The organism is Vibrio scophthalmi LMG 19158, from assembly GCF_000222585.1.
GTDB classification, from domain to species: Bacteria; Pseudomonadota; Gammaproteobacteria; order Enterobacterales; family Vibrionaceae; genus Vibrio; species Vibrio scophthalmi.
Map to the genome: position 1 here is coordinate 1 of NZ_AFWE01000226.1, position 115343 is coordinate 115343.

Annotated in this window: 112 protein-coding genes and 1 riboswitch (1 of these 113 running past the window's edge); of the genes, 46 read left to right on the plus strand and 66 right to left on the minus strand. The window is 45.2% G+C overall.

The genetic code is table 11. The annotated features are described in order from the left end of the window. Positions 1 to 93 precede the first annotated feature (93 nt). The 3 genes from torA to torE are packed head-to-tail and all read right to left on the minus strand — an operon-like array spanning position 94 to position 3995. A complete protein-coding gene (torA, locus tag RH88_RS21695; RefSeq protein ID WP_005600071.1) occupies positions 94 to 2556 on the minus strand; it encodes a trimethylamine-N-oxide reductase TorA in 2463 nt (820 codons plus the stop codon). Positions 2557 to 2580: 24 nt separating this feature from the next. After that, the gene (gene torC, locus RH88_RS21700) at positions 2581 to 3765 is read right to left on the minus strand and encodes a pentaheme c-type cytochrome TorC (protein WP_005600073.1); all 1185 of its coding nucleotides are present in this window, start codon (positions 3763 to 3765) and stop codon (positions 2581 to 2583) included. A 50-nt stretch (positions 3766 to 3815) separates the two neighbouring features. Then, a complete protein-coding gene (gene torE / locus RH88_RS21705) occupies positions 3816 to 3995 on the minus strand; it encodes a trimethylamine N-oxide reductase system protein TorE (RefSeq protein ID WP_005600075.1) in 180 nt (59 codons plus the stop codon). Positions 3996 to 4432: 437 nt separating this feature from the next. Here torE and RH88_RS21710 point away from each other — a divergent pair, with 437 nt between their 5' ends. Beyond that, a complete protein-coding gene (locus RH88_RS21710) occupies positions 4433 to 5224 on the plus strand; it encodes an ABC transporter permease (RefSeq protein ID WP_005600077.1) in 792 nt (263 codons plus the stop codon). Positions 5225 to 5415: 191 nt separating this feature from the next. Then, entirely contained in the window at positions 5416 to 5592 is a 177-nt protein-coding gene (locus RH88_RS23775) for a hypothetical protein (protein WP_005600079.1), read from the plus strand. 169 nt (positions 5593 to 5761) lie between these two features. On the opposite strand, the gene focA is transcribed toward RH88_RS23775, so the two are convergent. Then, complete coding sequence (gene focA / locus RH88_RS21715; RefSeq protein WP_005600081.1) at positions 5762 to 6613, minus strand: formate transporter FocA; 852 nt, start codon at positions 6611 to 6613, stop codon at positions 5762 to 5764. Between the two features lie 446 nt (positions 6614 to 7059). Here focA and RH88_RS21720 point away from each other — a divergent pair, with 446 nt between their 5' ends. Continuing rightward, positions 7060 to 7299, plus strand: a complete 240-nt coding sequence (locus RH88_RS21720; protein ID WP_005600086.1) for a TIGR02647 family protein — start codon at positions 7060 to 7062, stop codon at positions 7297 to 7299. 81 nt (positions 7300 to 7380) lie between these two features. On the opposite strand, the gene RH88_RS21725 is transcribed toward RH88_RS21720, so the two are convergent. Then, a complete protein-coding gene (locus RH88_RS21725) occupies positions 7381 to 7809 on the minus strand; it encodes a PACE efflux transporter (RefSeq protein WP_005600087.1) in 429 nt (142 codons plus the stop codon). Positions 7810 to 7897: 88 nt separating this feature from the next. Between RH88_RS21725 and RH88_RS21730 the strand changes: the two genes are divergently transcribed. From RH88_RS21730 to RH88_RS21740, 3 genes are read left to right on the plus strand one after another with little or no spacing between them, the layout of a single operon-like run. Further along, entirely contained in the window at positions 7898 to 8791 is an 894-nt protein-coding gene (locus RH88_RS21730) for a LysR family transcriptional regulator (protein ID WP_005600089.1), read from the plus strand. Between the two features lie 13 nt (positions 8792 to 8804). After that, on the plus strand, positions 8805 to 9626 hold the full coding sequence (locus tag RH88_RS21735; RefSeq protein WP_005600091.1) for an NAD-dependent epimerase/dehydratase family protein: 822 nt from the start codon (positions 8805 to 8807) through the stop codon (positions 9624 to 9626). A gap of 11 nt (positions 9627 to 9637) precedes the next feature. Further along, a complete protein-coding gene (locus RH88_RS21740; RefSeq protein WP_005600093.1) occupies positions 9638 to 10279 on the plus strand; it encodes a YdcF family protein in 642 nt (213 codons plus the stop codon). Positions 10280 to 10364: 85 nt separating this feature from the next. Here RH88_RS21740 and clpA read toward each other — a convergent pair whose 3' ends face one another. Together clpA and clpS are read right to left on the minus strand one after the other, a co-directional pair. Next, entirely contained in the window at positions 10365 to 12635 is a 2271-nt protein-coding gene (gene clpA / locus RH88_RS21745; protein ID WP_005600094.1) for an ATP-dependent Clp protease ATP-binding subunit ClpA, read from the minus strand. Between the two features lie 42 nt (positions 12636 to 12677). Next, on the minus strand, positions 12678 to 12998 hold the full coding sequence (gene clpS / locus RH88_RS21750; protein ID WP_005600095.1) for an ATP-dependent Clp protease adapter ClpS: 321 nt from the start codon (positions 12996 to 12998) through the stop codon (positions 12678 to 12680). Positions 12999 to 13457: 459 nt separating this feature from the next. Between clpS and cspD the strand changes: the two genes are divergently transcribed. Further along, complete coding sequence (cspD, locus tag RH88_RS21755; protein ID WP_005600096.1) at positions 13458 to 13679, plus strand: cold shock domain-containing protein CspD; 222 nt, start codon at positions 13458 to 13460, stop codon at positions 13677 to 13679. 84 nt (positions 13680 to 13763) lie between these two features. Here the strand turns inward: cspD and RH88_RS21760 are convergent, their stop codons facing one another. Next, complete coding sequence (locus RH88_RS21760; RefSeq protein ID WP_005600097.1) at positions 13764 to 15989, minus strand: NADP-dependent isocitrate dehydrogenase; 2226 nt, start codon at positions 15987 to 15989, stop codon at positions 13764 to 13766. Between the two features lie 291 nt (positions 15990 to 16280). On the opposite strand from RH88_RS21760, the gene RH88_RS21765 reads away from it, so the two are divergent. The 4 genes from RH88_RS21765 to RH88_RS21780 all read left to right on the plus strand — a co-directional run bounded on the left by RH88_RS21765 (position 16281) and on the right by RH88_RS21780 (position 20293). Next, a complete protein-coding gene (locus RH88_RS21765) occupies positions 16281 to 16973 on the plus strand; it encodes a pseudouridine synthase (protein ID WP_005600098.1) in 693 nt (230 codons plus the stop codon). Positions 16974 to 17253: 280 nt separating this feature from the next. Then, entirely contained in the window at positions 17254 to 17559 is a 306-nt protein-coding gene (locus tag RH88_RS21770) for a hypothetical protein (RefSeq protein WP_241212214.1), read from the plus strand. A 69-nt stretch (positions 17560 to 17628) separates the two neighbouring features. Further along, positions 17629 to 19776 (plus strand): protein-disulfide reductase DsbD family protein, encoded by a 2148-nt coding sequence (locus tag RH88_RS21775; RefSeq protein WP_081467404.1) that lies wholly within the window; start codon positions 17629 to 17631, stop codon positions 19774 to 19776. A 1-nt stretch (position 19777) separates the two neighbouring features. Next, on the plus strand, positions 19778 to 20293 hold the full coding sequence (locus tag RH88_RS21780; protein ID WP_005600101.1) for a protein disulfide oxidoreductase: 516 nt from the start codon (positions 19778 to 19780) through the stop codon (positions 20291 to 20293). Between the two features lie 95 nt (positions 20294 to 20388). On the opposite strand, the gene aspS is transcribed toward RH88_RS21780, so the two are convergent. Further along, on the minus strand, positions 20389 to 22167 hold the full coding sequence (gene aspS / locus RH88_RS21785) for an aspartate--tRNA ligase (protein WP_005600103.1): 1779 nt from the start codon (positions 22165 to 22167) through the stop codon (positions 20389 to 20391). Positions 22168 to 22440: 273 nt separating this feature from the next. On the opposite strand from aspS, the gene RH88_RS21790 reads away from it, so the two are divergent. From RH88_RS21790 to RH88_RS21815, 6 genes are all read left to right on the plus strand, one after another. Then, positions 22441 to 23307, plus strand: coding sequence for a DUF72 domain-containing protein (locus RH88_RS21790; RefSeq protein ID WP_005600105.1), 867 nt, complete (start codon positions 22441 to 22443; stop codon positions 23305 to 23307). Between the two features lie 116 nt (positions 23308 to 23423). Beyond that, positions 23424 to 24161 carry a carboxy-S-adenosyl-L-methionine synthase CmoA gene (gene cmoA / locus RH88_RS21795; RefSeq protein WP_005600107.1) on the plus strand — a complete coding sequence of 246 codons (738 nt, stop codon included), beginning with the start codon at positions 23424 to 23426 and terminating at the stop codon, positions 24159 to 24161. A 134-nt stretch (positions 24162 to 24295) separates the two neighbouring features. Next, positions 24296 to 25267: a tRNA 5-methoxyuridine(34)/uridine 5-oxyacetic acid(34) synthase CmoB gene (cmoB, locus tag RH88_RS21800; protein WP_005600109.1), complete on the plus strand. Its 972-nt coding sequence runs from the start codon at positions 24296 to 24298 to the stop codon at positions 25265 to 25267. A gap of 296 nt (positions 25268 to 25563) precedes the next feature. Beyond that, on the plus strand, positions 25564 to 26310 hold the full coding sequence (locus RH88_RS21805) for an ATP-dependent zinc protease family protein (RefSeq protein ID WP_005600111.1): 747 nt from the start codon (positions 25564 to 25566) through the stop codon (positions 26308 to 26310). Positions 26311 to 26326: 16 nt separating this feature from the next. Next, complete coding sequence (locus RH88_RS21810) at positions 26327 to 27832, plus strand: inactive transglutaminase family protein (protein WP_005600113.1); 1506 nt, start codon at positions 26327 to 26329, stop codon at positions 27830 to 27832. A 4-nt stretch (positions 27833 to 27836) separates the two neighbouring features. After that, complete coding sequence (locus RH88_RS21815; protein WP_005600116.1) at positions 27837 to 28814, plus strand: alpha-L-glutamate ligase-like protein; 978 nt, start codon at positions 27837 to 27839, stop codon at positions 28812 to 28814. 93 nt (positions 28815 to 28907) lie between these two features. Here the strand turns inward: RH88_RS21815 and RH88_RS21820 are convergent, their stop codons facing one another. The 8 genes from RH88_RS21820 to cmoM form a co-directional block, all read right to left on the minus strand. After that, positions 28908 to 29093, minus strand: coding sequence for a hypothetical protein (locus RH88_RS21820; RefSeq protein WP_005600118.1), 186 nt, complete (start codon positions 29091 to 29093; stop codon positions 28908 to 28910). A 58-nt stretch (positions 29094 to 29151) separates the two neighbouring features. Beyond that, on the minus strand, positions 29152 to 29364 hold the full coding sequence (locus RH88_RS21825; RefSeq protein WP_138944315.1) for a hypothetical protein: 213 nt from the start codon (positions 29362 to 29364) through the stop codon (positions 29152 to 29154). 125 nt (positions 29365 to 29489) lie between these two features. Next, entirely contained in the window at positions 29490 to 30662 is a 1173-nt protein-coding gene (locus tag RH88_RS21830) for a trypsin-like serine peptidase (RefSeq protein ID WP_005600121.1), read from the minus strand. Next, on the minus strand, positions 30662 to 31339 hold the full coding sequence (locus RH88_RS21835; protein ID WP_005600123.1) for a hypothetical protein: 678 nt from the start codon (positions 31337 to 31339) through the stop codon (positions 30662 to 30664). The genes RH88_RS21830 and RH88_RS21835 overlap by 1 nt, the downstream gene beginning before the upstream one ends. 330 nt (positions 31340 to 31669) lie before the next feature. Continuing rightward, positions 31670 to 36127: a chromosome partition protein MukB gene (mukB, locus tag RH88_RS21840; RefSeq protein WP_005600124.1), complete on the minus strand. Its 4458-nt coding sequence runs from the start codon at positions 36125 to 36127 to the stop codon at positions 31670 to 31672. Further along, the gene (gene mukE, locus RH88_RS21845) at positions 36124 to 36837 is read right to left on the minus strand and encodes a chromosome partition protein MukE (protein WP_005600126.1); all 714 of its coding nucleotides are present in this window, start codon (positions 36835 to 36837) and stop codon (positions 36124 to 36126) included. The genes mukB and mukE overlap by 4 nt, the downstream gene beginning before the upstream one ends. Further along, entirely contained in the window at positions 36818 to 38155 is a 1338-nt protein-coding gene (gene mukF, locus RH88_RS21850; protein WP_005600127.1) for a chromosome partition protein MukF, read from the minus strand. Before mukF ends, mukE begins: the two co-directional genes overlap by 20 nt. Continuing rightward, positions 38152 to 38949: a tRNA uridine 5-oxyacetic acid(34) methyltransferase CmoM gene (gene cmoM / locus RH88_RS21855; RefSeq protein WP_086027423.1), complete on the minus strand. Its 798-nt coding sequence runs from the start codon at positions 38947 to 38949 to the stop codon at positions 38152 to 38154. Before cmoM ends, mukF begins: the two co-directional genes overlap by 4 nt. 114 nt (positions 38950 to 39063) lie before the next feature. On the opposite strand from cmoM, the gene elyC reads away from it, so the two are divergent. Next, on the plus strand, positions 39064 to 39867 hold the full coding sequence (gene elyC, locus RH88_RS21860; RefSeq protein WP_005600130.1) for an envelope biogenesis factor ElyC: 804 nt from the start codon (positions 39064 to 39066) through the stop codon (positions 39865 to 39867). 108 nt (positions 39868 to 39975) lie between these two features. Here elyC and torR read toward each other — a convergent pair whose 3' ends face one another. Beyond that, a complete protein-coding gene (gene torR, locus RH88_RS21865) occupies positions 39976 to 40686 on the minus strand; it encodes a two-component system response regulator TorR (protein ID WP_005600132.1) in 711 nt (236 codons plus the stop codon). 239 nt (positions 40687 to 40925) lie between these two features. Here torR and torD point away from each other — a divergent pair, with 239 nt between their 5' ends. The 5 genes from torD to RH88_RS21890 all read left to right on the plus strand — a co-directional run bounded on the left by torD (position 40926) and on the right by RH88_RS21890 (position 45133). Beyond that, positions 40926 to 41573, plus strand: coding sequence for a molecular chaperone TorD (gene torD / locus RH88_RS21870; protein ID WP_005600134.1), 648 nt, complete (start codon positions 40926 to 40928; stop codon positions 41571 to 41573). A 386-nt stretch (positions 41574 to 41959) separates the two neighbouring features. Further along, entirely contained in the window at positions 41960 to 42964 is a 1005-nt protein-coding gene (gene purR / locus RH88_RS21875; protein WP_005600135.1) for an HTH-type transcriptional repressor PurR, read from the plus strand. A gap of 150 nt (positions 42965 to 43114) precedes the next feature. Continuing rightward, positions 43115 to 43203: riboswitch (cyclic di-GMP riboswitch) on the plus strand. A 109-nt stretch (positions 43204 to 43312) separates the two neighbouring features. Continuing rightward, the gene (locus RH88_RS21880; protein WP_005600137.1) at positions 43313 to 43906 is read left to right on the plus strand and encodes a TfoX/Sxy family DNA transformation protein; all 594 of its coding nucleotides are present in this window, start codon (positions 43313 to 43315) and stop codon (positions 43904 to 43906) included. A gap of 214 nt (positions 43907 to 44120) precedes the next feature. Next, positions 44121 to 44825 carry a TVP38/TMEM64 family protein gene (locus RH88_RS21885; protein WP_005600138.1) on the plus strand — a complete coding sequence of 235 codons (705 nt, stop codon included), beginning with the start codon at positions 44121 to 44123 and terminating at the stop codon, positions 44823 to 44825. Then, positions 44825 to 45133, plus strand: a complete 309-nt coding sequence (locus RH88_RS21890) for a putative signal transducing protein (RefSeq protein WP_005600140.1) — start codon at positions 44825 to 44827, stop codon at positions 45131 to 45133. Before RH88_RS21885 ends, RH88_RS21890 begins: the two co-directional genes overlap by 1 nt. A 72-nt stretch (positions 45134 to 45205) precedes the next feature. Here the strand turns inward: RH88_RS21890 and RH88_RS21895 are convergent, their stop codons facing one another. The 4 genes from RH88_RS21895 to topA all read right to left on the minus strand — a co-directional run bounded on the left by RH88_RS21895 (position 45206) and on the right by topA (position 51937). Further along, a complete protein-coding gene (locus RH88_RS21895) occupies positions 45206 to 46009 on the minus strand; it encodes an alpha/beta fold hydrolase (RefSeq protein ID WP_005600141.1) in 804 nt (267 codons plus the stop codon). Positions 46010 to 46210: 201 nt separating this feature from the next. Then, positions 46211 to 47668: a glycogen synthase GlgA gene (gene glgA, locus RH88_RS21900; protein WP_005600143.1), complete on the minus strand. Its 1458-nt coding sequence runs from the start codon at positions 47666 to 47668 to the stop codon at positions 46211 to 46213. Continuing rightward, the gene (gene glgC / locus RH88_RS21905) at positions 47658 to 48875 is read right to left on the minus strand and encodes a glucose-1-phosphate adenylyltransferase (RefSeq protein ID WP_005600145.1); all 1218 of its coding nucleotides are present in this window, start codon (positions 48873 to 48875) and stop codon (positions 47658 to 47660) included. Before glgC ends, glgA begins: the two co-directional genes overlap by 11 nt. Positions 48876 to 49315: 440 nt before the next feature. After that, complete coding sequence (gene topA / locus RH88_RS21910) at positions 49316 to 51937, minus strand: type I DNA topoisomerase (RefSeq protein ID WP_005600147.1); 2622 nt, start codon at positions 51935 to 51937, stop codon at positions 49316 to 49318. 416 nt (positions 51938 to 52353) lie between these two features. Here topA and RH88_RS21915 point away from each other — a divergent pair, with 416 nt between their 5' ends. After that, the gene (locus RH88_RS21915; RefSeq protein WP_005600149.1) at positions 52354 to 52602 is read left to right on the plus strand and encodes a YciN family protein; all 249 of its coding nucleotides are present in this window, start codon (positions 52354 to 52356) and stop codon (positions 52600 to 52602) included. A gap of 304 nt (positions 52603 to 52906) precedes the next feature. On the opposite strand, the gene aroA is transcribed toward RH88_RS21915, so the two are convergent. After that, positions 52907 to 54202 (minus strand): 3-phosphoshikimate 1-carboxyvinyltransferase, encoded by a 1296-nt coding sequence (gene aroA, locus RH88_RS21920; RefSeq protein WP_005600151.1) that lies wholly within the window; start codon positions 54200 to 54202, stop codon positions 52907 to 52909. Positions 54203 to 54355: 153 nt separating this feature from the next. Continuing rightward, a complete protein-coding gene (locus tag RH88_RS21925) occupies positions 54356 to 54811 on the minus strand; it encodes an outer membrane lipoprotein (protein ID WP_040758065.1) in 456 nt (151 codons plus the stop codon). Positions 54812 to 54829: 18 nt separating this feature from the next. On the opposite strand from RH88_RS21925, the gene aat reads away from it, so the two are divergent. The 3 genes from aat to infA all read left to right on the plus strand — a co-directional run bounded on the left by aat (position 54830) and on the right by infA (position 56546). Next, positions 54830 to 55546: a leucyl/phenylalanyl-tRNA--protein transferase gene (aat, locus tag RH88_RS21930; RefSeq protein ID WP_005600155.1), complete on the plus strand. Its 717-nt coding sequence runs from the start codon at positions 54830 to 54832 to the stop codon at positions 55544 to 55546. A 1-nt stretch (position 55547) separates the two neighbouring features. Further along, positions 55548 to 56246, plus strand: coding sequence for an arginyltransferase (locus RH88_RS21935; RefSeq protein WP_005600157.1), 699 nt, complete (start codon positions 55548 to 55550; stop codon positions 56244 to 56246). An 81-nt stretch (positions 56247 to 56327) separates the two neighbouring features. Then, positions 56328 to 56546 (plus strand): translation initiation factor IF-1, encoded by a 219-nt coding sequence (gene infA, locus RH88_RS21940; protein ID WP_005600159.1) that lies wholly within the window; start codon positions 56328 to 56330, stop codon positions 56544 to 56546. A gap of 71 nt (positions 56547 to 56617) precedes the next feature. On the opposite strand, the gene RH88_RS21945 is transcribed toward infA, so the two are convergent. Both RH88_RS21945 and cysS read right to left on the minus strand, forming a co-directional pair. Then, entirely contained in the window at positions 56618 to 57196 is a 579-nt protein-coding gene (locus RH88_RS21945; RefSeq protein ID WP_005600161.1) for a thymidine kinase, read from the minus strand. A gap of 101 nt (positions 57197 to 57297) precedes the next feature. Beyond that, positions 57298 to 58680 carry a cysteine--tRNA ligase gene (gene cysS / locus RH88_RS21950; RefSeq protein ID WP_005600163.1) on the minus strand — a complete coding sequence of 461 codons (1383 nt, stop codon included), beginning with the start codon at positions 58678 to 58680 and terminating at the stop codon, positions 57298 to 57300. 203 nt (positions 58681 to 58883) lie between these two features. Here cysS and RH88_RS21955 point away from each other — a divergent pair, with 203 nt between their 5' ends. The 4 genes from RH88_RS21955 to RH88_RS21970 all read left to right on the plus strand — a co-directional run bounded on the left by RH88_RS21955 (position 58884) and on the right by RH88_RS21970 (position 62032). Then, a complete protein-coding gene (locus RH88_RS21955; protein WP_005600165.1) occupies positions 58884 to 59378 on the plus strand; it encodes a peptidylprolyl isomerase in 495 nt (164 codons plus the stop codon). A gap of 51 nt (positions 59379 to 59429) precedes the next feature. After that, positions 59430 to 60170 (plus strand): UDP-2,3-diacylglucosamine diphosphatase, encoded by a 741-nt coding sequence (gene lpxH, locus RH88_RS21960; RefSeq protein ID WP_005600166.1) that lies wholly within the window; start codon positions 59430 to 59432, stop codon positions 60168 to 60170. Between the two features lie 75 nt (positions 60171 to 60245). Beyond that, a complete protein-coding gene (locus tag RH88_RS21965; protein WP_005600168.1) occupies positions 60246 to 61463 on the plus strand; it encodes an EAL and HDOD domain-containing protein in 1218 nt (405 codons plus the stop codon). A gap of 65 nt (positions 61464 to 61528) precedes the next feature. Next, positions 61529 to 62032 (plus strand): YchJ family protein, encoded by a 504-nt coding sequence (locus tag RH88_RS21970; protein ID WP_005600170.1) that lies wholly within the window; start codon positions 61529 to 61531, stop codon positions 62030 to 62032. Positions 62033 to 62089: 57 nt separating this feature from the next. Here RH88_RS21970 and RH88_RS21975 read toward each other — a convergent pair whose 3' ends face one another. After that, the gene (locus tag RH88_RS21975) at positions 62090 to 62377 is read right to left on the minus strand and encodes a YeaC family protein (RefSeq protein ID WP_005600171.1); all 288 of its coding nucleotides are present in this window, start codon (positions 62375 to 62377) and stop codon (positions 62090 to 62092) included. 104 nt (positions 62378 to 62481) lie between these two features. Between RH88_RS21975 and RH88_RS21980 the strand changes: the two genes are divergently transcribed. After that, positions 62482 to 63300 carry a DUF2989 domain-containing protein gene (locus tag RH88_RS21980; protein WP_005600173.1) on the plus strand — a complete coding sequence of 273 codons (819 nt, stop codon included), beginning with the start codon at positions 62482 to 62484 and terminating at the stop codon, positions 63298 to 63300. A gap of 81 nt (positions 63301 to 63381) precedes the next feature. Here RH88_RS21980 and msrB read toward each other — a convergent pair whose 3' ends face one another. After that, positions 63382 to 63801, minus strand: a complete 420-nt coding sequence (msrB, locus tag RH88_RS21985; protein WP_005600175.1) for a peptide-methionine (R)-S-oxide reductase MsrB — start codon at positions 63799 to 63801, stop codon at positions 63382 to 63384. A gap of 335 nt (positions 63802 to 64136) precedes the next feature. On the opposite strand from msrB, the gene gap reads away from it, so the two are divergent. The 5 genes from gap to RH88_RS22010 all read left to right on the plus strand — a co-directional run bounded on the left by gap (position 64137) and on the right by RH88_RS22010 (position 69888). Further along, entirely contained in the window at positions 64137 to 65132 is a 996-nt protein-coding gene (gene gap, locus RH88_RS21990) for a type I glyceraldehyde-3-phosphate dehydrogenase (protein WP_005600177.1), read from the plus strand. A gap of 208 nt (positions 65133 to 65340) precedes the next feature. Further along, the gene (locus RH88_RS21995; RefSeq protein ID WP_005600178.1) at positions 65341 to 66222 is read left to right on the plus strand and encodes a D-hexose-6-phosphate mutarotase; all 882 of its coding nucleotides are present in this window, start codon (positions 65341 to 65343) and stop codon (positions 66220 to 66222) included. A gap of 159 nt (positions 66223 to 66381) precedes the next feature. Continuing rightward, a complete protein-coding gene (gene rlmA, locus RH88_RS22000; protein WP_005600180.1) occupies positions 66382 to 67209 on the plus strand; it encodes a 23S rRNA (guanine(745)-N(1))-methyltransferase in 828 nt (275 codons plus the stop codon). Between the two features lie 328 nt (positions 67210 to 67537). Then, positions 67538 to 67882, plus strand: coding sequence for a hypothetical protein (locus tag RH88_RS22005; RefSeq protein ID WP_005600182.1), 345 nt, complete (start codon positions 67538 to 67540; stop codon positions 67880 to 67882). Positions 67883 to 68004: 122 nt separating this feature from the next. Beyond that, positions 68005 to 69888 carry a BCCT family transporter gene (locus tag RH88_RS22010; protein WP_005600184.1) on the plus strand — a complete coding sequence of 628 codons (1884 nt, stop codon included), beginning with the start codon at positions 68005 to 68007 and terminating at the stop codon, positions 69886 to 69888. A 170-nt stretch (positions 69889 to 70058) separates the two neighbouring features. On the opposite strand, the gene RH88_RS22015 is transcribed toward RH88_RS22010, so the two are convergent. Further along, positions 70059 to 71714, minus strand: coding sequence for a mechanosensitive ion channel family protein (locus RH88_RS22015; RefSeq protein ID WP_005600186.1), 1656 nt, complete (start codon positions 71712 to 71714; stop codon positions 70059 to 70061). 239 nt (positions 71715 to 71953) lie between these two features. Then, entirely contained in the window at positions 71954 to 72406 is a 453-nt protein-coding gene (locus tag RH88_RS22020) for a YcgN family cysteine cluster protein (RefSeq protein ID WP_005600188.1), read from the minus strand. A 139-nt stretch (positions 72407 to 72545) separates the two neighbouring features. On the opposite strand from RH88_RS22020, the gene RH88_RS22025 reads away from it, so the two are divergent. Both RH88_RS22025 and RH88_RS23150 read left to right on the plus strand, forming a co-directional pair. Next, on the plus strand, positions 72546 to 72797 hold the full coding sequence (locus tag RH88_RS22025; RefSeq protein ID WP_005600190.1) for a GlsB/YeaQ/YmgE family stress response membrane protein: 252 nt from the start codon (positions 72546 to 72548) through the stop codon (positions 72795 to 72797). Positions 72798 to 72976: 179 nt separating this feature from the next. Continuing rightward, entirely contained in the window at positions 72977 to 73282 is a 306-nt protein-coding gene (locus RH88_RS23150; protein ID WP_005600194.1) for a YkgJ family cysteine cluster protein, read from the plus strand. 118 nt (positions 73283 to 73400) lie between these two features. On the opposite strand, the gene RH88_RS22035 is transcribed toward RH88_RS23150, so the two are convergent. The 4 genes from RH88_RS22035 to RH88_RS22050 all read right to left on the minus strand — a co-directional run bounded on the left by RH88_RS22035 (position 73401) and on the right by RH88_RS22050 (position 77842). Further along, entirely contained in the window at positions 73401 to 74381 is a 981-nt protein-coding gene (locus tag RH88_RS22035) for an aldo/keto reductase (protein ID WP_005600195.1), read from the minus strand. Further along, positions 74378 to 74686, minus strand: coding sequence for a SemiSWEET transporter (locus tag RH88_RS22040; protein ID WP_005600196.1), 309 nt, complete (start codon positions 74684 to 74686; stop codon positions 74378 to 74380). Before RH88_RS22040 ends, RH88_RS22035 begins: the two co-directional genes overlap by 4 nt. A gap of 55 nt (positions 74687 to 74741) precedes the next feature. Beyond that, a complete protein-coding gene (locus RH88_RS22045) occupies positions 74742 to 76079 on the minus strand; it encodes a 6-phospho-alpha-glucosidase (protein WP_005600198.1) in 1338 nt (445 codons plus the stop codon). Between the two features lie 134 nt (positions 76080 to 76213). Then, positions 76214 to 77842 carry an alpha-glucoside-specific PTS transporter subunit IIBC gene (locus tag RH88_RS22050; RefSeq protein WP_005600200.1) on the minus strand — a complete coding sequence of 543 codons (1629 nt, stop codon included), beginning with the start codon at positions 77840 to 77842 and terminating at the stop codon, positions 76214 to 76216. 411 nt (positions 77843 to 78253) lie between these two features. On the opposite strand from RH88_RS22050, the gene RH88_RS22055 reads away from it, so the two are divergent. Continuing rightward, on the plus strand, positions 78254 to 78952 hold the full coding sequence (locus RH88_RS22055) for a GntR family transcriptional regulator (protein ID WP_005600202.1): 699 nt from the start codon (positions 78254 to 78256) through the stop codon (positions 78950 to 78952). Positions 78953 to 79134: 182 nt separating this feature from the next. Continuing rightward, entirely contained in the window at positions 79135 to 79839 is a 705-nt protein-coding gene (gene aqpZ / locus RH88_RS22060) for an aquaporin Z (protein WP_005600204.1), read from the plus strand. A gap of 244 nt (positions 79840 to 80083) precedes the next feature. Here the strand turns inward: aqpZ and recR are convergent, their stop codons facing one another. The 7 genes from recR to RH88_RS22095 all read right to left on the minus strand — a co-directional run bounded on the left by recR (position 80084) and on the right by RH88_RS22095 (position 85944). Beyond that, complete coding sequence (gene recR, locus RH88_RS22065; RefSeq protein ID WP_005600206.1) at positions 80084 to 80683, minus strand: recombination mediator RecR; 600 nt, start codon at positions 80681 to 80683, stop codon at positions 80084 to 80086. Between the two features lie 16 nt (positions 80684 to 80699). After that, positions 80700 to 81029 (minus strand): YbaB/EbfC family nucleoid-associated protein, encoded by a 330-nt coding sequence (locus tag RH88_RS22070; RefSeq protein WP_005600207.1) that lies wholly within the window; start codon positions 81027 to 81029, stop codon positions 80700 to 80702. A gap of 165 nt (positions 81030 to 81194) precedes the next feature. Continuing rightward, a complete protein-coding gene (dnaX, locus tag RH88_RS22075) occupies positions 81195 to 83360 on the minus strand; it encodes a DNA polymerase III subunit gamma/tau (protein WP_005600208.1) in 2166 nt (721 codons plus the stop codon). Between the two features lie 12 nt (positions 83361 to 83372). After that, a complete protein-coding gene (gene apt, locus RH88_RS22080; RefSeq protein ID WP_005600209.1) occupies positions 83373 to 83918 on the minus strand; it encodes an adenine phosphoribosyltransferase in 546 nt (181 codons plus the stop codon). Positions 83919 to 84067: 149 nt separating this feature from the next. Next, positions 84068 to 84460 (minus strand): YbaN family protein, encoded by a 393-nt coding sequence (locus tag RH88_RS22085; protein ID WP_040758061.1) that lies wholly within the window; start codon positions 84458 to 84460, stop codon positions 84068 to 84070. Between the two features lie 15 nt (positions 84461 to 84475). Then, on the minus strand, positions 84476 to 84610 hold the full coding sequence (locus RH88_RS24040; RefSeq protein WP_005600211.1) for a hypothetical protein: 135 nt from the start codon (positions 84608 to 84610) through the stop codon (positions 84476 to 84478). 239 nt (positions 84611 to 84849) lie between these two features. Next, complete coding sequence (locus RH88_RS22095) at positions 84850 to 85944, minus strand: response regulator (protein WP_005600212.1); 1095 nt, start codon at positions 85942 to 85944, stop codon at positions 84850 to 84852. Between the two features lie 245 nt (positions 85945 to 86189). On the opposite strand from RH88_RS22095, the gene RH88_RS22100 reads away from it, so the two are divergent. Further along, positions 86190 to 87065, plus strand: a complete 876-nt coding sequence (locus RH88_RS22100; protein ID WP_005600213.1) for a LysR family transcriptional regulator — start codon at positions 86190 to 86192, stop codon at positions 87063 to 87065. A 91-nt stretch (positions 87066 to 87156) separates the two neighbouring features. Here RH88_RS22100 and RH88_RS22105 read toward each other — a convergent pair whose 3' ends face one another. The 3 genes from RH88_RS22105 to fadI all read right to left on the minus strand — a co-directional run bounded on the left by RH88_RS22105 (position 87157) and on the right by fadI (position 91274). Further along, positions 87157 to 87705, minus strand: a complete 549-nt coding sequence (locus RH88_RS22105; RefSeq protein WP_005600214.1) for an NAD(P)H nitroreductase — start codon at positions 87703 to 87705, stop codon at positions 87157 to 87159. A gap of 147 nt (positions 87706 to 87852) precedes the next feature. After that, the gene (gene fadJ, locus RH88_RS22110; protein ID WP_005600215.1) at positions 87853 to 89967 is read right to left on the minus strand and encodes a fatty acid oxidation complex subunit alpha FadJ; all 2115 of its coding nucleotides are present in this window, start codon (positions 89965 to 89967) and stop codon (positions 87853 to 87855) included. Continuing rightward, complete coding sequence (fadI, locus tag RH88_RS22115; RefSeq protein WP_005600216.1) at positions 89967 to 91274, minus strand: acetyl-CoA C-acyltransferase FadI; 1308 nt, start codon at positions 91272 to 91274, stop codon at positions 89967 to 89969. The genes fadJ and fadI overlap by 1 nt, the downstream gene beginning before the upstream one ends. Positions 91275 to 91835: 561 nt before the next feature. Between fadI and RH88_RS22120 the strand changes: the two genes are divergently transcribed. The 4 genes from RH88_RS22120 to RH88_RS22135 all read left to right on the plus strand — a co-directional run bounded on the left by RH88_RS22120 (position 91836) and on the right by RH88_RS22135 (position 96328). After that, a complete protein-coding gene (locus RH88_RS22120; protein WP_174269681.1) occupies positions 91836 to 92411 on the plus strand; it encodes a sigma-70 family RNA polymerase sigma factor in 576 nt (191 codons plus the stop codon). After that, entirely contained in the window at positions 92404 to 93135 is a 732-nt protein-coding gene (locus RH88_RS22125; protein ID WP_005600220.1) for a DUF3379 domain-containing protein, read from the plus strand. The genes RH88_RS22120 and RH88_RS22125 overlap by 8 nt, the downstream gene beginning before the upstream one ends. 285 nt (positions 93136 to 93420) lie before the next feature. Next, a complete protein-coding gene (locus tag RH88_RS22130) occupies positions 93421 to 94680 on the plus strand; it encodes an outer membrane protein transport protein (protein WP_005600222.1) in 1260 nt (419 codons plus the stop codon). A gap of 343 nt (positions 94681 to 95023) precedes the next feature. After that, entirely contained in the window at positions 95024 to 96328 is a 1305-nt protein-coding gene (locus tag RH88_RS22135) for an outer membrane protein transport protein (RefSeq protein WP_005600224.1), read from the plus strand. 100 nt (positions 96329 to 96428) lie between these two features. On the opposite strand, the gene RH88_RS22140 is transcribed toward RH88_RS22135, so the two are convergent. From RH88_RS22140 to flhA, 22 genes are all read right to left on the minus strand, one after another. After that, complete coding sequence (locus tag RH88_RS22140; protein ID WP_005600225.1) at positions 96429 to 97190, minus strand: MlaA family lipoprotein; 762 nt, start codon at positions 97188 to 97190, stop codon at positions 96429 to 96431. Positions 97191 to 97253: 63 nt separating this feature from the next. Beyond that, on the minus strand, positions 97254 to 98474 hold the full coding sequence (ccmI, locus tag RH88_RS22145) for a c-type cytochrome biogenesis protein CcmI (protein ID WP_005600227.1): 1221 nt from the start codon (positions 98472 to 98474) through the stop codon (positions 97254 to 97256). Then, on the minus strand, positions 98474 to 98953 hold the full coding sequence (locus tag RH88_RS22150; protein WP_005600230.1) for a cytochrome c-type biogenesis protein: 480 nt from the start codon (positions 98951 to 98953) through the stop codon (positions 98474 to 98476). Before RH88_RS22150 ends, ccmI begins: the two co-directional genes overlap by 1 nt. Beyond that, positions 98953 to 99504 (minus strand): DsbE family thiol:disulfide interchange protein, encoded by a 552-nt coding sequence (locus RH88_RS22155; protein WP_005600232.1) that lies wholly within the window; start codon positions 99502 to 99504, stop codon positions 98953 to 98955. Before RH88_RS22155 ends, RH88_RS22150 begins: the two co-directional genes overlap by 1 nt. Position 99505: 1 nt before the next feature. Next, a complete protein-coding gene (locus tag RH88_RS22160; protein ID WP_005600234.1) occupies positions 99506 to 101464 on the minus strand; it encodes a heme lyase CcmF/NrfE family subunit in 1959 nt (652 codons plus the stop codon). Continuing rightward, positions 101461 to 101946 carry a cytochrome c maturation protein CcmE gene (gene ccmE, locus RH88_RS22165; protein ID WP_005600236.1) on the minus strand — a complete coding sequence of 162 codons (486 nt, stop codon included), beginning with the start codon at positions 101944 to 101946 and terminating at the stop codon, positions 101461 to 101463. The genes RH88_RS22160 and ccmE overlap by 4 nt, the downstream gene beginning before the upstream one ends. Continuing rightward, entirely contained in the window at positions 101943 to 102149 is a 207-nt protein-coding gene (ccmD, locus tag RH88_RS22170; RefSeq protein WP_005600237.1) for a heme exporter protein CcmD, read from the minus strand. The genes ccmE and ccmD overlap by 4 nt, the downstream gene beginning before the upstream one ends. A gap of 2 nt (positions 102150 to 102151) precedes the next feature. Further along, positions 102152 to 102916: a heme ABC transporter permease gene (locus RH88_RS22175; RefSeq protein ID WP_005600239.1), complete on the minus strand. Its 765-nt coding sequence runs from the start codon at positions 102914 to 102916 to the stop codon at positions 102152 to 102154. A 110-nt stretch (positions 102917 to 103026) separates the two neighbouring features. Next, positions 103027 to 103683, minus strand: coding sequence for a heme exporter protein CcmB (gene ccmB / locus RH88_RS22180; protein ID WP_005600241.1), 657 nt, complete (start codon positions 103681 to 103683; stop codon positions 103027 to 103029). Positions 103684 to 103697: 14 nt separating this feature from the next. After that, the gene (gene ccmA / locus RH88_RS22185; protein WP_005600242.1) at positions 103698 to 104318 is read right to left on the minus strand and encodes a cytochrome c biogenesis heme-transporting ATPase CcmA; all 621 of its coding nucleotides are present in this window, start codon (positions 104316 to 104318) and stop codon (positions 103698 to 103700) included. 216 nt (positions 104319 to 104534) lie between these two features. Then, positions 104535 to 105035: a DUF2802 domain-containing protein gene (locus RH88_RS22190; protein ID WP_005600244.1), complete on the minus strand. Its 501-nt coding sequence runs from the start codon at positions 105033 to 105035 to the stop codon at positions 104535 to 104537. Next, on the minus strand, positions 105035 to 105529 hold the full coding sequence (locus tag RH88_RS22195) for a chemotaxis protein CheW (protein WP_005600246.1): 495 nt from the start codon (positions 105527 to 105529) through the stop codon (positions 105035 to 105037). Before RH88_RS22195 ends, RH88_RS22190 begins: the two co-directional genes overlap by 1 nt. A gap of 36 nt (positions 105530 to 105565) precedes the next feature. Beyond that, the gene (locus RH88_RS22200; RefSeq protein ID WP_005600248.1) at positions 105566 to 106720 is read right to left on the minus strand and encodes a chemotaxis protein CheW; all 1155 of its coding nucleotides are present in this window, start codon (positions 106718 to 106720) and stop codon (positions 105566 to 105568) included. Then, entirely contained in the window at positions 106713 to 107489 is a 777-nt protein-coding gene (locus RH88_RS22205; RefSeq protein ID WP_005600250.1) for a ParA family protein, read from the minus strand. The genes RH88_RS22200 and RH88_RS22205 overlap by 8 nt, the downstream gene beginning before the upstream one ends. 10 nt (positions 107490 to 107499) lie before the next feature. Next, positions 107500 to 108624 carry a protein-glutamate methylesterase/protein-glutamine glutaminase gene (locus RH88_RS22210; RefSeq protein ID WP_005600252.1) on the minus strand — a complete coding sequence of 375 codons (1125 nt, stop codon included), beginning with the start codon at positions 108622 to 108624 and terminating at the stop codon, positions 107500 to 107502. 28 nt (positions 108625 to 108652) lie between these two features. Next, positions 108653 to 110836, minus strand: coding sequence for a chemotaxis protein CheA (locus tag RH88_RS22215; protein WP_005600254.1), 2184 nt, complete (start codon positions 110834 to 110836; stop codon positions 108653 to 108655). A gap of 9 nt (positions 110837 to 110845) precedes the next feature. Continuing rightward, a complete protein-coding gene (locus RH88_RS22220) occupies positions 110846 to 111568 on the minus strand; it encodes a protein phosphatase CheZ (RefSeq protein WP_005600256.1) in 723 nt (240 codons plus the stop codon). A 45-nt stretch (positions 111569 to 111613) separates the two neighbouring features. Continuing rightward, positions 111614 to 111982 (minus strand): chemotaxis response regulator CheY, encoded by a 369-nt coding sequence (gene cheY, locus RH88_RS22225; RefSeq protein WP_005600258.1) that lies wholly within the window; start codon positions 111980 to 111982, stop codon positions 111614 to 111616. A 45-nt stretch (positions 111983 to 112027) separates the two neighbouring features. Next, a complete protein-coding gene (locus RH88_RS22230) occupies positions 112028 to 112762 on the minus strand; it encodes an RNA polymerase sigma factor FliA (RefSeq protein WP_005600259.1) in 735 nt (244 codons plus the stop codon). Beyond that, complete coding sequence (locus RH88_RS22235; protein WP_005600261.1) at positions 112755 to 113642, minus strand: MinD/ParA family protein; 888 nt, start codon at positions 113640 to 113642, stop codon at positions 112755 to 112757. Before RH88_RS22235 ends, RH88_RS22230 begins: the two co-directional genes overlap by 8 nt. Positions 113643 to 113654: 12 nt before the next feature. Further along, on the minus strand, positions 113655 to 115151 hold the full coding sequence (flhF, locus tag RH88_RS22240; RefSeq protein ID WP_005600262.1) for a flagellar biosynthesis GTPase FlhF: 1497 nt from the start codon (positions 115149 to 115151) through the stop codon (positions 113655 to 113657). Positions 115152 to 115181: 30 nt separating this feature from the next. Next, a protein-coding gene (flhA, locus tag RH88_RS22245) for a flagellar biosynthesis protein FlhA (RefSeq protein ID WP_005600263.1) crosses the window boundary here: on the minus strand, positions 115182 to 115343 show its end. 1935 nt of this gene lie beyond the right edge of the window; only the last 162 of its 2097 coding nucleotides appear in the window; its start codon lies off the right edge, out of view; it ends in the stop codon at positions 115182 to 115184.

Genomic DNA, 115343 nt, shown 5'->3' on the forward strand with positions numbered 1-115343 from the left:
TTGGTATAATAGAGCGAATGCATTTTAGACTGACATAAAAAAACCAGCCCGTAGGCTGGTTTTTGCGTTTCGCTATCGCGGGTTAACTAATTATTAGTTAACTTCGATTGGACCACCGAATGAAGTTACTGGTGGTACTTTGCCTTTGAACTTCTCAAAATCAACGATACAAGTGTTTGCAGACGTTGCTTGAGCTAGCTCAGAAGAACCGATATCTAGCGTTAGTGTGTTTGGATCGCCGTAGGTGTCGATAGCACCGATCTTCTCACTTAGAGGACCGTACCATGCACCTTCTTCGATACGAATTACACCACGTGGGTAGCTGTCTGTTAGTACAGCACCAGCCATTAGCTGACCACGGTCGTTAAATACGCGTACCAAGTCACCGTCTTTGATGCCTTTAGCTTTAGCATCTAGCGGGTTGATGTAAACCGGCTCACGACCTTGAACGGTGTAAGTAGCACGGAATTCATCAGACTCACACATTTGTGAGTGCAAACGCTTGTCTGGGTGACAAGATTGCAGCCAGTACGGGTGTTTATCTGAACCAGGGCCACCGTGTGAACGTTCTGTCTTTTCAAACCACATTGGGTGTTCTTGGCAGTGTTCGTAACCGTAACGACCGATCTTACGAGAAGTGATCTCGATAAAGCCTGAAGGCGTACCTAGTGGGTTGATCTCAGGATCTTGGCGGAAATCCGCGTGACGAACCCAAGGTTTACCAACACCAAAGTCTAGAACACTCTGTTCCCAGAACTCAGCAAATTCTGGCATTTCAAACTTACCAGCGTTCGCTGCTTTACAATCGTTGTATAGGCTTTGAATCCATTCCATCTCGCTCATGCCACGAGTGTACTCGTCGCGACGACCAAAGCGTTGAGTTAGCTCACTCATGATTTGGAAGTCTGTCTTAGATTGGAATAGTGGATCCACTAGACGGTGCATCGCAACCAAACCTTTGTTTGAGTACGAACCGTATACGTCGATATCGTTACGTTCCCACTGAGTACATGCTGGAAGCACGATATCAGAGAAACGACAAGTCGCCGTCCACGCAAATTCAATCGTTACTACCGTTTGAAGCTTCATAAATGCTTTCTTCATACGGTTGCGGTCTTGGTGGTGGTGCCATGGGTTACAACCCGAGATCACCATCATCTTGAAGTCTGGAAGCTTCACTTTACCGCCGTTGTAACGGATCTCTTTACCTGGTTCAAGTAGACAGTCGATCCAACGCGCAACAGGGATTGTGCGGCTGTAACCGTTAAAGTCGTTGTTGTCCCATTTTGGCTTCATACCTGTATCTAGGTTACGAGGGAAACCGCCAGGGCCAGCAAAACCAGTTGATGGAACACCGATACTTGAGTAGTGGTGACCGTAAGAGATACCGCCGCCAGGTAGACCGATTTGACCAACCATTGCTGCAACAACTGCTGCTGCCCAGTATGGCTGCTCACCGTGCTCTTGACGTTGAATACACCAACCCATCAGGATCTGTGTACGACCGTTCACTAGCATGCGAGCAAATTCGCGGATCTTGTCAGCTTTAACGCCACAGATCTCTTCCGCCCACTCAGGAGTCTTAACAACTTTATCTTTGGTTTCGCCTTGAACGTAACCGATGAAGTCTTCAAAACCTAGACAGTAAGTTGCGATGAACTCTTTGTCGTATAGGTTTTCATTATAAAGCACATGAGCTACTGCTAGCATGAACGCTACGTCTGTCATCGGGTTGATGTACAGGTGATCGTTCTCTAGGTAACGCTGAGTTTTGTTCTTCACTGGGTCAACTGAAAGAACGTTGATTTCGCCTTTGGCTACTTTCTCTTTCAGTTGTGCAAGGTATGCAAATGACTCGTGCGTTTCACAGTTCCAACCTACTTGTAGGTTTTTCACTGGATCGTTTGCCCAAAGTACGATGTTGTCTGAGTTCTCAAGAATTTCAGACCAAGAAGTACCTTGTGCGTAAACTTCAGTCGAGCCTAGTACGTAAGGCATGATGGTTTGACCAGCACCCGTTGAGTAGTCGCCTACTTTGGTGATGAAGTTACCATGCATACCTACAGCACGTTGCATGTGCGCAGTACAGTTGTTGAATGAACCTGTTTGGTTCCAACCTGTTTGACCTGCGTGCAGAGCCCAAGGACCGTAGTCTTTTTGAACGCGCTCTAGTTCACGGTAGAACAAGTCTAGTGCTTCATCCCAAGTTACACGGATAAAACGGTTGTTACCGCGAGTTTCAGCGCTGTATTTGTGCTTCTTCAACCAATCTAGACGTACCATTGGGTAACGTACACGTGATGGGCTGTAGATAATGCCTTTAATACCGTTCAACATCTCAGTTGGGTTTTTATCTAGTTCAATTGGTTTGATCTCTTGAACTTTACCCGCGTAGATGTGGGCGCGGAACGCGCCCCAGTGAGAACCGGTTACTTTCCAAGTACCCGTGGTCTCAGCAGCACTAGCTGAAGCTGATGCTAACAGGCTAGGACCGATTACTGACGCAGCACTTGTTGTTGCTACGCCCTTAAGAAAACTTCTTCGTGTAATTGCCATTTAAATTACTCCATCCGACGCGTATTAGTGGTGACCTTCAGCAAAATCTGAAGAGTGCATCTGTAGGTACTTCAAGATCAATGCTTCACTATCGGTATCTAGGTTAACGAACGCAAGCATACCGTCGAACATACCAGGCCAAGTGTTCGCATCAAAGTGCGCTTCAGCTGGTTGAGTGTGACATACTGAACAGTTTGTTTTGTACGCTTCAGCCGATTTTTCCCATACAGGAGTGATGTCGTTCAGCATAGATTCTTTCTTAATCCATACTTTTGCCGCCACTTTTTCCCATGGAAGACCGGTTAGCTCATCCACTTTTTTCTCGCCAGTGGTTACTACGTTGCTGTCAGTTGATGCTTCTTTAAGTAGAGACGCAACTGCAATGTTTTTACCGAAATCAGCTTGAATTACGCGACCAAAGCCTTTCGCTTTGCGCCAGCCGTCGATTTCAACTTCAGCGTAGTCGCCTTTGTCAGCAATCACTTTTACAATCGATGCTGGATTCAGAAGACCTGCTTCTTTCTCACCTTTATCATCGAAGTAAATTGGAAGGTGACGAACGCTTACCAATTCTTGACCTACATCGTAGTTAGTATTTGAAGTCATACCTTCAAGATCACCAACGATACCACCGATGCTATCCATACCCGCAGGTAGGTTGTGTGCGATACCTTTATGGCAATCAACACAGCTTTGATCTTTTTCTGCCGCTTGTTTCATTTGGATACGAGCAGTCGGAGACATTTGCTCAAAATCCATTGAATCGTAGTTGTGACAGTTTTTACACTCTAGAGATTTGTTTGCAGAGAAACGATCCCATTCGTGTTTAGCAAGTTCGATACGACGCTCTTCGAAAACACCCGGTTCGTCGTAGTTGCCAAATACTTGTGCAAATACTTCTTTAGAAGCTTGCATCTTACGTGCGATCTTATCTGTCCAGTTGTGTGGAACGTGACAGTCTGGACACGTAGCACGAACACCTGAGTGGTTTTTCCAGTGCACCGTGTCTTGAAGCTCTACATACACGTTGTCACGCATTGTGTGACAGCTAATACAGAATTTTTCTGTATTAGTATGTTCTAGTGCCGTGTTAAAGCCACCCCAGAAGATAACACCAGCGATAAAGCCGCCCATTGTCAGCACACCTAGGCTGATATGAACCGCAGGACGCGACATGGTGCGCCACAGTTTAATAATCATACTCTTCATGATTTGCTCTCTTAAAATTCTTATATAGAAGTGTCGTTGTGAGCCGAGGCTTACATGCCATGCACGCCAGGAGGACCAAAGAAGAACACTTGCAGTGCCCAAACGATAAATCCGTAACCGCCTACGAATGCGACACTAAGAATTGGAAAGAGAATCACTGTGATGAAGAGGAAAGATTTCCACTCCAACGAAAGCTTCTCGCCTTTTTCAATTTTGTTAACATCACTCATACATTTGCCTATTGTGTATTTAGTGTTTTTGGTTAGCCCTAAAAATGGGACTATTTGTTTTACTGTTTCTAAGGAAAATTCTAGACCATATTCTTTGTAGGGTTCAATCAATTACTCCTTTAGAAACCGCGTTATTGCATACTTTTTTGAGCTGATACAGAGATGTGTTTAATTAAGGGGTCATGTGAAAATATGCATGAATTTATGTAAAAATGTTAATGCCGTTAATATCGGAAATTTATAACATTTTTAGCCAATATCAAGCGCTCTGCATTCTCAATTTAAGCTCAAATCTGCCTATTATTTACTCATAATGTTGCATTTTCGTTAATGGCAGGATAACTGAAAAATCTGAAGATATCATTGCTTTAATCGCATTTAAGTACGCCTTACATCACCAAATAAGGTAGACTAACCTTGTCATTTGGAGAGGTATTATGGCATCAGTCGTCGACATCCCTTGGGTAACGCTTACCCTCTTTTTATCTACTCTTTTAATCCCGATAATGATCAGTCGGCAGCTACAGTTATGCATCGAAAAAGAACTGTTTGTCAGTATAGGTCGAATGTTTATTCAACTGATCTTAGTGGGCCTATACCTTGAATATTTATTTCAAATTAACAGTCTCGCCATCAATTTAGCTTGGCTACTAGTGATGCTTTTGATTGGTGCCAGTGCCATTGTTAGTAAAACAAATCTACCAAAAAAAATGTTGCTTTTACCTACTGCATTAGGGCTATTGGTCGGTTTATTACCCATATTGGCCTTGATCTGCTTGGCTGTGATCCGCCCAACACCCGTTTATAATGCTCAATACCTAATCCCCCTCGCAGGCATGTTATTAGGCAACTCACTCAGCGGTAACATTGTCGCGCTCCAAAATCTGTTCTCCAGCTTTGAACAACGTAAAGCGGAATATGAAGGCGCAATTGCGCTCGGGGCGTCACCAAGATTTGCCAGTTTACCTTTTGTTCGTGAAGCGATTCAAAAGTCTCTCGCGCCCTCTCTCGCAAGTATGAGCACCATGGGCATTGTTACTTTACCCGGCATGATGACAGGACAAATTCTGGGCGGAGCAAGCCCAATGATCGCCATCAAATATCAGCTAATGATCATGGTGGCTATTTTTGTTGTGTTGTCGATTTCAACCACGGTAACCTTATCGCTAGCGGTACGTATATGCATCAATAATAACGGTCGCATACTGGCCAAGCCGCACAACAATTAACCGACAAATCACTTTACCCACCAGCAATTTAAGATCTTATCCACAGAATCTGTGGATAACACTGTAGGCAGTTATTTAACATCGCGAATTTTCATTACAATCCGTGTCATCGTTGCGTAAAAAACCACCACTACACTTTCACTCTGTCGGCAAGAATTGCCATTAGAGAGATCTGAGGTGAGGGAAAATTAATGCAACTTGAAATACCAGTGCTGTCACGTTGTTATACCACCCATGGTAACCGTAAGTACGATTGCCAGAGCCAACGACAAGACCAACGTGATTGGCTGATTGATAAACCTAAGGAAGTGCCTCTTTTTCAATGGGAGGATATTATTATCAATCAACACCATTCTCTGATCATCTAAGCGGTTTAACCTCTATTCATTCCAATCTCTAGAGGATTTGTCTTGCCCAAATTTCTAACACTTTACGCATCCTGATGAGAATGTGCTGTGGATGTAACTGATAGATGTTGTCGCGATAAATAAAAAGGCCCGCAATGCGAGCCTTCTAGTCAAAGATAGTAAAACAATATCAATGTTGATCATCACGCAGATAAATCAACCAGTACCACATGCCAACAAACACGCCGCCACCAATGATGTTACCCAAGGTCACGGGGATCAGGTTGTTGATGATAAAATCAACCATATTCAGATCGGCATAGTCGGCGATATTCGCACCAGTCATCTGCCAAAACTCCGCTGGAGCAAAGTTTTTGATACCAATTGCCATCGGAACTTGGAACATATTCGCAATACAGTGCTCAAAACCGGCTGAAACAAACATCGCGACAGGCAGAATCATCACCATGATCTTATCGGTCAATGTACGGCCACTGAAGGTCATCCAGACAGCAATACACACCAGCACATTACACATGATGCCCAATGCGACCGCAGGCATAAAGCCGTGATGTAATTTATGTTGGGAGATCGCCATGGCGTTTAGTCCAACTTGGCCGTGATCGAACATGTACTGCTTGGTCATCAGCATACAGCCAACCAGAAGTACCGCTCCAATCATGTTACCTACGTAGACGACGCACCAGTTCTTAAACAACATTCCCCAAGAAATCTTGCCGCTAGCACGGGCAACGAGAGTCAATACAGAACTGGTAAATAATTCACCACCCGTTACAACAACGAGAATCAGACCAAGGCTAAACGCAATACCCCCAATGAGGCGCGTCATACCCCAAGCCATTTCCGATGTTCCGGTTGTGACCGTCGTATAAAAAATAAAGGCGATGCCAATATGAATACCAGCAGAGATTGCGAGTAAAAAGGACTTTACGGGATCTTTGGTTGCTTTGCCTAGGCCAATTTCAGCAGCACGCTCAGCCATTTGTGGCGGCAATAAAGAGTCAAATTGATTAAGATTCATAGTCGTAGCGTAACAATTTGATACAGGGATTGGAGGCCGCGGATAATCCCCCTAATTAAAAACAAATTCAAGTACTAATTTTGGAGTTAACTTAAAATGTTTTAAATGGGATTTTAAGCAAGATTTTAATCTGTCACCAATACTATAAAAATTGGTAAATTTATCTAATAACAATCGCAACAAGTTAAACAAAATCAAACCATTAACCTTATTGTTCGATTTATTTTCTGGCATTTCCCCCTATATAGGCTAATTTTTCATATTAATAGTATTCGTTATGCAAAAATCTTCTTTTTTGGGCTGCCTAACAATTCTTATCGTAGAGCATTGTTTCCAAGCCGTATTAGCAGTACTTTTAGGGTACCCCGTAACACAAGATCACGGATTGGAAATAAACCTCCTCGTGACGTTATATGGGTGTTGATACTAATTATAAGGAACAAACCATGAAATACTTGCCAGAATATTTATCAGAACTTAATTTGCTACTGCAATTCGACATTAGTAGCTCAGCTACTGGCATTAAAGTTCATAGCGATGCATCAGAAGATATGCAATCTGCTGTGAAACGTTTATTTGACAAGGGACTTTGTACCCTACCAGATGGTGGTTACTTGACCGATGAAGGTATTGAAGTAGCCGAAAACGCTGACAAAATTTTGCGTGTATTAAGCACTCAAAAGTAATCCGCAAAAAAAGAGCACCGAGGTGCTCTTTTTTAATCACTGTACTTTGTTCCCACATCTTGCCTTACGGCTCCTCGCCTATTACAGCGCAGCTTTGTGGCCGAATATTGCACGATATGGCTGCAGGCGATCATAGCACCAGTTAAAACCCGTCGCGTAGAAAAAGAAGAAGACTAAAAATCCAGCTTCTAGTAATAACGCAGCTCCCAGGCCGATTTGTAAAAACCATGCAATGGTCGGTACCGATAAGAAAATCAACCCTCCTTCAAAACCGAAGGTATGGCCAATGCGTAGTGCCAATGAGCGATTTGCTCGCTCACTGCCAAACCAGCGGTCAAACAAGATATTGTAGAAGTAGTTCCACACCACAGTGAACAGACTTAAACCAACACCAACAATGGCCAAATCGCCAGTTGCCTTGCCCGTAATCAAAGCGGTGGTTGGAATGATAATCGCCAGTGCAATCATTTCAAAACTCACAGCATGGAAGATTCTTTCTTTAGTTTGCATGAGATAACTCTTTGTTCATTTTCCGATGGCGCTCATTTTCATCTACAATTAAGATATTAAAAAGTTAGTTACCATCAGTAAAAGAGATATGTTTAGTATTGAGCAACTCGAAGCGTTTGTGACCACAGTGGAACAAGGATCTTTTTCTGCCGCGGCCCGAAAGCTCCATAAGGTACAATCCGCCATCAGCCAGCATGTGATGAATATTGAGATAGATTGCGGTTTTGAGCTTTTCGACCGCAGCTCACGTTATCCCAAACTCACCTTGCATGGCCAACGTCTGCTGCCCTACGCCAAAGCCTCTCTGATTCAACATCAGCGCTTGCTGAACTGCGCCCAACAACTTGAACATTCTGATTTCCAAGATATTACCTTAGCGGTTGATGAAGGTATTCCAATGACACAGCTGTCAGCAGCGCTCACTGCCGTATGCGAACGTTACCCCACATTGAGGTTTGAGTGTTTGACCGCTTCAAGCATCGATATTATTGCCCTTGTCAAACAACAGCGTGCCACGATGGGGATTATGTTTAATGAGGTGTCACTAGACGATAATATCGACTTTGAGGGGCTTGGCAGTGTCGAGTTTGATGTGTATGTGGCAAGCCATCACGCTTTGGCTCAAGAGACTGTGCCACACCTTGATATGCTTAGATTGCACCGACAAATCGTGATACGGTCTAAATCGAGCGAAATGAGCAGCTTTCAACATGCACACAGCCCAGAAGTCTGGTTCGCTGATAGCCACTATATTTTACTTGAACTGATCAGTAGCGGTTTTGGCTGGGGGATGCTGCCAAAGCACATCGCACTGCCTGCATTGGAAAGCGGCAAATTGATTCAATTGCGTTCTCAATTCGAAAATTTATCATGGCATGCCAACATCGATGTGATCCAACATCAAGCGGTCAGCCATTGTCCCGCGCACACCTTTATGCGCCATCAATTGCGAATGTTGCTCAACGCAGAAAAACAAAGCTAGACGGAGGTGAATGATGAAACAGATAGGGATCATTGGTGGAGGATGGCTTGGTCAGCCTCTTGCGCATTTTTTAGCGAATTTAGGCCATGTCGTTACCGTCAGCAAGACAACGTCACAAGGCTGTAAGGCATTAACAGAACTTGGCTTTCATAGCGTAAAACTGAATTTGGAAGATGATCTGAAAAATAATCTTCAGGTCTTGAAACCGCTGCAACTTGATATGTTGATTGGCTGTTTTCCTCCTGGATTTCGTCGAGGAAAAGGCCGTGAATATGCAGAATATTGGCATAAACTGGTTAACATCGCACTACAACTAAAGGTGCAGAAAGTAGTCATGGTGAGCTCAACGACAGTCTACCCTGATTGCGCTGGTATCATGCATGAAGAGCAAGCGACACTCGGGTTGGCTGCACACAACGAAGCATTTTCCGACAATGCCAAAATCATGCTGGAAGCGGAACAAACACTCATCGACAGCGGTTTAGAGTACGCGATTGTCCGTTGTAGTGGCTTACTTGGCCCCAACCGAAATCCGGCCAACTTTGCAAGTAAGCTGCGCCAAGTCAGCGATCGCGCGCCTGCCAACATGCTGCATCAAATTGACGCGGTTGGCGCGGTAAGTTTTGCTGCCTTAAATCTTTCCGCCGATGTGGTCAATGCCACCACCCCTAACACCACCAACAAGGCTGAGTTTTATCAAACGGCGCTGCAACGTGCCGGTCGTGATGAAGCGCTGCCACCCATTGTGCATAATGAAGACAAGCTGGTGAGTGCAGATAAGATCTGTCAGCTTGGTTATCGTTTTCACTTCCAACATACTCTAGAGCTATTGTAAGGAAAGGTATAGTGAGCACTAACATCCCGCTGTTCCGCCACATTGATACTCTGTGGCAATATATGCAACTCGACCACGATCTCACGCCTGCCGATTGTATCTTTGTCTTAGGCAGCAATGACCCAAGGGTTGCCGAACTCGCCGCGCAGATTTATCGACAAGGGTTGGCCGGAAAAATTCTCTTTTCCGGTGGTTTTGGTCGCTTAACCGAGGGCGTTTTTACTCAAAGTGAAGCCGAAACCTTTGCTGCTATCGCCCAAGATCTTGGCGTGCCTGCAGAAGACATTATCATTGAAAAGCACTCAACCAATAGCGGTGAAAATGTGTTGTTCAGCGCTCAGCGTCTACAAGAATTAAAGCTGAATTTTACCCGTTTCATCTTGGTACAAAAGCCTTATATGGAACGACGAGCCTATGCAACGTTCCTCAAACAATGGCCATTGCCTGTTGAGCATGTCACGGTAACCTCGACCAAGCATAGCTTTAGCGACTACTTTACTGAAGATATTGATTTATTTACCGTGCTTGAAGCGATGATGGGCGACTTTGAGCGAATTAAGAGCTATCCCGCTAAAGGTTTTCAAATAGAGCAGCCGGTCCCCGCAGAGGTCGATAACGCTTATCAGGCTATTCGTGAGTCGTTGGCGTTATAATCTCTACTCAATACGCTCGCAACATACGCACACAGTAAAAAGCCAGAGCATTTGCTCTGGCTTTGGTTTTTATACTGGTGTGAATTTAGTGAGCAACAGCCTCTTTCTCTTGATCAAAGAAGAACTCAAGTTCGTCATCTTTCAAGGTCACTTTCACTGAGCCACCATCCACTAATGCACCGAACAATAGCTCGTTCGCCAGTGGTTTTTTCAGTTTATCTTGGATCACACGTCCCATTGGACGAGCGCCCATCGCTTTATCGTAGCCTTTCGCCGCCAACCACTTACGCGCCTCATCAGACACTTCCATTGATACACCACGAGCATCCAACTGTGCTTGTAGCTCAACAATGAATTTATCCACCACTTGATGAATAACCTCTTCATCTAAGCTGTTAAACCACATGATGTTGTCTAAGCGGTTACGGAATTCTGGCGTGAATACCTTCTTAATTTCCGCCATCGCATCTGGGCTGTGATCTTGTTGCACCAGGCCGATAGAACGTTTTTCCGTTTCCTGTACACCAGCGTTGGTTGTCAGTACCAAAATCACGTTACGGAAGTCCGCTTTACGACCATTGTTATCTGTCAGCGTACCGTTATCCATCACTTGCAGCAGCAAGTTAAAGATGTCTGGGTGGGCTTTTTCAATTTCATCGAGCAAGACAACTGAATGAGGATGTTTTAATACCGCATCCGTCAACAAACCACCTTGATCATAACCAACATAGCCAGGAGGCGCACCGATCAAGCGACTCACAGAGTGGCGCTCGCCATACTCGGACATGTCGAAACGTAGCAGTTCAATACCCAATAGTTTCGATAGCTGTACCGTGACTTCCGTTTTACCCACACCGGTTGGACCGGCGAAAAGGAATGAACCCACAGGCTTGTTGTCAGCGCCCAAACCAGCACGCGTTAACTTGATCGCTTCAGTCAGCACTTCGATGGCATTGTCTTGACCGAATACCATCATCTTCATTTTCTGCTCTAGTGTTTGCAGCACTTCTTTGTCAGACGATGAAACTGATTTTTCAGGAATACGTGCCATCTTAGCGACCATCGCTTCGATATCCGCTACGCCTACCGTTTTCTTACGACGACTTGCTGGTGCTAAACGGCTGCGCGCGCCGGCTTCATCAATGACATCAATCGCCTTATCGGGCAAATGACGCTCATTAATGTATTTCGCTGACAACTCAACTGCAGCACGAAGCGCTTTGTTGGTGTAACGAACTTCATGGTGCGCTTCGTATTTTGGTTTCAAGCCCATCAAGATCTTAGTCGTATCATCCAGCGATGGTTCAACCACATCAATTTTTTGGAAACGACGCGCTAAGGCACGCTCTTTCTCAAAAATGTTGCTGTACTCTTGATAAGTGGTAGAGCCAATACAACGTAACTTACCGCTACTCAGTAGAGGTTTGATCAAGTTTGCCGCATCCACTTGGCCACCTGACGCTGCACCAGCACCGATAATAGTGTGGATTTCATCGATAAATAGAATCGCGTCTTCTTCTTTTTCCAGCTGTTTCAAAATCGTTTTAAAACGTTTCTCGAAATCACCACGATACTTAGTCCCAGCGAGTAGCGAACCAATATCCAGCGAGTAAATTACGCTGTCTTTAATGATTTCTGGTACTTGGCCTTCCACAATACGCCAAGCTAAACCTTCCGCAATGGCGGTTTTACCAACGCCAGCCTCACCCACCAGCAGCGGGTTGTTTTTACGACGTCGACATAAAACTTGAACCGTACGCTCGAGCTCTTTATCACGACCAATCAAGGGATCGATTAGACCCTGTTTCGCCGCTTGGTTAAGATTTTGTGCAAAGCTCTCTAAACGCTCTTCGCCATTCGCTTCCTCAACCGGAGCATCACTGCCAAAGGAATCAGATGACGGCTCATCGTTTGAGCCACTGCCCTTAGTAATGCCGTGAGAAATAAAGTTAACAATATCCAAACGACTTACGTCGTTTTTCTTTAAAAGGTAAGCGGCATGCGACTCTTGCTCACTGAAGATCGCAACCAGCACATTCGCCCCCGTCACTTCGCTGCGTCCTGACGATTGAACATGGAAAACGGCACGTTGCAGTACGCGCTGGAAACTCAATGTTGGTTGCGTCTCTCGTGTTTCATCGTTTTCAGGAATAAGAGGCGTAGTTTGATCGATAAATACATCAAGCTCGTTGCGAAGTGCATCAATGTCAGCTTGACAAGCCGTGAGGGCATCTCGCGCTGCATCGTTTTCTAACAATGCCAACAGGAGGTGCTCGACAGTCATAAACTCATGTCGTTTGTCTCGGGCACGAGCGAATGCGCCATTGAGACTCGATTCTAATTCTTTATTCAGCATAGGGACCTCCTCAAAGAACAATTCAAATTGTTCGATCAAGCGTTAAGCTTGTTCCATAGTGCAAAGCAGCGGGTGTTCATTTTCCCTTGAATACATTGTAACTTGCGCTACTTTGGTTTCTGCTACTTCGGCAGTAAAGGTGCCGCAAATTGCTTTCCCTTCATAGTGAATCTGGAGCATGATCTGCGTTGCTTTGTCGATATCCATTGAAAAGAAACGCTCAAGAATTTCAATTACAAAGTCCATCGGTGTGTAGTCATCATTATTTAAAACAACGTGATACATGGATGGTGGTTTAACTTCTGTTTTTTCTAACTCCAGAAGATCTGAGTCTGGAGTTACCCATTCAAAATGCTTGCTCATGATTTGTATTGTCTAGACAGTTTCATTAGTTACTTTAACATTCCGTTATACGAAATAAATGGATGGATCTCTTAGTAAGAGCAAAAAACGTTTGCAGTTAAAAACCCCATACTTAGAGACTAATGCAGCAATGGGATCGCTGCAAATAAAAGATTTCCTTGTAGAGATAAATACTTAACAACTGACTAAAAACGCATCTAAAGTCACTAAATTCATTCAAACTTTCATGTCACCGCAGTGAAAACAGTTATTAAAATGTAAAAGATGAAGCACGAATGTGTGTAAATATTTAGCAAGTAATACCTTTTTACTATTGACTGTACTCTATCATTGACTACTCTGGAAAAATAGTGGCTTAAAATTTCGGCAGCGCCTGAATGGATATTCACTATCATATTGACGTACTGGAGTGCGTCAGTTTCACAACGTTAAGTAAAAAATGCATGAGGGATGTATAGCATGGCTACAGGTACAGTAAAATGGTTTAACAACGCCAAAGGATTTGGGTTCATCTGTGCGGAAGGGGATGATAGCGACGTATTCGCACACTATTCCACTATCCAAATGGATGGCTATCGTACTCTGAAAGCTGGCCAACAAGTTTTTTTCGAAGTAGAAGAAGGTCCTAAAGGCTACCACGCAAGTATCGTTACTCCGCTGGAAGCTCAACTAGCAAAATAGTCGCTGCCGATGTAATGATTTAATAGAAGAAAAAAACCCGCCAGAGGCGGGTTTCTTATTTATTATCATCACTAGCGTAACGAACTAGCCATTGATAATCGCATTAAGTGTCGCACTTGGACGCATTAATGCCGATGCTTGTGCATCAACCAATGCATAGTAGCCACCTAAATCACCCGCAACACCTTGCGCGCCATTCAACTCCGCAACAATTTGCCCTTCGCCTTGAACTAACGCTTGAGCGATTGGAGCAAATTCAGCCGCTAATTCAGCGTCACCGGTTTGTGCTGCAAGAGCTTGTGCCCAATAAGTTGCTAGGTAGTAGTGACTGCCACGGTTATCCAACTCACCCACTTTACGTGATGGCGACTTGTTGTTATCGAGGAATTCACCGGTTGCTTTATCCAGTGCATCAGCCAGAACTTGTGCTTTCGCGTTACCTGACACTGTGCTCAAATGCTCTAGAGAAGCCGCTAGTGCCAAGAATTCACCTAATGAATCCCAACGTAAGTGGTTTTCTTTTTCGACCTGCTGTACGTGTTTAGGCGCTGAACCACCCGCTCCCGTTTCAAATAGACCACCACCATTCATAAGCGGGACAATCGACAACATTTTCGCTGAGGTACCGAGCTCTAAGATTGGGAATAGATCCGTGAGGTAATCACGCAATACGTTACCGGTTACAGAAATGGTATCTAAACCTTCTTTGATACGCTCAAGCGAGAACTGACAAGCTTCAACTGGCGAAAGGATCTTGATCTCAAGGCCAGCCGTGTCGTAATCCGGTAAGTAGGCATTTACTTTCTTGATCAGTTCAGCATCGTGAGCACGTGCTTCATCTAACCAGAAGACGGCTGGTACGTTGGTTGCGCGAGCGCGCGTTACCGCCAACTTCACCCAATCTTGAATCGGTGCATCTTTTACCTGACACATACGGAAGATGTCGCCTTCTTCAACACTTTGCTCTAGTAGCACCGTGCCAGAAGCATCAACGATACGTACCGTACCGGCCGCATCTAAGATAAACGTCTTATCGTGTGAGCCATACTCTTCCGCCTTTTGAGCCATCAAACCCACGTTTGGTACGCTGCCCATTGTGGTTGGGTCAAACGCACCATATTGCTTACAGAAGTCGATAACTGCTTGATAGATACCAGCGTAGCTGCGATCAGGGATCAGCGCTTTGGTGTCTTTCTGCTTGCCATCTGGCCCCCACATTTGACCAGATGAGCGAAGCATTGCTGGCATAGAGGCATCAACAATAATGTCACTTGGTACATGTAGGTTGGTAATACCACGATCTGAATCAACCATCGCCAATGGTGGTTGTGTTTCGTAGACGGCTTGCAATGCCGCTTCAATTTCAGCTTGCTGTGCGTCTGGCAATGTTGCGATTTTCGCGTACACATCACCAAGGCCGTTATTCACATCAACGCCTAGCTCTTCAAATAGCTGGCCATATTTAGCAAATACATCTTTGTAGTACACTTTTACGGCATGACCAAAGATCACTGGATCAGAGACTTTCATCATGGTCGCTTTAAGGTGCAAAGACAGTAGAACGTCTTGCTGTTTAGCTTCGGCAATCTGCTCTTCAAAGAAGGTGACCAATGCATTTTTGTTCAACACTGAACAGTCGATGATCTCTTTATCTTCAATTGCAAACGGCGCTTTCAGTTCTTTGCTTGTGCCATCCGCAGCAACAAATTCAATCTTAACCTTGGTTGCACCATTTACTGTGGTTGATTTTTCGCTACCGAAGAAATCTTTATCATCCATACTCGCCACATGAGAAAGCGACTCTTTTGACCACGCACCCATTGAGTGTGGGTTTTTCTTCGCGTAATTCTTCACTGAGAGAGGTGCTCGACGATCAGAGTTACCTTCGCGCAATACTGGGTTTACCGCACTGCCTTTGATCTTGTCGTAAGTGGCTTGAATCGCTTTTTCTTCGTCGTTGCGACACTCTTCTGGGTAATTTGGTAACTGGTAGCCTTTTGCTTGTAGCTCTTTGATCGCTGCTTTCAATTGCGGAACTGACGCTGAAATGTTTGGCAATTTAATGATGTTGGCTTGTGGTGTTTTTGCCAATTCGCCCAATTCAGCGAGTGCATCGCCAATACGCTGCTCTTCAGTTAAGTAGTCTGGGAAGTTAGCAATAATACGCCCAGCAAGAGAGATATCACGGGTATCAACGGCAATACCTGATGAAGCAGTAAATGATTGGATGATTGGCAATAACGAGTAAGTCGCTAACGCGGGTGCTTCATCAGTAATGGTATAAATGATTGTAGGTTTATCTGTAGGCATGAAATTTCCCTATTGTTCTAACAAAGCCTATGGGATGAGTGACTTTGAGTATGTGTTCGCTGGCAAGTTAATGCTTCATCCCCTCACTTGCTTACGATTTGTTCGTCTCTTTAATTCTCTGCCAATTTTGGCAAAATCCATGAGAGCTAATCGTTATAATTAAACAAAACTACGATAATAGTCTATTATCTTGTGCGCCAATCCAGATTTCGGCGCGCAAATAATAGCTTAAACCGTATAGCCTTTAAACCAATCACCACACTTTATTTACATTTTTGCAGGGTAGTTAACATGCAGGCACGCTCTAGTCGTTCGTCTTCAAATAAATCATCTCAACGCACGACAAATCGTTTCAAACGCGATGAGCGACCTTCGCGTAATAAAACGCATTCCTCTACGCATCGTAAAAAAACATCCTCAAGCAAACCTCGTATTTCTCCGGACCAACGCAAGGTGCTGGTGTTCAACAAACCTTTTGACACCTTAACCCAATTTACTGATGGTGAAGGTCGCAAAACCTTAGCCGATTTTATTGATGTGAAAGATGTTTACCCAGCAGGTCGTCTGGACCGCGACAGTGAAGGCCTATTGGTTCTAACCAACGATGGTATTTTGCAGGCTAAACTGACCCAGCCCAGCTCTAAATCGCCAAAAACCTACTGGGTACAAATTGATGGTGCGCCAAGTGAAGCGGATTTGGATAAGCTGCGCGCGGGCGTAGAGTTGAAAGATGGTATGACTCTACCAGCAAAAGTCGAAGTGATGAGCGAACCAGCCGTATGGGAGCGAACTCCAGCAGTACGTTTTCGCGCCAACATTCCAACCACTTGGATTGCGCTAACGATTATTGAAGGTCGCAATCGCCAAGTACGCCGCATGACGGCGCATATCGGTTTTCCAACCTTGCGTTTAATTCGCTACTCAGTTGGTGAGATTGAATTGGGTGACTTACAGCCTGGAGAATGGAAAGAGATCACTCTTTAAGTCCCCCCTTAGATTAAACGGCAGACTCATCTGTGCTTCATTGATATGAACTCAACCAGTCATGCCGTTTTACAATTCGGCGCTTGAATCTATTCGTTATCTTCTCTAGGCTGACGCTTAGGCTATTCCAATCTGTTTGTCATTGATTATTTCTATTTTCACCGTTAGACGACACCACTTTAACCATTGGGTGCTACTTCTCGTTAGCCTCGTCGCTTTGTCATGCCTGAATAAAAGCTTAATCCAAGCAAACCAATGGTTTCAAAGCGAGAGCACTCGTTTGTTTAGTACCACTGATCAGCCACAAACACAGTGGCAATCACTCTATCAAAGTGTATTTACTGAAAGCCAAGACGAATCTGTCCTGAACAAAGCACTCGCAGGCCGCGGAGATCCTTGCCATTCAAGCAGCCCAACCTTGCCGACTATTCCGTCTAAAACTGATTGGCTCGCACCATTCATTGTACTTTTTTTACTGCTATATTGTTGTGGTCGATTAATCGAGCCCATTCGTCCTCGCGCAGCAAATCAAACTCGTCAGCCCAAACGACGACTGCACCTGACACAGTGCGTATTCCAAGAATAAAAATTCTCTACATAAGCTCGTATATTTTTATTACCTATTGGAGATTTTTTTGTGTTAGAAGAACCAACAATGTCTTGTCCTACCCTTGGTTCTGCGGGTACAACAATGACAACATTCCGTGCTTTTTTGTGCAAGGCGAGTCTATTTATCGCCTTATGTATGATCATTTTCTTTACTCACATGACGGCCGCGCAAACTACTGGCTGGATCAGCGATCCTGCCCATCCCCCGGTGAAATTACGTCTCATGATGACGGGGCAGTCCGATGTCCGTAGCAACACGGTTCAGGCCGTGCTGGATGTTGAACTTGCTGACGAATGGAAAACCTATTGGCGCAGTCCCGGTGAAGCTGGTATTGCGCCTGAACTGGATTGGTCAAGTTCTAGCAATATCGAATCTATCGATTGGCACTGGCCTGTCCCTCGCTATTTTGAGCAGTTGGGTATTCAAACCTTAGGCTATAAATCTCATGTTGCCTTTCCGCTAACAATTACCTTAGCGCACGCCGATCAACCGGCACATTTAAGTGCTCGTTTACGTTTGCCTTCTTGTACTGATATTTGCGTTATCACCGATTATCCAATCGAACTTGCGATTAATCCCCAAACATTAAACCTCGACCAAGAGGCGATGTTTTTATTCAATCAAGGCCTCAGCCAGAGTCCTCGAGCCAATACTGACATCGATGTTATGGCGAGCTATTGGGATGGTGAGCAGCAACAGTTAGTCGTGCAATTAAGTAATAAAAATCTCTGGCAATCTCCACAGGTTCTCGCCGATGGACGAGAGGTAGAGAATGAATTTTTCGCTCCACCGAAATTGATCATTGCCAACCACACTGGCGAACACTCTGGTGAGAAAAACAACCTGCTCACCGCGATTTTCGCCGTCAGTAACTGGAAAGGCTATGCTGATCTCAGCCATAAACCGATTGCAATTACCGTGTCTGATACCACCTTTGCAACTGAGCTAACAAGCACCGTTGGTACTACGCCCATTCAGTACCAAACCACCAGCATGATAACCATGCTCGCGTTCGCGCTATTAGGGGGGCTGATTCTCAATATTATGCCGTGCGTTTTGCCGGTGTTAGGACTCAAACTTAATAGTATCGCACTGCAACACTGCGCTTCGCCACAACAAGTCAGAGCATCATTTCTCGCTTCGGCATTGGGGATTATCACCTCATTTGGCCTTCTTGCCGGTATGCTTACCATACTCAAAATGGCAGGCGGCATTGTGGGCTGGGGAATTCAGTTTCAAAGTCTGCCGTTTATAGTATTGATGCTATCGGTCACTTTGCTCTTTGCGCTCAATTTACTGGGCTTATTTGAATTTCGTCTACCATCCAGCCTCAATACATGGGCGGCAAAGCAAGGAAAGCAGAATTACTTAGGCCATTTTGTGCAAGGTATGTTTGCCACATTGCTCGCAACGCCATGTAGCGCGCCTTTTCTCGGTACAGCGGTCGCCTACGCGTTAGGCGCTAGTCTCTACGAATTGTGGGTTATCTTTATTGCGCTGGGTATTGGTATGAGTGCGCCGTGGTTGCTCTTTGCTATCGTGCCCAAATTGGTTCAATTCATGCCAAAACCAGGCGCATGGATGAACCGCATCAAGATCGTGTTCGGCATCATGATGTTAGCGACTAGCTACTGGCTAACCAGTTTGCTATCGCCATTTTTGGGCGCAATGGTCACTTGGCTGATTGGCCTTAGCATTACTCTGTTCACCTTGATATGGCTAGTAAAACAATATGGTCGCAAGGTGCTTATTCCACTCATCGCGATGTTCACTCTCGGAGCTGGAACGATGTTAGTGATTGGTAGTTTAACCGCCGATCATTGGGCCACCCCAACCGTTGATGATCTAAGCTGGCAAAAGCTGCGTAGCGAGAAGATTGATCAACTCACCGCCCAAGGCAAAACGGTGTTCATCGATGTTACCGCCGATTGGTGTATTACCTGTAAAGCCAATAAGATTGGCGTGATCTTGCAAGATCCCGTATACACCGCCCTCAAACAGCCCAACATGATTTTGATGAAAGGTGACTGGACAAGGCCAAATGACAGCGTGACGCAGTACTTACACAGCAATGGTCGCTATGGCGTGCCGTTTAATATTGTTTATGGCCCTAATGCACCAGAAGGTATTGCGCTACCGGTCATATTATCTGAAAACGATGTCATTCAAGCCATTAACCAAGCGAGCCACTAACATGAGCACACAGAATAAAAAGCCACGTTGGCGATACTGGTTAAGAGAGCTGTTTTTCGCCGTCATTATTATTGCAGTTGCGTCATATGCGATGGATTTCTACCACAGCAATGCTGCGCCCAAGGGAAAAGCCCCTGAAATCCAAGCGTTCGATATCGATGGCCAACTCATTGATGTCAACGCCATGAGTCAAAACGACCAGCCGGTGATCGTCTATTTTTGGGCGACATGGTGCGGAGCGTGTAAATGGGTTAGCCCGACGGTAGATTGGTTTACTGAGGATTATTCCGTGGTCACCGTAGCACTTTCATCTGGAAAGGATGAGCGTATACACAGCTATCTCGATGCTAAGCTGTACCACTTTAGCGTCATTAACGATCAACAAGGCACCATTAGCCGTGAGTGGGGTATTCGCGTAACTCCAACCATTGCCATCATCAAAAATGGTGAGATTAAATACCTCACAGCAGGAATAACCACACCATGGGGATTGTGGCTACGAATGCTCTTTGCTTAGAGTACTTAGCGGAATGCTGAGACTTTAACTTGTTTGGAACGCTGAAAACAAAAAAGCCACTTCATTTGAAGTGGCTTTTAGAATCAAGGCAGATATTATTCCGCTGATTTCTCTTTAGCCGCTGTCACAGCAATCGCTAGCTCATCTAGAGATGCAGGGTTTGCCAAGCTTGGTGCGTTAGTCAGTAGACACGCAGCCGCTGTTGTTTTAGGGAACGCGATAACATCACGGATGTTATCAGTACCACATAGCAGCATCACTAGACGGTCTAAACCGAATGCAAGACCTGCGTGTGGTGGCGTACCGAATTTTAGAGCATCAAGTAGGAAACCAAACTTCGCTTTTTGCTCGTCCGCTTCAATACCTAGAATGCTAAATACTGCTGATTGCATTTCTGCGTTGTGGATACGTACTGAACCACCACCAACTTCGTAACCGTTAATAACCATGTCGTAAGCATTTGAGTTTGCTGACGCTGGGTTTGCGATTAGCTCTTCAGCCGTTAAGCCTAGAGGAGAAGTGAATGGGTGGTGCATTGCATGTAAGTTGCCTTCGTCATCTTCTTCAAACATTGGGAAGTCGATAACCCATAGCGGTTTCCATGCTGCTTTATCAGTAAGCTCAAGGTCAGTACCCAGCTTCAGACGTAGTGCGCCCATCGCTTCAGTCACAACACGTTTGCTGTCTGCGCCGAATAGGATGATGTCGCCAGTTTCTGCTTGAGTGCGCTCTAGGATTTGAGCAACCACTTCTTCGTTTAGGAATTTAGCCACTGGAGACTGCACGCCTTCGAAGCCAGCAGCGCGATCGTTCACTTTCATCCACGCTAGGCCTTTCGCACCGTAGATACCCACGAAGTTGGTGTATTCGTCGATTTGCTTACGAGACAGTGCTGCACCGCCAGGAACACGAATTACCGCTACACGGCCTTTTTCGTCGTTCGCTGGGCCAGAGAACACTTTGAAATCAACATCTTTCAGGATGTCAGCCACGTCTACAAGCTCAAGTGGGTTACGTAGGTCTGGTTTATCTGAACCAAAACGACGCGCAGCTTCTTCAAATGACATGATTGGGAACTCACCCAGATCAACATTGAGCAGCTCTTGCCACATTTGACGAATCATTGCTTCTGTTTTTTCACGTACTTGCTCAGCTGACATGAAAGAAGTTTCGATATCGATCTGAGTAAATTCAGGCTGACGGTCAGCACGTAGATCTTCATCGCGGAAACATTTAACGATTTGGTAGTAACGGTCAAAACCAGACATCATCAGCAGCTGTTTAAATAGCTGAGGTGATTGAGGTAATGCGTAGAAGCTGCCTTTGTGTACACGACTTGGTACTAGGTAGTCACGCGCACCTTCTGGTGTTGCTTTGGTTAGTACTGGTGTTTCGATATCTAGGAAGCCATTTTCATCTAGGAAACGACGTACGAAGCTTGATGCTTTTGCACGTAGTTTGATGCGGTCGCTCATCTCTGGACGACGTAGGTCTAGGTAACGGTATTTTAGACGTTGCTCTTCAGAGTTCTTTTGGTTGAAGTCTAGAGGAAGCACATCACTACGGTTGATGATTTCAAGACCTGAAGCAAGGATTTCCACTTCACCTGTTGCCATACCAGCATTGATTTGGCTCTCAGGACGTGCACGTACTTCACCCGTCAGTTTGATACAGAATTCATTACGTAGTTGCTCTGCGACTTTATAAGCATCAGCCATGTCTGGATCAACTACTACCTGAACGATACCTTCGCGATCGCGCATATCGATAAAAATAAGACCGCCTAAATCACGGCGACGGTTAACCCAGCCGCAAAGTTCTACAGTTTGTCCTGCAAGGGACTTGTTCAGGTGACCACAGTAATGGGTACGCATAATGAAATTCCCAATCTCTCTAATTTTGTTAATACCGTCTGTCGAGCGTAAAAATATCGACAGAGCAAAGTTCCATTTATACGCTGAAAGCGACGGAAAATCGACTATTCAACATACAATTTATTGCGATTTACTGTCTATTGGTGCTTTTTAAACCAGCTAAGGGGTAAAACGGCATCAATGACGAAAATTGGCGCTGATTATAGCCCGAGATTAGTGATTTCGGCAAAAGTCTCGTAAAGTATCTGCAGTGGAAAATTTGTAAGCGAGATTATGACGTCATTACCGATTCGACTTGGGCTCACTATGTGGTCACACAATCAGTGGCAACAGAGCTTTTATGGCTCCGGCACCAAGCCCGCTGAGCGGCTAGAAAAGTACACTCAGGTATTTCATACCGTTGAGGGGAACACCACTTTCTACGCGACCCCCAATAACCACACGGTACGTAACTGGCACGCCGCCAGCCATGACAATTTTAAATTTACCTTCAAGCTACCTCAAGCCATTACGCACCAGCAGATGCTCAAAGGGTGCCAAGCGCAGCTAAAAGACTTTATGCACGTTATGGCGCCTCTACACGAGCGTATAGGCCAATGGACAATTCAACTGCCCGCGGCATTTTCCCCGGCCGACTTGCCTACTCTGCAAAAATTTTGTGCCCTGTTCCCGCCCAACTTCCCGCTTGGTGTTGAAGTGCGCCACCTTGGCTTTTTTGCCAAAAATGATGATGAGAAACGCTTTAATCAATGGCTGATGGAAAGCGGAATTGACCGTATTATTATGGATAGCCGCCCACTCTTTTCCGCCGAGCCGAATAACGCGGAGATCATCGACGCGCAAAAGAAAAAGCCCCGTGTCCCGGTGCATGCCATCTCAACAAGCCATCACCCAATGATCCGTTTTATTGGCCACCCAGAGGTAGAAGCCAACCTCGAATTCTTTGCCCCTTGGCTGAGTAAACTGCCTCAGTGGATCGAGCAAGGAAAGCAACCTTATTTGATGGTGCACACCCCAGACAATGTTATAGCACCCGAGTTGGCTATAGCTTTATATCAACAACTACAACAGCACTGCGCTTTACCCAACCTCTCCACCTTTCCAGTCAATGATGGTAACAACCAACTGGCGATGTTTTAATTAGAGCGGTTTGCAGGCAGTTTTTGCTCTCCATAACGCAATACATGACAGAGGCGTGAAATTTTCATAAAATACGCGCCCTTTTCCATGCTAGTCGTAATAGCGCGAGATAACTTATGAACCCTAAGAGCAATTCGGATACCATTTTTTCGGCCCCAATCGATAAAATTGGTGATTTCACGTTTGATGAGCGTGTCGCGGAAGTCTTCCCTGATATGATTCAGCGCTCCGTCCCGGGCTACAGCAATATTATCTCAGCGATTGGCATGCTGGCAGAACGTTTTGCCAAACCACACAGTAATATCTACGACCTCGGCTGCTCGTTAGGTGCCGCAACACTGTCAATGCGTCGTCACATCCAGCAAGAAGGCTGCAAGATCATTGGCGTAGATAACTCCTCGGCAATGGTTGAACGCTGCAAACTGCACGTCAATGCTTACCGCAGTGATACCCCGGTTGAGATTGTCGAAGCGGATATTCGCCATATCGAAATTGAAGATGCGTCGGTAGTGGTCTTAAACTTCACGCTGCAATTTCTTTCTCCAGCGGATCGCTATACGCTGCTTGAAAAAATTTATGCCGGTTTACGCCCTGGCGGCATTTTGATCTTATCTGAAAAGTTTGTCTTTGAAGACGGAGTAGCCAATGATCTGCTGATCGACCTGCACCATGATTTCAAACGTGCTAACGGCTACAGCGAACTTGAGATCAGCCAAAAACGCAGTGCGATTGAAAATGTCATGCGCCCTGATTCTAAGAAAGAGCACAAAGAACGTTTCGCGAAAATTGGTTTCACCAGCTTTGATGTGTGGTTCCAATGTTTCAACTTCGGTTCAATGTTCGCGATTAAATAGCGAGAAGCGAGAAGCGAGAAGCGAGAAGCGAGAAGCGAGAAGCGAGAAGCGAGAAGCGAGAAGCGAGAAGCGAGACATTTTTGGTGCTCTGCACTTTGTGTCAAATTTATATTTTATTTACTCAGTGAAAAACTATGTTTAATTTTGCCAATTTTTACCAACTCATTGCCCAAGATACGCGCCTGCAACCTTGGTTGAATGTTTTGCCACAACAACTGACCGATTGGCAGAATGCCGAACATGGCGACTTTGATCGCTGGTTGCGCGCACTGAATAAAATCCCTGCGGGGACGCCAGACAATATCGATATCACCGAGTCTGTTACGATCTCGGATAACGAGCCAATGCACACTGGCGAGCTGAAAAAACTAGAGAACTTGCTACGCACGTTCCACCCATGGCGTAAAGGCCCGTACCATGTGCATGGCATTCATATTGATACTGAATGGCGCAGTGACTGGAAGTGGGATCGCGTATTGCCACACATCAGCCCACTGAAAAATCGTAACGTGCTTGATGTTGGTTGTGGTAACGGTTACCACATGTGGCGCATGCTTGGTGCAGGTGCACGTTTGTGTGTTGGTATCGACCCGTCACACCTATTCCTCATTCAGTTCGAAGCGATTCGCAAAATGATGGGCGATGATCAACGCGCTCACCTGCTGCCACTAGGCATTGAACAATTACCAAAGCTGGAAGCGTTTGATACTGTATTTAGTATGGGCGTGCTTTATCACCGCCGTTCACCGCTGGATCATCTGATTCAACTTAAAGACCAATTAGTCTCAGGTGGTGAGTTAGTACTAGAAACCTTGGTGATTGAAGGTGACGAAACGTCTGTTCTTGTTCCTGTTGACCGCTATGCGCAAATGCGCAACGTCTACTTCTTCCCGTCGGCAAAAGCGCTCAAAGTATGGTTAGAGCAAGTCGGCTTTGTTGATGTGCGCATCGTCGATGAGAATGTCACTTCGGTGGGTGAACAACGCACCACAGATTGGATGACGCATAATTCACTGCCAGATTACCTTGATCCAAATGATTCAAGCAAAACAGTTGAAGGTCATCCTGCGCCACGTAGAGCAGTATTAGTCGCAACTAAACCATAGAAATATTTCGTAAAAACGTCGCACGCTTATCATTTCTTGACATAGATTTAACTCAGAGTAAATCTCATATCAGTAACCTTAGACAAAACGGTATAAGGATGCATAATGCATCCTTACTTTTTTATACTGGTTTAGGGTTGCTTTCTCTCCTTGTGAGAACTTTTTGATCTTCCTCTATGAGGTTTCCCAAACCTTGAGCTAAAATCAAAATGTTAGTTAACTCATATCATTATCAGCAATCGTACTCAGCCAGTTCTGATTGTTGATAACAAACACAATGTACCGTAGGCGTTTTAATGTTCATCCGTATCACTCCAGTTATCGTTGTTGCACTCTTGTCAGGTTGCACACTGACTAAAGGCGAACAGTATCATCAGCAAACTCTTGCTACCCTTCACGACGTTGAAACTAATCTAAGCACGCAGATTGAATCTCTCCATTCACAAGTTTTACTCCAATCTGATCAAATTGCTGGCTTAGAAGAGCAACTTACCCAACTTCATCAAAGTTCGCAGGAATTGCAGCAAGAAACTCTCGCAAAAATCAGCGAAGTCTCCGTTCAACAAAACAAAAGTGTTGTTCCCGTTGTTGTGCCAACCGCGACCAATCCAAGCCATGGTGTCGTGTTAGGCGAAATTGAACGCGTGACAATTGACTCCATCAAACAGACCTTTGATGCGCGTGTCGATACTGGCGCGGCCACTTCTTCGCTTAACGCAGTCGATATCGAACAGTTTGAACGTAACGGTAAGAAATGGGTTCGCTTCCACCTTTCTGATGATAAAACCCCAATGAATGACGAAAACTGGATTGAAGCACCGGTGCTGAAATTCGTTAAAATTCGCCAGTCAACCAACGAAGAAGTTGAGCGTCGTGCGGTTGTTGAGCTATGGGTTAAAGTTGGGAAAATCCATGAAAAAGCGCAGTTTACCTTGGCAGACCGCTCACAAATGAGCCATCCTGTACTGCTCGGGCGTGAATTTATTAAAGATATCGCCGTCGTGGACGTAAGTAAGAAATACGTTCAGTCTGAAAAAGAATAAACCACAAAGGCCTTTTATGACTTCAAAAGTCCCTTTTTACATTTTCGTCAGCTTGCTGGTTATTGCCGGTATTGCACTGAGTATCTTTAGACACCAAAGCTATGGCGTACCATGGACACCGGGCGAAACACGTCAGGTTTGGGACATTGAAGCGCGCGTGCAGTTTGATGCCGAAAATAAACCCGTTAAAGCGTCATTAGCTGTACCTGATACGCAAACGGGCTTTACGCTTGTTAGCGAGTCCTCCTCATCACCAGGCTACGGGGTTTCGTACGTCAAAACCGATTCTGGCCGTCGCGCAGAATGGTCAATTCGCCAAGCTTCTGGGGCGGAAACTATCTACTATAAAGCACAGTTTTTAGTCGACCCTCAAGCCAAGGTTGCACCGATTGCACCTGACGCAGAAATCACCGCGCCAACTTTTGATGGCCCTACTGAAGCAGCGGCTATCGCGCTTATTGAACGCGCGAATAAACGCTCTGCCGATGATGTAACCTTCACTCGCGAACTGATCAAACAACTGAATGACAATGACAGCCAAAACGCGGCATTAATTCTCAATAAGATGTCGAAGGTCGAAGCGGTCTACAAAATTCTCTCTTTCAGCAAGATTGAAAGCAAAATTGTCGGCGTCATTGAACTGGAAGATGGCCGTCGTCGTCAAACCATTCAACACATGAACCAAGTATGGGACGGAAGCCAATGGCAACTGTTTAACCCTGAAACCGCAAGCCAAACTATCTCTCCCAATATTTTGGTGTGGGATGAATCTAACGTTTCTTTGCTTGATTTAGTCGGTGGTCAGAACAGCCAAGTACACTTCTCGATGATTGCTCAAGAAGTTTCGCCACAGCAGGCGACGGCAGATAAAGTAGAAGCGGACGGCTTACTCAACTTATCGATCCACAGCTTACCGCTAGAAGAGCAAGCGATGTTTAAAACCATCATGCTGATCCCAATTGGTGCGCTAATCGTGGTCTTCCTGCGTGTGATCATTGGTTTGAAAACCTCAGGTACCTTTATGCCAGTGCTGATTGCGGTAGCCTTCGTGCAGACTCAGCTTGTCACCGGCATTGTCGGCTTCCTTTTGATTGTCGGTACGGGTTTGGTGATCCGTAGTTACCTCTCAAGGCTTAACTTGTTGCTCGTCGCTCGGATCTCTGCGGTGATCATCACCGTAATCATGATTATTTCTGTATTTACCGTCGTGGCCTTTAAAGTAGGTCTGACTGAAGGTCTATCGATTACTTTCTTCCCAATGATCATCTTGTCATGGACTATCGAACGTATGTCGATTCTATGGGAAGAGGAAGGGCCGAAAGAAGTGGTACTGCAAGGTGGTGGCTCATTGATGACCGCGGTTCTTGTTTATCTAGCGATGACCAACGCTTATGTTCAGCACCTTACTTTTAACTTTATCGGCCTACAGCTAGTCGTGTTGGCTTGTATTCTATTACTCGGTACTTACACAGGTTACCGCCTGACTGAACTGCGTCGCTTTAAGCCATTAGTTGAGGATTAAGCCTATGTTTCTTTCTCGCTTAGCTTCTCGCTTTACCTCGCCGTTCAAGTTGCGACATAAAGGTATTATGGGCATGAACCAACGTAACCACAGTTACATTGGTCGCTACAATGATCGCTCAAAATACCCTTTGGTGGATGATAAGTTAAAAACTAAAATTATCGCCCAAGAAGCCGGGGCGACGGTGCCGAAGCTGATTGGGGTGATCCGCCATCAAGCCGATGTGGGCAAGATTCATAATATGGTCAAGGACTGGCCTGGCTTTGTCATTAAGCCAGCTCAAGGTAGTGGCGGTAAAGGTATTTTGGTGGTGATTTCGCATAAAGATGGTGTTTACACTAAACCGTCTGGTGCAACCATCAACCAAGAAGATGTTGAACGTCACATCAGTAACGCTCTTGCGGGATTGTTCTCGCTTGGCGGTAAAAACGATGTCGCAGTGGTCGAAAACCTTATCAAGTTTGATGACTGCTTCGAGGGCTTCAGTTACGAAGGTGTACCTGACGTGCGTATTATCGTTTTCAAAGGCTATCCTGTTATGGCGATGATGCGCTGTTCAACTTCTGCCTCTGATGGTAAAGCAAACTTACACCAAGGTGCTGTCGGCGTTGGATTAGATATCGCCACTGGCCGCGCTATTCGTGCGGTACAGTTTGACCAACCTATCAGCCTTCATCCTGATACCGATAAAGATCTGATGACACTGCAAGTGCCGCATTGGGAGAAACTTCTCGTGCTTGCTTCAAGTGCATGGGAGATGACCGGACTTGGCTACATGGGAACCGACATGGTTCTCGATAAAGAAGAAGGCCCAATGGTATTGGAGCTCAATGCGCGTCCGGGCTTGGCGATTCAAATCGCCAACGGTGCTGGTTTATTGCCTCGTCTACGTCATATTGAAAACCTTGGCATACCTGCAGACTATCCAAAACCTGAAGAACGCGTTGCCTATGCGGTGAAACACTTCGCTACGCCCCGCTAATCATATTCTCAAAAAGCAAATTGGGGAGCTTTGCCTCAATTTGCTTTCACTTCAAACGATAGGTGTACACATAAGGCCAATCAAACGACACTATTAATTACGTTGTGTTTCGCAATCTCCGTGTGGGGAATCGGTGGCGATAACGATTGCACAACCGATGACACCACCAATATCGTCTTCTGCTGAAGTAGTATCTGGATCGGGCATATTTCGTGGCTCGTTTCTATTGTTTGCGCAACCGAACAGACCCATTAAAATCAAAATTATTAATAGTTTCATATGTCACCTCTATATAGACTGACAGATAGTAATAAGCGCGACTCTTCTCCGAAGAGTATCATTGTTGTTTTGGCGCACAATCATCATATTGGCCAACGCACTTTTTAATTTGTTTGATCGTAACTCCGGGTAGTTGCATATCACTACGCAGAGCACACGAACAATCTTGAAGAAGATTCGCTTTTTCCTCATCTTCTCTATTTTGTTTCGCTCTCAATGACGTCATCAACTCATCTAAGTAAACTGCCGCTTGTTCTATTACATTTGTCATATCTAACCTACACTTATCCCAATCAACATAAGCCGCCATCACAATAGAGAGAACTCGCTTTGTAGAGAGCGATACAGGAATCTGCACAGCTCTCTACACAAGCGCTCTAACTAGTAATGCTATGTTTACTTAGGTTGATGCTCTTTGACGATAAGGTGGTCTAATATGATACGCTCACCCGTTGGATTAATTGGTCTAAATTCTATTTTGATCAAATCAGTCATTTGTTTAAACGCATTCACTGTTACTTTTAGCGATTGCTCGGTCGCATCGATATTGTGGGCGACATGACGACCATTAACGAAAAGATCGAATGCTGCAATACCCTCTGGAATTACCGCTTCTATGCTGTAAATTTGGCCTGAATCTGCGTAAATATGAGAATACAATTCACCACTTTCTTTCCATTCCGTTCCATTGAAATCAACATTTAATGCCCACCAATGTGAAAAACCGGCATGCAGATTTTCAATGCTTTCTTGTGTTTGCGGTTCCCATCTAACCTGCTCAAAATCAATGACTTCAGCGTAAGCAAAGCTCTGGCTTTTAATGGTTTCTTTAATGAAAGGCAAACGAGCAATCACATCATCAAATGTATCTGACCACCCTAGTTCTTGCGTGCTGTACTGCAATCCAATCTCGCCTATAATGTAATGCTCACCATCACGCTCAATGGTAATACCAGAACCTGAATCACCATGTATCGCCAACCAATTCAACTCCGTGGCTTGCATTACATTGGGGGTATGGGAGTATTCTGCCAACCAACGATCTTCGTAAGCACTGTAGATCACTTGCTTGTTACCACCATTACGACCGTCATAGTTACCAAAACCAATTTGAGTAACAGTATAAGTTTTGTCGTAGTCAATCATATCTCTAGTCGGCAACCTGGCTGGCTTAATACCTATCACTGGCGTATCTAAACGTACTAAAGCAAAATCACCAAATCCACGATCATTAAAATATGGAAATTCGTATTCTCCTAAATTGTTTTTCTGCTCAGCTCTCGCAACCACATGTCTAATTTTCTTGTACTCACCATTCTTATCTTTCTCAAAAGAAAAACAATTTAATGTGTTGTCGCCATCGGCTTTGGCCGTACTCACATGATTAGCAGTAATAACCCAAAATGGGTCAATCAATGTCGCTGAGCCCCCATTTAATCCACATGCGAAATCAAATTTAGTTTGTAGAGCAAATTCTTTATGTTGTGTTATCGATCGGTCAGTGCGACCAGAACCAGCACTCGTAGTAAAAGAAACTATAACAGCCAATACAAGCAATAGACGTTTCATTATTTGACCTCCGTTATTTTGATTGCTTCTAGTGCGTGATAGCCCTGAGCTTGTTGATAATCAAACTGTCGAGGAGTTGCAATATAAGAAATGGTCAGCTCTTCAGTTAATCCTTGAGTTATGAATTCAATAGTATTTTTGATTCCGGTCATTTCGAATGTAATATCATTTTTAATCGTGACACAACCAACGGGCGTATTTAAACAAGCGGTAACATCAGATGAAGAGAGCCAGTTATGTGTATAGAGTTCTAACCTATATGATCCAGGCGGAAGCATAGACACATTAAAACTAAAACCTCCTTTCGCGGTTAATACACCAGCAAAAGCCAACTTATTTCTTGATACACCAGTCGAGCAATTAAAATTATTGCTAAAAACAGATTTCGCATTTTCAGTATTAAATTTACCTATCACCTGTAACGGTGAGATCGCATCTGTATTTACTTTGCTTTCCCAAGAATCCTTTGAATAAAAAACCCAATCAATTCCTTGTAATTCAACCGAACCTAACGGCCTATTTATCTCAAATCCATTGAACTCGCTTTCGATAGAAAGCATTTCATTACCAACTCGAGACACATTACTTAAGTTATTTAAGTCGACACTGATTTCATCGCTCGCAGCAGAATAACCAGTGATAAATACTAAAAATGGGATAAAAAATAGTTTGTACATCACTTACCTTAAAAATACATAAATATATAAACTGTGTTGCAAGGCAATTGTACGATAATGACCCGTCTAAATTTTGAGAATGATTTTTACACTATATTTTTTGGTATATTCATCCGAACTTATGAATATAATAGGCACTTTCCATTAATTACAACGAACTAGTTAGTCCAATATGCTAGTTTACAACGCTGATAATGACCAACCCAATAGATAGAACTATCATTTTAGTCGATGTAAAACTCAGGAAAATAAAAACGCCATGCAACCTAAAAGACTGCATGGCGTTTTATTATTTACTTCGATTGACTAATGCCAACTTGACTAGTTCAATTACAACTCTTCGATCAACTGCTGTGCATCACTCTTTGGTTGCTCTGTTTGACCAAAGCCGCGTAGACCCACCACGTGTACATGTTCGTGGTCTTTAAACACCTTACGCACCAGTTTGTAGGTTGTACCTTTTTCTGGGCTGATGTTTTCAGGTGCCGCGATAAGAAGCTGCATATCCAAACGGTCACACAATTCAAATAGAGTAGAGATAGACTTGGTATCCAAACGAGCCGCTTCATCAAGGAACAATAAACGACATGGAATAATGTCTTTACTGCGTAGACGACGCGATTCTTCCTCCCAGCTCTGTACTACCATCAATAGAATTGACTGACCAGTACCAATAGCCTCACCAGTTGAAAGTGCACCCGACTCTGCTTGTAACCAACCATCTGCACCACGGCAAACTTCAACGCTTAGCTCTAGGTAGTTGCGGTAATCCAACAGTTCTTCACCCAAGACTTGTGGCGAACGTTGACCCATGTCGATATGTGGGTTAACGCGTTGGAACAGCTTGGCCATCGCTTCTGAGAAGGTAAAGCGTGGGCTTTCAAACAGATCTTTGTGTTGCTCTTGTTGAGTCGCAAGACCTTGGAGTAACACCTCATGGCTTTCGCGCACCTTAACATTCAAACGCACGCCTTTCACTTGACCAAAGCCAATGTTAGATAGGCCTTGGTTCAGCATACGAATGCGGTTTTGTTCACGTTGAATGGTCTTCTTAATGATGCTCGCTACCGAGTCAGAGCTGATCGCCAAACGGTTCTCACGCTGAGTTAGCTCTTCTGTTAGACGTGCTAGCTCCACTTCCATCTCTTCAATCGCTTCAACCGGATCATCGGTGCGAATGATATCTTGGCGGATACGCTCACGCAGATGTTGGTAAACCGCGATATAAAACAGCACTTTACGCTCTGGGTAAGCGGTATCTTCAGAAAGACGTAATGAATCGCGCAGATCATCATTGTCAGAGACTGCTAAGCGCAATGCACCCAACGATTTATCCGACATTGAGCGTAGCTCAGCCGCAGACATGTAGGCTAATTCACGCTTATGCAAACGACGCTCTACGTCATTCGCACGTGCAAGACGCAGCACTGAACACCAACCTGCTTTCGCTAACACCACAAAAGTGCGCAGCTCAGTGTATTCCTTCTGCACTTTCTTCATACGCTTAGCCAGCGTCTTCATTTCAAGTTCAGTTGATGTAATCGTGCGCTCATGCTCACTCTTACGGCTACGAGAGGTATGTAGACGCTCTTGCAGTTCGTCACGACGACGCTGAGCACGTTCTGCTGCACCTTCGTCTGCGGTTACACCAAACTCTTGTAGCTCTTGCTTAAATTCTTGAACCGTTTCCAACTTCGCATGATGAGAGCTCTTTAATGACGCCAATACTTGGTTGTACTGGTTCATCTGTTCGCGAGTCTGTTTTAGCTCATCACGACTGCGAGTACGCATACGCTCAGCTTGTACCAGTTTCGCTTTAAGTTGCTCACTCAGTTCACTGCTCTTACTGAGTAGCGCCACAGAGTCGGAATAAGCGAAGTAATGACGACGTTCAACTAAATCTGATAGAGCAAAGATTTGTGTCTTCAGAGTCTGCAGTCGACCATCCGCGGCTTGGTAATCCGCTTCAAGCGCATCAAACTGCTCAGGGTCAACATCCAACGCACTGATCACACTTTCCAGTTCACTCACCGCTTTCGCATGCAGTGATAAGAAACCTTTCGCTTGCGAGACTTGCGCCAGTTTTTCTTCCACTTCAGCAAAGCGCGCCTCTAGCGTTTCGTCTTCGATAAAACGCATGATTGGAGCTAACTTATCAAGCAATGAAACCGCTTGTTTGCTCGCCATTAGCTGAGTGCGTTGCTGCTGCTCTTTGCTATCAAGATCAGAGAGAATACGGGCTGCTTGGCTACGTTTTTCACGTACCGCCAATAGCGCTTTTTCTGGGTCAGCTTGGAAAGCAACTTGAATATGCTTAGCCACAAAGTTGTTGAAGGCTTGATATAGACGCTGAAGCTTTTGTGAATCGAACGCAGCCTTAGCATGGTTCTCGACCACTTCTTCACGTTCTTCACGTAACAACTCCAAACGTTGCTCACGAGCAGCGCGACCAAACAGTGGGATCTCAGGCAAGCGCGAGTAACGTAGTTGTCGCTCATTCAAACGAACACATACCGCGCCTTCAAGCTCTTCCGCATCAAATGAGCTGTCATCGAACGCGTCAATGTCACCTTCGATGATGTACAGATCTTCTGGACAATCATCCAGTTCAACCAGTTTTTCTTCGATGCCCGCAAGATCAGAGACCACAATCGCATGACGCGCCGGGCCGTACATCGCACTGAAATATGGCGCATCACTCAAGGTAATGTCATCGTAAATTTCAGACAGCAGCACACCACCAAGTGTATCAGCGAGGCCTTTTACACGCGGATCGTTCGAGCCACCCGGAGAGGCTAAACGTTCAATTTCACTATCAAGGAAGCTGCGACGCTCTGCCAACTTATCTTTAGCGATCGACTGCTGTTTCTCTTCCTCAAGCACCAATTGCATTTGTGTCATGACCGCTTGGCTATCAAACAGCTCTGCGCCACTTTGCTCTTTTAGGCTCTCAAGAGCGTCATTGGCAGCAATCCAAGCCGGGGCAATCGCTTCAAGTTTGCTAATTTCAGCCTGTGCATCTTGCTCTACGCGACGTTGCTCACTGCGTTGTTCACGCAAATCTTCTTGCGCGTACTCTAGCGATTCAATTTGCGCAGCATGACGCTCACGCTCTTGCTCGAAACTCAGCTCATCAATCAGCTCAACGTTGTGCTGCTTATGGTAATCTCGGCCCAACTCGCGCGCTTGGCGCTGTTGGTTCAAGCTCCCCTCAAGATCGCGATGTTGCGCACGCCATTGCGCTTCGTTCTCACTGACTTGCTTAGCTTCACGAGCTTGATTAATCACTAGCTTGGCTTGGGCTGCTGCTTGCTCACGAGGCACATCACCTTGGATGCTACGGACTAAACGCAATGCGGTTTCAAACTGCTTAACCGCCGCTGATGACATATCTAATTTATGTTTCAGTGCTAATAGCGTGGTGGTATTTTCGGTTTCGCGATGTTTTAACTCTGAAACTAACGCTTGTGCCGTCTCAGCCGTTAAAGAGTTATCCGCCAACAATTGTTGTGCTTTGCCTAACGCTTCAACCGCTTGTTGATATTGCAATGCACGGGTTTGCTGCATGTCCAACGCTTGCTGGTAATCAGCCAACTGGGTTTTCAGGCTATCGACTTCTTCTTCAGCAACGGTCGCCTGCTCTTCAGACATCAGCACGCGTTCTTGCGCTTCTTCCACTACCATCGCTTGCTCTTCAAGACGCTCACTGAGCTCTTCAAGATCTTCTTGGTAACGGGCAATTTTTTCTTGCTGACGCAGAGCGTTTTGTACTAATTGCAGATGGTCTGATGCCGCTTGGTGATCTTGCTCTAGTGCCGCTTCACCTTCAATCAGCAGTTCTAACTCTTCTTGCACGCGATTTAGCAGGTTGTTTTGCTCAATCAAGCTTTGACGCGAACCAAACAATTCACCACGCAATGACATAGTTTGTTCAATTTTGTTACGGCGCTCATTGGCATGGCGCATGTAATCAGCCGCCACGTAATTAGTCGATTCGGTAATCAAATGTTTGAACAAGTCACGGTCAGCTTGGGTGGTTTTGATCGCTTCGAGCGTCATGCGGTTTTCACGCAGTGCCGATTCCATATCTTGGAAGGCTTTCTTCACCCCGCCGTTTTGTGGCAGTAAGTAGTCACGCAGTGAACGAGTGATCGCACTTGAGATACCACCGTAAAGAGAGGCTTCAATCAGGCGATAGAATTTTGAACGGTCTGCTGAGTTACGCAGTTTTTTCGGGATAACGCCGTACTCAAACATTTGCGCATGGTAATCAACAATCGATGGAAACGCTTTGAATTGCACGCCTTCGTACTGCGCAACGCTCTCTTTCACTTCGTTAATTTGACGCACACGAGCTTGTGTTTCAGACACGCTTTCAATCAGTAGATCGGTTGGTTTTACATGGCTTGGTAAGCCTTGGATCACAAACGGTTTGATATCTACTTTCTTATCACGACCCGCGACCTGCTGTAGCTTCACAGCAAATAATAGACGTTGATTACGAGAGTTAACTACGTCTAGCGCAGCATAACAGGCGCCAGGCTGCAGCTTACCGTATAAACCTTTATCGCGAGAAGCTTGGCTACTGCCCGCTTCTGTGGTGTTACGGAAGTGCAATAGTGTTTGGTCAGGAATAAGGGCGGTGATAAATGCCGCCATCGTGGTCGACTTACCTGCGCCGTTACCGCCTGATAGCGTGGTAACGAGACCATCAATATCAAAAGTACGAGCAAAAAAACCGTTCCAGTTGATCATGGTCAGTGATTGATATTTACCGCGTTGAATCATGCTTCACCCTCTAATTCTTCTTGTTCTTGGTGATCATCGTCATTAAGCAAGCTACCTTGGCTTGGCTCTTGGGTATGAATTACAGCCTCACCATCACGGATCAGACGCAATTGCGCTTCACGCATATCATCACCCACACGAACATCCGCACCAAAGCGGAACACGGCTTCACTGATTCGGAATTTACCGGTTTCACCGATATTGATGATCATGCCAAGACGACGAAGACGACGCAAAGAGGTACGCACTTTATCAAATAGCTTCTCTTTATCGAGATCGGTCCCTGTTGCACGGTTGGTCACTAACTTCATTAACTTATTTTCATCAGTTAATTGCAGCAGTTCGTCGTACAACTCTTGATTGGTGAAAATACCTTCATGAGCCAAACGCTCTGGGCTCAGATATAGGAAACACAGTACTTTGCCCACCAGCATATCAAGCTCAGACAGCACGCTGCGGCTGATCAATGAGGTTGAACGTGGACGCAAGTAGAAGAAGCCTTCTGGTGCTTTTACAAGTTCAGTGTTGTAACGCTGATAAAATAGCGCTAATTCGGTTTCAAAATCTGACAACAAAGCATGGTTATCTAGATCTTCACTTGAAATATGACGCCCGGCACGTAACACGCTATCGAGTGCTGGGAACAGAGGGTTGGAAATCGCTTTTGCCAGTTTTTCTGGCATGTATTCATTAGTATCGGTCGATGACATTTGCTTGTACCTTTGCACCAAATTCGTTGATCGCTTGCCAGTCTGGCTGAACCGCTTGGTAATCCGCTTCGGAGTAACCCATTCTGACGGCTTGGTCGACCACTATTCGGGCTAAATCAAAATGATGAGTGCGAGGATGTTGAGCCAAATAATCGCGCAACACCGTACCTAAATCGATTGGCATGCCACGCTCTTTATGCGCTTTAAGCATCTCACCAATGCGCTCAGACAGCTCATCATTGACTTGTTGAAACTCTTCGTATTCTACTTCTAGTGGCACTTGACCGGTCACTTCATCGTCACGCAGCACAAGGGCTTCATCACGTAAGTCGCTCAGACGCTCAGCGTCGGCATAGGTTAAGAACCAAGGCATATCGAAGTAGTCTTTCATTGATTGGCGCAGACGTGTGCTAAAGGCACGGTTCTTATCCATATCGATCGCGGTACGAATAAACTTATGTACGTGACGGTCGTAACCAATCCAGAGGTCAATTGCTTGCTGACCCCAACGAGTAATGCGGTCAAGCTTCATCTGGAGGCCAAACAAAGTCTCTTCAACAAACTCAAGCTCTTCATCACCGTAGATGATTTCTTGGATATCTAAAATTTGCGTTTGCAGCTCATCACCCGCCGCCTGCAAGGTATCTTGCAACTCACGTAGAGTGGTTGAGGTTTCAGACAATAAAGCTTCACAGTTGTTGATCGCTTCACGCCAATCTTTATTAAGCAGTTCGGCAATTTGCAGTTTAACCGACTGCTGCTGCTCATCCATCACACGCTGGTTAAGATCGATTTGGTCAAAAATTTCGCCTACTGAGTATTTTAGAACCCCGTAAACATTCTTCTTCCAGTGACCGGCCGTGCCGCCTTTTTGCGCCGCTTCAATCGCTTTTGCCATCTCATCGGCCACCATCGACAACTGAATCGATAGCTTAAGACGAGAGAACTCACGGTGACGCACATAGTAATCGGTAATACCAATCGCCAAAGGCGACAAGCGATAAATACTGACACCATCATTGATTTCGCTGGTAAAACGGCTAATTAGACGCTGCTTTACCATTTCATTGATGGCATTGTTCGCTCGAAACGCAGAGGCTTCGCCCGTATCTTCAAATAATCGAGTGACGATAGTGAACGCATCATGGAGTTCACCTTCACCCAATTCTTCATCAAACCGTTTGTTACTCAATACAGAGATCGCGATAAGAAAAGCCAATCTTTCGCTACTTAGGTTCAATGAGAAATCGTGTTGCTTAACCCAGCCGACCAATTCATCAATCGGCTGCTCAGCAACATTGAGAGTCATCTCACTCATTGTTCTTCCTGTTTATCTTTCTTCTTCGCCCATACATGAATGTATCGACCTAGTGAGAGGTAAGGCTCTTGTCGGCACAATTTTTCTTCTAGTGCCAACACATCTTCATACTGGAACTCGCCCATATTTTGGCGATTACCGATGTAATCACTGAAACAGCGAATGCCAGATTTACCACAGATTTCAAAACCCGCCTCTTCGATCCATTGATAGACCTCTTCAGGAATCAAGCCTTTCTGCGGCTGGAGTTTAAATCGTTTACGGTGTGGCATGCCATCTAGCACGTGCGGAATGTTGCCACATACGACATTTTTATAGACCAAACCATGATGGTTATAAAACATCACCGAAGCGATACCATCGGTTTTGACTTGTTCAAGCAATGTTTGCAACGCTGTTTTTGGATCGACCAACCACTCCATTACGGCGTGGAACATCACCAAATCCACTTGGTTATCCATATGCTGAGCAATCTCCTGCACAGGAGAATGGATCAGGCGGTAGCGGTCGAGTAGACCATTGCGTTCTATTTCTTGTTTTGCTAGTTGCAGCATCTCAGAAGATAGATCACACAGCGCCACTTGATGTCCGAGCTTGGCAATCTTTTGCGACATTTGCGCAAGGCCTCCGCCTGCGTCAAGCACTTGCAGGGTTTGAGTCTCGGCGCCCAGTTTGGCGAGCGCTTGCTCAAGATCTTGCCAGACAATGACTTGGCGAATCTCGCCTTTGTCAGAGCCGTATATGTTTTTTGCAAATTTGTGGGCAATATCGTCGAAATTACGGTCTTCAGTCACAGCAGCTTGGGTTATCATGTCTAATCGTCCTGCTATTCTGTCACAAGAAGGGCAGATATAAAGAGGGATTCTCTTAAATTCTCATCAACTGGTGTTTTTTCGGACTATTTAAGTATGTTTGAGCTGAAAAAAGTCGTCTCGTCTTTACTTATGCCTTTACCAGCAATGCTGATCATTGGCTTTATCGGCTTAATGCTGATCATGTTTACAAGAAAGCAGAAAACAGGCTGCCTGATTGTTCTCTTCTCATTTATTGGAATGTTTTTGATCTCATTCCAACCTGTTGCCTCTCGTTTATTGATGCCGATTGAGCGTCAATTTAGCGTTTTTTTACCCGTCGATAAGTCGATCGATTACGTCATGGTGCTAGGCAGTGGTCATGTGGTGGATGATTCCATCCCACCTACCTCTGAATTAAGTCGCACTGGTTTAATGCGTTTGGCCGAAGGCATCCGTATTATGCGTATCTATCCGGGCTCCAAGTTGATTCTGTCAGGTTATGCTGGCGGTTCTGATGTCAGTAATGCACGCATGATGGCCAAAGTCGCTTTGGCTTTAGGTGTCGCTAAATCTGATATTATTTTGCTGGAAACAGCGAAGGACACTTGGGAAGAAGCGCGCCAGGCGGCCGCATTTGTCAAACGCAAAGAAGTGGTCTTAGTGACTTCGGCAAGCCACATGCAACGTGCATTGAATGAGTTTCACTCTGCAGGATTAAACCCATACCCTGCGCCAACCAATTATTTGGCTCAAGATGAGATTCATCAGTTCTGGAGTAAGTACACGCCAAAAGCGATTTACTTGGAACAAACTGAACGTTACTGGCATGAAACGCTTGGTCGTATCTGGCAAAGCTTGCGTGACTGGGCCTCCGATTACGAAGAGCAAAGTATTGAAGCATCACAGAGCAATCTTTAACGTTCACTCAAGTGCCAAAAAAGACTGACTGATGCTGTCGCCACATAGAAAAAGAAAAACCGAAGCCTAGGCTTCGGTTTTTTTATTGTTGGGTTGTTTCAAAGACGATTAATCGCCAGCGAACATATAACCTTCACCGTGAACCGTGACAAAGATTTGCGGGTTCTTAGGGTCGAACTCCATCTTAGCGCGCATACGACGAATCAGTACGTCGATAGTACGGTCGTTAGGCGCATCAACGCGGTGACTGATCATATTAAGAATGCGTTCGCGACTTAGCACTTGGTTAGGGTAAGTTGAAAGCGCAACCAAAAGCTCGTATTCCGCTTTAGTCAGTTTTACTGGCTCGCCGTTACGGCTAAGCGCACGGCGTTGAACGTCAAACATCCACTCACCAAAACGAACTAAATTTGAATCGTTTTTCTGATCAACAACACTACCGGCATTACGCGCTGACGAAATACGCCACAGTAGGTTTTTCACTCGAACTAACAGTTCGCGAAGTTCAAACGGTTTTGTTACATAATCGTCGGCACCCATTTCTAAACCAACGATCTTATCAATGCTATCCGTGCGTCCTGTTACCAGGATAATTCCAATGTCAGACTGACTGCGTAGTTCACGCGTTAACATCAAGCCATCTTCACCAGGAAGATTGATGTCTAGCATGACTAAATCAATCGCATGATTTTGTAGTGTGTCGCGCATCTGCTCGCCGCTTTCTGCTTCGCTGACGGTGTAACCTTCATTTTGAAAGTAGCCAACCAGCTTGCTGCGAGTTACTGCGTCATCTTCTACAACTAGTACGTGATAGCTCATCTAAACCACTTAATTTGCATTGGGAATTGTTTACGACCTACATTCTATTCATATATCGTAACATTTCTAGTATTTGTTACATTAAAATCAAGAAAGATGATTTTTTATTGATTCAAAACAAAACTAGCCCAAGCATTAACATTTTGCCATTTTTGCACTTATTTTGACGCATTGTGTGTTATCCCTATTCATTTTTCTTCGCTAGAATAGTAGGAGAATGAAAATAGGAGCATTGTTTGATGCAAGAGTTAAAAGCGTTTAACGAAAAGCGTGCAGAAATTTACTGGTGGTTCTCTAGCTTATTTGCCAAAGAGCTAACTGAAGCGGATCTAGAGCAATATCAAAGCCCTGAGATTCGTAGCTTTTTATCTGGCCTTGGTGAAAACCCAAGCCTAAAACCAGCCATTGATGATGTAGTGGATGCACTTAACCGTCAGCTAGACCGCGAAGATGGCCAGCTAGAGTTAGCGGCTGACTTTTGTGACTTATTTTTAAAGTCTGATAAAGAATCTGCACTGCCTTATGCTTCTATGTACATCGGCACAACCGGTCTACTGCATGATAAACCAGCGAACGAAATGGACGCATTACTTCAAAAGTACGGTGTTGCGGTTGAACAAGGCTTGAATGAGCCTGCGGATCATATTGCGATTGAACTTGATCTGCTCGGTAACATCATTATTCGTTCAAACGAGCTTGAGCAAGAGCGTCATTTTGAAGAAAGTTTCGTTGAACAAGAAGCCTTTATCCGTCAACACATTCTAAGCTGGGTGGCTAAATTTGCGACCAAATGCAAAGGCTTAGATAAGTTTGGTTTCTACTCTGCCGTTGCGGCGCTGCTGGTTGCGTTTTTAGAGCTTGATTGCCAATACTTAACGGGTGAATGACGCTCAATATCTACCCAATAGGTGTTTGATGCGTTGATGCGTAATGAGTTGATGCTGAATAAATTCGCGAATAACGGCTTTTCTAGGGTTGGTGTGGTGTAATAAAAGTAACGAGTGACACCTCATCCACTCCTTGTTTTAAGTGATTTTTATTCGGCTGATGCCTAATCACTCACCTATCATGGTGGGCATAACAGTATGGGGGACGGGATTTTTATTTGCCCCCAAACGAGATGCGGTCTAGAATCGACAGCGCAAACGATAAAAAAATAATGAATTAAATACAAACCGCTGTAATCAAGCGGTTTTTGTGTTTTTAATACTTTCTGCCAAATTATTCTGATATGTGAATACCGCCGTGGCAGCTAAAGATAGGACAACCCCTTATGGCCACTATTAAAGACGTTGCTCGCCTTGCTGGCGTATCAACCACTACTGTTTCACACGTGATCAATAAAACTCGCTTTGTCGCAGAGACAACGCAAGAGCGCGTGATGGAAGCAGTGAAAGAGCTGAACTATGCACCAAGTGCCGTTGCTCGTAGCCTAAAATGCAATACGACTCGTACCATTGGTATGCTAGTAACTCAATCTACTAACCTATTCTTCTCTGAAGTAATTGATGGCGTCGAGAGCTACTGTTACCGCCAAGGCTACACACTGATCCTATGTAACACTGGTGGTATCTACGAGAAACAACGCGACTACATTCGCATGCTCGCAGAAAAACGCGTTGATGGTATTTTGGTGATGTGTTCTGACTTAACAGAAGAACTGAGCGAAATGCTCAACAACCACAAAGACATTCCTAAAGTTGTGATGGATTGGGGCCCTGAGACCTCTCAAGCAGACAACATCATCGACAACTCAGAAGAAGGTGGCTACCTAGCAACGAAATTCTTGATCGACCACGGTCACAAAGACATCGCTTGCCTAAGCGGTCATTTTGAAAAAGCGGTTTGCCAAGAGCGTATCCAAGGCTTTAAACGTGCGATGAACCAAGCACAACTTGAAGTTAACGAAGATTGGATTCTTGAAGGTAACTTTGAGTGTGACACGGCCGTATTGGCCGCCGACCAACTCGTTGCGATGGACAAACGCCCGACGGCTGTATTCTGCTTCAATGACACCATGGCATTAGGCCTAATGAGCCGTCTGCAACAAAAAGGCATTCGCGTGCCAGAAGACATCTCAGTGATCGGCTACGACAACATCGAATTGGCAGAGTATTTCTCTCCACCACTGACGACAGTTCACCAACCAAAGCGTCGTGTTGGTAAAAACGCATTCGAAATTCTGCTAGAGCGCATTAAAGATAAAGAACACGAAAAACGCGTGTTTGAGATGCATCCAGAAATCGTTGAGCGTAGCACCGTTGCAAGAATCGACTAAGTTAATGATTCAATAAAGATTAGCCGAGGGGCAATCCTTCGGCTAAAGCCTCATAAATGAAAGTTATTCTTGCATAAAGATCACAATTATCCCATATTAATAGACTACTTCCTGACAGAAGTAATTTAATCTTTAGCAGAGCAAATTAAGTCACGCACAGGGCAAACCAAACTGAAAAGTTGGGACGCAAAGCCACCGACCTAAACATTGTAATGATGTACGGCAGCGGGGTTACCGATGGTAGAAATGCAACACGTTAACTGATTACTCTCCAGAAATCTGCATTGACTGCTATTCTCTCGGACCTGATTTGGTGGCGTATATACACATACACCGAGAAAGTACTGAATGGATAAACCAATACTTAAAGACTCTATGAGGCTTTTTGAGCCCTTAGGTCGGATTAAATCTCGCTCTATGTTTGGTGGGTTCGGCATTTTTGCAGACGACACAATGTTTGCATTGGTTGTACACGACAAGCTTCATATTCGTGCCGACGATGCCCTTACTGAGCAGTTTAAGCAACAAGGATTAGAACCGTACGTGTATCACAAACGAGGCTTCCCTGTTGTTACTAAATATTTTGCTTTAAGTGAAGAGTGGTACCAAGACAGTGCAAAAACACTGCAAACGGCTACCGATGCACTCTCTCTCGCTAAGCAAGAAAAGAGCACTCAAGCGAAAACAAAACCAACTCGTATTAAAGATCTACCAAACTTGCGTCTTGCAACTGAACGTATGCTGAAAAAAGCCGGTATCGAATCAGTTGAGAATTTAGAACAAGTGGGTTCAGTTCAAGCATACAAAGCCATTCAAGCCTCACATGATACCCAGGTGAGTTTAGAGTTGCTTTGGGCACTTGAAGGCGCAATTAAAGGCACGCATTGGTCCGTCGTTCCTCAAGCTCGCCGCCAAGAACTGATGTCTCGCCTTGAGCATTGATTTAGAAAATGAATAAATTGAATTAAGCCAGCCATTGTTGCTGGCTTTTTTTTTGAAATTTTTTGCGTGCTTTGAAGTTCCTATATAAAACAACGAGCAAAGAACCGTATTCATGACTGAACGATGCAACAATACGATCGTAAGATGCGTATCTAAGATAGTGAAATTATCGCGCTATAAAATAGATATCTACCAGAGATAAGTGAGAACCAAGATGAATAAAAAACTGATTTTCGGCCTATTGCTGATTGCCATCATAGCGCTACTTATCACTCAATTTGGCGATCAACTCACCCTCGAAAATGCCAAAGCACAACAGGCAGAGTTAGCCTTGTATATTGAGCAGAACTTTGTTCTAGCGGCGGCTGTTTACTTTTTGGCTTATCTTGCGATTACGGCCTTTTCGATTCCTGGCGCGGCCGTCGTCACTCTGCTTGGCGCAGCATTATTTGGCTTTTGGGCCAGCTTAATCTTAGTCTCTTTTGCCAGCACGCTTGGCGCGACACTGGCTTTTCTTAGCAGCCGCTTCTTGCTACGCGATTGGGTACAAAGCAAATTTGGTGACAAACTCTCCGCCATTAATCTAGGGGTGGAAAAAGATGGCGCGTTCTATCTTTTCTCACTGCGCTTAATTCCGGTCTTCCCATTTTTCTTAATTAACCTACTTATGGGCTTAACCCCGATTTCTACCGCGCGTTTCTATTTGGTGAGTCAAATCGGTATGCTACCGGGCACTGCGGTGTATCTCAATGCGGGAACCCAATTAGCACAAATTGATTCACTCTCAGGTATTGTTTCACCTTCGGTATTAGCCTCATTTGCATTGCTTGGCCTGTTCCCGATTGTCGCGAAATGGGTAATGGCTAAAATAAAACAGAGCGACAAAACCTCGAACAAGGCGTCTAACGGAGAGGCTTAGTGAAAATATTTAGTGCAAATAATCCACCACAAGCTCACATTGTCTGTGAGCTTTTGCGTACCAATAATATTGATTGTGAAGTTCGTGGCGAAGGGATTTTCGGCCTACAAGGTGAGTTGCCCTTTGGTGAAGCAAGTGAACCTTACGTGTGGCTACTCGATAGCAGCCAACAAAATAAAGCATACGAAGTTATTACACAGTTTGAGCAGCCACTATCGGCGCCGCCTTGGCATTGTTCAAATTGTGGTGAAGAAAATGAAGGCCAATTTGCTTTATGTTGGCAATGCGGAACATCGCACAGTTCCTAGCGTATTTGTCATAAATTTAAACAAGAATAAACGATAAGAGCCAAGTAAAAGGCCCTTATCTGGTGTAACAGATTACTTCGCCACAATTTGCTGACGAATAAATTCAATCGAATGCTGATTAAACTCGTCTGGTCGTTCGATATTACATACATGCCCACAGTTTGCGATTTCACGTAACTGACTAGAACGGTGCACGGCCACCATCTCTTTGACCGGTTGAATAAACATATAGTCACGATCGCCCATCAAATAAAGCGTCGGGATTGGCAACTCTTTCTCTTTAAAGTATCGCATGAGCGGATTGACATCTGCCGCCAAAATAAACCAGCGTTTAAACTCTTTTTGGCACAGCTTCTTTGCCTCACGAATAAATAGATGCCGCGACTGTTTTTGCGTACGCTGTGGCATCACAATATAAGCAAATAAGCGATACAGCCACATGTAAGGCACGATGTGCTTGCAATAGTTACCGAGCCTCACCAAAAGCTGTGAACGCGTATTCAAGCGTGTTACAGCGCCTCCTAGCACCATTGACTTAACTCGGTCAGAGGCCAATTCAGCCAAATTGCGCACGATGATGGTGCCAAGTGACATACCAACAAAGTGAGCTGACTGAATTTTCAAATGATCGAGCACTTGTAAGATATCCAAGGTCACCGTCTTAAAGGTGTAGCGATTGGTCATGAGATCTTTGAGCAACTGACTCGACTTACCGTGACCACGAAGATCGACCAATAACAAGTTGAAATGGGCTTTGTAAGCTTTGATTTGTTTGAACCATATCGATGAACTGCCTCCAGCACCATGGATGAAGACCACCCACTCTTTGCTCGTTGGGTGAGGATAGGTTTTATGAAACAGCAGAGTATTGCTCATCTATGAGAATTGATTTGGTTTCTATTAGGGATTGGCAGACTACCATAAAGTCATGAAATCTTAATTCAGCTTCGGTCAATTTATGAGGGGTTGCGACGAGAAAAGTGTAAAAAAGGCGTCACTAGACGCCTTTTTAGTCAACCACGTTCAAGGTTTAATGCAAAAGTTAACGAAATGAATCATCCTTTCGTTTGGTTTTACTTAGCGTAACGCTGCGTGATAGAGCGACAGATATTCATCCGCAGCTTGTTTCCAACAAAATTTTTGCTCCATCGCATACAGCTGCACTCGTCTCATCTCTGCTGGGTTTTGCGTGTACAGCAGCAATGAACGTTGCATGATGCTCAGCAATTCCAACGGTTCTGGTTGTTCAAAAACGAAACCCGTCGCTTGCTCTGGTGCACTATCGTAGTCAATCACGCTATCTTTCAAGCCCCCTACTGCACGCACAATCGGCAACGTACCGTAAGCCATGCTGTAGATCTGATTTAGTCCACAAGGTTCAAACTCAGAAGGCATCAGGAAGAAATCTGCCCCAGCTTCAACCCAGTGAGCCAACTCATTGTCGTACGCTTCAACAAAGGCGAACTTTTCACTGTAGCGTTCTGCAATCGCTTTGAGTTGATAAGCGAGTTTAGGATCACCCGTACCGACAATCACAACCTGCACGTCAAGTTTCAAAAATCGCTCAAGAATCGGGATCAAATATTGCACCCCTTTCTGATTGGTCAAACGACAAACCATGCCATACATCGCGATGTCATTTTCAGGCAAACCAACACGTTGCTGAAGCGCGTTTTTACTCGCTTTTTTGCCTTTCAACATGCTCTGCTTGTTGGCTTTGAAATTCACCGGCAAATAATGATCCGTCTCCGGACTCCATGCACTGTAATCACAACCATTTAGGATCCCCACCAAGTCGGCAGAACGCGCTTGAAACTCCTTGGCCATGCCATGGCTGCCAAGTTCCGTTTGCAGCTCTTGCGCATAGGTCGGACTGACGGCATTGATTTTATCTGCCGTCATCACTCCAGCTTTCAGCATCGTAATATGACTATTACTCACCGCAGCATCAGGAGCGTAATGCACTTGCATCTCAGGTAAAGAATGGACTTCTTCATAACTGAACACACCTTTAAATACCGCATTATGAATTGAAATAATGCTCTTAGTATTGGCAAAGTATGGGCATTCAGCATAACGATGTTTGAGCAAATATGGCACAAAGCCAGTATGCCAGTCATTGGCGTGCACGATATCTGGTTGAAAACCGAGCTTGGCCAGCATATCCAAACTCGCGGCACTAAAAAAGGCAAAACGCTCACCGTTATCTGGATAGGCTTGGTTGTACTCTGAGTACATTTCATCACGACTAAAATACTGATCGCACTCGATGGCATAGACGGGAGTTTCACCAACCGACAACTGGCGCACTTTATAAGGTGTATGAGGCCAATGTTCTAACTGCGTTTCCAATAAAATTGGCGCTTGGTCGACATCGGCGATTTTGCGATACGCCGGTATCGCAACTCGCACATCTTGCCCCATTGAACGCAAAGCTTCAGGCAGTGCCTTGGCGACATCCGCCAAGCCACCGCTTTTGATCAAACCATCAATTTCTGATGCAACAAAAAGAATCGACAATTGCTTAGTAGCCAACTTTGACTCCTTTCGGGATCACCACAATGCCTTCGTCCGAGACATGGAAGTGCTTACGGTCTTCTTTTAGATTCACACCCACTTGTGTACCCGGTGCAATATCTACGTCTTTATCAATGATCACACGGCGTAACACACAACCTTCACCGATTTTGACATCACCAAGTAGAATACTTTCACTGATGTCACACGCAGACGCGATATTGCTGCGGAAACCCAACACTGATTTTTCTATTCTTGAACCACGCACCAAACTGCCATTACAAACCAAACTATCAATGATTTGTACACGGCCGTTATCACAGTCAGTAAATGTGGCAGGTGGCAATGGCGGGTAGTACGTGTGCAGCGGCCATTTACGGTTATACAGCGAGAATGGGGCATCTTTGTGCAACAAATCCATGTGCGCTTCCCAGTACGCATGGATGGTACCAACATCACGCCAGTACACTTCTTCTTTTTCACCAGTAATTTGGTTAGTGCTGAAATCGTAAACGAACACATCGCCGCGCGGGAACATCTTTGGAATGATGTCTTTGCCAAAGTCGTGTGACGAATCAGGATTGTCCGCATCTTCAATCAATTCAGCGAACAGCGTTGCTGCTTCAAAGACGTAGTTACCCATCGAAACCAGTGCAAAGCCAGGATCCCCAGGAATTGACTTAGGATTTTGCGGTTTTTCTTCAAAACCGACCATACGCCCTTCCGTATCTACTTCAATTACCCCAAATTGTGAGGCTTGATCGAGTGGCATACGCAGTGCAGAAACCGTCAGTGCCGCTTCTTTCTTTTGGTGGAAATCAAGCATCTGCTTGATGTCCATTTTGTAGATATGATCAGAACCAAAAATACACACTTGTTCAGGTTCTGCCAGTTCCATAAAGCGTAAGTTTTGGTAGATAGCATCTGCCGTGCCTTCATACCAACGTTTCCCCGTACGCATTTGCGCAGGGATAGGATCGATAAAACGGTCAGTGATGCCGTTAATATTCCATCCTTTTTTTAAGTGGTGAAACAACGATTGAGACTTGAACTGAGTTAACACATAAATGCGCATAAGATCAGCATTGATAAAATTGTTCAGCGCGAAATCAATAAGGCGGTAACTACCACCGAAAGGAACCGAAGGTTTACTCCGAGACTCAGTTAAAGGACGCAGTCTTGAGCCCTCACCACCAGCAAGGATCATTCCTAATACACCAGCCATTCGTTATTCTCCATATTATTTTTTATCGTTCGATGCCTAATCTTGGCACCTTTATTCCCTAGTTTGAGCAGCTATAAAAATTCGTTCGGTGTTACGCGGTGTCGCTCCCCCTTATTGATGTGCAAGTTATTGGTTATAAATTATCGTATCTGACAAAGATTACAATTTTAAATACGCTATACCGGCAAATGCTCACAGGTTACTTAATCACCACCTGACCTAGCTCACACATTTGGTAACATTTATCAAAACAATTAACATCTTGAAAACAAGAATGTGATTTGCCTCGCAGGCTACTGAGCAATTTAACAATAACCATCTCGCTTTGGGTTATCAGCCGAAAAACCACACTCTTTCCTCACACACTGTGTTAACAAATTAATATGACAGGCATAAAAAAAGCAGCGATTACTCGCTGCTTTTTCAATTCAATCTAATGATTACTTTTTCTTACGCTTATCGGTAATTTCCCACTTCCCATCAACGAAAAGTGCTGTGTAGCCTGACGGTTTACCATCTACTTCAGAGCGTACATAGTTCTCTTTAGACTTACGACTAAAGCGAACAACCATTGGCAGGCCATCTGGATCTTTCTCTGGCGCGTCCGCTAGGTAGTGGAACTTAGCTGAGATACGATCTTTAAAGCGTTTCAACTCTTCCACCAAAGGCGCACGTGTTTCACGCGATTTAGGGAAAGTACTCGCCGCTAGGAACAAGCCTGACGCGCCATCACGTAGAACAAAGTAAGCTTCTGAATTTTCACATGGAAGTTCAGGTAGGTGTACTGGGTCTTCTTTTGGCGGTGCCACTTCACCATTTTTCAGGATCTTACGCGTGTTCTTACATGTCTCGCTAGTACAGTCCATGTATTTGCCAAAACGACCGTTCTTAAGCACCATGTCGCTGCCACACTTGTCACACTCAACCAGTGGACCTTCATAGCCTTTAACTTTGTATTCGCCAAACTCAACAACGTAGCCTTCACAGTTCGGGTTATTACCACAAACATGAAGCTTACGCTTATCATCAATCAGATAAGCGTCCATTGCTGTTTCACAAATTGGACAACGTTTCTTCGCACGCAGTGCTGCCGTTTCAACGTCTTCTTCAAGTACGTTAATAATGCCTTCTTCGTCACCCAAGTTGATGGTGGTCTTGCAACGCTCTTTTGGCGGCAATGCATAACCAGAACAACCCAAGAACACGCCTGTAGACGCAGTACGAATACCCATCTCGCGTGAACAGGTTGGACACTCAATATCGGTGTAAACGATATGGTTAGGCTTCATGCCACCCACATCTTCATCCAGTTCCGCTTTCTCAAGGTCACCGGTAAAATCAGTAAAGAAGTTATCCAGCACCGACTTCCAGTTGGCATCACCGACTGCAACTTGGTCAAGCTTCTGTTCCATTTTTGAGGTGAACTCATAGTTCATCAACTCATGGAAACTACCATCAAGACGGTCGGTTACGATCTCACCCATCTTCTCAGCGTAGAAACGACGCTGCTCGACTTTCACATAGCCACGATCTTGAATGGTCGAGATGATCGATGCGTACGTTGAAGGTCGACCAATACCACGTTTTTCAAGTTCTTTAACCAATGCCGCTTCGGTAAAGCGTGCTGGTGGCTTAGTAAAGTGCTGCTTCGGCTCAAGATCAACCAAGTCAATTTTATCACCCACTTGAACCGCAGGTAGAATTTGGTCTTCGTTCTTGCCCATTGGACGTTGTACGCGAGTCCAACCATCAAACTTAAGGATACGACCTTTCGCTTTCAGTGTGTACTCTGCCGCTTTGACGCTCACAGTGGTTGAATCGTATTGCGCTGGCGTCATTTGACAAGCAACAAACTGGTTCCAAATCAGGTTATACAGTTTGTGTGCGTCTGCTTCCATAGACACAAGATCTTCAGTTTTCACCGTTACATCTGATGGACGGATCGCTTCGTGCGCTTCTTGAGCGCCCTCTTTGCTACCGTAAACCAGTTTACTCGCTGGCAGGTAAGCCTCACCGTACTCTGAACCAATATACTCGCGTAACGTCTCTACAGCCTCTGAACTCAAGTTAGTTGAGTCAGTACGCATATAAGTGATGTAACCCGCCTCATACAAGCGCTGAGCCAGCATCATGGTCTTTTTAACGCCGTAGCCTAAACGAGTACTTGCTGCTTGTTGCAGTGTTGAGGTGATAAAGGGTGCAGACGGCTTACTTGACGTAGGGCGGTCTTCACGTTTACACACTTCAAAAGCCGCATTTTCAAGCACAGAAACCGCTGCCATGGTGTCCGCTTGATTGGTTGGTTTGAATACCACACCATCTTTCTGCGCCACTTGTAGACGGAAGTCTGTTTTGCTCTGCGTTTGAGTATTGGCGTGGATATCCCAGAACTCTTCAGGGATAAACGCTTTGATTTCGCGTTCACGCTCAACCAATAGCTTCACCGCCACAGACTGAACACGACCAGCCGACAGGCCACGAGCCACTTTTTTCCACAACAGTGGGGAGACCATAAAGCCTACAACACGGTCCATAAAACGACGTGCTTGCTGGGCATTAACGCCATCCATACTAAGTTCGCCCGGTTTTTCAAACGCTTGTTGGATAGCATTTTTGGTAATTTCGTTAAACACTACACGTTTGTATCGCTCTTCATCGCCACCGATGATCTCACGAAGGTGCCATGCGATAGCTTCTCCTTCGCGGTCCAAATCGGTTGCGAGATAAACGCAATCTGCGTCTTTGGCGAGTTTCTGTAGCTCAGCGACTACTTTCTCTTTACCCGGTAAGACTTGGTAATTCGCTTCCCAGCCATTAAATGGATCAATACCCATTTTTTTGATCAGCGATTTACGATCTTTCTCGTGCTTCACACGAGCTTTCTCTTCCGGGCTTAAACCTTTGGTCGATACCGCCGCTGCTTTTTGGCCGGTGCTTTGTCCCGCAGTAGGTAGATCACGTACGTGACCCACACTAGACTTTACGATGAAGTCCTTACCGAGATATTTATTGATGGTTTTAGCCTTAGCAGGCGATTCCACAATAACGAGTGACTTACCCATAACTGACTCTAGTGTCCTTTAGTGACTGATGACGCGAGCTTATCGCACAACATACTTAAAATATTGCTTCTTTTTTTACTATCGAGCGAGATGACCAGAAGATCAATATCTTTTTTTAAAATCACTTTTGACTGCTCGACAAATGCGCGATCTCACTCAAGACGTTAAGTGTGTTTATAAAACCAATTCGATGGTTAGTTCGGTTACGCAATCAATGCCTTACCTTATGAAGTGCCACATACTAAACGTGTGGTTTATATCTCCGCCAACAAAGTAAGCAGATTTATGTAGCCCGTCACAAAACATTTCCACTCAGCACCATGGCTAAAATTGTTATAGGTCATTGGAAAATGCCATTAACTGCACGTACAATCCCTGCCATATCCCGTCAAACCCTCTATTTAAAGGTAATCGTGATGAGCGAAAAGAAAACCATCTCCCAATTTGATCTCCTGCTGATCGCTAACCAAATTATTCAAGCCCACGATGATTATATCGAAGGGATGCGTGCTGATAGCGTAGAAGAAAAAGAAGAAGTTTTGGTCTTTAAAGGCAACTATTTCTTAGATGATAATGGTATCCCAACCGCAAACACGACTGCGGTATTCAACATGTTCAAATACCTTGCACATCATCTGTCAAAAGAGTTTACGTTAGAAAAATAGTCAGTTGATCGAGAATCGAGAATCGAGAATCGAGAATCGAGAATCGAGAATCGAGAATCGAAAGCGTAACATGCGCTTTTGCTTAGAGTAACAGAAAAGGCTGACACGGTGTCAGCCTTTGTTATTTTGAGATTCCCGACTCGGTCGTACCTCCCTCTCGAGAATGACAAACTGACCTTTTACCCACTATTTAGCTAGGTCATTCCTTAACTAGGTCATTCCATAGTGTACGTTAGCACGAGTAGGAAACCTCTATTTTCTTTATTGTCGAAACCAAGCTCTAAATCCAGTGTTCTCGCTTAGCTTAGCAGCTCAAACCCGCCAATTTATCGAAATAATCAGGGAAGGTCTTCGAGGTACACTTGGGATCATTAATCGTCACAGGCGTGTCGCTCAGCGCAACTAGTGAAAAACACATCGCCATGCGATGATCATCATAAGTATCAATCGCTGCGTGTGTCAGAGCCTCTGGCGGCGTAACAATGATGTAATCCTCACCCTCTTCCACAACAGCCCCCACTTTGCGTAGTTCTGTCGCCATCGCAGCCAGACGATCGGTCTCTTTTACGCGCCAGTTGTAGACATTGCGAATTGCTGTCGTACCTTGAGCAAACAGAGCAGTCGTTGCAATGGTCATCGCCGCATCAGGGATGTGGTTAAAGTCCATATCCACGGCAGTAAGCTTACCGACACGTGAAATCACATAATCCTCACCCCATTCAATCTCAGCGCCCATTTTTTCTAACGCGTCAGCAAATTGAATATCGCCTTGAATGCTGTTTTTACCAATGCCGGTTACTTTGATCGCCCCCCCTTTGATCGCCGCTGCTGCGAGGAAATATGACGCAGAAGAAGCATCACCTTCGACTAAAAAGTCACCTGGAGAAACGTATTGCTGACCCGCTTTAATGGCGAATTGTTGATAATTGCGGTTTTCAACTTCAACACCAAACTGAGCCATGATATGCAAGGTAATATCGATATAAGGTTTCGACACCAAATCACCGACAATGTTGATAACAACATCGTCTTTGGCCAGTGGTGCTGACATCAAAAACGCAGTGAGAAACTGGCTTGAAATTGAACCATCAATTTCAACGCTGCCACCGTTTAAACCGCAGCCAACAATCTTGATGGGTGGGTAATTTTCGTTCTCAAGATAGCTAATTTCAGCGCCCGCTTGGCGCAACGCATCGACTAAGTGGCCGATTGGGCGCTCTTTCATGCGTGGTTCGCCAGTCAGTACATACTCACCAGAGCCCAAACAAAGGGCGGCCGCGAGTGGACGCATCGCTGTACCGGCATTGCCTAGGAAAAGCTCTAACGCTTGGGCTGCATTATCCCCTGTCCCTGTAAACGCACCGCCCAGGCCATCGACTTCACACACCGTTTTATCATCGGATAAACGATAGTTAACCCCTAACGAAGTTAACGCATTGAGCATGTGGCGAATATCATCGCTATCTAGCAAATTCGTTAAACGTGTGGTTCCTTGCGCAAGAGCCGCCAGCAGTAAAGCGCGATTTGAAACACTTTTAGAACCTGGTAAGTTGACCTCACCATCGACTTTATTGATTGGTTGTAATGTAAGGCTTTCCATTTGAGACTACTATTCCTTGCTCACCCAGCATCCTTAGGGTGATGAAAAATTCTTCGTACTGGCAGACTAACGAAAAACCGCCGTTAAAACCAGAGTAAATCCCGTTTTAACGGCAGGAAAAATCATCCGTTTATGCCGCTCACGTTCAATTAATTAGTACTCTTTATCCACTCTGACACCATCATTGAAGTAGAGAATCCTAACTGGGTCGTTACGTTGAAAAATCATTGAACTATCGACATCTTGAATCACGTTAATCAGCCGTTTATCGTCGGTCAAAATAAGCAATTCCACCAAACGATATTCGATGCTGTAGCTTTGATTGGCACGGTTACGCGCCACACTCGCCCCAGCGACCGCCCCCACAGCCGTCGCGACTTCTTTGCCTGAACCGCCACCAAATTGGTTACCGACCAGCCCGCCGACCACGGCACCTAACAATGTTTCCCACCCGTTACCTTTTGACTCGACAATCTCTTGTTGAGTGATATAGCGGACGGAATCTATTTTACCGAAAACAACCTCATTCACCGGACGAGCCACATTCCTTTGATATGCGGCATTGGCAAACAGAGGAAAAATCAATAATATCCATACCCACTTCTTCATCATACTGAACACCTCTTGATGGCTATTTATCTGACAGAACTCGACCCTAACGACTTGAGCTTCCCGTCGCCATTTGACGCATTGAATGATCCCAACGGCTTATTGGCTTTTGGCGGTGATCTGTCGGCCGCTCGCTTATTAACAGCTTACCACAATGGTATCTTTCCATGGTATGGCCCGGATGAGCCGATTTTATGGTGGAGCCCTTCCCCACGAGCGGTGTTCAAGCCTGATATTTTTAAACCCTCGAAAAGTTTAAAAAAATTTCAGCGTAAGCATCAATATCGCGTCAGTATCAACCATGCGACAGAGCAAGTGATAGACCAATGCGCGGCAATGAGAAGCGCTGAAGAGACTTGGCTCAATGAAGATATGCGTCGAGCCTATAAGCAATTAGCACAACAAGGCCGATGCCACTCTGTCGAAGTATGGCAAGAGAACCGTTTAATTGGGGGCTTGTATGGCCTTTCTATTGGCCAGCTATTTTGTGGCGAATCGATGTTTAGCCTCGAGAGCAATGCATCAAAAATTGCCTTGTGGTATTTCTGCTCCCATTTCTACCAACACGGGGGGCAATTAATTGATTGCCAAGTTTTGAACGAGCACACTCAATCTTTAGGTGCATTTGAATTAGAACGCGAAAGCTTTATTCAAAGCCTGCTATCCTTAAGATATCAAGCTCTTGACGAGCATTGCTTTCAACCACAATGGCTTCATTTACCCGCTGAGATATGAGATGAGTTCTGACTTGCAGCAAATTCGTATTGGTCTGACCGATAACCACCCATGTAGCTACCTGCCTAATCGACAGGAGCGCGTTGCGGTGGCACTAGAACCGGCATTGCATAGTTCATCGAACTACGAAGTTTTACTCGCAAATGGATTTCGTCGCAGCGGCGATACCATTTATAAACCGCACTGTGAATTATGCTCAGCCTGCCAACCCATTCGTATCTCAGTACCGAATTTTGAACCATCGCGCAGCCAAAAGCGGCTTTTAGCGAAAGCCAAAACCATCACTTATCAATTGAAAGAAGAACTGGACAATGAGTGGTTCGAACTCTATAACCGATACATTGAAGTTCGTCATCGTAACGGCAGCATGTATCCAGCGAATCGTGATAGCTTCGCTCAGTTCTCTCATTGCACTTGGCTGAACACTCAGTATCTACACATCTATGATAATGGCCGGTTGATTGGCATTGCAGTGACCGACATTCTCAGTAACAGCGCCAGCGCGTTCTATACTTTTTTTGACCCACACAGCGAAATTTCACTGGGTACTTTGGGGGTATTACTGCAAATTGATTATTGTCGTAACCAAGGAAAACAGTGGCTTTATCTGGGGTATCAAATCGATGAATGCTCGGCCATGAATTACAAAGTCCGCTTTCAACCTCATCAAAGGCTAGTAAATCAGACTTGGCAGGGGTAGAATACGCCCCAACTTTACTTAATTCATTTTTATCGGTACGACTAAGCCGGTTGAAATTGTCCATTTGAAAAAGAGGAATAAATGGCTAAAGAAGACGTAATTGAGTTGCAAGGTACAGTCCTTGATACTCTTCCAAACACAATGTTCCGTGTTGAGTTAGAAAACGGTCACGTAGTTACTGCTCACATCTCTGGTAAAATGCGTAAGAACTACATCCGTATTCTTACTGGTGACAAAGTAACTGTAGAGATGACTCCATACGACCTATCTAAAGGCCGCATCGTCTTCCGTGCTCGTTAATCTTTAGATTTACGAATACAACAAAAAACGGAGCCAGTGGCTCCGTTTTTTGTTTTTTGTGCGAAAAGATCTTACTGACCTAGTGCTTCTTTATAGTGCTGACGGCAAACCGAAACATAACGGTCATTACCACCAATCGCCACTTGATCACCTTGAGCAATCGCATTGCCATGCTCATCCGTACGAATCACCATGTTTGCTTTACGACCACAATGACAAATAGTTTTAAGCTCTACCAGCTTATCTGCCCACGATAGTAGATACTTACTACCTTCAAATAGCTCACCCAGAAAATCAGTACGAAGGCCGTAGCATAAAACAGGAATATGCAGTTTATCGACCACTTCCGTTAGCTGATATACCTGCTCTTTCGATAAGAACTGACATTCATCAATCAAAATACAATGACGTTTTTCTTCGCTATTAAGCGTTTCAATCGCCTTAAACAAATCCGTTTCTGGTTTGAATAAAAAAGCATCTGACTGCAAACCAATGCGCGAACTCACCTTACCAATACCGTAACGATCATCTAATGCCGCAGTGAAAATCACTGGGTTCATGCCACGCTCTTGGTAATTAAATGAAGATTGAAGAAGCGTCGTAGATTTACCCGCATTCATTGCCGAGTAATAGAAGTACATCTGAGCCACGAAAAATATCCTATAGAATAGACAAATCGGATAGAAAAAAGGGCTGACGACTCAGCCCCTTAAAATTATTTATACACCCACTAACTTAATTGATGTGGATATTATTTACGACGCCAGGTTGTGCCCTCTGCGCCATCTTCCAACTCAATACCCATCTCGTTAAGCTTATCACGCGCTAAATCCGCGTTAGCCCAATCTTTCGATGCGCGTGAGTCGTTACGTAGCTTGATCAATGCTTCAATTTCAGCCACTTCATCATCGTTACCCGCATCACCTTTTAGGAAAGCTTCTGCATCTTGATGGAGAATACCAATCACTTCCGCCATTTGGCGCATAACAACGCCTAGAGCACTTGCTTGCTCAATGTTTTCTGCTTTAAGACGGTTGATTTCACGCGCCATATCAAACAGTACTGAGTAAGCTTCTGGTGTATTGAAGTCATCGTTCATCGCGTCATTAAAGCGTGTTTGGTACTCATCACCACCCGCCGCTTCAACTGACAAATCGAGACCACGTAATGAGGTGTATAGACGCTCAAGTGAAGCGCGTGCTTGATTGAGGTTTTCTTCGCTGTAGTTTAGTTGGCTACGGTAGTGACCTGACATCAAGAAGTAACGCACGGTTTCAGCGTCGTAATGACCAAGCACATCACGAATAGTGAAGAAGTTGCCTAGCGATTTAGACATTTTCTCTTTATCAACCATCACCATACCGCTGTGCATCCAAGTATTCACATACTGGGTGTTATGCGCGCAGCACGATTGAGCGATTTCATTTTCGTGGTGTGGGAATTGTAGATCAGAGCCACCACCGTGAATGTCGAAATGGTTACCTAGAATCGCCGAATTCATTGCTGAACATTCGATATGCCAACCCGGACGACCTGCGCCCCATGGTGATTCCCATGTAGGCTCACCTGGCTTAGACATTTTCCATAGCACGAAGTCTAGCGGGCTACGTTTAGCTGATTCGATATCAACACGCGCACCAGCTTGCAGTTGATCAAGATCTTGCTTAGACAGTTTGCCGTACTCATCGAACTTGCTCACTTCAAACATCACGTCGCCGTTACTTGCCACATAAGCAAAACCGCGTTCGATCAGTTTCTCAACCAATGCAATAATTTCTGGAATAAATTCTGTTGCACGCGGCTCAATATCTGGACGCTTCATATTCAACGCGTCAAAGTCTGCGTGCATTTCACCGATTAAACGCTCAGTCAGTGACTCACAGCTTTCGCCATTTTCATTTGCGCGCTTGATGATCTTGTCATCGATATCCGTGATATTACGAACGAAAGTCAAATCGTAACCAAGGTAACGCAAGTAGCGTGAAACCACGTCAAATGAAACGAACGTGCGGCCATGACCGATATGACAGAGATCGTAAATGGTTACCCCACAGACATACATGCCGATTTTGCCAGCATTGATTGGTTTGAATTCCTCTTTCTGTCTTGTGAGTGTGTTATATATTTTTAACATGATCTCTATGCTTTATCTGGGTGAAACAAAATAGTGGTTCAGTATATCAATTCACACTTGATTAGGTAATCCCTCAAACGGTTAAAAAGCCATCATTAGCGCCTATACTGATGTGTGAACCCCTTCTTTTCACGTATTAATGTCTGAAAAGTTAAGATAGAATCTTCAGCTCAAATCAAAAAACATCGGTTAAGGATACAATCATGATCACCCTTCACACTAATTTTGGTGACATCAAAGTTAAGCTAGACACTGAGAACGCTCCAGAAACAAGCGCAAACTTCCTACAGTACTGCCGTGATGGTTTTTACGACAACACACTATTCCACCGTGTTATCGATGGTTTCATGATTCAAGGTGGTGGCATGGAGTCTGGCCTACGTGAAAAGGCGACTCGTGCAACAATCAAAAACGAAGCTAACAACGGCCTAAGCAACAAAGTAGGTACGCTAGCAATGGCTCGTACTATGGAACCGCATTCAGCAAGCTCTCAGTTCTTCATCAACGTGAGCAACAACACTTTCCTAGATTTCCGTAGCGAAAGCCTAGACGGTTGGGGTTACTGTGTATTTGCTGAAGTAGTTGAAGGCATGGACGTAGTAGACCAAATCAAAGGTGTGAGCACTGGCTCTTACGGAATGCACCAAGACGTACCACTAGAAGACGTGGTTATCACTGGCACGACTATCGAAGCATAATCGTCAATAAAGGGCGCTTTGGCGCCCTTTTTATTTAGCTCTACAGGTATCATGACTACTCTCTTTATCTCCGATCTACACCTCTCGCCAAACACGACCGAGATCAATCACTGTTTTACCCAGTTTATGCGTAACGAAGCCATTCATGCTGATGCGCTGTATGTGTTGGGTGATCTGTTTGATTTTTGGATAGGTGATGATGACCGCAGTGAGTTTGCTCAGCAAATTCGTGCTGAATTCAAACAGCTCACCAATCACGGCGTGCCTTGCTTTTTTGTCAAAGGTAATCGTGACTTTCTTGTCGGTCAGCGCTTTGCCAAGCAAACGGGCGTTACGTTACTGGGTGATGAAACGGTGATCGACCTGTATGGGCGCAAAGCAGTGATCTTACACGGTGATACACTCTGTACCGAAGATACCCAATACTTGGCATTTCGTGCCAAAGTGAATCAACCTTGGCTGCAATGGGTATTCAATCGCTTACCAATGACGCTTAAACGAAAAATCGTTGGTAAAATTCAGCAAGGCGCACGTGATACCAAGAAGTCAAAATCACTGACTATCATGGATGTTACGCAAAGCGAAGTGGAAGATGTCATGATCGCACATGGTGTCGATTTGATGATTCACGGCCACACCCATCGCCCAAATACCCATCACTTTACGAGCAGCAATAACCAATCGATGACCCGTATTGTACTGGGTGACTGGTATGACCAAGGCTCCATTTTGTGCTGTGACACGGAAAATTTGACATTAGAAACGCGCCCTTTGCACAGCAATGAGTGTTAGTTTGAACTAGTTCAAAGCAAAACTTCACGGTATCCCTATCATCGCCCTGAAATAGAAATTAGGTTGATGTCTCTCTTGAAGTATTCTTATTTTGCACGCCAACCGATATTGAACCGGGAAAAACAAACCATCGGTTACGAGCTATTGTTCCGAGATGGTCCAAGCAACACTTTCCCCAATATCGATCCCGAACTGGCGACCAGTCGTTTATTGTCTGATCATATGCTGACCACCCAAAGTGAAACCTTGGGTGACAAACTCGGCTTTATCAATTTTCCCTATGCCAGTTTGATCAAGCAGCTACCTAGCCTGTTCTCCGCCGAGAATATGGTGATTGAAATCCTTGAAGATTGCCAGCCAACACCAGAGTTGTTGGCGGCAGTACGTTCGCTACATCAACAAGGCTATACCCTAGCGTTGGATGACTTTATTCCCAATAAAGAATGGCGCGAGTTTCTGCCTTACATCTCAATCATTAAATTCGATATCCATGTCGTACCGATTGAAAAAGCCAAGATCTATATTGATAGCTTGAATAAGTACAACATCGAATTTCTCGCTGAAAAAATTGAAACACACCAAGAATACCAACAAGCACTACAGGCGGGCTTTGTTTACTTTCAAGGTTACTTTTTTGCCAAGCCTGAAATGGTACAAAAGAAAGCTTTAGAGCCATCGTTTATGACGGTGATTGAACTGATCACTGAAATATCTCAAGATCAGCTGGATTTCAAAGTGTTGGAGCATTTGGTTTCCAAAGACGTCACCTTATCGTACAAATTGCTGCGCTACGTCAACGCGTCGGCCATGGTCAGCAACAAGATCCACTCCTTCAAACAAGCACTGATTTACCTCGGTGAAGACCGACTGCGCAAATTTATCTCTCTCGTCGCCCTTTCGGCCACGCAAGAAGGTAAACCGGATCATCTTTATACCTTGTCAATTCAGCGCGCGAAATTCTGTCAACTGTTAAGCCAGCAAATGCGGTTGAGTAAGACACCTAAGAAGAGCCATGCGTTTTTAACCGGCATGTTTTCACTGCTCGATTCATTGCTCGATCGCCCTTTAGAAGACATTCTCAATGATGTGCCGATCGACGATGCGATCTTTCAAGCTCTGATCGAAAAACGCGGCGTGTTAGGCGGGCTATTGATGTTGGTCAGCGCTTACGAAAAAGCACATTGGGATAAAGCCGCCAGCATTAGTTTTAAACTCAAACTCAGTGACCAAGCCGTTGCCAAAGCTTATCAAGAATCAATACGCTGGACAGCAGAACTGGTTGAAGTGCAGTAGCGCTTTACTCTCAGCGAGTGGCTCAATACACTAGCGCCAATTTCAGCTTAACTAATGGTACTCGTATGAGTCATTGTCCTTGCGGTAACCCAACGAATTACGAACAGTGCTGCCAACCTGTTCACCTTGATCATCACCAAGCTAAAACGCCAGAGCAACTGATGCGTGCTCGTTACAGTGCACACGTAAAAGGTTTGGTCGATTTTGTCGTAGCAACCTATCACCCAAGTTGCGAAGCCGAAGCACAACGTGACGCCATCGCAGACTCAGTAAACAGCAACTGGCTCTCACTCGATGTACTCGGCAGCGAAGATGGTCAAAACAGCGACGAAGGTTTTGTTACATTCCAAGCTTATTTTGAACAAGAAGACGACGAGTTTTGCCTTGAGGAACGTTCACGCTTTGTACGTGAAAACGATCTTTGGTACTACATTGATGGGGAATATGCCGAACAAGCTGCCGAGCCACAAGATGAAAGATTGTCACAACCAATCAAAAGTCTCAAAGTGGGGCGAAATGACCCATGCATTTGTGGCAGCGGTAAAAAATTTAAGAAGTGCTGCGGATAATTAAACAAAAAAGGTAGATGATTGTGCATCTACCTTTTTATTATCGACAACTTGACGTTATTCACTGTCATTTGGGTTAACACGAACAATATCGGATTGTTGTTTCTGAAATTGCTTTTTCAGCTCCGTTTTGGATTTAAAGCTAATTTCGCCTCCCTGAGCAACCGTCATATGCTGAGCTTCCTCATTGTGCTTAGCTTGATAGAGCATGACGGCTTGCATACACGAATCACGTTGTTGTTGAGAAAGTACGGTTCCTTCTGGCCACTTGCCTGTCTCAACGGCAAAAAGTAAGCGTTGGTAAGCATCAGGCGTTATGGCATTGACTAACTGCTCTGCGTCCATGAGTTATCCTTCTTATCATCGTTATGAGCAAAACATAACTGGCTCGCTATATGAGTCAAGACAAGAACCCAGAATAAGCGTATCTGATCACAAGCATTGAAATTATGAATAGACTCAAGTTGGCAACCACCATTGGCTTAGGTTTTCTCCTCAGCGGATGTTTTGAAGGACGAAAAAATACCGAGCAACTTTGTGCAGAAAACCCTGCACTCCGCTGTGAACTACTCAATATGGATGATGGACAATGTCGTGTACCACGCACAGACTTAGTTTGGCATCGCTTTGAAGTGCTGAAAGATCCCTCGGATATCAACAAAATTCGCGAGTATCATTTCTTGGCTGACTATAAAAAGTGTTTGACGTTAGCTGCACAAATTCAGCCGATGGATCAAAATAACCGCAAAGAAAAACGCTTTACCTCACAGATGAATGTCACGGATGATCAAGTTCGCTTAATTAACGAGTTAAAGCAATCAACCTCGCCTCAAGCGCTCTATTTCCTCTGGAGCCAAGAAGGTGATGAACAGGCACAGCGTCAATTTTTGCAACTTGAAGGGACACAAGCACTAGAGAGTGCCGAAATGCAATATGCGTTAGCTACCTTCTATACCAGTCGTGATGCTGAGAAGACGCTCTACTTACTTAACCGCTCACTTGAATTAGCGGATGGTACACAGCCCAATATTGATGCAATCAAAACACTGGCCAGTATCAACTTCCAGCAAAACCGCAAAGAGTTGGCTTATATATGGGCACTCGTCGCCAGTCACTTCGATGTCAAAACCGCCTCAGCCAATAATCGACAGTTAATGTATGGCTTTAGTGAAGACAAATATCAGCAACTGAGTGATATTGCAGATAAGGTGCACAATGCGATTGAAGATGGCAAATATACCACCAGCATGATCCCACAATATGAGTGAGCACAATATGAGTGAGATCGACGCTAACGGAACGAGTTAACTGATCGTTCCACCTGAAAGATTCAAACAAACAGCGGTGATTTATTCACCGCTTTTTTGTTGATTGTTGAAAATTAACGACACAGAATTGACACAGAATCGTTCACCCGTCGTTGGTGGACCATCGGGAAAAACGTGACCTAAATGGCTATCGCAACTGGCGCAGCGGATCTCAGAACGAACCATTCCGTGACTCAAGTCTTGTAAATAACGAATCGCTTGGTCGTCAATCGGGGCATCAAAACTTGGCCAACCACACCCTGAGTCGAACTTATTATCCGATTGAAAGAGTGGCGCTTGGCAACACGTACAGGAATAAACCCCACTTTCTCGGTTGTGTAACAACTTGCCACTAAAAGGGGCTTCAGTCCCCTGCTCTCGACAAACTCGAAACTCCTCATCAGACAAGCGATCGCGCCAGTATTCATCTGGCTTTGAAACCTTTTCAATTTCTCTTTTCATTCGCTTACTCCTTTGTTTACTAATCTAATTTTACCTAGATTATCGCTAAAAATTTACCTTTATCGACCTTTTGTAGCACATACTTTCTCACCGTGATAGAGTAGTCCAACAGCTGGCTAAGATTTAGTCATGCGACCATTTTATGTCAACTGGCAGCTGAAAAAAGTAAATATCCGTATAAAAGATAACCATTTGCGACTAATTGTGAAAAAAAGCGTCGCTTTTTTTTGACATTAAACAAGTTAAGTCCGATTATCTCTTGCAGACATTTACTGGATTCTGTAATTTTACTACCAGTTATCTTTAATCAGAAATTAAGTTGTGGAGCAGCTATAATGACTATCAAAGTAGGTATTAACGGTTTTGGCCGTATCGGTCGATTCGTATTCCGTGCAGCGCAAGAGCGCAACGACATCGAAGTTGTAGGTATTAACGACCTTATCGACGTAGAATACATGGCATACATGCTGAAATACGACTCAACTCACGGCCGTTTCAACGGTACTGTTGAAGTTGTAGACGGTAACCTAATCGTTAACGGTAAAACTGTACGTGTAACTGCAGAGCGCAACCCTGAAGATCTAAAATGGGATGCAATCGGTGTTGACGTAGTAGCAGAAGCTACTGGTCTATTCCTAGACGACGCAACAGCACGTAAGCACATCACAGCTGGCGCGAAGAAAGTTGTTCTTACTGGTCCATCTAAAGACGCAACTCCAATGTTCGTTATGGGCGTAAACGATTCAACTTACGCAGGCCAAGACATCGTTTCTAACGCTTCTTGTACTACTAACTGTCTAGCGCCTATCGCTAAAGTTCTAAACGACAACTTCGGTATCGTTTCAGGTCTTATGACAACTGTACACGCTACTACAGCAACTCAAAAAACTGTAGACGGTCCTTCAGCTAAAGACTGGCGCGGTGGTCGTGGTGCTTCTCAGAACATCATCCCATCATCAACTGGTGCTGCTAAAGCAGTAGGCGTTGTTCTTCCTGAGCTAAACGGCAAACTAACTGGTATGGCTTTCCGCGTACCAACTGCTAACGTTTCTGTAGTTGACCTAACTGTTAACCTAGAGAAAGGCGCATCTTACGAAACTATCTGTGCAGCAATGAAAGCAGCATCAGAAGGCGAACTAAAAGGCGTTCTAGGCTACACTGAAGACCAAGTTGTTTCTCAAGACTTCATTGGCGAAGTTCAAACTTCAGTATTCGATGCTAAAGCTGGTATCGCTCTAACTGATAACTTCGTTAAAGTTGTATCTTGGTACGACAACGAAATCGGTTACTCAAACAAAGTTCTAGACCTAATTGCACACATCTCTAAGTAATTTCTTAGATAGCAATTAGCGAACTTTTCTTTGAGAAAAATCGTGAAAAAAGGCGGCTCTTGAGTCGCCTTTTTAGTATCTAAAAAGTAGTAAATTTCATTTAAAACACTGACTTTTATCGAAATTATGTCCTATTGGCTTTTCATCTCTCATCGCTTTACACCACAATGGCCAACAGAATCTAATTTTCAAATTCGAGGACTCATTTATGAACTTGTCTCAATTGCCTGCAATCGCAGTTCTCTCTGACAACGTCACTATCGTTCAGCATGGCGAAGTAAAAATTGTGCGTGTCATGCATGACAAAGCCGTGGCTGGTATCTCACTACTGGGTGGTCATGTCGTGTCTTATCAACCAACAGGTCAAGAAGATCTTATTTGGATGAGCAAAGCGGCAATTTTTGATGGCGAAAAGGCACTGCGTGGCGGTATTCCAGTCTGCTGGCCTTGGTTTGGTCGTATTGCTAACCCTGCTCATGGTTTTGCGCGTAGCAAAGAGTGGGAATTAGTAGAACACCGTGAGAATGAGCATGGTGTGATTGTTGAGTTGGCATTATTCCCAAGCGAAGACACTCTCAGCATTTGGCCTCACCTATTCGATTTACGTTTAGTGATGGAAGTGGGCGATGAGCTCAAAGTGACTCTTAAAGTACGTAACATCGACGATCACGCTTGGACCTTCTCAGGTGCGTTACACACTTACCTTAACATCAGCGAAATCACGCAAATGCAAGCGACAGGTATGGGTGCTGAATACATTGATGGCCTACAAGACAACAAAGTGTGCCAAGGTGGCGACACACTCGAGCTGACTGCGGGTATTGACCGCGTTTACACCCAACCTGAAGCCGTCATCAAGGTCGAAGATAAGGTGCTTGACCGCACTTTGCATATTACCAATAGCGGTCATAACTCGGCGGTATTATGGAATCCGTGGATTGAAGTGGCGACCGACATGGCTGATATGGAAAACGATGGCTACAAAACTATGTTCTGTGTTGAATCGACTATTCACGCGCCGACCATTGACGATGGCATCACACTCCAGCCGAACGAAACACACGAGCTAAGCACCATCATCTCAGCTTAAACGTCTCCCTGCCCTCAGGCAATACAGTGCTATTTTCCAAGAGCCAGCGATCATGCTGGCTCTTTTGTTCTATTGGCAAAAAAATCCAGTTTGCCAAGCTTTTGCCGCAGCCGGTTTCTTGCTAGACTCTGCCGCCTAACTTTATCCGTTGAGATCGTTATGTCTTATCAATGTCCTCTCTGTCACCTGCCGCTTGCTTTTGCTGAGCGAACTTACCGTTGTGCTAACAACCACGGTTTTGATCTCGCCAAAGAAGGTTATGTCAATTTGATGCCCGTGCAGCACAAACGCTCAAAAGATCCAGGCGACAATAAAGAGATGATGCAAGCGCGTCGTCGTTTCTTAGAAAAAGACTACTACCAACCGATGAAGCAAGCTGTTGCACAACTGTGCGCACAGTATCTTGTGGATAGCGAACATCAGTTGCTTGATATCGGTTGTGGTGAAGGTTACTACACCGATGAAGTGGCTACGGCACTTACTGCTCAATCAGCCGATGCTGCTGTTTTTGGCTTAGACATTTCTAAAATTGCGATTCGCTTTGCGGCAAAACGCTACCCGAACTGTCAATTTAGCGTTGCGTCGAGCCATCGCCTGCCGTTTGCAGATCACAGTTTAAATGGCATCTTGCGTATCTATGCACCATGTAAAGCTGAAGAGATGGCTCGCACCCTAACCGACAATGGTGTCGTGATCACCGTGACACCTGCCGGTCGCCATTTATACCAACTGCGTGAACACATCTACCAAGAGATTCGCCTGCACAACGAAGAACCAGAGCAATTGGAAGGCTTCACGCTTGAGCATGAACAAAAGCTCAACTATGTGATGAACTTAGCTCAAGGTGATGGCTTTGATTTGCTGCAAATGACACCGTTTGCGTGGAAAGCCAGCGACGAATTGCGCGAGTTACTGAAAACCGCACCGCACTTTGATTGTGAAGCGGACTTTATGATCCGTGTTTATCGTAAAGCAGTCTCACAATAAGCGGCTCAAAATCATAGTGGGATACGTCTCTTCTAAGCCTTACTGGGTCTCATATCGGACCTAGTCGGGCTTAGAATTCTCTTATAAGCTATTCTTAAACATCATTCTCTTATACATAGTTCTCATATACATGGTTCTATTACACATAATCCTCTTGCCAAAATAGCGCTCCACAGTACATATTGATATCCACAAATGCCTACACCACAGGCACAGCTAAGTTGGCGCGTTTTTTGCTCACAAAAAGTTATCGCTCCAACGAATATTTCCCACAAGTTTTATTCATCTTGGTCGATATAATGATTGAGGACTGTGATAGGAGACATTTATGACACCGGTAGGCATGGAGCCAGCAAAGCTGACACCAACCCAGCAAGTCAAACCTCAAGCGAAAACGGCAGATGTGACCACCAGTTCTACACCACTGAAAGTAGAACAAAATAAAGTCACGCTGTCCGATGAAGGTAAAGCTCTGTTAGCGGCATTAAAAGAGATTGAAAAAGAGAGTGCTCCAGAGAAAACAGTTGGCGATAAAGTCGAATCTTTTGCTGCTGGTGCTCTTGGCATGGATCACCCAGATACCATCAAAGAAGAAGATGATGACTCCTATTCTGCGGGGCAATTTCTTTCCGCTGCGGCAACGGTTGGCGGCCTTCTACTCATGCTTGCCTGATCCCACAGATCAGGCCGGCTTGTTCTTTTTTATTAATCGTCACGAATCAATTTGCTGTTTGTCATGAAAATGAGATCGCCATCATAATAGTTACTTAATTGCCTTTATGGATAAAGCAAACTATGAAAAATGACTTTTCATTGATCGACAAACCTACCTTTTTTGGTGCGATTGCACTCTTACTCATGATTGTTGTACCACTGATCTTGTTCCCTGAACAAGGTGCAGATTGGATCGCGGTAGCCAAAACCTTCATGACCGATAAACTCGGCTTCCTCTATCTCGCCTTAGGCATCAGTGCCTTATTCTTTATGATCTATGTCATCTTTAGTGATATGGGGCAGATCAAACTTGGCGAAGCTGACGAAAAGCCAGAATTTTCCACCATGTCTTGGGCAGCAATGCTGTTTTGTGGTGGTATCGGCGCCAGTATCCTTTACTGGGGCTGCATCGAATGGGCTTACTACTACCAATCACCGCCTTTCCAACTGGAACCGGGCAGTGAGGAAGCGGTACGTTGGGCTGCCACTTACGGAATCTTCCACTGGGGACCTATTGCTTGGTCAATTTACTTGATCCCAGCGCTACCCATTGCTTACTTCTTCTATGTCCGTAAACAACCTGTTCTTAAAGTTTCTAGCGCACTGATGCCCGTTCTTGGCGAAGAGCGCAGCAAAGGTGCCTGGGGTAAGATTGTTGACGTCCTATTCATCTTTGGCCTACTTGGTGGTGCTGCTACGAGCTTAGGTCTTGCTGCGCCACTGATTGGTGAAGGTTTACACTACTTATTCGGCATGCCGAAAAACACCTTCAGCCAAGTCTTAGTACTGCTAGTGTGTACCGCTATTTTTGCCTACTCTTCCTATGCTGGCCTAGAAAAAGGCATTAAGATCCTCAGTAATATAAACTTCTGGGGTGCAATGGGGCTATTGGCATTCGTGCTGGTTGCTGGCCCAACCATCTTTATGCTGGAAACCGGGCTCGATTCCCTGGGTCGCATGCTGTCTAACTTCTTTGTGATGGCGACTTGGGCTGAACCATTTGGCGGCTATGGCTCGTTTGAAGATACTCACTTCCCACAAGATTGGACTATCTTCTACTGGGCATGGTGGCTGGTTTTTGCACCAAGTATGGGGCTATTTGTCGCTCGTATCTCACGCGGACGTACCATCAAGCAAATGGTCGCAGGCTCAATTTTCTTTGGTTCATTGGGCTGTTTCCTATTCTTTATGATCTTAGGCAACTACGGCTTATCGCTACAACTTTCCGGTGAATTAGATATCGTTGGTATCCTCAATAGCGAAGGCGCAACCAAAGCGATCTTCTCTATGCTAGAGATGCTACCAATGGGTACGCTGGTTATCGCTGTCTTTACCGTGTTGTGTATTATTTTTACCGCCACGACTTTTGACTCGATTTCTTACATCTTAGCTTCGGTGGTGCAAAACAATGTCACTGAAGAACCAATGCGTTGGAACCGTATGTTCTGGGCATTTACCCTCTCATTCCTGCCAACGGTACTGATGTTTATGGGTGGTTTAAGCACCTTACAAACAGCAGCAATCGTGGGTGGTTTACCGCTATTGGGTATTTCGGTGATGTTGATGGTTTCTGCCGTGCGTGCGACCACACTCGATCTGCGCCATCAAGAAGACTACGTAGAATCCACCATTAATATTGAAGAGCTGCCAGATGTCGATCCATGGTCTTCAGAAGGTATGGCACTAGCTCGTTTCGAAAAGGCACGTGATACTGCACAAGAAGCGGCAGAAGCTGAGCGTCTTGCAATGACTGAACTGATGCATGTACGTAAACGCATTCGCGCCTTTGCTTTAGAGCATAGTCTGGATGAAAACTACGCAGACCATCACTTACCGCAAGAGCTGCAAGATGATCTGCAACACGCATTAGATAATATCGCCAAAGCGAAAGAGTATAAGCAGCAAGCTTCTGAGTTATCACAACAAGCTCGAATCGACTTCAATAACGTCATTCCAAGCGCGTAACAACGGTATTCTCCATGCCTAATTTAAAGCCCACGCTGTGGGCTTTTTTTCGTTTCCTCGATGCTGTCCATTTCAACCGATAAAAAAGCGCCACTGATATTGAGTCAGGGCGCTTTTCTATCTGGTCTGTGACCTTTGTGTTTTAGAGCGTATTTTTTTTATCTAACCACTTATGCGTCTTTTTTCTCAACCATATGCAGATGCACATCTTGTTGTGGGAAAGGAATCGAGAGACCTTCACGATCAAAACGCAGTTTTACTTCTTTGGTCACATCCCAATATACATCCCAATAGTCTTCGGTTTTTACCCAAGGACGAACAATAAAATCGATGGATGAGGTATTGAGAGTATGCACTTTGATCATCGGTTCAGGCGATCGCAACACCATTGGATGTGAAGTGACGATGTCATTTAATACCGACTCTGCATGCAGTAAGTCATCGCTATAACCAATACCAAACACCATATCGACACGACGGATCCGTTCATGAGTGACGTTTTTAATCACGTCGCCCCAAATCTTACTGTTTGGCACAATGATGATTTGGTTATCAAAGGTACGAATGGTGGTATTGACCAAGCTCATGTGGCTCACCTTACCATCCACACCTCCTGCATAAACAAAATCACCCACGTCAAACGGGCGATAAATCAACAGCATCATACCAGCAGCGAAGTTAGACAGCGTATCTTGCAAAGCAAAACCAATGATCACACCTGCGATACCAAAACCGGTCAAGATCGGAGCAAGATTAAGCCCAATCTGCGACAAACCGACCATGATACCGATCACCCAGACAGCCTTACCTGACATCGAAACAAAGAAATCCTGCATCAACTGCGACATCTTTAAGTTTTTCGATGATACGGTGCGAGTCACCAATTTACGCGCAACCCCAGCAAGACCCTTGGCAATCAACAAAATCAGCGCAAACACCATTAACTGGAAGAGGTGTTGCGGCGCGTTATCGACCAACCAATCAAACGCATTGCTTGACCAGTTGGTAATGATCGCCAAAATTACCTGTGTATTGAGTAAGTCGTGCGTGATGCTACCCGTCACCTCAAACGCTAAACGCTTATATTCAGAAGTTTCAATACCGAGATGATCACCGATAGTAATCAGATCACGCATACTTGTGGTGGCGATATCCAAACGTTGCTTAATAATCAATTGACTAAGTTGAATTGAGGATTTTTCTGACTCAGGACTGGTTGCCAACTGTGCGGTAGTAAATTCATGTTGCTGGTTAAAATACACCACCGATGCTGAGAGCAAACGCAAGCGAGTGCTGGTTGCTTCACGCAGAGACTCTTCCAACTTTGGATCGGGTTTACCAAGTTTTTTCAGCCAAGAAATATTTTGCCAACTCGCCTGATAAACCGAATCTAAGTAATGTTGTAGTTCACGATAGTGGTTGAGCAGCGCCAGTTTATCTTCTGGTTTCGCGCTATCAATCTGCTCATTAATTAACTTTATCTTGTTATCCAGATAGGCCGTTGCACCTTTGGCATACTGTTTTTGAATATTAACTTGCTTTAAAAGCTCAGCCTCATCAAGGCTTCCACTACTAACAGCCGCGGCCAGCTTGGCTCTTAGCTCTTCATTTTTTTGAAATAGTTGCAGTTGAATGGCATCACGTTCATCCCCTGAGGCTGACTCTAAACTATGGGAAAGGTCGACGATATCTTGGTTGATTGATCGAATCGCCAACTCTGTTTTAGAGAATTGAGGCTCTTCGACAGCTTGTTCGGCAAATACCGAGAAAGAGAAGAAACTAATAAACACAGCAAGAAAAATTTTCTTACTCAAATGGAATGACATATATACCTCACTTACGAACGCTAGCCAGAAAAGCCTAGCAGAATCCCTTCCTTACCGTATCAATCTACGGTTAAACGTAAGTGTAGTTGGATTGTTAAAACAGAACAGTGACTAAAGAATAAAAACCGCTCTCTTGCGGAAAAAGTCGCCATATTATGGATACAAAAAAGGCTTACCGAGGTAAGCCTTTTCAAGCAAAAAACAATATTTGTGTTCAATCCACAATACTTAGTGCTTCATTATACTTTTTTCGCTGCCCAATCCGGCAAGTTTTGAATATGGTTTTGCCAATCAACCACTTCAATCTCATACACCACTTTGTTGCGTACGCTTGCGCCGGCTTTATGCATAGCGGCTTTGGAACCGGTGATCAATGGGTGCCATTCTGGCAACGGTTCATTACGTGCTAATAAACGGTAAGCACAGGTGTGCGGTAGCCACTCGAAGTCTTCGATGTCTTCACGAGTCAACTTGGTGCAATCTTCATCTGAGGTAAAACGATTCGCGTAATCTTTACATGAACACGTCTTGGTATTTAACCAACTACACGCCACGTTGGTGTAGTAGATTTCATCGGTATCTTCATCCATGAGTTTATGTAGACAACACTTGCCGCAACCATCACAAAGCGCTTCCCACTCTTGATCGCTCATTTGCTCTAGTTTTTTTGTTTGCCAAAATTGTTCGCTCATAGACCCATACTTCGATTCAAAACAGGGTGCGATTTATACCGCTCTCATTCGATAAGTGCAAGCCCTCGGCTAAAATAAGCGCTTTACTCAGTCTGTTCTATCCTTAATACGTCATAGACACACGAATTAAGGAGAACTCATGGGTATTATTTCGTGGATCATTCTAGGCTTAATTGCTGGTGCATTGGCAAAATGGTTAATGCCCGGTGACGATGGCGGCGGTTGGATTGCAACCATGGTGCTCGGTATTGCTGGCGCATTTGTCGGTGGCTTCCTTGGCGGACTGCTTGGCTTTGGTGGAGCAGATGGCGTTAATATCGGCAGTATTCTTACCGCAACGTTAGGCGCTTTCGTCTTACTCTTCGTTTATAACCGTTTTATGCGAGGATAACGACGCCGCTTCATCGCTACGCTAAACAGCCCCTTAATCGGGGCTATTTACTTGGCCGCTTCTTTCCTTGGCTATCCGCACATTCGAGTAGCGCTGGAAACTCACGCAACGATGGACTAGAATCGCCCTCCTCTTTTGTCGCCGCTGACAAACTTTTGTGATTTTCTTTGGTATTAAACATGTCTGACAATCTTATCGCCGTTTCTGATTGGTTCCCGTGCGTTTCAGCATCTGGCAAAGGTTGTGGCGCATGCTGTATTGCACCATCAATTAGCTCACCAATTCCAGGTATGCCAAATGGCAAACCGGCCGGTGTTCGCTGCATTCAACTCGATGACAACAATCTGTGTAAAATTTTTGGCCAACCCGATAGACCTAAAGTATGCCTTGCCTTTAGTAGTGACGAAGTAATTTGTTACGACGGCGCAGAACAAGCGCTCACGATTTTATTAGATTTAGAAGGGGCCACTAGCTCATTAAGCTAAGCCATTGATGACATGAGTTTCTTGTAAAACTTCTGCGCACGGATACTCAAGATTAATCATCCAGCCGTGAGAGCAGGTTGTCTCACGACTGGGTTTTCGGCATTCATTACGCCAGCAATTATTGTAGTTGCCACTTGGCAACAATCTCTTCTGCACGCTTCAAAAGCTCTACGCTCGAGGGCGATTGTACAAAGGCCGCATTATCTCGCACTTGCTGCGATGTATGAGCCCCCGCAATCACCGGGCCAACCTCATCCTGAGCCACTAACCAATGAATCGCTAGATGAGCGAGAGGAATATTGGCCTCTTTCGCTAATACTTTGAGTTCTTCCACACAGTTAAAGTAAGGTTCAAATGCTTCACCGTTCAATTTCGGGTTATTACGGCGGTCATCATTCTCATCCCAGTTCCCACTGCGGTTCAACGTACCGGTTAACAAACCCTGCATCAGCGGCGAGTACGGTAAATACTTCATATCGTGTTGTTGGCAAAATGGCAATGCTTCCTCACGAGCACGGTATTGCAGCGGAATATTATGGTAATGGTCGGGGGTTTGCTCCAGTAGGTTATACAAACCTTGGAAAGTTGCGACCTCAACACCCGCCATCATTTCACGGCTCATATCCAGTGAATAGTTAGACACGCCGACATGACGAATTTTGCCTTGCTGCTTCAATTCCGCCAATGCCTCGGCCGTTTCACATATTGGCGTATTAGGATCTGGCCAATGCACTTGATACAGATCGACATAGTCGGTTTGCAGACGCATTAATGAATCATCAATCTCTTTAAAGATGCTCTGTTTTGACAGGTCTTTGCGGGTTTTCTTACGCTCATCTTGTGACCATGGCAAACCACACTTAGTCGCAATGATGACTGATTCACGTTGTTCGCTTTGCAGTGCCCTACCCAGTATACTTTCAGCGTGGCCTTTACCATAAACAGGGGCAACATCGAAAAAATTAATACCGGTGTCAATCGCGGTTTTGATGGCTCGGATTGACTCATCATCAACGACATTATTCCATGTTCCGCCAATCGCCCAGCAGCCAAAGCCGACCGCAGACGCATGCATCTCTTTGATCTGTTTAAACATCATACTAATTGTTTATCTCCGTTATTTCCTTTCACTGCGAGCTTTGCTTTGAGTAAATCGCGAATTTTTAGCGTTAAAATGATACTTGCCAGCATCAATGTCACCGCATTAGCAATAATCACCGGCCAATCCTGTACCGACACGCCATAGACAAACCACAAGAAAACACCCAATACGAAGATGCTGTACATCGCTAAAGAGATTGAGCGTGTATCTTTCGATTTTAGGATATGAAAGACTTGAGGAATAAAAGAGCAAGTGGTGCAAACTGCCGCAATATAGCCGATGACGGTCGCATCAAAGATCATGGTTAACTCCTGAAAAAAATGCCCTGCTAAGCAGGGCATTGATGACTCAACGAGACTATTTCATTTCCACCCAAAACTCTTTGTTGGCTTCGAGTAGGTCTTCTAAAATATCTTTCGCGACACTGGCACTTGGAATCGTCGCAGACAGCGTTAATGCTTGCCATAGTCGTTGTTTCGATTGCTCAACGTGCGCCTTAACCACCAGCTTTTCTACCGACACTTGTTGGCTCATCATGCCTTTTTGGAACTCAGGGATTTCACCAATTTGCAGTGGTTTAGCACCTGTATTGTCAACAATACATGGGATCTCCACCATCGCGGTTGGGTCAAAGTTACTGATTGCACCGTTGTTAGGCACAATCAGCAGCATGCGCTCTTTGGTATTGAAGGCAATCGCCGTAGCAAGGTCCACAATGTAAGAAGCGTGCTCTTCCACTTCGATCGTGGTATCACTGGCAGTACCGTTGGCAATAATACGATGGCACTCAGTAAACACCTCTGCCTCACGGCCTTCCATCACTTCATTCGCTCGAGTGAATTCTTTGTTTGAGTGCTCAACCACGTAGTCTGGGTACATGTAGTATTTTAGGTATGTGTTTGGAATGGTATCTGGATCCAATGCGTACACATCACGTACTTTAATAAAGGTCTCTTTCCAAGACTCATCCGTATGCTGAGCACCGCTCAACACGCTTGGTGGCAGGTAACCGTTGTCTTTGATGTACTCTTTAATGCGCGGCATTAAATCTTCGCCCGTTTTCGCATCTTTGAACTCTTTCCACCAACCAAAGTGGTTTAGACCGTAGTACATGATGTCAAACTGCTTACGATCCTCGTAACCCAAGATTTCTGCAATGCGTGTTTCGATACCGATAGGCATATCACAGATGTTGAGTACTTTAGAGTTTGGACGCATCACACGGCACGCTTCTGCCACAATCGCTGCAGGGTTTGAGTAGTTTAGCATCCATGCATTTGGCGAGTATTTTTCCATGTAATCAATCATTTCAATCACAGCAGGGATAGAACGAAGGCCATAAGCCATACCGCCCGCACCACAAGTTTCTTGACCAACACAACCATGACGTAGTGGAATTTTCTCATCTTGCTCACGCATTGCGTATAGGCCAGCACGAATATGAGCCATGCAGAAGTCAACGTCAGTAAAGGCTTCTTCAGGATCGGTGGTATACGAGAATTCAATGTGCGGAGCACGCTCTTTAAGTAGGATCTTACATGCTTCTGCAATCGTTTCCTGACGAGAGGCAAAGTTGTCATAAAACTTCAATTTACGGATAGGGAAACGATCTTGGTTTTCAAGCAGCATCATAACGATACCAGGAGTAAAAGTTGAACCGCCGCCTGCAATAACTACTGAGAATTCTGTTTTCATAATAAGCCTCGTTTAATGTGGGCGGTGTTATTCCGCCCGGATAAATTAGTGTTTGAATCGTGATGTAAATAAAATGTCTGTATCTCTAAATCTTGTTTTAAGCCTTGATGTTCTATATAGCCATGCGGTCTCTGCTAGCTCGCCGTACTGAGTGTTAGCGCTTCTGCATCCGCTTTTTGTTCTTTATAGGCACTAACGATCTGTTCACACTCTTCACGAAGCTGAGGAACACTTAGGCCAATAATCACCTGTACTGCCTTACCGTTTTTCACCAAGTTAACCGCGCCCGTACTCATGAAGTAATCTGCTGACTGGACTTTATCTGGGTTAAAAACAGTGACGCGTAAACGGGTTGCACAGTTGCTTAAATCTTCTAGGTTTTCTACACCACCAAGCCCTTCAATTGTTTCAACTGCTTGGATGTGTAATGGATTAACACCTTGCTCCCCTTTACCGGTAATGCCGTGCTTTTTATTAAAATCTTCTTTACTGTGCAGCTTCATTTCAGCGTCACCGCGACCAGCAATTGGCACATTAAATTTGACGATGAGGTACTTAAAAGTGACGTAGTAAATCGCTGTAAAACAAAGACCAATTGAAATTTGCGTCACCACCATGCTGGTATGGTTACCCAACAGAGGAATCCAGTTACCGGTGACAAATTCAATCAGACCACCACCCATATTGCCGACCACACCGAAGTGATACATCACCATTGCCATCGTGCCAGCCAGTACCGCGTGAATCGCAAATAGCCAAGGCGCAATAAATAGGAAGGTAAACTCAAGTGGCTCTGTAATACCGACCAATACCGCGGTAAAGGTTGCAGGAATCAGCAAAGCTGCCACTTTCTTACGATTTTCCGGTTTCGCGGTGTGGTACATCGCAAGCGCAATACCAATACAACCAAAGACTTTAGAGTTACCGTGTAAAGAGAAGCCACCAGCTGGGAACAGCTCTTTCATGCTTTGGCTTGATTGAGTAAACGCTTCTAAGTTAGTGAACCAATCCACAGTAATACCGTTAGGTGTCACAACGTTACCAAATTGGAACGGGGTATAAATAAAGTGATGCAGACCTGTTGGAATAAGAATGCGCTCAAGGAAAGTGAACAACCACACACCAAACGCACCTGATTCAACAAAAAAGGTTTGTAACCCTAAGATGCCATGCTGAATCGAAGGCCATACATAGAGTGTTAACCACGCCGCTGGCAGCATGGCAAAGAAAGAAATCATAGCAACGTATGAAGCACCTTGGAAAATGCCTAAGTAAGAAGGAAGTTGCTTCTCAAACGTGCGGTTATGAATCCAAGTAACCAGACCTGAAATAATGATCGCGCCGAAAATACCAGTATCAATAGTCTTGATACCTGCAATTTCAGTTAAACCCGACGTTCCGCCAATCGGTTGAGAGAAGTCCACATTAAAGAACCCACCCCAGAAACCACCCATCGCGCCAACAAAGTAGTTAAAGGTTAAGTAAGAAACCATCACTACCATCACCGCTCGTGCATGCGCGGTTTTCGCTAGGCCGATTGGTAAGCCAACCGCAAATAGAAGCGCCATGTTGCGGAAGATAGTCCAGCCACCCTCTTCAATGACTTGTAACACTTGATAATACAGTCCGTTTTTATCAGCCAAATCGCCAACAAATATCGGGTTTTTAAGAACAATGGTTAAGCCAACTAATATCCCTACAAATGGGAACAGCAAAACTGGGGTAAACATTGCTCCGCCTAATCGTTGTATCGCACTCAACATGGCAGGATCCTTAAATTTGTTATTAATATGTTCCAGAGTGTTCCGTCTTTCGACAAGGTTTAAACTACTACCGAAAATTAAATAGAACAAATAGATGATAAGCAATTCGTGATCGAGTACAAATTAAGGATGTTTAATGAGATTCAGCTCACCAAATAGGACATATCGATAACCTTTATTCGCAATAGAAAATATGATTTCGACCAAGATCAACAAAAGGTCATTGATTTGTTCTATTTTGAATGATAATTTTGCGTCATCATCACACTATTCTTGGGCTTGCTTTAAAAAAGCAAATTACAACGTGTGCTGTGTGATTATGAAAAATGAAGTGAAATGATTGGTATCAGTGGGGGCACTCAATGGTGAACGTACCAGTAAGCAATAAGAGTGAGCTCAGAGAGGTTAATTATGTTGTATAAGAAAGTTATGCTTGAGCTGAAAAGCCGCATTGATTCAAATGAATTTACTATTGGTGACACGCTACCAACTGAAAAAGAGTTGATGGCACATTACTCCGTTAGCCGCATAACCATTCGCAAAGCCATTGAAGAACTCGTCAAATTAGGCATGGTGGAAAAACGTCAAGGCGCAGGTTCCACCATCATTGGCAAAACCATGGTTGGATCGATGCTCAGTCTCAAAAGCACCAGTGAATATCTCATTGATACTGGTGCGAAGATTGAATACAAGATTTGTGAATTTACCTTGATGGATGCTGACGATGAACTGGCAGAAATTCTTGAAATCAACCAAGGCGAAAAGGTCTACTTTATTCGACGCTTTAAATTGATTAATGGCGCACCATCGGTTTATGAAGATTCTTACATGCCGATGTCGATGTACCCAAAAATGAATGTCATGTCGATGGAAGGCTCAAAGTACCACTACCTTGAAAACGAACTTGGTTTCGAAATCGACGGCGCATTTCAAGATTTTAACGCGATTCTTCCCGATAAACATATGTGTGAAATTCTCGGCGTCAGCCAAAGAAAACCGCTAATCCAGTTATTATCGGTGGGTAAATTAGTTGATGGGCGTATCTTTGAGTACACCAAAATTGTCTCTAAACCAGAAACCATTACCTACAAACATTACCTCAAACGTTAAGCACCAAAACCTAATTCTGGGGAGTCTCTTCGCTCGGTTTAGACCTTAGACTCCCTTTGAATCCTCTCCCTTTAGCATCGAGTCCAGCAGGTTCAATTAGCATTTTCTGCGCTTAAAACTACGCAAAACCTCAAATTATTAACTATGTTCAGCGGGTACTCTCAATCGAGGATTTTGCCGTTATGAACAAATTACTCGCCGAAGGCTTTGGCACATTTTGGTTAGTATTAGGCGGCTGTGGTAGCGCCGTTTTAGCCGCAGGTTTTCCCCAATTAGGCATTGGATTTGTCGGTGTTGCGCTGGCATTCGGTTTAACTGTCGTCACAATGGCCTATGCCATCGGCCATATTTCCGGTTGTCACTTAAACCCCGCGATCACCATTGGCTTATGGGCTGGTGGCCGGTTTGAAGCAAAATGTGTTTTACCATACATCATCGCTCAAGTGATTGGTGGCATTGTCGCCGGTGGGATTTTGTACATTATCGCCAGCGGTCAAGCCGGCTTTGATCTCGCCGCTTCCGGCTTTGCCGCCAATGGCTATGCCGAACATTCTCCCGGAAAATATTCACTGACTGCGGCACTTGTATGTGAAATTGTCATGACTATGATGTTTTTACTGGTGATCATGGGTTCCACCGATTCACGTGCACCACAAGGCTTCGCTCCCCTCGCGATTGGCCTATGTCTAACCCTAATACATTTAATTTCGATTCCGGTCACTAACACCTCGGTTAATCCCGCACGAAGCACCGGGGTGGCAGTGTACGTTGGTGATTGGGCCGTCAGTCAATTATGGCTATTTTGGCTCGCCCCTATCGTAGGTGCGGTGATCGGCGCTCTGCTCTATAAAGTGATTGCCGGACAGAAAGAGATCGAGAATAGCTGAGATTCGAGAACGAGCTTCGCTCTAAAGAACGCTTCGCTGCTAGATTCGAGAGATTCCCGATTGCGCTCCTTCGTCGCTTTCGGGAATGACGAAATTTCGATTTAGGGCTTTTACCGTCATCCTCAAGAGCGAGGCACGAGCGAGTTGGGGATCTCTCTATTCTCTATTCTCGTTTCTCGATTCCCTGCTCTTTTCTCTGAATACAAAAAAAGCCGCAAAAGCGGCTTTTCATCATCAAGGAAAACTAGATTTTATGTCGGCCCAGCAGTGAGTGTGACAGCGTCGTACCATCGACTAACTCAAGCTCTCCACCGACAGGAACACCATGAGCAATGCGACTTGCATCCACTTGGTGTTCTCGGCATAGCTCAGCAATATAGTGAGCAGTAGCCTCCCCTTCAACCGTTGGGTTAGTGGCAAGAATCACTTCACTCACATCACCACGGCGTAGACGGTAATCCAGTACATCTAAGCCAATATCACTTGGACCAATCCCATCGAGCGGAGAAAGGTGTCCCATTAGGACAAAGTAACGACCAGAGAACTGGCCTGTGGCTTCGACTGCAGCGATATCCGCAGGGCTTTCCACCACACACATTTGACCATTTACCTGACGTTTCGGATTGGTACAAATATGGCAGACGTCTTCCTCGGTAAAGGTGCGGCATTCATTGCAATGACCAATTTCTGTCATAGCATGGCTAAGCGATTCCGCTAGCTGCAAACCACCTTTTCGATCTCGCTGTAACAAATGAAAGGCCATACGTTGAGCCGACTTGGGGCCAACCCCAGGCAGACAACGTAAGGCCTCCATCAATTGCTCCAGCATATGACTGGTGCGCATTAACTAACCTTGTCGATTAGAATGGCATTTTCATGCCTGGTGGTAGTTGCATACCGCCAGTCACTTGAGCCATTTTTTCTTTTTGAGTTTCTTCAACACGACGAGCTGCATCGTTAAATGCCGCTGCGATTAGATCTTCAAGCATCTCTTTGTCGTCTTGCATCAAGCTTTCGTCAATATCAACACGGCGCACGCTGTGGCTACCGGTGATAGTGATCTTCACTAGGCCAGCACCTGATTCGCCAGTCACTTCCATGATTGCGATTTCTTCTTGAAGCTTTTGCATGCGATCTTGCATTTGCTGGGCTTGCTTCATCAGATTGCCCATACCGCCTTTACCAAACATAGTTATCTCTCTGATTATGTTTACTCATATCCCCTACTCGTAGGGGGTAAAGTATTAGCTTGTGGTTACATTATTAGATGGGGTCAAAAGTAGTAACTTCAACCCTAATCTCGCTCGACATACGTTTAATTCACTTCTCCAAATCATCACATCCAATGGAGGTAATTAAATCGGTCTTACGCTGTCTTTATCTAGCACAGCCGCAAAACGCGCTTCAATAAATTGTACATGAGGATCGGTATCTAAACTGTCAAATGCTTGTTGTAATTTGCCTTGATAGAGCGCTTCTCGCAGTTCCAAAGGCGTTTGGCCTTTGCTACCAATTTCAACACTCAAATGGCACTCCTCACCTAGCACGTTATTCAATGCAGCCAACAACTCTGCTTGTGCGCGGTCGGAGTTTAAATGTGCTTGTTCTGGACGCAATGTTAACGAGATAGTCGAATCATTCTTCTCATAGTATGAGTTGAGCGCGAGCTGCTCAGTTAACTTTGCTGTTTCCAGCTTCGCGATAAGGGCTGACCAAGCATTTTGCTCAATCGACTCATCCGCCAACTTTTGCACCATTTCAGGTGTTTTTTCATGCTCTAACGCCTGCTTAATTTGCGTTGGCGTTAGCTCTTTTTTCTCTTGTTTTATCTGTTGAGGCGACGTCGGTTTCCACCGATAGGCTTCATCCTTTTGTTCCTCTACCGGAACCGAAGGTAAACCATTTTCGAGCGACGACACCTGCGCGGAGCCTGCGTGTTTTTGAGCAACACGATCAAGTACCGATTCTTTCTTGGCTGCAGATGTCGCACTAGCCTTTTTTGGCTCACCGCCTGGATTGCTCGCGCTCGAACGCTGAGAGCGCAGTTGATGACGCAACCCCCCTAACGAAGGACGTGTTGCTGGCGCTTCTTGCGATGCGGGAGCTGATGTTGGCTCAGAAGGCACAGGCGCAGAGTTCGGCGCTTGATGTGCCATTGGTGCTGGCGAGGCATCATAACCATCATAATAAGCTTCTGGCGGCGCTATATCGTACTCTGGCGCCATTGGCATCGCTTCTGGCATGCCACTAGCTGACATCGGTGGCGCATTGTACTGCGGAGCCGATTGCGGTTGCACTTGTGGTACAGCAGGAGCTGGCGTTTGCATTGGAGCAACTGGCACTTGGGACGGCATAGATGCAGCTGCTACTTGCGGCGCCGAGGCTGGCGCGGATTGCACTGAGCGAACCTCTGTCGAAATCATATTCGCGGCAGATTGCACAGGGCGGAAAGCCATCATACGCAACACAACCATTTCAAGCCCAATACGCTCAGAAGGTGAAAATGGCAGATCTTGGCGACCTTTCAATGCGATTTGATAGTAAAGCTGTACATCTTGTGGTGACAACGCACGCGCCAATAACTCAACTTTTTCCGCGTCAGGCTGTGCTTTATCAAGTGTAGACGGTAGTGCTTGGTACAATGCGATACGGTGTAACTGGGCGGCAAGCTGATTAAGTAAACCGTCCCATTCAACCCCGTTCTGGGCCAAATTGCTGAGGCTATCCATCGCTTGTTGAGGCTGTTTTGAGCTGATCGCATCAAGTAAATGCAAGGCTTGATCAGTATCGAGCGTACCCAGCATGTGACGAACTAACTCCGACTTCACTTGACCATTACCAAGCGCAATCGCTTGATCTGTCAAACTCAGCGCATCACGCATACTGCCATCTGCAGCATGAGCAATCATACCGAGCGCGCGCGGTTCAAACTCCAACTTTTCTTGGCTAAGAACATGCTCTAGCTGCTGATGAATATCATCAACACTGATTGGTTTGAGATGAAATTGCAGACAGCGCGATAAAATCGTGACAGGCAGCTTTTGCGGATCGGTCGTCGCTAAGAGAAATTTCACATACTCTGGTGGCTCTTCCAGCGTTTTAAGTAACGCGTTAAAGCTATGACGAGAGAGCATGTGAACTTCATCAATGAGATAGACTTTAAATCGACCACGTGCCGGTTTGTATTGCACGTTATCGAGCAGTTCACGGGTATCTTCTACCTTGGTGCGCGACGCCGCATCGATTTCAAGCAGATCTACAAAACGACCTTCATCGATTTCTCGGCAAGTATCACACTCACCACAAGGGGTAGAGGTAATTCCCGTTTCACAGTTTAAACCTTTAGCAAACAAACGACCGATGGTGGTTTTACCCACACCGCGCGTACCGCTAAACAAGTAAGCATGGTGAAGACGATTTTGTGCTAAAGCATTTTCTAAAGCTGTTAATACGTGGGCTTGACCAACCACTTCGTTAAATTTAGTTGGTCGCCATTTTCGCGCTAAGGCAAGATAACTCATGTACCGTTCCGATTAGTGACCGTCAAACTCGCAGATGCTGTAAATATTCAGACCTAGTTTCTCTAGGCGCTTATCACCACCGATCTCTGGTAGGTTGATAACGAATGCTGCGTGCTCAACTTCACCGCCAAGTTGGCGAATTAGCTTAGTGGTTGCTTCAATAGTGCCGCCAGTCGCTAGTAGATCATCAACTACTAACACCTTGTCACCTGCATTGATAGCATCAACGTGAATTTCAAGCGTATCTGTACCGTACTCAAGCTCATAAGTTTGCGCGACAGTTTCACGTGGTAACTTACCCGGTTTACGTACTGGAACAAAACCCAAGCCTAGCTCTAACGCAAGCGGAGCACCAAACAAAAAGCCACGCGCCTCTGTACCCACCACTTTGGTGAAGCCCATGTCTTTGTATTTATCGACAAGAAGCTGGATGGTTGCTTGGTATGCTTGAGCATCTTCTAATAGGCTAGTTACATCGCGAAATAGAATGCCTGGTTTTGGGTAATCAGCGATGCTTTTGATGCTCGCTTTGATCAATGAGATAGTTTCAGTCGTCATAACTCTTTACTTAAAATTGGCTACGCCGTCGTAATCATTTTAGCTTACGGCGGGCGAAAATTGATTATTCCAGCCCCCTATCGAGAAAAAATTATAGGGGTGAAAAAACAAACGCCCACCAAAAAATGTGGGCACACTTCTCGCCAATCTTAGTGATTTTCTTCTTTATCAGCAAGGTGCTCTATCACAGGTAAGCGAATAAACCAGCTAAGCAAAGCCAACAGCATGATTAGCAGCGCAATCTTTAGCCAATCATGTGGCACGATATAGATCGAAAAACTAAAACTGGCGAGCATCACCAATGCCCCGCGCCTTTTTACTTTTTGAGAAACCGCGCGATGTAGATGCCAATTGCTAATAATTGGACCGAAGATGTCATGCTCGATCAGCCATCGATGAAAACGTGGACTGCTGCGCATAAAGCATGCACTTGAAAGGAGGATAAATGGTGTCGTAGGAAGAATAGGAAGGAAAATGCCTAAGATACCTAGGCACAGACTTAAGCCACCAATCAGGTTTAAGAAAAAACGACGAATAGCGATGGCTTTACTCCAAATTTAATTGAAAACCGCATAGCCATTAAATACGCGAATCCAAGTCAATGTTGCTGGAAGCGTCGGGATTAAAAGCACTGCGATAAATCCAAGAAAGTAATAAATATTATAAGGTTCTTTAAAATCTTTGTCTGCCATTGCTCACACTCTATTTTGTAAAAGAAAGCCTACCCCTAATCATCGCCACGCAAAATGCTCGGTTACAATTTAGATATCAGCTCGTTTCATTGTTGTTAAAATAAATTATAGCGTAATGTGTTTGGCACAAACACCGACTAATCTTGTGGGTATTATTGATAGGCCCAAAACGACCAAAGCAGCACTAAGGCTGCTTTGGTCATGGGAGTGTTTTGAGATTTGACGTTATAATTTAGTCGTCACTTTTTTCTCGATAAATCTAACGAGAAGCTACTTGCACCTAAGCGACTCAAGCTAATCGAACAACGCTCATCAATATAAAGCTCTGTGGTGGTAAAGTTTTTCACGCATTTATCGCCTAAACGCGCACCCGCTTCAATTTGCTGACTACGAGAACCACTGCGATAACTCGCTTCTAACCCAGCAGGTAATAGGCGAATCGTCCCTTCTGCGACATCAGCGACACCAAACATCGCTCGGATGGGCATGGCACAATCCGTACACTTAATCCCTTTTTCCAATAAATCAGCCAGATCCTTCAAATCTGCATTAAAGGATTTTAAGTTACGTAGATAATCGTGGAACAGCGCTCGTACCAATAACGTGCTCGCAGCGCCATGGCCATATTCACTATCCGAGTCAACCAGATAGAAAATAAATTGACCATTCATTAGCCAAGCATAATCGAACACTAATGGCATAATATCCGCTGACTGAAGCAGCCTATAACTGCACTTCCAATCACCTTGTGAGGTGTCTTTTTCCGGTAATAACGCATGCAATAAATCTTTCGCCGCGCTCGGATTATCTTCTAGGTGACCTAAATGCCAATGAAGCTCTTGTTCTTCGGGCATGTCACCGCTATCAACGCGAAACCATTGGCTAGAGAAGTCACGAGAATCACCGACATGACAATCTGAGTCTTCCAATGTATTTTCAATCGCATCAATTAAATTGCTGGGGTCGCTGATTGGTTTGGCGAGAAAATCCTTAATACCAAAGCGCAATGCTTTCGCCACATCTGACATCTCTTCTGTCGCAGAAACAACGATCATCGGCAAAGAGGGATACTCTAAGCTCACCTCTTCAACAAACTCGATGCCGTTGAGCACTGGCATCGCCAGATCACATAAAATCAAATCGGGTTCAAACGAACGAAGTTGTCGCAATCCTTCTAATCCATTCTCCGCTTCCAACACTTGATAGCCTTGGGCGCACAGAATCGACGTCGTAATACGGCGAAAAATAGGGTCGTCATCAACCAACAATACGCGTTTTTTTTGCGCTCCGGCGTGGTCTGACGGCAAGACCTGAGCCTCTGATATCTTATGCATGGAAATGCCTCACACAACTTCTTAAATGTAATAATTATGACTTATTGTTATATTTATAAGTAGAATGATCGAACTTCTTAAAAATAGTCGTGAACCTATATTTATACAAATATGCTGATCTCTCACTTTATTGCATACAAGATGTATGAAATGATAAAGATCGCATTACTTGTTGATGTGTCTCAATCTTTATGCGAGATGTTCAATATAAATTAACCCAATTCGTAAAAAAATGTGTCCAGATGATGAAATTAGACGATCTAAACCTGTTTCGACTGGTAGTCGAAAATGGGAGCTATACTGCAACATCACGAAAAACCATGATTCCTGTTGCAACCATAACGCGACGCATTCAAGCACTAGAAGATGCTTTGAACCTAAGGTTGCTTAATCGCCACGCGCGTAAGCTATCACTAACAGAAGCTGGTGAACGCTTCTATGGTGAATGTTCACCTTTATTACAGCGTCTGTCTTTCGTCACCGAAGAAATTTCCGACGACTGTCGCGGTGCGGCAGGAAAAATTCGAATTTCATCTCCATCAAATCTGACTAAACGCATGATGATGCCGATGTTCAATGCCTTCATGCAGCAATACCCAGACATCAGCATTGAGTTGAACACCAGCAATCATGCCGATCAACTCGACCCGACCGAATGGGATGTTATTTTCCGTGTTGGCCCGCAGCGTGATTCAAGCCTAATCGCACGAAAAATCAGCGCCGTAAAAGATATCCTAGTTGCAAGCCCTGAATATTTACGCGCTCATCACGCCCCGGTTCATGCTGAAGAACTGCATAATCACTCGCTGTTAAAAGGCGATCCACTGAAGAAGTGGCAACTTATCAACGAAAGTGGCGAGACTGTTATCAACAATGACAATGGTCGCTTCCAAGCCAATGCGCTCAATGTTGTGCGCAGTGCTTGTTCAGATGGCCTTGGCATTACGCTGATGCCTGATGTGATGATCCGTGAATTTATTGAAGATGGTAGCTTGGTACAAGTGCTGCAAGATTGGAGCGCTAACCCACGTGATATCTATATGCTTTATAACCACAAAGATCATTTACCAGAGAAAGTGCGTCTATTTATCGATTTTGTGATTGCTTACAACATCCACTAATACTTCCACGTTCGACGCAAACAAAAAGAGCTTGGCCATACCAAGCTCTTTTCTATTTGATCCAGCCTCAATATCGACATAACCCGTTCGACTAAAGAAACTCAACAAATTTTGCCAAATCACGCTCTGGTACTTTCATTGGCGTGCAACCCGGCGTGCCAAGATAGAGAAAACCAACGATCTGATCGTCTCCGCTCACACCAAACGCATCGCGTACCACATCATGGAACATCCACTTACCTGAACGCCAAAAACCTTGAAATCCTTGAGCGACCGCGGCCATTTGCATCGCCTGCGCAGCGCACCCTGCCGACAAATGCTGTTCAAATGCAGGCACTTTTTCATGCTCTGTCACTTTGGCGATGACCGTAATCACCATTGGCGCACGAAACGGCGCTTGGCTGACTTTATCCATCACCGCTTGATCGCTGTTTTCTGCCGTTGCAGCACTGACTAATATATCCGCGAGCTTTTGCAGCCCTTCTCCTTGAGCGATGACAAAACGCCAAGGTGTTAAACCGCCATGATCTGGCGCGCGCAAACCAGCACGAATAATATTCTCTAATGCTTTACCTTCTGGTGCAGGCGCTGACAGTCGCGCAATCGAGCGGCGGTTAAGCAACAAATCTAGAGCATCCATAGTATCCCTTTATGTGACGGTATTTTCTGTAATCATAACGGTGTTCATGCAGAATCTGCAATTTCTTGTGTCACGAATAACCATAAAAAAAGCAAGCTTCACGCTCGCTTTTAACTTTATGATGCGCAGATATCGCTCGACTAAATTCTAATCATAAAATGGCGCATTTAAGCTGGCTCTCGTCAGCAGACCATCGCACGGAGCAAAACGTTCACCATATTTCGCCGCATGTTCATTCATGATCTCTACCAGCTTAACGATACCAATCTGATCCATATAGCGGAACGGGCCACCTAAGAATGGTGGGAAGCCAATACCAAAGATTGCGCCGATATCACCATCTCTCGGTGAGCGGATAATCCCTTCATCCAAACAGCGAACCGCCTCATTAAGCATCGGTAGCAAACAGCGCATCGCCATCTCTTGGCTAGCCATTTTTGACTCAGGGGTAAGATTAAGTAGCTTATAGACACTTTTATCTACCTGCTTATCTTTCCCTTTGTAGGTGTAAAAGCCTTTGCCACTTTTACGTCCTTTACGGCCATCATTGAGTAAGGTGTCAAATACCGCAGGGCCTTGGAAGCGAGGGCCTAGCTCGTTGACTAATATCGGCATGATCTTAGCACCAATATCCACCCCCACCTCATCCAATAACGTGATTGGCCCAACAGGAAAACCAGCATCAAGTAGCGCGCCATCAAGTTGTTCAATCGGCTCGCCGGTGAGTAAAATATGCGCCGCTTCATTCATGTAGGGTGCTAATATGCGGTTAACATAAAATCCCGCGCAGTCTTTCACTACAATTGGGGTTTTACCTTGTTTACGTGCCAATTCAACTACAGTGGAGATGGTTTGATCCGAGGTGGTTTGGTGCGGAATGACTTCCACCAGCGGCATTTTTTCCACTGGGCTAAAGTAATGCAAGCCAATCACATTTTCAGGACGTGCAGCTTGTTCGGCAATCTGATGAATCGGCAGTGAAGAAGTATTGGTCGCAAAGATCGTATCTGGTTTAGCGTTTTGCTCGATATCCGCCACCATCTGTTGCTTAAGGGCTAAATCTTCAAACACGGCTTCTATCACGACATCAGTATGATTAAAGCTGATGAAATCGATACCTCCAGAGAGCTGCTGCATTTTGCTTTGCAATTGTGCCTTGCTCAAGATTCGGCGTTTACGCTGCTTTTCAAACAACTTAAAGTTGTAATTAAGCGCGTTCAATACCCCATCATTACTGACATCTTTGATACGCACCGGCACCTTAGCTTTCGCTACCGTAACATGACTGATCCCCGCGCCCATAAGACCGCCACCGAGCACAGCAATCCGCTTAACGGAGGATGGCTCTGCGTCGCTACCATGTTCTTTTTTCATCTCAGTGGTAGCAAAAAAAATCGAACGCAGTGCTTTGGATTCATTGCTCATCACCAACTCACCAAAGCGCTCAGCTTCATACGCTAGCCCTTTAGTGAAACCATGTTCTAAGCCGTAGCGAATCACCTCTAAAATGGCCTCGGTAGCTGGATAGTTGCCACGGGTTTTTTGTTGAGTTTTCTTCGCTGCTTGTTCAAAAATCACTTTGCGACCAAAGCCCGTTTGCGCCATTAATTTCTCTTTGGTGCTCACCTTATGCTTGGCTTTGTCTTTGTCTTCAACAAACTGTTTTGCCACTTCTAATAAGATCGTCGGCGCAACGCAGGCATCAACGACCCCAAGCTTTTTCGCTTTCTTTGCTCGCAATTGTTTGCCCGTTAGAATCAAATCCAACGACGGTAATAATCCAATCAAGCGTGGCAAGCGTTGAGTCCCGCCCGACCCCGGCAATAGACCTAATTGCACTTCAGGCAAACCAAGTCGCGTTTTATCATCATCGCTACACACACGGTAATCACACGCCAGTGCCAGCTCTAAACCTCCACCGAGACATGGGCCGTGGATCGCCGCAACAACGGGAAAACTCAGCTTAGAGAGTTTTTCAAACATCTCTTGCCCTTTCGTTGCGAGCGCCTGCGCTTCTTGAGCGCTCTGACAAGCATCCAGCATACGAACATCGGCACCCGCAACAAAATTGTCCGGCTTACCCGAGTGAATGATTAACCCCTTTAGGGCGCTTTTATGCTGTTCAAGTTCAGCGAACACCGACTCCATTTCATCGGCAAAAGCCGCTTGAAGCGTGTTCATTTTTTCATTCGGCACATCGATACACAGCCACGCAATGTTCTGCTCATCGATGGTGAGATTAAAGGCTTTAAGATCCGTCATTATTCAACCTCCAGAATCATCGCTGCACCCAAACCACCCGCAGCACAAGCGGTGTTTAATGCCAAGCCACCGCCACGTCGTTTCAGCTCACGCAAAGTTTGCGTCATCATACGAGCCCCCGTAGCGGCAAATGGGTGACCGTAAGCAATCGAACCGCCCAACACGTTAAATTTATCCATATCAATTTCGCCAATCGCTTTGCTGCGCCCCAACTTCTCTTGAGCGAATTTATCGCTAGCGAACATTTTGACGTTAGACAGAGCCTGAGCGGCAAAAGCTTCATGCATATCAATTAAGGTTAAGTCGTTAAGGGTTATCCCCGCCCGATCGAGCGCCATTGGCGTGGCGTACGATGGCCCCATCAACATATCTTGTTCAACACCGATGGCTGAGAACGCATACGAGCGAATGTAGCCTAAAATCTCTAAGCCCAACTCTTTCGCTTTGCCTTCACGCATCAACATCACAGCCGCAGCGCCATCGGTTAATGGTGTACTGTTGGCTGCGGTCACACTGCCATACTGACGGTCAAACGCTGGACGCAATTTGGCGTAGCTCTCCAAGGTGGAGTCATGGCGAATATTGTTGTCTTCAGCCAACCATTTTTTATAAGGAGCAGGGAAAGCCGTCATCACTTCGCCCGCAATCTTACCCTCTTGCCATGCTAACGAAGCGAGCGTATGCGAACGGTGCGCCAGTGCATCTTGTTCTGCACGGCTAATACCATGACTTTTCGCCATTTGCTCGGCGGTTTGCCCCATTGACAAACCCGTCGAGTATTCAGCGACCGCAGGTGGGACTGGCATCAGATCTTTTAGCGAGAAGGATTTTAGAATATGGAGTTTTTGCGCCATCGTTTTGGTTTTACTCAGCGCAAGCAGGTTGGCTGCCATTTTTTTCGACACCCCAATTGGCAAGACAGAAGACGAATCTGCCCCTCCGGCAATACCCACATCAATGGTGCCCGCCATAATACTTTCGGCCACATTTACGGCCGCTTGAAAGCTGGTTGCACAAGCACGTGTGACACTATAAGCGTCGGTATGAATGTTCATTCCCGTACCGAGCACAATCTCTCGGGCGATATTTGGCGCTTCAGGCATCTGTACCACCTGACCAAACACCACTTGCTCAATCAGTTTGGCATCAATATCGCTACGAGCGAGCATTTCACTCACCACCATCTTGCCTAAATCAATGGCAGGGACTTGGCTAAACTCGGTGCTTTGGCGAGCGAACGGCGTTCGTAGCCCGGCAACTATCGCGACTCGCTCGCCACTGCGAGTGGTTACTTCCTGCTTACCCATTGTTTCTCCTTACAATAAGTGCCAACCAAAACAAGCTTGTTATCTATGACTTATTTTAGTTCATTTAGAGGTCTGACCAGAATTATTGTAATGGGTTTGTTAAATCAATCAAACACCTGTTTAAATAAACGTGATTTACGAAGCGAGAGAATTGCTAACTAAATGAAAAATAAGAGTTGTCGCCAAGTAAAATTTGGCTATATTTAGGGCGATAGGTTTGTGAGGTCGCCAAATTTAGGCAAAAAAAAACCACACAATACTGTGTGGTCGGAATGTATAAAGCAATTAACTCACGCCAATTGAAATAATCAGTTTCCTGATTAGGAGAAAGTAAAGTCAGCCTTCAAAAGGAAGTGTCATCTTGCTCAACTCGTTAGTGAAACACTAACTAGATGACAAGATGTACTATAACCGCTGGATTGTTATGGTTTTTGAATTAGATCAATTTTTGATGCGATTTTTGACCATATCGTCAGCTTATTGACATTAACTCGCGCAAAACGGCTTGTTTTTCTCAATCCCCTCTTTTGAAGTCATCTCGACCTAATCCCAAACCCCTTGTTGGAGGCTTTTGTGGCAATTTTAGAAATTTTTGGGAAGAAAAAGACAAAAAGTCCGGTCGACTCTGATATGGACAGACAAAGAAAATACGAAGCGCTGGTACGCGCCTATCACCGTGACTTGTATCGTTACGCCTATTGGTTGTGTAAAGATCCAACCATTGCCGAAGATTTGGTACAGGAAACCTGCCTGCGGGCATGGAAGTCACTCGATAGCTTACAAGATGAAAAGGCAGCTAAATCTTGGCTGATCACTATCTTGCGCCGCGAAAATGCCCGCCGCTTCGAACGTAAACAATTTGATTTGGTTGATATTGACGATCACAGTAATGACGCCAAAGTGAGTGACGATGCGCACCATCAAACAGAATGGATCCATGCGCAAATCATGAAGCTTGAGGTTGATTACCGCGAGCCACTGTTTTTACAAGTGGTTGGGGGTTTTAGTGGCGATGAAATTGGTCAAATCTTAGAGCTAAATAAAAATACCGTGATGACTCGCCTCTTTAGAGCACGTAATCAACTCAAAGAGATGATGGAGTCAGCAGAGAATCATAAAGGAGCGCACAATGGATGAGTTAGAATTCCGCCGTCGAATCATGTCCGATCCTAAACATAGGAGCAGTGACATCGTCGATGCGATGCGAGCCAACGAAAGCCATAGCAAATTTGTTGATGACATCAATGAACTTGACGCACAAATCGCGAAAGCGATGAATGTCGATGTGCCTGATGATCTTGCTGATCGCATTCTCTTTCATCAAAGCTCACAACAGCCGACTAACGTTATCAGACCTAATTTTATTAAACGTAGCATGGCAATGGCCGCTTCAGTTGCCTTCGCCTTTGGTTTACTGGTTGGGCAAATTAACTGGGGAAATGTACTGGTCACGCCCGCACAAGCCAGTTTAGCCGACACGGCGATTGAACATGTGATTGCCGAGAAGCCGTTTGTTGATCATTTAGATGAACAGGTCAGTTCGGCGCAAATCAATGCCAAGATGCAGCCATTTGATCAACAATTAGAGAAGTCGTTCCCTTATCATGTCTATTACCTTAACCATTGTGGTTTTGGTGATGCCAATGCTCTGCACATGGTATTTGCTGGTGAACATGGCAAGGTCACGCTCTTTATTACCAACATCTCCAGCAACAGCGTGCAAGACTTCACGCAACAAGGGATGTCCGGAGTTGTTGAGCCGGTTGGTGACAGCAGTTTGATTGTGGTAGGCGAAAAAGGCGAAGATGTCACCGCTATCGCCAAAAGCATCATGAACATCATCAAACCTATGGCAATTTAAGCCAACTTTGCGACATTAAAGCCTGAATTTCTTATTCAGGCTTTTTTTATACCAGAATGTGCATGATGTTTAGTAAAATCACCAGCAAAAAATAGAGTACAAACTCTAAAATGACGATTTTCACAGCATTTTCCCGTCTGTTACCCATCATTTCCATAATTTTATCATCATATTAGCCAATGGTCGGATTTCTATATTCTATACTTCAGACTAATATCAGCCCCAACTGAGCATTTGCTCAAAAAACAGCGCCCGTATAAGAGGCGACTAAAAAGGAAAAGCACCATGAACAACTCGCGTCTGTTTAAAAAGACACTGTTAGCAGTGACAATCGCAACAACCTCAATCGCCTCTCAGCAAGCTATGGCTGCTGGTTTCCAACTTAACGCACAATCAGCAACCGGTATCGGCCGTGCATTTGCTGGTGACGCTGTTATTGCCGATAACGCATCTGTAATGGCACGTAACCCGGCAGCAATGGCGCTGTTTGATAAAATGGAACTGTCTCTTGGTTTTGAAACCATCATTACTGATATCGAAGTAAAAGATGCTGAATACAAAAGTGCTGCTGGCACAACAGCAGCTTCAAACTACGATAATGCTGGAGCAACATCTGTAGCACCGAACATTCATTTAATCGTTCCAGTAAACGATCAATTTGCTTGGGGGGCTAACGCCTACTCTAACTTTGGTACTCGTACTGATTTTGGTAGTGATTTTGTCGGTGCTGAATACGGTGGCGAGACAGAAATCATGAGCATCAACTTCGGTCTAGCGGGTTCATACCGCCTGAACGAACAGTGGAGTTTTGGTGCAGGTCTAGACCTGATCTATGGCCAAGGTACGTTAAAGCGTAATGTCAGCGATAGCTTTTATAAAGGCCCAACTAACAACCCTCTGGGTGCATTTTTAGCGTCAAAAAATGGTGCCGAAATCCTAAACATCGACCAGGCTGATGGTTGGGGTGTTGGTTTTAATGTTGGTACCGTATTCGAGCTTAACGAAAACAACCGTTTTGGTCTGTCTTACCGCTATAGCCCAGATATCACAGCAAAAGATGGCTCACAAGAAATCACACTGCCACTACCTGACATGGCTGAATTCTCCGGTTACCACAAAATCGAAGACACCAAATTCGCTGTTCACTACTCGATTCAGTACATCGGTTGGGGTGATTTTGACAAGATTGAATTCAAAAATGCCGGTATTACTGAAAAAGAATACGGTTGGCAAGATGGTTGGCACTACGCAATTGGTGGTACTTACTACCTAAACAACGATTGGACACTACGTGCCGGTTACATGTACGACACTAGCGCACAGGATGAGATCACATCAATTTCAGTACCAGACTCTGATCGTCAATGGTTCTCAACCGGTTTCACTTACCACTTAGATTCTTCATCTAACGTAGACTTTGGTTTCACTTACCTAGTAGGTGAAGACGTAAAAGTCTCTGAAGCTAATGCAGGCGTATCAAGTATCACTGGTACTACCCGCGCTAACGCAATCCTAGTGGGTCTACAATACAGCCGCAGCTTCTAAGCGCTGACGCTATCCTCACTATTTGAAGGGCTGGTTATCCAGCCCTTTTTGTTGCCTGCCGTATTGCCTATCTCTGATCAATAAATCCCTTCAACATTTTCAGCGTACAACATTGCGAGTTTTTTAAGCGCACACTTGTGCATCAAAACACAAATTTAACAACACAGTCGTTCGCTGAAAAAAGAAGTGGTCGAACCACTTTTCTGGTTTTTTATGCTTTAAAACTTATGTTTATTTATTTTTTATCCTGAATTTACCGTTTACAGTGTTTTCTATTTTTAAAGCAAAAGCTCTAAAACTACCATCTTGCGACGAATTAACAACATATTCAGCGAACATAACAATGAAAACAAATAAGTCTCTTCTATCACTTGCAGTAGCATGTGGTCTAATGTCAGTGGCAACCACCGCAAACGCCGCAGGTTTCCAGCTAGCAGAATACTCAGCAACGGGTCTTGGCCGTGCATACGCAGGTGAAGCAGCAATGGCTGACAATGCAGGTTCACAATGGCGTAACCCTGCGTTGCTAACATACCTAGAAGGTACTCAAGTTTCTGTTGGCGCAATCTATGTTGATCCAAATATTGATATCGAAGGTACGAGCAAAGCAGGTTCTGTACCTGCACATGCTTCAGACTTCGCTCACGATGCAGTAATTCCTAACTTTTACCTATCGCACAAGTACAACGATAAGTTTGCACTTGGCTTTGCGCTAGGCACCAACTACGGTATGGAAACTGACTTAGGTGCGGATTTTGCCGCAGCGAACCACGGCAATGAAGCTAGCATCATCACCAAGGAAGCCAACCTAAATGCGGCATACCAACTGACCCCAACTGTAAGCATTGGTGGTGGTGTTCGCTACGTGATGGCAGAAGGTAGCTTTGGAGCTGTAACTCCAAACCATATGGCACCGCTTAATGGTTTAACTCTAAAATACATGGAAGGTGATGACAAAGCGTGGGGTTGGCAACTTGGTTCACTATGGCAAATCAACGATGCGAACCGTATTGGCTTTACCTATAAATCTGAAGTTGAGCTAACGCTTGAAGGTCATGCTAGAGGATTAGGCTTTGATAAAGTCGGTGGTTCTATTTTTAACCCACAACAGTATGCCGGCTCTATGGATCTAGCCCTACCAGCAACCGCTGAAATTGCTACTTTCCACCAAGTATCTGAAAAAGTTGCCATCCATACCAGCATCAACTGGACCGACTGGAGCAGCTTCAAAACACTTGAAGCGAACATCCCTGAATTTGGTGCTAACAGTTCACAATTGATTAAGCACGAAAACTGGGAAGACAACTACCGCTTTGCAATTGGTTCGACTTACCAATACAACAGTAAACTACAACTACGTACGGGTGTAGCTTACGATACATCTGCGGTAAGCGAAGAGCACCGCACAGCGACCATTCCTGAGACAGATCGACTATGGCTAAGCATTGGTGCCGGTTACCAATGGTCTGAGCAACTATCGCTTGATGCTGGTTTCACTTACATTATGGCGAAAGATGCGAAGATGCAAGAAACTCGAGTAGATGGAGCAAAACCACTTACAGATCCTTCAGACTTTGGTGGTAATTTCGAAGGCGAAGTAACTGGTAGCATCTGGCTAATCGGCGTGCAAGCGAACTACACGTTCTAATTTGTCGCTAACACGCTTTAGATAGTTAAAAAGAAAGGCTTGGGAATTCCCAAGCCTTTTTTGTTGCTGTTCAATTTTCTCTCATGAACATTACGCTCAATCACAGATCGTCAAGGTACTCATCAAGGTAAGCTTCTTCATCATGATCGATCTCTTGTTGCTGAGTTTCGATTTCTGCTTTGAAGTCTTGGTGTTGAATATACACTTCACGTGTGAGTGCGTATGGATCAGGTGAGTTTTCTAGCATCGATTCTTGTGTGACTAATGATGCGCGGGTCTCCATCCCTTCAAATGCCCATTTACCCAATCCAGCCCAGAAATTAAGCAGCGACAAAGGTAAGTACGCACTATCAGCAAAACTCGCGGTTTCTCGCACGGTCCACGGGCCATAACCCGGCACCATCACATACGGGCCATTGCCTACGCCCCAGTGACCAATCGCATCACCGAGCGCTTTTTCATTGTGATCGGTAATGCCTGCATCAGAAGCGATATCAATTAAGCCCAACAAACCAAAAGTGCTGTTTATCCAAAATCGGTTAAAGTGGTCGAGGGCTTTGCCGCCATTCCCCATCAGCAAGTTGTTGACCATACTCGAAGGCTCATCAAGGTTGCTCAGGAAGTTAGAGATACCAATACGCACTGGGCGCGGCGTGTAATTAACGTAAGTCAGTGAAACTGGGCGTACAATATAAGGGTCTAGATAATCGTAGTTCAATGCCCACATACTGCGGTTGAATCCTTCGATAGGGTCGCTCACATTAGACGCTGCCGCTTCTTGCTCTTCAGGAGCAGTCGCGCATCCCGCAAGCAATGCAACAGAAAGCAACGATGTCCATACCTTAGGCTGAAGGCTCTTCATTGATATTTTTTCCATAAAAAAAGGCCGGTAAGTTACCGGCCTAAGTTTACGCATTATTTGTTCTTATTGGTACTGTCGATCCACAATAACTGCTACCGATTCGCCCATTTTAGCGGGCTGACTCTCACCAAACCAATCGCCTTGAGAGGTGGCTACGTTGCCATCTTCATCAATTCGTACGCGAACCATGTAATCTTCGAGTTCAGACAGCTTACGCCCTTGCATCATGCTGTTACTATCATCGAGTACCACTGTGCGTGGGAATGAGCCAAGAGGGTAACGTGCTGCTGCTACCGGCATTGGTGCACCATCAGCGGTGTGTACCGATACAATCAGTGACGCATCAGGGTTCGCTTTTACAGTCTCGGCCAATGAAATCGCCACTGACACACTCGCTCCCGCGACGGCTTTATCACCCATCTGCTTTTTGGCATTGGCAATGCTGCGATCCAGCATTTGGTAACGCTCATCTTGTGGGCCAATCATCTGCTGCATGATGCTCCAGTAACGAATCGCCGCTGCAAAGTCCTTACGCTCATAAGCATCAAAGGCGAGCAATGAGAACACACGGACATCCATGTAATTCTTCTGCACCAATTTCCCTAAGATTGAACGCGCTTTATCTTGATCAACGTCGTCTTGCGACAGCATCAGGGCTTGAGCGTAACCTAACATGACATCAGGGTTATCTGATTCAAGCTTATACGCTTTGTTCATTGCACCAATGGCGGTATCAACATCACGATTCGCCAGACCAATACGACCAAGTAGCAACCAACCGGTCGCATCTTTGGGTTGGTTGTGTAAACGGGTACGTAATGCGAGGGTTAAATCGCGCATTTCATCTTCGCTTAACGCCGCCCCTTCCGGTGACATCAGCTTTTTCGATAGCGCTGGCAAGTTGTCGTTCACTTGTTGCCATTCCATCACATCATCAGCGGCACCAAACTTAAAGTACAGGCCGTAGGACATAATCACGGTCAGCAACATCGATGGCACAATCACCAACCATGGGTTAATGCTACTTTCGACCTTAGTTTGCGCTTCGGTTGGAATATCATCCAGCAGCGACTGTTTAAGATCCGCGATCAGCTCTTGCTGATCGTCCATCAAACCTTCTTCCGCTTCAACTTCCAGTTCAGTCAGACGGTCTTTATACAGTGCTTTGTTGAGTTCATCACGCAGCGCTTCGTCGGTATTCTCTTTGCGATTGATAAATGGCAACGCAATCAAAACACCACTCAACGCGACAAGAATGATTGATGCAATCCAAAATAATGTCATTACTGCTTGTCTCCATCATTCTCTTCATCGAGCAGAGCTTTTAATCGTTGCTCTTTGTTCTCGTCCCATTTGTCATCAGCAACCTGAGGTTGCTTTGACTTACGACTGCGTAGCACGATCACACCAAAGCCAATCACCACTACCGACAGTGGACCTAACCACAAAATCGATGTCGCTAAGGTAAACGGCGGATTGTAGGTAACGAAGTTACCGTAACGAGCGATCATGTAATCGACAATCTCGCCTTTTGACTTACCGTCTTTGGTCATTTCATACACTTTATGACGCAAGTCTTGCGCAAGTTCAGCATTAGAATCCGCAATGGTATTGTTCTGACATTTAGGACAACGCAGCGTATTACCAAGGTCTTTAAACTGCTGTTCCTGCTCCAAGGTATCAAATTCGTACACTTCAATCGTCGCATGCGCGACCATTGAAAATGTCAGGGCGACAAATAACGCGATACACCATTTTTTCATTATTTTGCCTCCTCAACCAATTGTTGATACATCGGCTGCAAAGTCTCTTTCCAGTTACGAGCATTCACATCACCGACATGGCGGTAGCGAATCACACCGTTGGCATCAATCAGGAAGGTTTCAGGAGCGCCATACACGCCCAGATCAAGCCCCAACATGCCATTGCCATCAAATAGACTGATCAAGTATGGGTTGCCCAAATCATTTAGCCAGGTCACCGCTTTATCACGCTGATCTTTGTAGTTCAGACCAATAATCTTTACACCATCACCCGCTAACTCGTTGAGGTAGTGGTGCTCGGCATAACATGTTGGGCACCACGTTGCCCATACGTTCAATAGTAAAGGCTCACCTTTAAAGATGCTTTGATCGTATAGCTTACCCGGCTCAGCCAAGTCTTCTAGGCGGAACTCAGGTACGTGCTTACCAACTAAAACCGATTCGAGTTTAGTTGGGTCATCCCCTTCTGAGTTACGCACTAACTGAGTGGTAAATACGGCCACTAGTGCTAAAAAAGCAAACAGTGGAATAAATAACAGTTTCTTGTTCATTTTATGCCTCCTGCTTTTTTGCTGGCTTGCGGAAACGGTAGCGTCGATCGCTGATTGCAACACAACCACCAAGCGCCATAAAGACAGAGCCTGCCCAAATCCAGTTTACAAATGGTTTGTAGTACAAACGCACTGCCCATGACTTACCGTCATCCAAACGGTCACCTAAAGCCACATAAAGATCACGACTTACGCTGCGATCAATCGCCGCTTCTGTCATCATCGAACGTGCGGTTTTATAGAAACGTTTTTCTGCATGTAGCGTATTGATGTACTTACCATCTTGCGTCACTTCGAAATCTGCAATATAGCCATCGTAGTTCGGGCCGTCATGATCACGCACACCAGAGAAATGGAAGTTGTAGCCTTTCAGCTGGAAGTTATCTCCCGGCGATAGACGTACATCACGTTCAATACTGTGTGTCTGTACCATTGCGATACCAATAATGGTGACCGCAAGACCAATGTGACCCAACATCATCGCCCAATGGCTGCGTTGTAATTTGCGCACACCAACAACAAAGCTATGGCGGTGCGTTGCACGCTGGTGCAATTCAAAACCGTGTAGCAATACAATCCACATCGCCATCAACCAACCAAGGTAGGTCATGAAGACGAAGTAATCAGAGAACATCCAGTTGAACAGTGCAGCTAACAATACAGCACCGATACCGCTGATGATCATAGGTTTGGCTAGTGAGCTCAGATCGTCACGTTTCCAGCGGATCAGCGGACCGATACCCAATACAAACGAGAATGGGATCATTAGCCATGCAAACAACATATCGAAGAATGGTGCGCCGATAGAGACTGAACCAAGACCGAGCTGTTTATGCACCAACGGCAGAAGTGTACCGACTAATACCACCATCAAAGCAGCCATTAGTAGTACGTTGTTAGCTAACAGTGCGTTTTCACGTGAAGCCAGTTCAAAGTTACCACGAACACGAACCGCCGCGCCTTTAACAGCGAACAGCAGCAACGAACCGCCAATCACAAACACTAAGAAGCCAAGAATGAACATACCACGTGATGGATCAGAGGCGAATGCGTGTACTGATACAAGAATGCCAGAACGCACTAGGAAGGTGCCTAGCAAGCTCAATGAGAACGCTGAAATCGCCAGCAATACCGTCCACGCTTTAAAGGTGCCGCGTTTTTCCGTTACCGCTAAAGAGTGCATCAATGCCGTACCCGCAAGCCATGGCATGAATGATGCGTTTTCTACTGGATCCCAGAACCACCAACCACCCCAGCCAAGTTCGTAGTATGCCCACCATGAACCTAGTGAGATACCCAACGTTAGGAATAACCATGCTGCAGTCGTCCAAGGACGAGACCAACGTGCCCATGCCGTATCTAGGCGACCAGTCATTAGTGACGCAATTGCGAAAGAGAAAGCAACTGAGAAACCTACATAGCCCATGTACAGCATCGGCGGGTGAATAATCAAACCCGGATCTTGCAACAATGGGTTAAGGTCGCGACCATCAACAGGGAAGAATGGCAGTGTACGTAAGAACGGGTTCGAAGTTAGAATGATGAACAGTAAGAAACCAACGCTAATCATCCCCATCACAGCCAGAACACGAGCCACTGACTCTTGCGGCATGCCACGGCTAAAAGTCGCTACCGCCACAGTCCAACCCGCTTGGATCAACACCCAAAGCAATAGTGAACCTTCGTGCGCGCCCCAAACGGCCGTTAAACGGTAGTACCAAGGCAGCAAGGTATTTGAGTTACTCGCAACATACGTCAGCGTGAAATCATTGCTATAAAAAGCCCACAGCAAAATAGCAAATGAGAGCGACAATAGCAGGAACATTGCCCATGACAATGGACGAGCAGAGTTCATTAATAAGGTGTTATTACGCGATGCACCGACCAATGGCAGAATGCTTAGCAGCACTGCCATGGCAAGCGACAAAATCAGCGCAAAATGACCAATTTCAGCAATCATTGACCGCTTCCTTGTTTTTGTGATTCTGTGTATTTAAGCGGTTGGTGGGTTTTTTCCATCGCTTCTGCAACTTCTGGCGGCATGTATTCTTCATCATGCTTCGCCAACACTTCATGCGCTTCAATTGTCGTCGCATCGACTAACACGCCTTGCGCCACGATGCCCTGCCCTTCGCGAAATAGATCCGGCAAGATACCGTCATACACAACCGTAACCATTGGACCAACATCATGCAAATCGAACGACACTCGTAGTGAGTCCGGATCGCGCTTCACCGAACCAACAGCAACCATGCCGCCAATGCGTAAGCGCTGGCCAACAGTGGGTTTGCTACCGTCTGGTTTACCTTGTACCAATTCGGTTGGGGTATAAAACAGATCCATATTCTGGTTTAAAGCATAAAGCATTAGGCCCACGGTTGAACCAATGCCAAGAACGATGGCTAGAACAATAGCGAGCCGCTTTTTACGTCTTGGGTTCATAGAGTGTTCTCCAAATTCTTAGCTGCATCAATACGAGCCTGACGCTCGACTTTTGCCTGAACTTCATTAAGTAGGTTTGTGTGTCGACGAGCACTGCTGATCAGCAGAATAATCATCGACGCGAATGTGATACCAAACGCGCTCCATACGTAACCGGCATAGCCACCCATGGCAAGAAAATCACTAAAAGAGTCAAAATGCATGATTAGTTTCCTTGCTTGTCTGCGTGAGAAGATAAACGTGAGGACAATGCAACAACCCAAGGACGATGGCTCTCTTTACTGATGATCTCATTACGTAAACGGATCATAGTGACAGTGCCAAAGAAGAAAGCAAAGCCGGCAATATTGAGCAACAGTGGCCAAAGCATGTCGTTAGAAATCGATGGTTTGTCAAACTTGGTGATTGTTGCGCCTTGGTGCAGCGTATTCCACCACTCAACCGAGAAGTGAATGATTGGTAAATTGATTACCCCCACAATCGCCAAAATACCTGCGGCTTTCGCTGCAGTTTTTTGGTCATCAAACGCGTGGTAAAGTGCAATTACACCTAAATAGAGGAAAAGCAGAATCAATTCTGAAGTTAAGCGAGCATCCCATACCCACCATGCGCCCCACATTGGCTTACCCCAAATTGCACCGGTTAATAGTGCAATAAAAGTAAACAATGCGCCGATGGGAGCCATCGCGAGTGCCGCCATGTCAGACATGCGCACTTGCCAAACTAAACCGATGAAAGCAGCAATCGCCATAGACATATAAACGCCCATCGACCAAATTGCCGAAGGCACATGTATGTAGATAATCCTAAAACTGTCACCTTGCTGATAATCAGAAGGAGCAAACGCAAGCCCCCAGCCAGTACCTATCACTAGGCAAGACAAAGCCAGGACGGCAAACCATGGTAGTAACTTACCACACAGTCGATAAGTCGCTTCAGGCTTAGCGTACGGATGAAGCCATTTCCACATCGTCATTCTCACTCTATTACTTCATTTTTCGACTAGGCATCATTTGTACCTAGCTATTAATAGTTTTGTAATTTATATACTGGGAAATTTTCGTGCTTGATCAAAAACAATTAATTTACACTTACACGCAATGCCGCACTAATCGCGAACGGTGTTAACGTTAATGCCCCCATAAACATTGCGCCTAATACCGCTAATTGGCCGTTGTAAGCCATTCCCAGTGATGCCGCATCAATCGCTGATGTCGCAAAAATCAACACTGGAATATACAAAGGCAAAATCAATAAACTGAGTAACACACCGCCTTTTTGCAGCCCGACGGTTAGTGCCACCCCAATCGCACCGATAAAACTCAATGTTGGCGTGCCCACCAATAGGGTTGAGACGACCGCTAGCCAGGTATGAAAATCAAGCGATAACAGAATGGCCAGCAGAGGACTGATCAAGATAAGAGGTAATCCGGTCAGCACCCAGTGCGCAATCACTTTTGAGATCACCATTAATGGCAAAGGCACCGGCATCAGCATCATCTGCTCAAGCGCACCATCTTGAAAATCGTCACGCAGCAATCGCTCTAATGACAACAACGCCGACAACAACGCCGCAACCCAAACAATGCCTGCGGCAATGCGCGCCAATAAGTTCGGCTCTGGGCCAATACTTAATGGGAATAAGGTGATCACTATGATGAAAAACCATAGTGGGTTAAACACGTCCGCTTGGCGACGAAACGCAATCAATAGCTCACGTCGAATAATTGAATTCATTATGCCTAGCACAGTTAACCACCCAGCTTAATTTTTCTTAATTTCGGATTATCAGCAAACATATCTTGGTGTGTGGTTAACACCACTATGCCACCCTGCTCTGCATGTTTGAGAAACAGCGCTTCTAATACCTTCACACCTTGCTTATCAATCGCGGTCAACGGCTCATCTAAAATCCACAGTTTATGGTCACTCAACCATAAGCGAGCCAACGCAACACGACGTTGTTGCCCTGCCGATAGCTGTGCGACAGGAACATCTTCGCGCCCGGCAAGACCCACCTTCACCAGCGCATTATAGATCGTCTCTTTATCGGCTGGTTTTTTACTATGGATCGAAATGTAAAATCTGAGATTTTCGTAAGCGGTTAACTCACGTTTTATTCCCGTTTGATGGCCTAGAAACAGCAAATCTTGATGGTATGCATCTCGGTTTGATTCAATCGATTCATTGTTCCAGAAGATCTCACCGTCATCACGATCACCTAACCCTGTCACAATACGCAGCAAAGTGGTTTTACCGGTGCCGTTTCGACCTTCTATCTGAACGAGTTCGCCGCCCTCTATGGTAAAAGACAGAGATTCAAACAAAACTCTTTCATCACGAATCGCAGTTAATTGTTTTACTTCAAGCATGTGCTGCCACTAAAAGAATTGAAGTAGGTATCTTACCACAGCCACTTTTTGACAACATAGTGCTAGAGCTTTACGAATCACGAAACTAAGTAAGAAGTTATTAATATTTATCTATAATTTGACGCAACTGTCATTATTTAGTTACAACTATTCACGCATCATGCCTGCGGTATTTTTTACCAACAAAAAAGGATGCCTTATGGCATCCTTTTTATTTTATTTCATCTGCATCCGTCGGCGTTTCTGCAACGACTGGTCAGGCATCCCTTCAAGCGGTGGGATTTTTTCTCGACCTGACAATTTGTTTTGCAAAGACATCATCAACTCAGCCTCTGCTTTTGGCAGCTCGCATTCTTCTATCAACTCATTTAAATCGGCGCCAAGCTGAACCATCTTCGTCGCTCGTGAATACATGCGACCATCACCATCAGCTTGCTCTAATTCTTTAATTCGCTGTAAAAGATGTTGAATAATATCTTCTTGCTCACTCACTTTTTGGCCTAAACCAATCACCACTGAACGAACCTCTAAAAGCTGTTTATTGGCTTTTTGCAGTTCTCTTTCAAGATGACGCTGCTGTTGTCGGCTTTGCTCGGTCGCAAGTCGCTGGTTACGTTTCAATCGTAGTACACTAAATAGCAATACCAATAATATGAACGAGATCACTCCTGCTGCAATAGCAGGAGCTTGGTTAAACCAGCCAGTATCAATATTCATTACAGATGAGCCATCTCATCCCATTCTTCGTCAGAAAGCAGTTTATTCAGATCAACTAAGATCAGTAGCTTACCTTCACGGTTGCTTACGCCTTGAATAAACTTAGAACTTTCATCCGTACCAACGCTTGGCGTGGTATCAATTTCAGAAGAACGTAGGTAAACCACTTCAGCTACGCTGTCGACTAAGATGCCGATAACTTGATGCTCGGATTCGATAACGATAATACGTGTGTTATCCGTAATTTCGCCTTCCATCAAACCAAAGCGAGAACGTGTATCGATAACAGTCACCACGTTGCCACGAAGGTTGATGATACCTAGAACATAGTCTGGAGCACCTGGTACTGGAGCAATTTCCGTGTAACGTAGAACTTCACGTACTTGCATTACATTAATGCCGTACGTTTCTTCTTCTAGCTGAAACGTAACCCATTGAAGTACTTCGTCATTTAACTGATCTTTTCTTACTTCAAGTTCGCTAGTTTGAGACATACCTTAACCTCTCTAAGCCCTTATTGGCGTACTTATCTAATTGTCTAATGCTTTTACATCAAGTCCAGCATTTAGCATAGTGATCAATGCTTCAACATGGATCAAAGCGCACATTTTTTCTTTCACCATGCCAGCTAGCCATGGTCGTTTACCTGCGGTTTCTCGCCAGCGAACCTTCTCAGTATTGAGAAGCTCTGTCCCCATTAACTGTGTCGAGGCTAAGCCCCAAAGACTCGCACCGAGCATCACAATGTACTTGTATTGTTCTTTATATTCATCATCGAGCAGCTTATCTGGCATCACCCATTTTGCCGTATCGACAACATCGAACTGAGCATCACGTGTTGACTGTAAGCCAAGATACCAAGCTGGACGACCAATCAGGTGACTCAACGTTGACAGCTGATGAATACCACCAAGTTCGTCAAGCGGAACAGCAAATGTGACACCATTTACATCAAAATAGAGCACCTGAAAATCTTGCTCACGCTGGGTACTTTGCCAAGTGCCACTCAGTAAGCCACCCGCTTGGGTTTCAGGAATACTTTGAATGTCGGTCGTAAGCCCAGGTTCAGCTTCACTCATTGTTGGTTGAGAGAAAACCGTTTCTGCTACTCGCTTATCAGCAACGTCAAATGTTGCTGGTTCTAATTCAACCTCTTGAACCTCTTCATCATAAGGCTCAACATCCCACTCTTGAATTTCATCAACCAGTTGTTTAGCTTGAACTTCTTGCGCGATCTGGACGGTATTCTGATCCATCACCTGATCCAGCTCAAGCTCTTCAACAGGATTTGAGGCTTCGAGCTGTTTCAGCAACCGTTCAACATCTTCAAGGTTAGGTACTTCAATCTCTGCCGTCACCGGATGATAGAAGTAGGCCTCTTGCGCCGTTTGAATCATCGGCTCAAGTGTATAGTCATTGGGCTCTGGCTCTGGCTCTGGCTCTGGCTCTGGCTCTGGCTCTGGCTCTGGCTCTGGCTCTGGCTCTGGCTCTGGCTCTGGCTCTGGCTCTGGCTCTGGCTCTGGCTCTGGCTCTGGCTCTGGCTCTGGCTCTGGCTCTGGCTCTGCAAGCACTGTATCGTCTAAATCGGGCGTCACAAGTGCTTGTAACTCTTCGTCTTCAAAAAGCAGTGAAGTAAAGTAGTCGTCTAGCGCTTGCTCACTCGAAAGTAGTGTCTCTTCACTCATTAATTGCCAGCCTCTCTAGATGCAGCAGCAATTGTTTGTAAGCAAAGACACCTCGACTGCCGGAGGCAAAGTGAGAAACCGGTAGATGCTTAATACTTGCATCTCTAAATTTGGTATCAATCGGCACGGCCGACGACCAAACTTGATTTGGATAATCTTTCTTTAACTGCTGCAACGTTTGCAATGATGCTCGCGTTCGCTTGTCATACATGGTTGGGATGATGGTGACTTTAAACGGTTTATTGCGCGACTTCTGCATAATAGCCAAGGTTCGCACCATGCGCTCTAGCCCTTTCATCGCCAAAAATTCTGTTTGTACTGGGATCAAAATACGATCACTAGCTGCCAAGGCATTGACCATCATGACACCCAAAATCGGCGGGCAATCAATCAGAACGTAGTCATAGTGATTCTTCACCGCCGCTAAAGCACGTTTCAGAATTAATCCCATACCGCTGCGGTTGCCCATCACACGATCAAGGGTCGCCAAAGACATGTGCGCAGGAATAATATCGATACCTTGAATATCGCTATCCATCACCAGTGGCATCACACTATGTTCGGTAAACTCTTTTAGCTGAAACAGGTCGAACAAGCTAGAAGGCACGTTATCAGAGTCATAACCCAAATAAGTTGTCAGCGAGCCATGTGGATCGGTATCCACGAGTAATACTCGCTTACCTTGTTTGCTTAACAAACCAGCCAACGTAATGGTGGTCGTGGTTTTACCCACCCCACCTTTCTGGTTTGCAATACTCCAAACGATCATTGCCTTACCTCTAAGCTAGGCCAACTTCGACCAGCATACGCTCTGCAATTCGGTCGAGCGGAAGATCTTCAGTAGAGATACCCGCTTTTGCCACTGCTTGAGGCATGCCGTACACAACACAGCTTTCTTCATCTTGTGCCCAAATGGTCGCACCCGCAGTTTTCAGCATACGCGCACCTTCTCGGCCATCTGCACCCATACCCGTAAGTACCATCGATAGTACTTTGTCGCCGTAGACTTTTGCCGCACTGCCAAATGTCACATCAACGCATGGCTTGTAGTTCATGCGCTCACCACCATCGATAATGCGCAATTTAGCACTACCCGGGCGGCCTTCAATCATCATCTGTTTGCCACCAGGAGCCAGGTAAGCCACACCCGGTCTTAGCGCATCACCATCGGCAGCTTCTTTTACTTCAATCTTGCACAGCGAGTTCAAGCGGCTGGCAAAAGCGGCAGTAAATGTCGCAGGCATATGCTGGATCAGCACAATCGGATGTGGATAGTTCACTGGTAACTTAGTCAAAATTTTCTGCAAAGCCACTGGCCCACCTGTCGAGGTACCAATCGCGGTCAGTTGATATTGTTTACCACTCGCCTTAAATCTTGCAGCCGGTGACAACGGACGCGCAGCCGGAGCTGCCGTCGGAGCACTACGTAGAGATGACGTGGTCGTCGCTCGCGTCGCCGCAGCGGTCGCAACTGGACGTGGCGCAGCAGGACGACGCATAAAGTTGCGGCGCGCTGCGATTTGAATGACACGTTGTTGCAGTAAGCTCACCGCTTCGTCACGGTTACGAGCAATATCTTCAAACTTTTTAGGTAAGAAATCGAGAGCGCCTGCATCCAGTGCATCTAACGTGGCTTTAGCGCCATCGTGAGTCAGTGATGAAAACATCAAAATTGGAATCGGATTAGAGGCCATGATCTCACGGACGGCTGTGATACCGTCCATCACTGGCATTTCAATATCCATCGTAATAACGTCAGGTTTAAGCTGCAGCGCTTTCTCTACTGCTTCTTTTCCGTTGGTCGCCACGTCTAGAACCTCTAGACGTGCATCGGAATTAATAATCTCACTGACTCTACGACGAAAGAAACTTGAATCGTCGACGACTAAAACTCTTATTGCCATGATTTTCCTTTAATTGTTCAACGATTAATTAGATTCGAGAAGCTGAGGCGTAACGCTTTAGCAAATCTGGCACATCTAAAATCAAGGCAATATGACCATCACTTGTGATCGTCGCACCCGCCATTCCTGGCGTACCTTGGAGCAAATTATCTAGTGGTTTAATCACCACTTCTTCTTGACCAATAAGGGTATCAACAACAAAGCCAACGCGCTGACTGCCCAATTGCACAATCACTACATGCCCATGACCTTTGCGCTGTTCAACAAAGCCGGCACGCGGCGCGAGCCAGTTTTGTAAATAGAACAATGGAATCGACTTGTCGCGAACGATAATCGTCAACTGCCCGTCAACCACGTTGGTACGGCTAAGGTCAAGGTGGAAGATCTCATTCACACTTGCCAATGGTAAGGCAAATGGGTGGCCTGCAACGCCAACCATCAAGGTTGGTAGAATCGCAAGGGTCAACGGCACTTTGATGGTAATTTGGGTGCCTTTACCCATTTCAGAATCAATGTCGATTGAACCATTTAGTGTGTTAATCGCCGTTTTCACGACATCCATACCCACACCACGACCTGAGATATCAGAAATTTTCTCTTTACTTGAGAAGCCCGGCATAAAGATCAGGTTGAAACACTCTTTATCGGTCAAGCGTGAAGCTGCATCTTCATCCATCATCCCGCGTTTAACCGCGATACCACGTAGTACGTCAGGGTTCATACCGCCACCATCATCGACGATGGCTAATTGGATATGATCCCCTTCTTGTGCTGCTGAAAGGATGACTTTACCAGTGCGTGATTTACCCGCTTTTACACGGTCTTCTGGCATTTCGATACCATGGTCAACTGAGTTTCGCACCAAGTGAATCAATGGATCCGCAAGGGCTTCTACTAAGTTTTTATCCAAATCAGTATCTTCACCACGCATTTCCAGCGTGATGTCTTTGTTTAGGCTACGAGCAAGATCTCGAACAACGCGAGGGAAGCGACCAAATACTTTCTTAATTGGCTGCATGCGCGTTTTCATCACCGCACCTTGTAAATCGGCCGTCACGACATCAAGGTTTGATACCGCTTTCGACATTTCTTCGTCAGCACTATTTAAACCTAGGCTCAATAATCGGTTACGAACCAACACCAATTCACCCACCATGTTCATGATGATATCGAGTGTCGATGTATCAACACGAACGGTAGCTTCGGCTTGTGTTTTCTTCGCAGGTACTGGCGCTTCTTTTTTTGCTGGCACGGCTTCAGGCGCGCTCGCAACTGGAGCTGGCATCACCGGTGGTGGTGCAATCGCCTCTGGCGCAGCCGCTTGAGGTGCTTCAACTTGTGCTACCGGTTTTGTCGCGGCTTCAAGCTCTTCAGGGCTTGGGCCTTTACCTTGTCCGTGCAATTCGTCGAGTAATTTTTCAAACTCGGCATCTGTCATTAGATCTTCATCACCTGAACTCACGGTAGGAGCTGGAGCTGCCGGCGCTGGAGGTGCACTCGCAACAACGTTATCCTCTTTACCAGGGCCCTTACCTAGACCATGAAGTTCATCTAATAACTTTTCAAATTCATCATCAGTGATATCGCCACTAGCAGCCATCGCTGGCTCTGGTGCTTTAGGCGCAGGTGCTGGCGCTGAACCAGGAGCAGTTCCTGAACCATGTAGCTCATCTAATAGCTTCTCAAACTCGTCCTGCGTGATTTCATCTATAGAACTTGCCGATGGTGCTGCAGTCGCGGCAACTGGCTCTTCTACGATTGGGGCAGGCACTTCGATAACAGGTTCAGCGACAGGTGCAGCTACGATAGCTTCTTCCACTGAAGCAGGTTTGCTTAGACGATGTAATTCATCAAGAAGAGATTGTTCAGAAGGAGGAAGAGGTTCGCCATCTTGCACCGCTTGGAACTGCACGTTAACAGCATCCAATGCGCGAAGCATGGTATCCATAAGATCTGCCGTTACTTTACGCTGACCATTACGCAGAATATCAAACACGTTTTCTGCGCCATGACAGGTATCAACCAGTTCGGTTAGCGCCAAGAAACCTGCACCGCCTTTTACCGTGTGGAAACCACGGAAAATAGCATTAAGCAGATCTTTATCATCCGGGTTGTTTTCAAGCTCTACCAACTGCTCTGAAAGCAGTTCGAGAATTTCACCCGCCTCAACTAAAAAGTCCTGAAGAATATCTTCGTCTAAATCGTAGCTCATAAGTTACCTCTAAAACCCAAGACTTGAGAGTAAGTCATCGACTTCGTCTTGTGATGAAACCGCATCCGCCCTCTCATGAGGGTTTAATATTGGCCCCTCAGGGTCAGTTGATGCTTTTTTCTTGTTGTTAGTCGCGTCGGATTCTTGTTTATCGTCACCGAACGCCGTAAGAATATCACCGAGGCGGAGTTCAACCTCGTGCACTAACTCAATAACACGACGGATGATTTGTCCGGTTAAGTCTTGGAAATCCTGAGCCATGAGAATATCGGTCAACAGGCTATGTAGTTCACTACTATTCCCTTCAACTTGCCCTAACAGTTCGTCAATACGGTGGCAGAGAGCTTTAAATTCCGTAAGCTCAATCTTGCCATACATCAACTCATTCCATTGTGGACGTACCTTGAGTAAGCCATCGTGAAGGCTGTCGGCAATCGGCATACATCGATCCACCGCATCCATCGTTTTGTTCGCTGCAACTTCTGTTTTTTCAATGACGTATTGGAGGCGTTCCCTTGCATCAGGAATTTCGTCATTGGTAAGTTCAGCGATACGGTCATCAAGGCGAAATTGCCTAATCGACTCTTGTAGCTCACGAGTCAATTCGCCGATTTCCTGCAACATAGGTTCGCTAGTCGCATCGTTGATATTTTTTACAAGAGCATCTGCTTCCTGCTGCTGACCACTTTCTAACAGTTCAACGAGTTGTTTTGCCTGTTCTAATGAAATCATTACTAATTGGCCTTTGTCGCCGAATAGCTAAAGTCAAATAGTTGACTATAAGCGCTCAAAAATTTTGTCTAATTTTTCTTTCAATGTTGCTGCAGTAAACGGTTTGACAATGTAACCATTTACGCCTGCTTGAGCGGCTTCAATGATCTGTTCACGTTTCGCTTCTGCGGTGATCATAAGTACAGGCAAGTGCTTAAGCTCTGCATCTGCACGAACATGTTTCAACAAGTCGATGCCTTGCATTCCTGGCATGTTCCAGTCAGTCACGACAAAATCGAAATCGCCCTTCTTGAGCATAGGCAATGCAGTTAAGCCATCGTCCGCTTCTTGGGTATTATTGAAACCCAAATCACGAAGTAGGTTTTTAACGATGCGGCGCATTGTTGAAAAATCATCAACAATAAGGATTTTCATATTTTTATTCAAAATTGCCTCCACTGAGTATGATGTCAGTGATTTCTAGTCATTATTTGTCCACGCACTTAATTTAGTACGCAGACGTTGCATTGATTGGCTCAGGATTTGGCTAACGCGTGATTCGCTAACTCCAATCACTTCACCGATTTCTTTTAAGTTCAACTCTTCGTCGTAGTAAAGAGATAGCACTAAAGCTTCACGCTCCGGTAAAGATTTTATCGATTCTACCAGAGCTTTACGGAAAGATTCATCCGCAACACCTTGAAAAGGTGTATTTTCTTCCGAGTCATCATCCGATTTGATGACATCGTCAGATACGCCCAAGTCTTCGATCCCTACTAAGCGAGAACAATTTATATCTGCCAATACGCTGTGGTATTGGTTCAGACTCATCCCAACAAAATTTGCCACTTCGGCATCTGTCGGATCTCGATTTAGTTGTCCTTCTAAAGTTGCAATGGCTTGGTTAAACTCACGACTGTGTTTGTGCACTGATCGTGGTACCCAGTCTCCACGACGAATGTCGTCTAGCATAGCGCCACGAATACGGATTCCAGCATAGGTCTCAAAACTTGCTCCTTTGCTGCCATCATAATTCTTTTGCGCTTCAAGAAGGCCAATCATTCCCGCTTGAATAAGATCTTCAACCTGGACACTTGGTGGCAGACGGCCAAGCAAGTGATGAGCAATACGCTTCACTAACACCGAGTATTTTTCTAAAAATACTCGTTGACTGTTGTGATTGCCGTATTGGTCATAGGTCAATGCCTTATTCACCAAATGGTTCCTCTAATGGTTCTGGTCGATTTAGTAATCGTTCAACGAAAAATTCCAAATGTCCGCTTGGAGTTTTCGGAATTGGCCATGTTAACGCTTTGTTCGCTAATGAACTTAGTGCTAATGCAGCAGGTGAACGCGGAAACGCATCCACAACAATTTTTTGCTTTTTAACCGCTTGTCGCACTTTATCATCTAGTGGGATACATGCGACTAGCTCAAGGCTCACATTCAAGAATCTCTCTGTGACTAAGGTCAACTTTGCAAACAATTCTCGGCCTTCGCGGTAACTTCTGACCATATTTGCAACGATTTTGAAGCGTTGGACCTGATGTTCTTTACTCAGTAATTTGATCAATGCGTAGGCATCGGTGATCGATGTGGGTTCATCACACACCACCACAACCACATCTTGAGCCGCGCGTGAAAAACTAATCACCATGTCTGAAATACCGGCAGCAGTATCAATCAGCAGCACGTCCATTTCATCTTCTAAGCTACCAAAAGCACGAATTAGCCCAACGTGTTGCGCGTGGCTTAACTCGGTCATCGCCTGTGCTCCCGAAGTGGCAGGGATGATTTTGATACCGTGAGGGCCTTCAACAATGGCATCTGCCAGTTCACACTCACCCGCAAGAACATGGCCGAGATTGCGCTTCGCTCTAATACCCAACATCACATCAACGTTGGCTAGACCTAAATCCGCATCTAAAACCGTGACCTTTTTGCCTTGGCGAGCCATGCAAATAGCAAGGCCGAGAGTAACATTTGATTTACCCACCCCACCTTTACCGCCGGTGACCGAAATAACCTTGGTTAGTGATGGTTGTGTTAGGCGGCGTAATCCGCTTGCTTGGTCTTGAATCATATTCTCTATCATAATCGTCGCCGCCTAGAACCTTTCTACTTCACTATTCCAATAGTGAGGTTCATCGTCCGCCGATTTCTCTAATAAATCATTCGCTTTTGCCACCATGTACTTAGGCTGAGCGATGACGATATCTTCTGGTACGCGTTGTCCGTTCGCGATATATGCTACAGGCAATGCATTTTGTACTACGACACTGACAAACTCACCTAAGCTAAGTGACTCATCGAGCTTGGTTAAAATACAGCCTGAAAGTGGTATACGTTTAAAATGGTCGATGGTTTCTTGTAATACTTTGCGCTGTGCCGTGGCGGGTAAAACAAGATAGCTGTGAATGACTTCATCGCTATTTTGCATCAAGGTATCCAGTTGTTCAGATAATCGAACATCTCGCTGTCCCATCCCTGCCGTATCCACCAGAATTAAGCGACGATGGCGTAACTGGTATATTACATCGGCTAACTCGTTGGAATCTTTAGCGACTTTTACTGGACAACCCATAATTCTGCCATAAATAGCGAGTTGCTCATGTGCGCCAATACGGTAGGTGTCGGTTGTAACCAGTGCGACGTTGTCAGAACCGAACTCCATTGCAGCACGGGCGGCCAGTTTTGCTACCGTAGTGGTTTTACCCACACCCGTAGGGCCTAACAGTGCCACTACGCCACCACGTTTTAGAATATCTTGTTTGGAAATAGGCACTTGATCGGCCACTAAGCCTAGTAGTGCTTTCCACGCCTTTTTCGGCGGGGTGTCTTCTGGGATATAGCAAGCCAGCTGGTCAGCCAACTCAGACGATAAGCCCATACGTTCTAATCGTTTGATCAACATGGCGCGCAATGGTTCGCGACGCTCCACTTCTTGCCACATCAAACCGGACACTTGATGCTCTAATAAACGACGAATTGAGGTCATCTCTTCGCGCATATCAGTCAATTCTTCATTTGATACCGCTTGCTCACGCGGTTGACCACGCTCATAGCGAGAGGGATCCAACTTTGGTGCCGGGCGCTCAATACGACGATCTTCCGCAATCAGACGCGCGAGAGGCGAGTCTTCTTTTAGTTTGATATCGCTCGCGGAGGTTTGATTGCGCAGCGAGTGTTGTCGCTTAAGCAGTGCCGTTAGTGAATCTTCACCGGGTGCCGCTTCTGGCTCTTCATAACCGCCTTTGCTGGTGCTGTATTGCTTGAGCATGCTAGCAAAGCGTTTGGTCATCGAGCGACCGTTCTCGGCGCTTGCATTCAAGCTGACACGATCGTCATCTAACTGACGAGATTCCTCGCGCATGGCCAAACTTGGCGAGATTTGAGTTTGCGTTTGCGCTTGAGCAGCTCGTGGTCTTGAGCCGTAGCTACTGCTCGACTTGGCAGCTGCGGAATCACCATCAACTGCGGCGACAATCTCTACCCCACCAGCGACTTTTTTATTCGACATGATCACCGCATCGACCCCAAGTTCGTCTTTCACTTGGAGTAATGCCGTTCTCATATCCTTGGCAAAAAATCGTTTAATCTTCAAAGTCGATATCCATTATTGGTCGTAACAGAACTAATTACCTACCGCTTGTACGATGCGAATCTGTTTCTCATCAGGGATCTCTTGATAAGAGAGTACGCGCAATGTCGGTATTGTATTCTTGACGAATTTCGCGAGAGTCGAACGTAATACGCCCGAAGTCAGCAGCACAGCTGCCTCCCCTTTTAGCTCTTG

Bases quoted from the DNA above. Each gene is read 5' to 3' on its own strand.
- RH88_RS22005 (WP_005600182.1), top strand. From the start codon at position 67,538: ATGACACCGGTAGGCATGGAGCCAGCAAAGCTGACACCAACCCAGCAA.
- RH88_RS21815 (WP_005600116.1), top strand. From the start codon at position 27,837: ATGTTTCTTTCTCGCTTAGCTTCTCGCTTTACCTCGCCGTTCAAGTTG.
- cheY (WP_005600258.1), bottom strand. From the start codon at position 111,982: ATGAAAATCCTTATTGTTGATGATTTTTCAACAATGCGCCGCATCGTT.
- RH88_RS24040 (WP_005600211.1), bottom strand. From the start codon at position 84,610: ATGGCAGACAAAGATTTTAAAGAACCTTATAATATTTATTACTTTCTT.
- RH88_RS22135 (WP_005600224.1), top strand. From the start codon at position 95,024: ATGAAAACAAATAAGTCTCTTCTATCACTTGCAGTAGCATGTGGTCTA.
- RH88_RS22160 (WP_005600234.1), bottom strand. From the start codon at position 101,464: ATGATTGCTGAAATTGGTCATTTTGCGCTGATTTTGTCGCTTGCCATG.
- RH88_RS22050 (WP_005600200.1), bottom strand. From the start codon at position 77,842: ATGTTGAGTGCGATACAACGATTAGGCGGAGCAATGTTTACCCCAGTT.
- torA (WP_005600071.1), bottom strand. From the start codon at position 2,556: ATGGCAATTACACGAAGAAGTTTTCTTAAGGGCGTAGCAACAACAAGT.
- fadJ (WP_005600215.1), bottom strand. From the start codon at position 89,967: ATGACGGATCTTAAAGCCTTTAATCTCACCATCGATGAGCAGAACATT.
- ccmB (WP_005600241.1), bottom strand. From the start codon at position 103,683: ATGAATTCAATTATTCGACGTGAGCTATTGATTGCGTTTCGTCGCCAA.
- RH88_RS22010 (WP_005600184.1), top strand. From the start codon at position 68,005: ATGAAAAATGACTTTTCATTGATCGACAAACCTACCTTTTTTGGTGCG.
- rlmA (WP_005600180.1), top strand. From the start codon at position 66,382: ATGTCTTATCAATGTCCTCTCTGTCACCTGCCGCTTGCTTTTGCTGAG.
- RH88_RS21760 (WP_005600097.1), bottom strand. From the start codon at position 15,989: ATGCCTACAGATAAACCTACAATCATTTATACCATTACTGATGAAGCA.
- RH88_RS21790 (WP_005600105.1), top strand. From the start codon at position 22,441: ATGACGTCATTACCGATTCGACTTGGGCTCACTATGTGGTCACACAAT.
- torD (WP_005600134.1), top strand. From the start codon at position 40,926: ATGCAAGAGTTAAAAGCGTTTAACGAAAAGCGTGCAGAAATTTACTGG.
- RH88_RS21975 (WP_005600171.1), bottom strand. From the start codon at position 62,377: ATGGACGCAGAGCAGTTAGTCAATGCCATAACGCCTGATGCTTACCAA.
- RH88_RS22220 (WP_005600256.1), bottom strand. From the start codon at position 111,568: ATGATTTCATTAGAACAGGCAAAACAACTCGTTGAACTGTTAGAAAGT.
- RH88_RS21895 (WP_005600141.1), bottom strand. From the start codon at position 46,009: ATGAGCAATACTCTGCTGTTTCATAAAACCTATCCTCACCCAACGAGC.
- RH88_RS22235 (WP_005600261.1), bottom strand. From the start codon at position 113,642: ATGATAGAGAATATGATTCAAGACCAAGCAAGCGGATTACGCCGCCTA.
- RH88_RS21730 (WP_005600089.1), top strand. From the start codon at position 7,898: ATGTTTAGTATTGAGCAACTCGAAGCGTTTGTGACCACAGTGGAACAA.
- mukB (WP_005600124.1), bottom strand. From the start codon at position 36,127: ATGATTCAACGCGGTAAATATCAATCACTGACCATGATCAACTGGAAC.
- RH88_RS21765 (WP_005600098.1), top strand. From the start codon at position 16,281: ATGCAGGCACGCTCTAGTCGTTCGTCTTCAAATAAATCATCTCAACGC.
- fadI (WP_005600216.1), bottom strand. From the start codon at position 91,274: ATGGGTAAGCAGGAAGTAACCACTCGCAGTGGCGAGCGAGTCGCGATA.
- RH88_RS21825 (WP_138944315.1), bottom strand. From the start codon at position 29,364: ATGACAAATGTAATAGAACAAGCGGCAGTTTACTTAGATGAGTTGATG.
- mukE (WP_005600126.1), bottom strand. From the start codon at position 36,837: ATGTCATCGACCGATACTAATGAATACATGCCAGAAAAACTGGCAAAA.
- lpxH (WP_005600166.1), top strand. From the start codon at position 59,430: ATGACTACTCTCTTTATCTCCGATCTACACCTCTCGCCAAACACGACC.
- RH88_RS21780 (WP_005600101.1), top strand. From the start codon at position 19,778: ATGAGCACACAGAATAAAAAGCCACGTTGGCGATACTGGTTAAGAGAG.
- RH88_RS21885 (WP_005600138.1), top strand. From the start codon at position 44,121: ATGAATAAAAAACTGATTTTCGGCCTATTGCTGATTGCCATCATAGCG.
- RH88_RS21980 (WP_005600173.1), top strand. From the start codon at position 62,482: ATGAATAGACTCAAGTTGGCAACCACCATTGGCTTAGGTTTTCTCCTC.
- gap (WP_005600177.1), top strand. From the start codon at position 64,137: ATGACTATCAAAGTAGGTATTAACGGTTTTGGCCGTATCGGTCGATTC.
- RH88_RS23775 (WP_005600079.1), top strand. From the start codon at position 5,416: ATGCAACTTGAAATACCAGTGCTGTCACGTTGTTATACCACCCATGGT.
- RH88_RS21835 (WP_005600123.1), bottom strand. From the start codon at position 31,339: ATGTACAAACTATTTTTTATCCCATTTTTAGTATTTATCACTGGTTAT.
- RH88_RS22195 (WP_005600246.1), bottom strand. From the start codon at position 105,529: ATGTCTCAAACTAGCGAACTTGAAGTAAGAAAAGATCAGTTAAATGAC.
- RH88_RS22015 (WP_005600186.1), bottom strand. From the start codon at position 71,714: ATGTCATTCCATTTGAGTAAGAAAATTTTTCTTGCTGTGTTTATTAGT.
- clpA (WP_005600094.1), bottom strand. From the start codon at position 12,635: ATGCTGAATAAAGAATTAGAATCGAGTCTCAATGGCGCATTCGCTCGT.
- infA (WP_005600159.1), top strand. From the start codon at position 56,328: ATGGCTAAAGAAGACGTAATTGAGTTGCAAGGTACAGTCCTTGATACT.
- RH88_RS22215 (WP_005600254.1), bottom strand. From the start codon at position 110,836: ATGAGCTACGATTTAGACGAAGATATTCTTCAGGACTTTTTAGTTGAG.
- glgC (WP_005600145.1), bottom strand. From the start codon at position 48,875: ATGGCTGGTGTATTAGGAATGATCCTTGCTGGTGGTGAGGGCTCAAGA.
- RH88_RS21775 (WP_081467404.1), top strand. From the start codon at position 17,629: ATGTCTTGTCCTACCCTTGGTTCTGCGGGTACAACAATGACAACATTC.
- RH88_RS22020 (WP_005600188.1), bottom strand. From the start codon at position 72,406: ATGAGCGAACAATTTTGGCAAACAAAAAAACTAGAGCAAATGAGCGAT.
- focA (WP_005600081.1), bottom strand. From the start codon at position 6,613: ATGAATCTTAATCAATTTGACTCTTTATTGCCGCCACAAATGGCTGAG.
- RH88_RS21820 (WP_005600118.1), bottom strand. From the start codon at position 29,093: ATGAAACTATTAATAATTTTGATTTTAATGGGTCTGTTCGGTTGCGCA.
- aspS (WP_005600103.1), bottom strand. From the start codon at position 22,167: ATGCGTACCCATTACTGTGGTCACCTGAACAAGTCCCTTGCAGGACAA.
- aat (WP_005600155.1), top strand. From the start codon at position 54,830: ATGGCTATTTATCTGACAGAACTCGACCCTAACGACTTGAGCTTCCCG.
- RH88_RS21955 (WP_005600165.1), top strand. From the start codon at position 58,884: ATGATCACCCTTCACACTAATTTTGGTGACATCAAAGTTAAGCTAGAC.
- RH88_RS21925 (WP_040758065.1), bottom strand. From the start codon at position 54,811: ATGAAGAAGTGGGTATGGATATTATTGATTTTTCCTCTGTTTGCCAAT.
- cmoA (WP_005600107.1), top strand. From the start codon at position 23,424: ATGAACCCTAAGAGCAATTCGGATACCATTTTTTCGGCCCCAATCGAT.
- torR (WP_005600132.1), bottom strand. From the start codon at position 40,686: ATGAGCTATCACGTACTAGTTGTAGAAGATGACGCAGTAACTCGCAGC.
- RH88_RS22045 (WP_005600198.1), bottom strand. From the start codon at position 76,079: ATGAAAACAGAATTCTCAGTAGTTATTGCAGGCGGCGGTTCAACTTTT.
- RH88_RS22200 (WP_005600248.1), bottom strand. From the start codon at position 106,720: ATGAGTGAAGAGACACTACTTTCGAGTGAGCAAGCGCTAGACGACTAC.
- RH88_RS22205 (WP_005600250.1), bottom strand. From the start codon at position 107,489: ATGATCGTTTGGAGTATTGCAAACCAGAAAGGTGGGGTGGGTAAAACC.
- apt (WP_005600209.1), bottom strand. From the start codon at position 83,918: ATGACGACTGAAACTATCTCATTGATCAAAGCGAGCATCAAAAGCATC.
- RH88_RS22070 (WP_005600207.1), bottom strand. From the start codon at position 81,029: ATGTTTGGTAAAGGCGGTATGGGCAATCTGATGAAGCAAGCCCAGCAA.
- aroA (WP_005600151.1), bottom strand. From the start codon at position 54,202: ATGGAAAGCCTTACATTACAACCAATCAATAAAGTCGATGGTGAGGTC.
- RH88_RS22055 (WP_005600202.1), top strand. From the start codon at position 78,254: ATGTTGTATAAGAAAGTTATGCTTGAGCTGAAAAGCCGCATTGATTCA.
- mukF (WP_005600127.1), bottom strand. From the start codon at position 38,155: ATGAGTGAGATGACTCTCAATGTTGCTGAGCAGCCGATTGATGAATTG.
- RH88_RS21720 (WP_005600086.1), top strand. From the start codon at position 7,060: ATGAAATACTTGCCAGAATATTTATCAGAACTTAATTTGCTACTGCAA.
- RH88_RS21725 (WP_005600087.1), bottom strand. From the start codon at position 7,809: ATGCAAACTAAAGAAAGAATCTTCCATGCTGTGAGTTTTGAAATGATT.
- RH88_RS21830 (WP_005600121.1), bottom strand. From the start codon at position 30,662: ATGAAACGTCTATTGCTTGTATTGGCTGTTATAGTTTCTTTTACTACG.
- topA (WP_005600147.1), bottom strand. From the start codon at position 51,937: ATGGGTAAGTCACTCGTTATTGTGGAATCGCCTGCTAAGGCTAAAACC.
- ccmD (WP_005600237.1), bottom strand. From the start codon at position 102,149: ATGCATTTTGACTCTTTTAGTGATTTTCTTGCCATGGGTGGCTATGCC.
- dnaX (WP_005600208.1), bottom strand. From the start codon at position 83,360: ATGAGTTATCTTGCCTTAGCGCGAAAATGGCGACCAACTAAATTTAAC.
- RH88_RS21935 (WP_005600157.1), top strand. From the start codon at position 55,548: ATGAGTTCTGACTTGCAGCAAATTCGTATTGGTCTGACCGATAACCAC.
- torC (WP_005600073.1), bottom strand. From the start codon at position 3,765: ATGAAGAGTATGATTATTAAACTGTGGCGCACCATGTCGCGTCCTGCG.
- RH88_RS22095 (WP_005600212.1), bottom strand. From the start codon at position 85,944: ATGCATAAGATATCAGAGGCTCAGGTCTTGCCGTCAGACCACGCCGGA.
- RH88_RS22100 (WP_005600213.1), top strand. From the start codon at position 86,190: ATGAAATTAGACGATCTAAACCTGTTTCGACTGGTAGTCGAAAATGGG.
- cysS (WP_005600163.1), bottom strand. From the start codon at position 58,680: ATGTTAAAAATATATAACACACTCACAAGACAGAAAGAGGAATTCAAA.
- RH88_RS21810 (WP_005600113.1), top strand. From the start codon at position 26,327: ATGACTTCAAAAGTCCCTTTTTACATTTTCGTCAGCTTGCTGGTTATT.
- aqpZ (WP_005600204.1), top strand. From the start codon at position 79,135: ATGAACAAATTACTCGCCGAAGGCTTTGGCACATTTTGGTTAGTATTA.
- RH88_RS21970 (WP_005600170.1), top strand. From the start codon at position 61,529: ATGAGTCATTGTCCTTGCGGTAACCCAACGAATTACGAACAGTGCTGC.
- ccmE (WP_005600236.1), bottom strand. From the start codon at position 101,946: ATGAACCCAAGACGTAAAAAGCGGCTCGCTATTGTTCTAGCCATCGTT.
- RH88_RS23150 (WP_005600194.1), top strand. From the start codon at position 72,977: ATGTCTGACAATCTTATCGCCGTTTCTGATTGGTTCCCGTGCGTTTCA.
- msrB (WP_005600175.1), bottom strand. From the start codon at position 63,801: ATGAAAAGAGAAATTGAAAAGGTTTCAAAGCCAGATGAATACTGGCGC.
- RH88_RS22175 (WP_005600239.1), bottom strand. From the start codon at position 102,916: ATGTGGAAATGGCTTCATCCGTACGCTAAGCCTGAAGCGACTTATCGA.
- RH88_RS22210 (WP_005600252.1), bottom strand. From the start codon at position 108,624: ATGGCAATAAGAGTTTTAGTCGTCGACGATTCAAGTTTCTTTCGTCGT.
- elyC (WP_005600130.1), top strand. From the start codon at position 39,064: ATGTTTGAGCTGAAAAAAGTCGTCTCGTCTTTACTTATGCCTTTACCA.
- RH88_RS22040 (WP_005600196.1), bottom strand. From the start codon at position 74,686: ATGATCTTTGATGCGACCGTCATCGGCTATATTGCGGCAGTTTGCACC.
- RH88_RS22155 (WP_005600232.1), bottom strand. From the start codon at position 99,504: ATGAACAAGAAACTGTTATTTATTCCACTGTTTGCTTTTTTAGCACTA.
- RH88_RS22035 (WP_005600195.1), bottom strand. From the start codon at position 74,381: ATGATGTTTAAACAGATCAAAGAGATGCATGCGTCTGCGGTCGGCTTT.
- RH88_RS21995 (WP_005600178.1), top strand. From the start codon at position 65,341: ATGAACTTGTCTCAATTGCCTGCAATCGCAGTTCTCTCTGACAACGTC.
- RH88_RS22125 (WP_005600220.1), top strand. From the start codon at position 92,404: ATGGATGAGTTAGAATTCCGCCGTCGAATCATGTCCGATCCTAAACAT.
- RH88_RS21805 (WP_005600111.1), top strand. From the start codon at position 25,564: ATGTTCATCCGTATCACTCCAGTTATCGTTGTTGCACTCTTGTCAGGT.
- RH88_RS22190 (WP_005600244.1), bottom strand. From the start codon at position 105,035: ATGAATATTGATACTGGCTGGTTTAACCAAGCTCCTGCTATTGCAGCA.
- RH88_RS21915 (WP_005600149.1), top strand. From the start codon at position 52,354: ATGAGCGAAAAGAAAACCATCTCCCAATTTGATCTCCTGCTGATCGCT.
- RH88_RS22140 (WP_005600225.1), bottom strand. From the start codon at position 97,190: ATGAAGAGCCTTCAGCCTAAGGTATGGACATCGTTGCTTTCTGTTGCA.
- purR (WP_005600135.1), top strand. From the start codon at position 41,960: ATGGCCACTATTAAAGACGTTGCTCGCCTTGCTGGCGTATCAACCACT.
- cspD (WP_005600096.1), top strand. From the start codon at position 13,458: ATGGCTACAGGTACAGTAAAATGGTTTAACAACGCCAAAGGATTTGGG.
- RH88_RS22130 (WP_005600222.1), top strand. From the start codon at position 93,421: ATGAACAACTCGCGTCTGTTTAAAAAGACACTGTTAGCAGTGACAATC.
- RH88_RS21710 (WP_005600077.1), top strand. From the start codon at position 4,433: ATGGCATCAGTCGTCGACATCCCTTGGGTAACGCTTACCCTCTTTTTA.
- ccmI (WP_005600227.1), bottom strand. From the start codon at position 98,474: ATGACATTATTTTGGATTGCATCAATCATTCTTGTCGCGTTGAGTGGT.
- recR (WP_005600206.1), bottom strand. From the start codon at position 80,683: ATGCGCACCAGTCATATGCTGGAGCAATTGATGGAGGCCTTACGTTGT.
- RH88_RS22150 (WP_005600230.1), bottom strand. From the start codon at position 98,953: ATGAAAAAATGGTGTATCGCGTTATTTGTCGCCCTGACATTTTCAATG.
- RH88_RS22105 (WP_005600214.1), bottom strand. From the start codon at position 87,705: ATGGATGCTCTAGATTTGTTGCTTAACCGCCGCTCGATTGCGCGACTG.
- RH88_RS21880 (WP_005600137.1), top strand. From the start codon at position 43,313: ATGGATAAACCAATACTTAAAGACTCTATGAGGCTTTTTGAGCCCTTA.
- RH88_RS22025 (WP_005600190.1), top strand. From the start codon at position 72,546: ATGGGTATTATTTCGTGGATCATTCTAGGCTTAATTGCTGGTGCATTG.
- cmoB (WP_005600109.1), top strand. From the start codon at position 24,296: ATGTTTAATTTTGCCAATTTTTACCAACTCATTGCCCAAGATACGCGC.
- torE (WP_005600075.1), bottom strand. From the start codon at position 3,995: ATGAGTGATGTTAACAAAATTGAAAAAGGCGAGAAGCTTTCGTTGGAG.
- RH88_RS21735 (WP_005600091.1), top strand. From the start codon at position 8,805: ATGAAACAGATAGGGATCATTGGTGGAGGATGGCTTGGTCAGCCTCTT.
- clpS (WP_005600095.1), bottom strand. From the start codon at position 12,998: ATGAGCAAGCATTTTGAATGGGTAACTCCAGACTCAGATCTTCTGGAG.
- ccmA (WP_005600242.1), bottom strand. From the start codon at position 104,318: ATGCTTGAAGTAAAACAATTAACTGCGATTCGTGATGAAAGAGTTTTG.